The sequence below is a fragment of the Aurantiacibacter suaedae genome, assembly GCF_005434915.1.
GTDB lineage: Bacteria > Pseudomonadota > Alphaproteobacteria > Sphingomonadales > Sphingomonadaceae > Alteraurantiacibacter > Alteraurantiacibacter suaedae.
On record NZ_SKCG01000003.1, the window covers coordinates 450853 to 566195 of the forward strand.

At 64.0% G+C, this 115343-nt stretch carries 100 protein-coding genes (1 of these 100 running past the window's edge); 64 read left to right on the top strand and 36 right to left on the bottom strand.

The features are described from left to right. Window positions 1–125: 125 nt before the first annotated feature. The 4 genes from E0473_RS13090 to E0473_RS13105 form a co-directional block, all read right to left on the bottom strand. Window positions 126–2399, bottom strand: a complete 2274-nt coding sequence (locus E0473_RS13090; protein ID WP_137681324.1) for a TonB-dependent receptor — start codon at window positions 2397–2399, stop codon at window positions 126–128. Between the two features lie 194 nt (window positions 2400–2593). Next, a complete protein-coding gene (locus E0473_RS13095; RefSeq protein ID WP_241657506.1) occupies window positions 2594–3778 on the bottom strand; it encodes a serine hydrolase domain-containing protein in 1185 nt (394 codons plus the stop codon). Window positions 3779–3927: 149 nt separating this feature from the next. Continuing rightward, window positions 3928–5046 carry a helix-turn-helix transcriptional regulator gene (locus tag E0473_RS13100; protein ID WP_137681325.1) on the bottom strand — a complete coding sequence of 373 codons (1119 nt, stop codon included), beginning with the start codon at window positions 5044–5046 and terminating at the stop codon, window positions 3928–3930. A 180-nt stretch (window positions 5047–5226) separates the two neighbouring features. Further along, on the bottom strand, window positions 5227–7098 hold the full coding sequence (locus tag E0473_RS13105; RefSeq protein WP_137681326.1) for an ABC-F family ATP-binding cassette domain-containing protein: 1872 nt from the start codon (window positions 7096–7098) through the stop codon (window positions 5227–5229). Window positions 7099–7169: 71 nt separating this feature from the next. On the opposite strand from E0473_RS13105, the gene E0473_RS13110 reads away from it, so the two are divergent. The 19 genes from E0473_RS13110 (at window position 7170) to E0473_RS13195 (ending at window position 33381) form a co-directional block, all read left to right on the top strand. Further along, entirely contained in the window at window positions 7170–7442 is a 273-nt protein-coding gene (locus E0473_RS13110) for a hypothetical protein (protein WP_137681327.1), read from the top strand. Between the two features lie 237 nt (window positions 7443–7679). Continuing rightward, window positions 7680–8954: a GGDEF domain-containing protein gene (locus E0473_RS13115; protein ID WP_161981608.1), complete on the top strand. Its 1275-nt coding sequence runs from the start codon at window positions 7680–7682 to the stop codon at window positions 8952–8954. Window positions 8955–9191: 237 nt separating this feature from the next. After that, on the top strand, window positions 9192–9776 hold the full coding sequence (locus E0473_RS13120; RefSeq protein WP_137681329.1) for a TetR family transcriptional regulator: 585 nt from the start codon (window positions 9192–9194) through the stop codon (window positions 9774–9776). Further along, window positions 9769–11454, top strand: a complete 1686-nt coding sequence (locus tag E0473_RS13125) for an MFS transporter (protein WP_137681330.1) — start codon at window positions 9769–9771, stop codon at window positions 11452–11454. The genes E0473_RS13120 and E0473_RS13125 overlap by 8 nt, the downstream gene beginning before the upstream one ends. Next, window positions 11451–12545 (top strand): HlyD family secretion protein, encoded by a 1095-nt coding sequence (locus tag E0473_RS13130; protein WP_137681331.1) that lies wholly within the window; start codon window positions 11451–11453, stop codon window positions 12543–12545. Before E0473_RS13125 ends, E0473_RS13130 begins: the two co-directional genes overlap by 4 nt. A gap of 5 nt (window positions 12546–12550) precedes the next feature. Then, entirely contained in the window at window positions 12551–13915 is a 1365-nt protein-coding gene (locus E0473_RS13135; RefSeq protein ID WP_137681332.1) for an efflux transporter outer membrane subunit, read from the top strand. 21 nt (window positions 13916–13936) lie between these two features. Beyond that, on the top strand, window positions 13937–14086 hold the full coding sequence (locus E0473_RS15425) for a hypothetical protein (protein ID WP_161981609.1): 150 nt from the start codon (window positions 13937–13939) through the stop codon (window positions 14084–14086). A 163-nt stretch (window positions 14087–14249) separates the two neighbouring features. After that, the gene (locus E0473_RS13140) at window positions 14250–15230 is read left to right on the top strand and encodes a glycerophosphodiester phosphodiesterase family protein (protein ID WP_137681333.1); all 981 of its coding nucleotides are present in this window, start codon (window positions 14250–14252) and stop codon (window positions 15228–15230) included. 79 nt (window positions 15231–15309) lie between these two features. Beyond that, window positions 15310–18030, top strand: a complete 2721-nt coding sequence (locus tag E0473_RS13145) for a TonB-dependent receptor (RefSeq protein ID WP_137681334.1) — start codon at window positions 15310–15312, stop codon at window positions 18028–18030. Between the two features lie 75 nt (window positions 18031–18105). After that, window positions 18106–19005 carry a glycerophosphodiester phosphodiesterase family protein gene (locus E0473_RS13150; protein WP_137681335.1) on the top strand — a complete coding sequence of 300 codons (900 nt, stop codon included), beginning with the start codon at window positions 18106–18108 and terminating at the stop codon, window positions 19003–19005. Between the two features lie 105 nt (window positions 19006–19110). Further along, window positions 19111–19620, top strand: coding sequence for an RNA polymerase sigma factor (locus E0473_RS13155; RefSeq protein WP_137681336.1), 510 nt, complete (start codon window positions 19111–19113; stop codon window positions 19618–19620). Then, window positions 19617–20591: a FecR family protein gene (locus tag E0473_RS13160; protein ID WP_137681337.1), complete on the top strand. Its 975-nt coding sequence runs from the start codon at window positions 19617–19619 to the stop codon at window positions 20589–20591. Before E0473_RS13155 ends, E0473_RS13160 begins: the two co-directional genes overlap by 4 nt. A 42-nt stretch (window positions 20592–20633) precedes the next feature. Further along, window positions 20634–23657: a TonB-dependent receptor gene (locus E0473_RS13165; protein ID WP_161981610.1), complete on the top strand. Its 3024-nt coding sequence runs from the start codon at window positions 20634–20636 to the stop codon at window positions 23655–23657. Window positions 23658–23729: 72 nt separating this feature from the next. Beyond that, window positions 23730–24260: an RNA polymerase sigma factor gene (locus E0473_RS13170; protein ID WP_137681532.1), complete on the top strand. Its 531-nt coding sequence runs from the start codon at window positions 23730–23732 to the stop codon at window positions 24258–24260. A 38-nt stretch (window positions 24261–24298) separates the two neighbouring features. After that, window positions 24299–25222, top strand: coding sequence for a FecR family protein (locus E0473_RS13175; protein ID WP_137681339.1), 924 nt, complete (start codon window positions 24299–24301; stop codon window positions 25220–25222). A gap of 2 nt (window positions 25223–25224) precedes the next feature. Continuing rightward, window positions 25225–27657: a TonB-dependent receptor gene (locus tag E0473_RS13180; RefSeq protein WP_241657507.1), complete on the top strand. Its 2433-nt coding sequence runs from the start codon at window positions 25225–25227 to the stop codon at window positions 27655–27657. An 81-nt stretch (window positions 27658–27738) separates the two neighbouring features. Further along, window positions 27739–30915, top strand: a complete 3177-nt coding sequence (locus E0473_RS13185; protein ID WP_137681340.1) for an autotransporter family protein — start codon at window positions 27739–27741, stop codon at window positions 30913–30915. Window positions 30916–31124: 209 nt separating this feature from the next. Beyond that, the gene (locus E0473_RS13190; protein ID WP_161981611.1) at window positions 31125–31655 is read left to right on the top strand and encodes a MarR family winged helix-turn-helix transcriptional regulator; all 531 of its coding nucleotides are present in this window, start codon (window positions 31125–31127) and stop codon (window positions 31653–31655) included. A 70-nt stretch (window positions 31656–31725) separates the two neighbouring features. After that, window positions 31726–33381, top strand: coding sequence for a dihydroxy-acid dehydratase (locus tag E0473_RS13195; protein WP_137681342.1), 1656 nt, complete (start codon window positions 31726–31728; stop codon window positions 33379–33381). A 44-nt stretch (window positions 33382–33425) separates the two neighbouring features. Here the strand turns inward: E0473_RS13195 and E0473_RS13200 are convergent, their stop codons facing one another. Continuing rightward, window positions 33426–34916, bottom strand: coding sequence for an FAD-dependent oxidoreductase (locus tag E0473_RS13200; protein ID WP_277751520.1), 1491 nt, complete (start codon window positions 34914–34916; stop codon window positions 33426–33428). A gap of 210 nt (window positions 34917–35126) precedes the next feature. Here E0473_RS13200 and E0473_RS13205 point away from each other — a divergent pair, with 210 nt between their 5' ends. The 3 genes from E0473_RS13205 to E0473_RS13215 are packed head-to-tail and all read left to right on the top strand — an operon-like array spanning window position 35127 to window position 39737. Continuing rightward, window positions 35127–38204: a TonB-dependent receptor plug domain-containing protein gene (locus tag E0473_RS13205; protein ID WP_161981612.1), complete on the top strand. Its 3078-nt coding sequence runs from the start codon at window positions 35127–35129 to the stop codon at window positions 38202–38204. 58 nt (window positions 38205–38262) lie between these two features. Then, entirely contained in the window at window positions 38263–38793 is a 531-nt protein-coding gene (locus E0473_RS13210) for a hypothetical protein (RefSeq protein WP_137681345.1), read from the top strand. 32 nt (window positions 38794–38825) lie between these two features. Next, the gene (locus tag E0473_RS13215; protein WP_137681346.1) at window positions 38826–39737 is read left to right on the top strand and encodes a TauD/TfdA dioxygenase family protein; all 912 of its coding nucleotides are present in this window, start codon (window positions 38826–38828) and stop codon (window positions 39735–39737) included. 9 nt (window positions 39738–39746) lie between these two features. On the opposite strand, the gene E0473_RS13220 is transcribed toward E0473_RS13215, so the two are convergent. Both E0473_RS13220 and E0473_RS13225 read right to left on the bottom strand, forming a co-directional pair. Further along, window positions 39747–40697: a MarR family winged helix-turn-helix transcriptional regulator gene (locus E0473_RS13220; protein ID WP_137681347.1), complete on the bottom strand. Its 951-nt coding sequence runs from the start codon at window positions 40695–40697 to the stop codon at window positions 39747–39749. Window positions 40698–40843: 146 nt separating this feature from the next. Next, the gene (locus E0473_RS13225; protein ID WP_137681348.1) at window positions 40844–43804 is read right to left on the bottom strand and encodes a TonB-dependent receptor plug domain-containing protein; all 2961 of its coding nucleotides are present in this window, start codon (window positions 43802–43804) and stop codon (window positions 40844–40846) included. 430 nt (window positions 43805–44234) lie between these two features. Here E0473_RS13225 and E0473_RS13230 point away from each other — a divergent pair, with 430 nt between their 5' ends. Both E0473_RS13230 and E0473_RS13235 read left to right on the top strand, forming a co-directional pair. Continuing rightward, the gene (locus E0473_RS13230; RefSeq protein WP_161981613.1) at window positions 44235–45005 is read left to right on the top strand and encodes a hypothetical protein; all 771 of its coding nucleotides are present in this window, start codon (window positions 44235–44237) and stop codon (window positions 45003–45005) included. A 21-nt stretch (window positions 45006–45026) separates the two neighbouring features. Continuing rightward, window positions 45027–45410, top strand: a complete 384-nt coding sequence (locus E0473_RS13235; protein ID WP_137681350.1) for a DUF6152 family protein — start codon at window positions 45027–45029, stop codon at window positions 45408–45410. Here E0473_RS13235 and E0473_RS13240 read toward each other — a convergent pair. Next, window positions 45407–46543 carry a patatin-like phospholipase family protein gene (locus E0473_RS13240; protein ID WP_161981614.1) on the bottom strand — a complete coding sequence of 379 codons (1137 nt, stop codon included), beginning with the start codon at window positions 46541–46543 and terminating at the stop codon, window positions 45407–45409. The genes E0473_RS13235 and E0473_RS13240 overlap by 4 nt on opposite strands. A gap of 524 nt (window positions 46544–47067) precedes the next feature. On the opposite strand from E0473_RS13240, the gene E0473_RS13245 reads away from it, so the two are divergent. After that, window positions 47068–49452 (top strand): TonB-dependent receptor, encoded by a 2385-nt coding sequence (locus E0473_RS13245; protein ID WP_137681352.1) that lies wholly within the window; start codon window positions 47068–47070, stop codon window positions 49450–49452. A gap of 103 nt (window positions 49453–49555) precedes the next feature. On the opposite strand, the gene E0473_RS13250 is transcribed toward E0473_RS13245, so the two are convergent. After that, on the bottom strand, window positions 49556–50800 hold the full coding sequence (locus tag E0473_RS13250; RefSeq protein WP_137681353.1) for an MFS transporter: 1245 nt from the start codon (window positions 50798–50800) through the stop codon (window positions 49556–49558). A gap of 247 nt (window positions 50801–51047) precedes the next feature. Between E0473_RS13250 and E0473_RS13255 the strand changes: the two genes are divergently transcribed. From E0473_RS13255 to E0473_RS13275, 5 genes are all read left to right on the top strand, one after another. Further along, window positions 51048–53411: a TonB-dependent receptor gene (locus E0473_RS13255; protein WP_137681354.1), complete on the top strand. Its 2364-nt coding sequence runs from the start codon at window positions 51048–51050 to the stop codon at window positions 53409–53411. Between the two features lie 26 nt (window positions 53412–53437). After that, a complete protein-coding gene (locus E0473_RS13260; RefSeq protein WP_137681355.1) occupies window positions 53438–55093 on the top strand; it encodes an alkaline phosphatase D family protein in 1656 nt (551 codons plus the stop codon). A 137-nt stretch (window positions 55094–55230) separates the two neighbouring features. Continuing rightward, on the top strand, window positions 55231–57279 hold the full coding sequence (locus tag E0473_RS13265; RefSeq protein WP_137681356.1) for a S46 family peptidase: 2049 nt from the start codon (window positions 55231–55233) through the stop codon (window positions 57277–57279). After that, window positions 57279–59693, top strand: a complete 2415-nt coding sequence (locus E0473_RS13270; protein ID WP_137681357.1) for a M1 family metallopeptidase — start codon at window positions 57279–57281, stop codon at window positions 59691–59693. The genes E0473_RS13265 and E0473_RS13270 overlap by 1 nt, the downstream gene beginning before the upstream one ends. Then, window positions 59690–60181 carry a DUF6702 family protein gene (locus E0473_RS13275; protein ID WP_137681358.1) on the top strand — a complete coding sequence of 164 codons (492 nt, stop codon included), beginning with the start codon at window positions 59690–59692 and terminating at the stop codon, window positions 60179–60181. Before E0473_RS13270 ends, E0473_RS13275 begins: the two co-directional genes overlap by 4 nt. 5 nt (window positions 60182–60186) lie before the next feature. Here the strand turns inward: E0473_RS13275 and E0473_RS13280 are convergent, their stop codons facing one another. The 9 genes from E0473_RS13280 to E0473_RS15430 all read right to left on the bottom strand — a co-directional run bounded on the left by E0473_RS13280 (window position 60187) and on the right by E0473_RS15430 (window position 66603). After that, window positions 60187–60900, bottom strand: coding sequence for a sigma-70 family RNA polymerase sigma factor (locus tag E0473_RS13280; protein WP_137681359.1), 714 nt, complete (start codon window positions 60898–60900; stop codon window positions 60187–60189). Continuing rightward, window positions 60897–62978 carry a flagellar biosynthesis protein FlhA gene (locus tag E0473_RS13285; protein ID WP_241657530.1) on the bottom strand — a complete coding sequence of 694 codons (2082 nt, stop codon included), beginning with the start codon at window positions 62976–62978 and terminating at the stop codon, window positions 60897–60899. The genes E0473_RS13280 and E0473_RS13285 overlap by 4 nt, the downstream gene beginning before the upstream one ends. Before the next feature lie 35 nt (window positions 62979–63013). Then, complete coding sequence (locus E0473_RS13290; protein ID WP_241657508.1) at window positions 63014–63871, bottom strand: transglycosylase SLT domain-containing protein; 858 nt, start codon at window positions 63869–63871, stop codon at window positions 63014–63016. An 88-nt stretch (window positions 63872–63959) separates the two neighbouring features. Next, a complete protein-coding gene (locus E0473_RS13295; RefSeq protein ID WP_241657509.1) occupies window positions 63960–64280 on the bottom strand; it encodes a hypothetical protein in 321 nt (106 codons plus the stop codon). Further along, window positions 64280–64585, bottom strand: a complete 306-nt coding sequence (gene flgM, locus E0473_RS13300) for a flagellar biosynthesis anti-sigma factor FlgM (protein ID WP_137681361.1) — start codon at window positions 64583–64585, stop codon at window positions 64280–64282. The genes E0473_RS13295 and flgM overlap by 1 nt, the downstream gene beginning before the upstream one ends. Window positions 64586–64686: 101 nt before the next feature. After that, entirely contained in the window at window positions 64687–65202 is a 516-nt protein-coding gene (locus E0473_RS13305) for a flagella basal body P-ring formation protein FlgA (RefSeq protein ID WP_137681362.1), read from the bottom strand. A gap of 65 nt (window positions 65203–65267) precedes the next feature. Beyond that, window positions 65268–65705 (bottom strand): hypothetical protein, encoded by a 438-nt coding sequence (locus E0473_RS13310; protein ID WP_137681363.1) that lies wholly within the window; start codon window positions 65703–65705, stop codon window positions 65268–65270. Next, window positions 65702–66358, bottom strand: a complete 657-nt coding sequence (locus E0473_RS13315; protein WP_161981615.1) for a MotA/TolQ/ExbB proton channel family protein — start codon at window positions 66356–66358, stop codon at window positions 65702–65704. Before E0473_RS13315 ends, E0473_RS13310 begins: the two co-directional genes overlap by 4 nt. Beyond that, complete coding sequence (locus tag E0473_RS15430) at window positions 66346–66603, bottom strand: hypothetical protein (protein WP_161981616.1); 258 nt, start codon at window positions 66601–66603, stop codon at window positions 66346–66348. The genes E0473_RS13315 and E0473_RS15430 overlap by 13 nt, the downstream gene beginning before the upstream one ends. Between E0473_RS15430 and flgB the strand changes: the two genes are divergently transcribed. Genes flgB through E0473_RS13380 form a run of 13 tightly spaced genes read left to right on the top strand, consistent with a single transcriptional unit; the run spans window position 66577 to window position 76185 of the window. Next, the gene (gene flgB / locus E0473_RS13320; RefSeq protein ID WP_137681365.1) at window positions 66577–66924 is read left to right on the top strand and encodes a flagellar basal body rod protein FlgB; all 348 of its coding nucleotides are present in this window, start codon (window positions 66577–66579) and stop codon (window positions 66922–66924) included. The genes E0473_RS15430 and flgB overlap by 27 nt on opposite strands. Before the next feature lie 2 nt (window positions 66925–66926). Further along, window positions 66927–67328: a flagellar basal body rod protein FlgC gene (flgC, locus tag E0473_RS13325; protein ID WP_137681366.1), complete on the top strand. Its 402-nt coding sequence runs from the start codon at window positions 66927–66929 to the stop codon at window positions 67326–67328. Then, window positions 67325–67657, top strand: coding sequence for a flagellar hook assembly protein FlgD (locus E0473_RS13330; protein ID WP_137681367.1), 333 nt, complete (start codon window positions 67325–67327; stop codon window positions 67655–67657). Before flgC ends, E0473_RS13330 begins: the two co-directional genes overlap by 4 nt. 31 nt (window positions 67658–67688) lie before the next feature. Continuing rightward, window positions 67689–68501 (top strand): flagellar hook-basal body complex protein, encoded by an 813-nt coding sequence (locus E0473_RS13335; RefSeq protein WP_137681368.1) that lies wholly within the window; start codon window positions 67689–67691, stop codon window positions 68499–68501. Between the two features lie 9 nt (window positions 68502–68510). After that, window positions 68511–69257 carry a flagellar basal body rod protein FlgF gene (locus E0473_RS13340; protein ID WP_137681369.1) on the top strand — a complete coding sequence of 249 codons (747 nt, stop codon included), beginning with the start codon at window positions 68511–68513 and terminating at the stop codon, window positions 69255–69257. A gap of 39 nt (window positions 69258–69296) precedes the next feature. Next, on the top strand, window positions 69297–70085 hold the full coding sequence (gene flgG, locus E0473_RS13345) for a flagellar basal-body rod protein FlgG (RefSeq protein ID WP_137681370.1): 789 nt from the start codon (window positions 69297–69299) through the stop codon (window positions 70083–70085). Between the two features lie 8 nt (window positions 70086–70093). After that, window positions 70094–70753, top strand: a complete 660-nt coding sequence (locus E0473_RS13350) for a flagellar basal body L-ring protein FlgH (protein WP_137681371.1) — start codon at window positions 70094–70096, stop codon at window positions 70751–70753. After that, entirely contained in the window at window positions 70753–71853 is a 1101-nt protein-coding gene (locus E0473_RS13355) for a flagellar basal body P-ring protein FlgI (RefSeq protein ID WP_137681372.1), read from the top strand. Before E0473_RS13350 ends, E0473_RS13355 begins: the two co-directional genes overlap by 1 nt. Then, the gene (locus E0473_RS13360; protein ID WP_137681373.1) at window positions 71853–72197 is read left to right on the top strand and encodes a rod-binding protein; all 345 of its coding nucleotides are present in this window, start codon (window positions 71853–71855) and stop codon (window positions 72195–72197) included. The genes E0473_RS13355 and E0473_RS13360 overlap by 1 nt, the downstream gene beginning before the upstream one ends. A 3-nt stretch (window positions 72198–72200) precedes the next feature. Then, window positions 72201–73538 (top strand): flagellar hook-associated protein FlgK, encoded by a 1338-nt coding sequence (gene flgK, locus E0473_RS13365; RefSeq protein ID WP_137681374.1) that lies wholly within the window; start codon window positions 72201–72203, stop codon window positions 73536–73538. Beyond that, window positions 73538–74449: a flagellar hook-associated protein FlgL gene (gene flgL, locus E0473_RS13370; RefSeq protein WP_137681375.1), complete on the top strand. Its 912-nt coding sequence runs from the start codon at window positions 73538–73540 to the stop codon at window positions 74447–74449. The genes flgK and flgL overlap by 1 nt, the downstream gene beginning before the upstream one ends. Before the next feature lie 34 nt (window positions 74450–74483). Next, window positions 74484–75347, top strand: a complete 864-nt coding sequence (gene motA / locus E0473_RS13375) for a flagellar motor stator protein MotA (protein ID WP_137681376.1) — start codon at window positions 74484–74486, stop codon at window positions 75345–75347. Between the two features lies 1 nt (window position 75348). Beyond that, on the top strand, window positions 75349–76185 hold the full coding sequence (locus E0473_RS13380) for a flagellar motor protein MotB (protein ID WP_137681377.1): 837 nt from the start codon (window positions 75349–75351) through the stop codon (window positions 76183–76185). Window positions 76186–76917: 732 nt separating this feature from the next. On the opposite strand, the gene E0473_RS13385 is transcribed toward E0473_RS13380, so the two are convergent. Continuing rightward, complete coding sequence (locus E0473_RS13385; RefSeq protein WP_137681378.1) at window positions 76918–77742, bottom strand: flagellin N-terminal helical domain-containing protein; 825 nt, start codon at window positions 77740–77742, stop codon at window positions 76918–76920. A 472-nt stretch (window positions 77743–78214) separates the two neighbouring features. After that, window positions 78215–79039, bottom strand: coding sequence for a flagellin N-terminal helical domain-containing protein (locus E0473_RS13390; protein ID WP_137681379.1), 825 nt, complete (start codon window positions 79037–79039; stop codon window positions 78215–78217). 216 nt (window positions 79040–79255) lie between these two features. Between E0473_RS13390 and E0473_RS13395 the strand changes: the two genes are divergently transcribed. The 18 genes from E0473_RS13395 to E0473_RS13480 all read left to right on the top strand — a co-directional run bounded on the left by E0473_RS13395 (window position 79256) and on the right by E0473_RS13480 (window position 94465). Beyond that, entirely contained in the window at window positions 79256–80512 is a 1257-nt protein-coding gene (locus E0473_RS13395; protein ID WP_241657510.1) for a sigma-54 interaction domain-containing protein, read from the top strand. Continuing rightward, complete coding sequence (fliE, locus tag E0473_RS13400; RefSeq protein ID WP_137681380.1) at window positions 80509–80877, top strand: flagellar hook-basal body complex protein FliE; 369 nt, start codon at window positions 80509–80511, stop codon at window positions 80875–80877. The genes E0473_RS13395 and fliE overlap by 4 nt, the downstream gene beginning before the upstream one ends. A 5-nt stretch (window positions 80878–80882) precedes the next feature. Next, window positions 80883–82571: a flagellar basal-body MS-ring/collar protein FliF gene (gene fliF / locus E0473_RS13405; RefSeq protein ID WP_137681381.1), complete on the top strand. Its 1689-nt coding sequence runs from the start codon at window positions 80883–80885 to the stop codon at window positions 82569–82571. Beyond that, a complete protein-coding gene (gene fliG, locus E0473_RS13410; RefSeq protein WP_137681382.1) occupies window positions 82568–83575 on the top strand; it encodes a flagellar motor switch protein FliG in 1008 nt (335 codons plus the stop codon). Before fliF ends, fliG begins: the two co-directional genes overlap by 4 nt. Then, window positions 83568–84149 (top strand): FliH/SctL family protein, encoded by a 582-nt coding sequence (locus E0473_RS13415; RefSeq protein WP_161981617.1) that lies wholly within the window; start codon window positions 83568–83570, stop codon window positions 84147–84149. The genes fliG and E0473_RS13415 overlap by 8 nt, the downstream gene beginning before the upstream one ends. 4 nt (window positions 84150–84153) lie before the next feature. Continuing rightward, a complete protein-coding gene (locus E0473_RS13420; protein WP_137681384.1) occupies window positions 84154–85479 on the top strand; it encodes a FliI/YscN family ATPase in 1326 nt (441 codons plus the stop codon). Next, entirely contained in the window at window positions 85469–85906 is a 438-nt protein-coding gene (locus E0473_RS13425) for a hypothetical protein (protein ID WP_137681385.1), read from the top strand. Before E0473_RS13420 ends, E0473_RS13425 begins: the two co-directional genes overlap by 11 nt. Before the next feature lie 120 nt (window positions 85907–86026). After that, window positions 86027–87499 carry a hypothetical protein gene (locus E0473_RS13430; protein ID WP_137681386.1) on the top strand — a complete coding sequence of 491 codons (1473 nt, stop codon included), beginning with the start codon at window positions 86027–86029 and terminating at the stop codon, window positions 87497–87499. A gap of 19 nt (window positions 87500–87518) precedes the next feature. Then, on the top strand, window positions 87519–88100 hold the full coding sequence (locus E0473_RS13435) for a flagellar basal body-associated FliL family protein (RefSeq protein ID WP_137681387.1): 582 nt from the start codon (window positions 87519–87521) through the stop codon (window positions 88098–88100). Next, on the top strand, window positions 88097–89011 hold the full coding sequence (locus E0473_RS13440; protein ID WP_137681388.1) for a FliM/FliN family flagellar motor switch protein: 915 nt from the start codon (window positions 88097–88099) through the stop codon (window positions 89009–89011). The genes E0473_RS13435 and E0473_RS13440 overlap by 4 nt, the downstream gene beginning before the upstream one ends. Further along, the gene (gene fliN / locus E0473_RS13445) at window positions 89008–89313 is read left to right on the top strand and encodes a flagellar motor switch protein FliN (protein WP_338325099.1); all 306 of its coding nucleotides are present in this window, start codon (window positions 89008–89010) and stop codon (window positions 89311–89313) included. Before E0473_RS13440 ends, fliN begins: the two co-directional genes overlap by 4 nt. A 1-nt stretch (window position 89314) precedes the next feature. Continuing rightward, a complete protein-coding gene (locus E0473_RS13450) occupies window positions 89315–89653 on the top strand; it encodes a flagellar biosynthetic protein FliO (RefSeq protein WP_137681389.1) in 339 nt (112 codons plus the stop codon). After that, entirely contained in the window at window positions 89650–90429 is a 780-nt protein-coding gene (fliP, locus tag E0473_RS13455; protein ID WP_137681390.1) for a flagellar type III secretion system pore protein FliP, read from the top strand. Before E0473_RS13450 ends, fliP begins: the two co-directional genes overlap by 4 nt. A 16-nt stretch (window positions 90430–90445) precedes the next feature. Beyond that, window positions 90446–90718: a flagellar biosynthetic protein FliQ gene (locus E0473_RS13460; RefSeq protein ID WP_137681391.1), complete on the top strand. Its 273-nt coding sequence runs from the start codon at window positions 90446–90448 to the stop codon at window positions 90716–90718. Further along, entirely contained in the window at window positions 90715–91497 is a 783-nt protein-coding gene (gene fliR / locus E0473_RS13465; protein ID WP_137681392.1) for a flagellar biosynthetic protein FliR, read from the top strand. The genes E0473_RS13460 and fliR overlap by 4 nt, the downstream gene beginning before the upstream one ends. Next, a complete protein-coding gene (locus tag E0473_RS13470) occupies window positions 91494–92621 on the top strand; it encodes an EscU/YscU/HrcU family type III secretion system export apparatus switch protein (RefSeq protein WP_137681393.1) in 1128 nt (375 codons plus the stop codon). Before fliR ends, E0473_RS13470 begins: the two co-directional genes overlap by 4 nt. A 30-nt stretch (window positions 92622–92651) precedes the next feature. Continuing rightward, a complete protein-coding gene (gene fliD / locus E0473_RS13475) occupies window positions 92652–94085 on the top strand; it encodes a flagellar filament capping protein FliD (protein WP_137681394.1) in 1434 nt (477 codons plus the stop codon). A gap of 2 nt (window positions 94086–94087) precedes the next feature. After that, window positions 94088–94465: a flagellar protein FliS gene (locus tag E0473_RS13480; RefSeq protein ID WP_137681395.1), complete on the top strand. Its 378-nt coding sequence runs from the start codon at window positions 94088–94090 to the stop codon at window positions 94463–94465. A 43-nt stretch (window positions 94466–94508) separates the two neighbouring features. On the opposite strand, the gene E0473_RS13485 is transcribed toward E0473_RS13480, so the two are convergent. From E0473_RS13485 to E0473_RS13500, 4 genes are all read right to left on the bottom strand, one after another. After that, a complete protein-coding gene (locus tag E0473_RS13485; RefSeq protein WP_137681396.1) occupies window positions 94509–94739 on the bottom strand; it encodes a hypothetical protein in 231 nt (76 codons plus the stop codon). Between the two features lie 119 nt (window positions 94740–94858). Then, window positions 94859–95284, bottom strand: a complete 426-nt coding sequence (locus E0473_RS13490) for a DUF6152 family protein (protein ID WP_119594299.1) — start codon at window positions 95282–95284, stop codon at window positions 94859–94861. A gap of 74 nt (window positions 95285–95358) precedes the next feature. Then, window positions 95359–96210, bottom strand: a complete 852-nt coding sequence (locus tag E0473_RS13495) for a hypothetical protein (protein WP_206663449.1) — start codon at window positions 96208–96210, stop codon at window positions 95359–95361. Window positions 96211–96246: 36 nt separating this feature from the next. Then, complete coding sequence (locus E0473_RS13500; protein WP_137681398.1) at window positions 96247–98148, bottom strand: outer membrane protein assembly factor BamB family protein; 1902 nt, start codon at window positions 98146–98148, stop codon at window positions 96247–96249. A 366-nt stretch (window positions 98149–98514) separates the two neighbouring features. Between E0473_RS13500 and E0473_RS13505 the strand changes: the two genes are divergently transcribed. After that, a complete protein-coding gene (locus E0473_RS13505) occupies window positions 98515–99051 on the top strand; it encodes a DUF6644 family protein (RefSeq protein ID WP_137681399.1) in 537 nt (178 codons plus the stop codon). Window positions 99052–99067: 16 nt separating this feature from the next. Beyond that, the gene (locus tag E0473_RS13510; RefSeq protein WP_137681400.1) at window positions 99068–99652 is read left to right on the top strand and encodes a DUF6644 family protein; all 585 of its coding nucleotides are present in this window, start codon (window positions 99068–99070) and stop codon (window positions 99650–99652) included. A 64-nt stretch (window positions 99653–99716) separates the two neighbouring features. Here E0473_RS13510 and E0473_RS13515 read toward each other — a convergent pair whose 3' ends face one another. The 8 genes from E0473_RS13515 to E0473_RS13550 form a co-directional block, all read right to left on the bottom strand. Continuing rightward, entirely contained in the window at window positions 99717–101828 is a 2112-nt protein-coding gene (locus tag E0473_RS13515) for an outer membrane protein assembly factor BamB family protein (RefSeq protein WP_137681401.1), read from the bottom strand. Window positions 101829–101919: 91 nt separating this feature from the next. Next, window positions 101920–103572, bottom strand: coding sequence for a carboxylesterase/lipase family protein (locus E0473_RS13520; protein ID WP_137681402.1), 1653 nt, complete (start codon window positions 103570–103572; stop codon window positions 101920–101922). A 91-nt stretch (window positions 103573–103663) separates the two neighbouring features. Continuing rightward, window positions 103664–104785, bottom strand: coding sequence for a hypothetical protein (locus E0473_RS13525; protein ID WP_137681403.1), 1122 nt, complete (start codon window positions 104783–104785; stop codon window positions 103664–103666). Window positions 104786–104842: 57 nt separating this feature from the next. Beyond that, window positions 104843–105952: a hypothetical protein gene (locus E0473_RS13530; protein WP_137681404.1), complete on the bottom strand. Its 1110-nt coding sequence runs from the start codon at window positions 105950–105952 to the stop codon at window positions 104843–104845. A gap of 43 nt (window positions 105953–105995) precedes the next feature. Beyond that, the gene (locus E0473_RS13535) at window positions 105996–107948 is read right to left on the bottom strand and encodes an outer membrane protein assembly factor BamB family protein (protein ID WP_137681405.1); all 1953 of its coding nucleotides are present in this window, start codon (window positions 107946–107948) and stop codon (window positions 105996–105998) included. A 153-nt stretch (window positions 107949–108101) separates the two neighbouring features. Continuing rightward, window positions 108102–108764 carry a hypothetical protein gene (locus E0473_RS13540; protein WP_194146765.1) on the bottom strand — a complete coding sequence of 221 codons (663 nt, stop codon included), beginning with the start codon at window positions 108762–108764 and terminating at the stop codon, window positions 108102–108104. Then, window positions 108761–109471: a HupE/UreJ family protein gene (locus E0473_RS13545; protein WP_137681406.1), complete on the bottom strand. Its 711-nt coding sequence runs from the start codon at window positions 109469–109471 to the stop codon at window positions 108761–108763. The genes E0473_RS13540 and E0473_RS13545 overlap by 4 nt, the downstream gene beginning before the upstream one ends. After that, window positions 109455–109967: a hypothetical protein gene (locus E0473_RS13550; protein WP_137681407.1), complete on the bottom strand. Its 513-nt coding sequence runs from the start codon at window positions 109965–109967 to the stop codon at window positions 109455–109457. The genes E0473_RS13545 and E0473_RS13550 overlap by 17 nt, the downstream gene beginning before the upstream one ends. Window positions 109968–110166: 199 nt before the next feature. Here E0473_RS13550 and E0473_RS13555 point away from each other — a divergent pair, with 199 nt between their 5' ends. After that, the gene (locus tag E0473_RS13555) at window positions 110167–110562 is read left to right on the top strand and encodes a c-type cytochrome (RefSeq protein ID WP_137681408.1); all 396 of its coding nucleotides are present in this window, start codon (window positions 110167–110169) and stop codon (window positions 110560–110562) included. Window positions 110563–110630: 68 nt separating this feature from the next. Here the strand turns inward: E0473_RS13555 and E0473_RS13560 are convergent, their stop codons facing one another. The 4 genes in view from E0473_RS13560 to E0473_RS13575 are tightly spaced (at most 46 nt apart) and all read right to left on the bottom strand, a layout consistent with a single transcriptional unit that may run on beyond the window. Then, window positions 110631–111614 carry a VOC family protein gene (locus tag E0473_RS13560; RefSeq protein WP_137681409.1) on the bottom strand — a complete coding sequence of 328 codons (984 nt, stop codon included), beginning with the start codon at window positions 111612–111614 and terminating at the stop codon, window positions 110631–110633. Between the two features lie 10 nt (window positions 111615–111624). Further along, window positions 111625–113589 (bottom strand): outer membrane protein assembly factor BamB family protein, encoded by a 1965-nt coding sequence (locus E0473_RS13565; protein WP_137681410.1) that lies wholly within the window; start codon window positions 113587–113589, stop codon window positions 111625–111627. A gap of 46 nt (window positions 113590–113635) precedes the next feature. Further along, the gene (locus E0473_RS13570) at window positions 113636–114727 is read right to left on the bottom strand and encodes an alpha/beta hydrolase (protein WP_137681411.1); all 1092 of its coding nucleotides are present in this window, start codon (window positions 114725–114727) and stop codon (window positions 113636–113638) included. Then, window positions 114724–115343, bottom strand: partial view of an FAD-dependent oxidoreductase gene (locus E0473_RS13575; protein ID WP_137681412.1) — the end only. 643 nt of this gene lie beyond the right edge of the window; the window shows 620 of its 1263 coding nt (coding positions 644–1263); its start codon lies off the right edge, out of view; its stop codon occupies window positions 114724–114726. Before E0473_RS13575 ends, E0473_RS13570 begins: the two co-directional genes overlap by 4 nt.

Consider the following 115343-nt stretch of genomic DNA (forward strand, 5'->3'; position numbering starts at 1 on the left):
AAGGCGTGGGACGGCTTATCATCGTCACCAGCTGCTACGTGCGCGAACGGCAGCCGCAGTGTCAGAAACACTGCGGCTGCCGATGTTGGTTCTGCGCTCATCCGGGAGCCGAAAAAACCGCTGGTTCAGAACCTGATCGAAGTGCGCACACCATACTGGCGCGGCGCGCCGTAGAACTCGTTATCGTCCGTGCGGCCGACGACATATTCCTCGTCGGTGAGGTTGGTGGCGTAGGCTTCCACCACGAAATCATCATAACGTACGGTGAGCAGCGCCGAGAGCAGTCCGCGCGATTCGAGCAGATCGCCCGGACCATAGGCCAGATAGTTGTAGCGGCTGCCCTGATAGCCATAGTTGATCCGCGGTGTGACCGACAGGCGGTCGCTCAGGTCGAACGCGTATTCGACCCCGAAATTGTAGGTCCATTCAGGTGAATAAAGGTTGTCGCCGCCCGAAGTGGTGGTGATGAACGGACCATAGTCGAAGCAGGCGGGCGGACTGGAGGGAACGCCCGGCGCGCACTGCGGGCCGAGCTGGCCGGGCGGAAGCAGGCGTGCGTTCACGAAGGTGAGGCTTGACAGCTCGGTGTCGAGATAGCCGAAACTGCCGTCGAACCCGAAGCCGCCGAAGCGGCCCTGGATCTGCCCTTCGAAACCCTTGATCGTGGCGCTGCCGACATTGCGCACACCAGTGGTGCCGGTGGCGGTTTCAATCACATCGAATTGCAGGTTGTTGAAATCGTTATAAAACGCGCTCAGCTGCATATTGATGCGGCGATCTGCCAGCGCGCCCTTCCAACCGATTTCATAGTTCCACACCGTTTCGGGGTCGAATTCGGGATTGTCGCATTGCGGGCTGGGCAGGCAGTTGAAGCCGCCCGGCTTATATCCGCGTGCGGTGAAGGCATAGAGCAGGTGGTCGTCGGCCACGTTCCAGTTCAGCGCGAGCTTGCCGGTCACCATGGAATCGTCATGCTCGCCCGCCAGATCGGCGATCACCAGACCGCCGGGCGGGAAGCCTGGAAAGCCTTCGCCAAGCAGCACCGTACCCGTACCGGTCGACTGGAAGTGCGAATAGCGGGCGCCGAGCTGGACTTCGAGTGTGTCGGTCAGCTGATAGTTGCCTTGCGCAAAGGCGCCATAGATATCGCGGTTGTTGCGCGGCGAAACATAGGTGCCCGGAGGCGCAAGGTTGCGGGTATCGACGACGATGTCGTTACGCTGATAATAGCCGCCCAGGATCCAGTCGAACGCGCCCGAAGTGGGCGAGATCAGATTGATTTCCTCGCTGTATTGCCGCTCGCCAGCGAAGTAGTCGGTGACCAGCCCGCCGCCGGCTGACGGCGGTGCCTGCGTGCCGTCGGCATCGCTGACGTAGGTGTTGCGCTTGTATTGGTAACCGCTCAGCGAGCGCAGCGTCAGGCCGCTGGCAAATTCGTAGCGCAGCTCGAGACTGGCGATGAAGGCGCGTTCCACCTTCGAGGTGTCGGTGTCGTAATCCAGCGTGCGGATATCGTCGGTGGCGAAGGGGGCAAAGGTGGTATCGGGGGCAGGGCGGTATGCATAGCCGCCCGTGTCCTGCTGGTGCCATTGCAGTTTGAGCAGGGCGCGGAAAGCGTCGCCCGGCTCCCACATCGCGCCGAGCCGTGCGCCGATTTCTTCCAGCTTGCCTGCATCGTTGTTGAACGGGCCGATGTCTGTGTAGAAGCTGTCGCGGTCACGGACGATGCCCGCTGCGCGCACCGCCAGCGTGTTGGTCAGCGGCAGATTAACCGCGCCTTCGCCTTCGACGAGGCCATAATTGCCCACGCCCGCCTTGGCGTAGCCTTCCACGCCGTTAAGCGAAGGATTGGCCGAATTGATGAAGATGGCCCCGCCGGTCGAATTGTTGCCGACCAGCGTGCCCTGCGGCCCGCGCAGCACCTCGATCGAGGCGATATCGTAAAACGGGATGCTGGTGACGATCGGCGGCTGGAACAGGCCATCGATATAGGTGGCAACGCCGTTCGAGATGTTGGGCGAATTGGCGGCAATGCCGATACCGCGAATATTGACTGACTGCGTTTCGCCCGCATCGGTGATCGAAAGCGACGGGGCGGCGAGCTGCAGGTCAGCCACCGAATCCACCGCCTTGGCATCGAGATCACCGCCGCCAATCACGGTTGCGGCAATCGGCACGTCTTGCAAGTTCTCGTCGCGCCGCTGGGCGGTGACGACGATCGCATCGAGCGGAGCACTTCTGTTGGTCGCAGCTTGCGCTTGCTGCGGGCTTTCGGCTTGCTGCGCATTGGCCGCGCCCACCGGGATGGCCAGCGCTGCGCTCGATAGCAGCAGGCGGCACAAGGCGGCCTTCATACGCGATTTGTCAGAACGGGATGCAATCCCATTATCGTGAGCCATGTTATTTCCTCCCAGGTTTTGCAGCAAACTACTGGGCTGGCGCAGACTCGCGTAAGTCCCAAATGGGATATACCGAAAGGGAACAGTCCGCGAAAATGCGCGGCTACAGACGCAAACGGGCGGCAGCGATGATCGCTGCCGCCCGGCTTGCTCAGCATATCAGGCCATCGATCAGCCCGATTGTTGCGAGCTGGTCACTCGGGCGACCAGGCGCTTGCCGCAGCGAGGAAGGCAGCGGTTTCGTTTGATGGTGTCATATCGGCGGGCGGGAAATAGCTCATCTTCACGACCACGGTCTTGGAGGTCGGATCGACATAGATGTACTGCCCTTGCAGGCCGATCGCCGCATAGGCGTTCTCGCCGAAGGTCCACCATTGCATACCATAACCCATGCCTTCACCGGACGGGGCCTCGGTGGGCGCGGTCGACAGGGCGACCCAATCGGCGGGCACGACCTGACGGCCATTGGCCTTGCCGCCATTCATCATCATCAGGCCGATACGGGCATAGTCGCGCAATGTGGCGTTGAAGCCCGCCCCGTTGAACTCGCGGCCCACGCCGGGCGGGCCATCCATGATGAAGAAACCATCGGCCTCCATGCCCAGCGGCTCCCACAGGCGCTGCGTCATGTAGGACGCGATGGTGCTGCCCCCGCTGACGCGTTCGATCAGCAGGCCAAGCACGGCGGTGTCGATGGTCTTGTACTGGAAGTGTTCGCCCGGCGTGTGCGCGCGGTTAATGGTGAAGGCCGGCTCCACGAAACGGTGCGTGTTCTTGACCAAGGCATTGATATGGTTGGTGGCTGCGATGCCGGGATTGGCGAAGTCGTAGCGTTCCTCGTAATCGACGCCCGAGCGCATCTGCAGAACCTGCCGGATCGTCACGCCTTCATAACCGCCGCCCTTCAGCTCGGGCAGATAGCTGTCGATGGCATCGTCGAGCGAGGCAATGCGGCCTTCCTGCAAGGCAAAGCCGACCAGCAGCGAGGTGAGCGACTTGGTCATCGACCAGCCCATGAAACGCGTATCGGCGCGGCTGTTGTTGAGATAGTTCTCGTAGACGATCTTGCCGTCCTTCATCACCAGCAGCGCATTGGTGTAGGTGCGGTCGAGGAACTCTTCGGATGTATAGGTGCTGCCCTCGAACTGGTAAGTGAAATCGAGCGGGTGATCGTCACGCTCGAGCTGCCAGACCGGGCCGGACCGCGGCACCGAGCGCGTATAAAACAGCTTGTCCATGCTGCGGAACGTCAGGCTGTTCACGTTCGCATCGTTCATCGCCCAGCGCAGGTTCTGCACCGCCACCGGCACATCGGAGCGTTCACCGCTGGCCACCTGCGGCGGGAGCTGTGGCTGAGCGATCGCCGGGGCTGTGGCCATGCCGCATCCCAGCATGAGCGCAGCCGAGAGAAGTGTTTTGCGCAGTCTCACGAGTATTGTCTCCTTCCTTTTGTCAGGAGCTATCCTAACTGCGCGCCGCAGATTGAAGTCCCAAATGGGATACGTGGCGGTAAATGCGCAGAAGCGTTTCAGGAAAGCAGTGGCGATTGTGGACCGGTGCGTGCGTGGAACAGCACCGAATTCGACAGTCGCAGCACCAGTTCGCTTTGCCGGCGCGCGTCTGTCTTGGAAAGAACCTGCTTGAGCTGGTTGCGCGCGCTGCCTTCGCTGATCCCGCGCGACTGGGCATATTCCTTCAGCGTGCTTCCCGCGAACAGGGCGGCGGTTACGCGGGCTTCGGCCTGTGTAAGCTGCAGCAGCCGGGCGATCTCATCGACCGAGGGCGAGAATGACCGGCGCGGTTCGCTCACCAGCAAGGCGAAGCCACCCTGCGGATCGGCAAAGCGGATCAGCCCCAGGTGCAGCTCATCCTCCTCGCCGGCTCCCAGCACCAGCGTTTCGCATCCCTGCGTCTCGCGGGAATTGAGCATCAGGTGAAGTTGCTTGTCGCGGTCCAGCCGGCTGCCGCGCAAGGTCCCGCCATCGGCCGAGATATGAGGCGAGCGGTCGAGCATTTCCTCAGCCGCCTCATTGGCCCAGCGGAGCTGTCGTGCCTCGGTGCAGACGATAATGCCGATTTGCAGCAGGTCGGCGATCTGCTGCGCCTGGCGCAGTTCATCATTCCGGCGCGCGAGTTCCCAGCTCAGATCGGCGGCCTTGCCGATATGGGGCCGTATGGAGAGGAGCAACTCTTCGTCCTCGCGCGTGAAAGGGCGCGTGTCGCCGGAGCGGCGATGCACGGTCACGGCAACCGATTGGTTGCCCACGTGATGCGTGTCGACGCTAATCGATTCGCCCAGACCTGCCGCGTGCAGCCGCTCGCGAAACTTGCCCAGCTGCGGACAGCCTTGCGAGAAGATGTCAGCATCGCGGATTACGCCATTGGGAGCGGATGGGGCGAGGAGGTTGAGGTTGAAGCGCGGATTGGCAGCGTTGTTGACAAGTTCGTCATGAAGCCGGGATGCGCGGGTCGAGGCGGTGTCCCTGGCGATCCAGGTCTGCTCCATGAAACCGTCCGAGTGGCGAAAGCGCTGCACAACCGCACTGGTGGCTTCGACCTTGCCGCACATCCAATCCAGCAGGCCTTGCCAACGAGTGGGTTCGGTCGGGCAGGAATACAATTCCAGCAAGACATCCGAACCAATCATGCGCACCTCTCCCACGAAGCTATGTCCGCCCGATGCCTGACTTTTTTGCTCTTTCGATGGCTTCGCGGCGTTATTTCAACTCTGACTAATGGACATATACCTTCATCATCCCAAGGCCAATAGCCGAGGGCGAGGCGGGCAGGGCGCCTCAGCTGGTGCCAAGCCTTGTCGCGGAGAGCCCTATGTCTGTTCGAGCGTTTCGAGTTGTTCGCCCAGCACCAGCCATTCAGCTTCGGCCTTTTCAAGCTTGTCACTCACCTTGGCGCGCTGGGCGAGCAAGTCGCTCATCGTGCGGTCGGCCAGATGCGGGGCCGCATTGGCGGGTTCGTACATCGCCTGATCAAGCTCATTGAGGCTGGTTTGCAGCTTGGCCATGGCCTTGTCGGCGGCGGCCAGCTCCGACTTGATGAAGCGTGCTTTAGCCCGCGCCTTGGCCGAATTTCCATTCGATTGCTTGGCCTGTCCGGGCTTGGCCTCCTTCTTCGGCTGGTTCCGGCCCAGCACGAAGTCGATGTAGTCGTCCATCGAGCCGGCATAGTCCTTCGCGGTGCCGCCATCGACCAGCACCAGCCGATCCGCCGTCAGCTCCACCATGTGGCGATCGTGGCTGATCAGGATCACCGCGCCTGCGTAGTCGTTCAGTGCCTGCACCAGCGCCTCGCGCGCGTCGACGTCGAGGTGGTTGGTCGGCTCGTCGAGGATGAGGAGGTGCGGACCATCGCGCGTGATCAGTGCGAGGGCGAGCCGCGCGCGCTCACCGCCCGAAAGCTGCTCGACATTGGTGGTCGCGCGCGGGCCGGAAAAACCGAACCGGCCAAGTTGCGCACGCACCGCGCCGGGGGTCTTTCCGTCCATCGCCCGCGTCATCAGCTCGACCGGGGTGGCATCGCTCGCCAGTTCCTCGACCTGATACTGCGTGAAATAGCCGACCTTGAGCTTGCCCGGTGCAGCCATGTCGCCCTCGGCGGGCTGAAGCTGCGCGGCGAGCAGGCGAGCGAGCGTGGTCTTGCCGTTGCCGTTGCGGCCGAGCAGCGCGAGCCGGTCGTCGGCATCGATGCGCAGGTTCAGCCGCTGGAGGATCGGCGGCGCCTCACCATAGCCGACCGCAGCCCCATCGAGCGTGATCATCGGCGAGCGTAGTTCCTCCGGTGAGGGAAATTCGAAGCTCAGCGACGGATCTTCCATCAAGGCCGCGATAGGCTGCATCTTGGCCAGCATCTTGGCGCGGGCCTGCGCTTGCTTGGCGGTCGAGGCCCGGGCGCTGTTGCGCGCGACATAGTCCTGCAACCGCGCGCGCTGCGCATCCTGCGCCGCCTTGGCCGAGGCCAGCTGCGCGGCCCGCTCGGCGCGCTGCTTCTCGAAGGCGTCGTAACCGCCGGTGTACAGCGTAAGCTTGCCGCCTTGCAGGTGCAGAATGTGGTCGACCACATTGTTAAGCAGGTCGCGCTCGTGACTGATCACCAGCAGCGTCGCCGGATAGGACTTGAGGAAGTTCTCCAGCCACAGGGTCGCTTCGAGGTCGAGGTGGTTCGATGGCTCGTCGAGCAGCAGCACGTCGGGCTCGGAAAACAGCAGCGCGCCCAGCGCCACACGCATCTTCCAGCCGCCCGAGAAACTGTCGAGCGGGCGGCGCTGCATCTCCTCGTCGAAACCGAGGCCGACTAGGATTTTCGCCGCCCTGGCAGGGGCACTATAAGCGTCGATGGCGAGCAGGCGTTCGTGAACTTCGCCCAGCCGGTCGACATCGGTGCAGGTCTCGGCCTCTTCGAGCAGGCTGGCGCGTTCGACATCGGCAGCGAGCACGGCCTCTTCCGGCGTCGTCTGTCCGCTCGGCACTTCCTGCGCGATATAGCCGAGCCGCGCGCGAGAAGGTTTGCCGATCTGGCCTTCGTCGGGATCGATCTCGCCGATCAGCGCCTTCATCAGCGTGGACTTGCCCGCGCCGTTGCGGCCGATCAGGCCGACCCGTGCGCCTTGCGGGATTGTCGCGCTGGCGCGCTCAAGAATGGGCCGGCCGCCAAGCCGGACGGTGATGCCGTCGATGGTAAGCATGGCGCGGCCCATAGCAGCACAGTGCGCGCGGCCCAATGGTCAGAATGCGCGAACCGCGCTAAACGCCGCGCATGGACATGAACGACCTGCTGCATCGCTATTTCGGCACCTTCAATCTCGCCGAGGTGGATCCGCGTTCGGTCGCCGCCGGGGTGGACCGGATGCTGGTCGATTTCGGGCTTGAGCAGGATCGGGGCAAGCGCTTTGCCTTGTGGTCGATGCTCTTCATGCTCGGGGCCGCGCCCGATCTCGATGTCGCCTTCGATGACGAGACGGACCGCGAGGCGGCGCGCAACCTGATGGATCTGATGGCGGCCTCGGGCGAGCAGCAACCGGACAGCTAGACGAAGATGGCCTTGCGGGGGGCTGTTTGTGACGCCGCGGATGCTACCTTTGCTAAGGGGGGGAGCGCTGAGAGAGTGACCCGGCTCGCTGCAATTGGTGATGAGCCGGCAGGCCCCGGTCGGTCTTCACGAAGTCCCAATTAGCTATTTACCTAAGTCAATTGGTATAGGTTCTTAAACCATTACCGATAGCCTGGTGAGATGGTGCCCTCCCATCCAGACGATCTGCGAATCGGCATGGAGCAAGGCTGCGTCCTCGACGAGGATGCGCCATATTCCAGCTGGCCTGCTGCCGTTCAAAGAGTGTGGTCGATAACCCATGCCCGGCGCATTACGCGCGAACTCACGTTTTGCCATGTTGTCGGCATTGTTCTTTGCCTGGCCTGCATCCCGCTCGATTCGGTGACAGGTGTTCCCGTCGTGGGCGCTACGCTGCGATTGGGCGTGGTCGTCCCCTCGTATCTTATCGGAATCTGGCTGATCCGTTCGGAGCACAGTCTGCTCAGACTGGTGGGGGCGGTCGCCCCCGTTGCCGGGTTCGCGGGCGTCGTTTCCTTCATCGGAACGCAGACAATTGTCGAATTCTCGGACAGGTATCTGATGGCGGCCACGATGATGGTCGCCATGGCAGTTCTGCTGCTTCCGCTTCGCATCGGCGCGTCATGCTGGCTCTCTGTGTCAGGGTTTGTGGCCATTGCCTTGCCGTTTGGTTTGGGCGCTGCCGTCGACGTGGATATTGCAGATCTGCTGCTTTATTCCTTGGTCTGCTGCACCTTTCCTCTCTTGTTCAAGCGCCGAAGCGACCGGCTCAGGGATCAGAATTTCATTCTGTCCGTCAAGAGCCGCCAGGCGCAGTCGCAATTGCTGAAGATCAACAAGGAGCTGGAAAACCTGTCACAGATGGATCCGCTTACCGGGTTGCTTAATCGGCGGGGCTTCGAGAAACGCTTTTCTGCAACCTTCGAGGCCGTGCTGGCATCGGGGGAACCCTTGGCGGTCGTCCTGCTCGATGTCGATCATTTCAAGCATTTCAACGACACCTACGGCCATCAGCTGGGAGACGAATGCCTGGCCAAGATCGGCGCCCTGCTCAACAGCGAGATCGAACGGCATAAGGGGATTGCCGCTCGCTATGGTGGAGAGGAATTCATCGCCACCCTGACGGGTAGCGAAAGCGCCAATGCCGTAAGCATTGCCGAGCGCGTGCGCAAAATGATCGCGGACCTCGAAATTCTCGACACGTGCGGGAACCGGATAAGGATCACCGCCAGCTTTGGCGCCCGGATCGCCAGGGCGGCCAAGCTGCGCCAGCAAGACTTCGTCCGCGACGCCGATGGAGCGCTTTACGCGGCAAAGGCCAATGGCCGAAACCGTGTCGTGCTTTACGAAGGCCGAGACAAATCGCCGCTCGAAAGCGTGGGGGCAGGGGGCGCGGGAAGTAGACGCTACGGTGCGAGAGTGCCTCCGCAGCAATCGGAATTTGCCTCATCTGGCCAAGAGCAGCGCTCGTAGGTCCGGGATTGCCGAAGGCACCGTTCGCAGAGCGCGGCTTTTCCGATTTTCCCAGCGGCGGCAGATTGGAATGAGGCATAGCTGCGCCCGGCGGCCGGGTTACGCCCTGCTGATTGCGAGCTCAATTTATTCAACGCGTATTGAATAAGGCAGGGCCGTTGCTATCTGCGTTGCCAGCAGGAGCCCGTAGTGACTGAACGCCGAAGGCCCGGACGGCCGCGAAAAAGCAAAACCGATATGTGTTCGGCGATCGCCGAAGCCGCACGGTTGCGCTTTGCCGCCAAGGGATACGAGGCGACGTCGCTTCGCGAGATCGCCGGCGACGCCGACATCGACGTGGCGCTTATTGCCTATCATTTCGGCGGCAAGGCAGGGCTGTGGCGGTCTATCGTGTCGCAATCGGCTAAAGAGCTTCACGAAGCGCTGGATGCGGCGCTGACAGCAAAGCCAGCGGCTTCCGGGAGGGAGCGCCTGCGCAATGCGATGAAAATTTTCCTCGATTATCTCTTGGCGCACCCGGATCTTCCGCGCCTTTTACTGCGCGACACTACAATCGATTCCGATCGCAGCGGCTGGCTGCTCGATGAACTGTCGCTGCCGCTGCACCGCTACTTCTTCGAGCTGGCCCGCAGTGCCGCCGCAGAAAGCGAGAACGAGGTCAGCCACCTGCAATTCCGGGTCGCCAACTTCATCTACGCCGCATCGAGCGCCGTCGCCCGGCGCGAACGCCTCACCAAGCTGGTCGACAATGTGGCCGACGATCGGGCGTTCGAGGCTGCGCTGGAAGCCACGCTTATCGAAGGGGCTTTGCTCGGTGGCTGATCGCAAACCCCTTATCGACCATGTGGGCGGCTATCGGTTCAAACCGCATGAGCTGCCGATCCTGCCTGGCTCGCCGGCCAATCCCGACCACCCGGGGGCCAGACGAGCGGCCTATCTTGCCATCGGCATCTTCATCGGCCTCGTCGGCGGCAGTCAGAACGGCTTCCTGCTGGCCAATTCGGGCGCGCTTCAGGCCGAGTTCGCGCTTACTCCGGTGGAGGCGGGCTGGCTGACGGTCGCGTTCTATTCCACCTATTCCTGCATGAGCATGCTGCTGTTTCGGGTCAGGCAGCAGTTCGGCATCCAGCCGTTCGTGCGCTGGGCGATGGCGGGGCTGGTGGCGGCCAATTTCGTGCAGATGATCGGCCCCGGATACTATCCCGAGCTGGCTGCGCGCGCCGTTGCGGGGATTACGGCAAGCGGGTTGTCCGCTCTTACGATCTACTACCTGATGCAGGGCCTGCCCGCCCCGATGAAGATCGCAGGCCTCGTGATTTCGATCGGCCTCACGCAGATCGCCTTTCCTCTGGCAAGGGCGCTGTCCCCCACGCTGCTGGTGGATAGCGAGATGAGCCACGTCTTCCAGTTCCAGTTCGCGCTCTCGCTGCTGGGCTTCGGCTTGGTCTTCCTGCTGCGGCTTCCTCCTGGCGAGAGGGCGGTTACGTTTGAAAAGCTCGACATTCCCAGCATCGCCCTGTTTATCATCGGTGTTTGCGCCCTGTGCACCTTCCTTATCCAGGGACGCATCCAGTGGTGGGATACACCCTGGCTTGGCTATGCGCTGGTTGTGGCAATTCTCGGCCTCGGCGGCTGTTTTCTCATTGAGGCCAACCGCCAGAGCCCCATGCTCGATCTGAGCTGGCTTTCCAGCCGCGCGATCCTGAGCCTCGGCATCATCGGTGCGACAGTGCGGGTGCTCGTGGCCGAGCAGGGCTACGGCGCCACCGGCATGTTCTCCGCGCTTGGTTACGGCAACGAGCAGCTGATCGGCTATTTCTGGGTTCTGGTCGGGGCGACCTTTGGCGGCATGGTGCTTTCGGTTGTGCGTCTCGATCCCAAGGATCTTACACGCCCGGTGCTTTTCGCCATCTTCGTGATTGGCGTTGCCGCCTTCGCCGACACCAGAACCGGGGTAATGACACGGCCGCAGGATCTCTATGTCACCCAGGCCGCGATCGCCTTCGGCGCTGTGTTCGCAATGGGCCCGATCATGATGGAAGGTATGGTTCGGGCGCTCGCCGCAGGCCAGCGGTTCGTGATCAGCTTCATCGCGATTTTCTCGCTTTCGCAGTCGATGGGAGGATTGGCGGGCAGTTCGCTGCTCTCTGCCTTCTACACGGTCCGCCTCAAGACCCATCTGATCGACGCGGGCAGCACGCTTACGCTCGGCAATGGCCAGTTGGGGGCGGCGCTGTCGGGTGCGGCCCGGAATATCGCTCCGCTTCAGTCGGACCCTGCTCTGCAACAGCAGGCCGCCTCTTCGACTGTTTCTGCCGCAGTGGGGCGCGAGGCGGCGGTACTGGCCTTCAATGATGTGTTCTTCCTCGTCGGCATTCTCGCCGCGATCACCTTTGCCGCGGTGTTTTTGCCGTGGCTGATCAACAAGATTCGCGGGCACAATCCGCTCGCCAAGGAACTGGCCGCGCTGGAGGCCAGGCTCGCAAGGATCAGACAATGACAAATTCCCCGTCACAGACCGAAGCGAAACCCGAAGCGGAGCCAGCCAAGGGGTGGTCTCCCAATCCTTCGCGGCGGCGCATTATCGTTGCCGTCCTCGTCATCCTCGCGGGTATCCTGGCAGCGCTTTATGCGTGGGGCCTTCCGCCATTTGCCGGCGGAAACGAGACCACCAACAACGCTTATGTGCGTGGACGGACCACGGTCGTAAGCCCGCAGGTTGCCGGCTATCTGACCGAAGTGCCCGTCACCGACTTCCAGCGCGTGGAAAAAGGCGATCTGCTGGCTCGGATCGACGACGCCCCGTTCCAGCAAAAGGTTCTGCAGGGATCTGCAAACTCTGCCGCGCAGCAGGCAGCTCTGGCAAACAGCGCGCAAAGCCAGCGCTCCGCTCAGGCTCAGCTCGAACTGCAGAATGCAGCCGTCGCCAGCGCGCGTGCAGCGTTGCAAAAGGCGCAGGCGGATATGAACAGGATCGCCGAACTTGTGGATGAAGGCTCGGTGTCGCTGCGCGAGCGCGATCAGGCGCGCGCCGCCTTGCAGCAGGCGCAGGCCGGGGTTCGGCAGGCTGCGGCCCAACGGGACATTGCCGCCGAGAACGTGCGGTCGGTGACGGTGGGGCGCGGCGCGCTGCAAGCGCAGGTTGCCGGTGCCGAGGCATCGAAAGACCTGGCCGAGATCGAACTTTCCCGCACCGAAATTCGTGCCCCGCGTTCAGGCCGCCTGAGCGAGGTCACCGCCCGTGTCGGTCAGCTTGTGAGCGCTGGCACGCAATTGATGTATATCGTCCCCGACGAGCTGTGGGTGGTTGCCAACTTCAAGGAGACACAGACCGCCAACATGGCCGTGGGGCAGCGCGCCACGCTGGAGGTCGATGCGCTGGGCGGTCTCGAATTGACCGGGCAGGTGCAGAGCATCGCACCGGCAGCCAGCAGCGAATTCAGTATCGTCAAGCCTGACACCGGCGCGGGCAATTTCGTGAAGGTGCCGCAGCGGATTGCCGTGCGGATCGTGCTTGACGAAGGGCAGGAAGCTGCGCGGCGGCTCGGCCCCGGCATGTCTGTCATCGCAACCGTTCATACGGAGGACTGATCGCTGTGCGCAAGCCGTTTGCTCTTCTGATCGTATCCGCTCTGGCCCTGACTGCCTGTGCTCCGTCGCTCACCGAGGCGCCAGTTGGCGCTGGAGTGACACCACCGCTGGAATGGCGCAGCCCGCAGGGGGCAACTGCCCCTGTCGAGGCGCGCTGGTGGGAGAGCTTCGGCGATCCGCAACTGGTGCGTCTGGTCGATCAGGCGCGGCGCAACAATGCCGATGTGCGCATAGCGGCTGCGCGGGTCGAGGAAGCGCGCGCGACCGAGCAGGCTTCGCGCGGATATCTTCTGCCCTCGCTCGGAGCAGCGGTCGAAGGGGGCGCACAGCAGGAGGTGTCGGCGTTTGGCCGTGCGCAGTCGTCGCTGGCAGCCCAGCCGGCCTTCCGTGCCTCATACGAGGTCGATCTGTTCGGAAAGAACGCGGCGCGCGTCGACGCGGCCGAAGCCGGAGTGGCAGCGAGCAGTGCCGCCAGTGAAGCCGCAGTTCTTGCCGTGAGCGCTGCCACGGCCAGCGGCTACATCACGCTGCTGGCGCTCGATGCGCGGCTCGCCGTGCTAGAGGATACGCTGGCGGCTCGCGAAGAGGCGCTGAAGTTTGCGCGTGACCGTGCCGAGGTTGGCTACACCTCGCAGCTTCCCTTGCGTCAGGCCGAAGCCGAATATCGGGCGACCGCACAGCAGGTGCCACAACTGAAGGCGCAAATTGCCCGGCAGGAGAATGCGCTGTCTGTGCTTACGGGAGACTTGCCGGGCGCGATCGAGCGCGGCGGGACGATTGACGAACTGGTAGTTCCGGCGCCGCCGGCCACGCTCCCTTCCGAGCTATTGCGCCAGCGGCCGGACATTGCGGCCGCGGAATATCGCATTGCCGCTGCCGACGCGAAGATGCGCATGGCGCGGGCCGATTTTATGCCTTCGCTCAACTTGGGAGCGAGCGCGGGCGTAGCCTTGTCCGACCTGCTGGCCGATCCGATCGGCGTGTGGTCTCTCGGCGGCAGTATCTTGGCGCCGATCTTCCAAGGCGGACGGCTTCAGGCCCAACTCGACGGCGCGACCGCGCAGCGCGATCAGGCCGCCTGGGCCTATCGTTCCACCGTGCTCGACGCGTTTCGCGAGGTGGAAGACCGTATGGCTGTCCTTGCCAATCTTGGCGATCAGGAGACCGACCTGGAGGCACAGCAGGCCGCTGTTGCCGATGCGCTGCGCCATGCTCGCAACCGCTACCGGGCCGGATATAGCCCCTATATCGAGCAGGTGGATGCCCAGCGCGCATTGCTCGGGGTGGAACTGTCGCTGGTCCAGATCAAGGCTGACGAACTTACCTCGCTGGTAGGTCTCTATCAGGCAGTAGGCGGCGCTCCGCGCTGATCCGGCACCACGAGCTTGGCTATGACGCAGTCCGTCTCAGCGGGCGAGACGCAGGCTGCGCAAGGGCAGGCCGGAACGATCGTCGTAACGGCAACGCGCCGGGCGGAATCGATCGAGCGCACACCTGTGAGGGTCGCCGCATTAGCGGCGAAAGCCGGTGAGCCTGCCTAACAAGCGCCAGCATAACCGCCTTCGAGGCATTTTAATTGCCTTTAAATGCATATAGATACTGCGTTACCGTGAAAAATCTCGCCAGGCATGTCAGATTTCCTGGCGCCCTTCGTCAAGCGGAGTGAGGCCTTAGGGATCAGGGCCTCTCGCAACGAGGGACACCATGACACAGCTTCAGCGGCTTTTCGCGTACATTGCGCGCGCCTGTACTCGCACGCCTGCGGTTTTCGCAGCCGTGCCCTGTTTGGTGCTGGCAGCCTGTGTTCCGCCTGCTCCCGAGTTTGCATCGGCTTCCTCGCGCACCGCCGAGTTGGAGCGGCGCCTCGCCGGGCCTGATGGCTCGGTGATGGTGGTGGCGCATCGGGGCTGCTGGCGCGAGGCTTCCGAAAACAGTCTCGACGCGATCGAGGCCTGCATTGCCGCCGGGATCGACATGGTCGAACTCGATGTGCGCGCCACGCGCGACGGGCAACTGGTGCTGTTGCACGATACGACGCTCGACCGCACCACCAATGGTTCCGGCCCGCTTGACCAGATGGACTCGGCCGAGGTGAGCAAGCTCCACCTGCGCGAAGGGCAGGGGCGGGGGGCACCGCTGACCGATCGCCACGTGCCCACGCTGGAGCAGGCGCTCGCCGCCGCCAAGGGGCGCATCCTCATCAATCTCGATGCCAAGGTCGACCTGACCGATCAGGCGCTCAGCCTCATCGCGGAGCATGGCGACATGGATCAAATCCTGTTCAAGGCCGAAGCTCCGCTGGCAGAAGTGCAGCAATATGCGCCGTGGGTCGGCGAGGTGAACTTTCAGCCGATCCTGCGCGAACCTTATCTCGCTAGTGATCCGGAAGGCTCTATCGCGTCCTACGATCCGATCCGGCCCGTCAGCTACGAGATCGACGTCAAGACGCGCGCCTTCACGCCGGTGGTCGCGCCGCTGATCCGCGCGCGCTGTGCGCGCTTCTGGGTGAACAGCCTCTCGGGCCGCACCTACGACGAAAAACAGGCGCTGGCCGACCCCGATCACGTGTGGGGCGCGCTCGTCGCCGAGGGCGTCGACGCCATCCAGACCGACTATCCGCTGCTCCTGCGCGCATATCTCGACAAGGTTCAGCCACCCGCTCTGCGCTGCCAGCCGGGCGGCTGACCCTGCGGCCTGCCGTGGCCGCCAATTCACCAAAACATCGCCGACTTCGAATGACCTCAAGCAACAGGACTTGTTACCCATGACCCGTATCTCCCGCCTTTCCTGCGCCGCCGCTACCTCGGTGCTGGCGCTTGCCCTTGGTCACAACGCCGCCATGGCTCAGAGCGCTCCGGCACAATCCGAAGCCGAGCAGGACGAAGATCGCAGCGTTCTGGTCGTGCAGGGCTACCGCCTCTCCAACGTCGCCGCGGTCGAGGCGAAGCGCGACGCCACCGGCATCACCGATTCCATCGCGCAGGATCAGGCCGGCCTGCTGCCCGATCTCACCATCGCGCAGGTTGCCCAGCGCATTCCCGGCCTCGCGCTGGTGCCCGATTTCGGCACCGCCAACGATCGCTCGCCCGACCTTGCCGAAAGCGTGATGATCCGCGGCATCGGCTCGGCCTATAACCAGGTGACCATCGACGGAATGCCGCTCGCCACCACGTCGAGTTCCAGCCGCGGTGCGCGCATCGAGCTGTTGCCGCCTTCCTTCGTCAGCCGGATCGACGCGATCAAGACCATCACCGCCAACCTCGACCCGCACGCGCTGAGCGGCCAGCTCGACCTCATCACCGCCAGCGCCTTCGACAGCAACCGCACCTCGCTCGCGGTGCGCGCCTCGATTGGCGACAACTCCACCGCTGGCGCCGCCGACATGGATCAGGGCCAGAATGTGCGCGCCGACGCCACCTTCTCCACCCCCTTCGGCGCCAACCGCGACTGGGGCCTCGTGGTTTCCGGCTCCTTCGCGCGTTACTATTCGAGCAACTACGACCAGAAGCCGGGCGCGGTCGACAGCAGCTATCGCATCTATCGCACCGGCTCGAACGATCAGGTCGACTATGCCGACATCACCGACACCAACGGCTATTCGGCGGCCTCACGCAACCAGATCTTCGTTTATGATGACAAGGTCACGCGCGCATCGGGCGTGATGAAGCTCGAATACGATCCGTCCAACAGCACCTATGCCTCGATCTACACCGGCTACTTCTATCAGGAAGAGGACGAGATCCGGAACGAGTACCTCGCCACGGCCAACGAGAAAATTGCCCCCGCCAACCAGACCGAGACCTTTGGCGAATGGGCGCAGGGCCGCACCTCGCTCGGCTATTCGCACCAGCCGCAAAAGCGCGAGACCTTCGTCGTTTCGGGCCTGGTCGACCAGACGCTGAACGATGCCCTGAGCCTTGAGTTGCGCGGCAGCCACTCGCGCGCGCGGCTCAACACCATTCGCGATCGTTCGAAGTTCAGCACCGACAAGAACCTTCCCGAGAGCGCCTTCTCCTACGATCTCGGCGCGGGCTTCCCGATGCTGGATTTCTACGATCCCGAGTTCGTCAACGATGCGGCGAATTACGAGGAAGGCTATATCCAGCACATCACCCAGCGCGCGGCGCAGAACCTCAGCTTCGGTTCGGCCGATCTGTCGTACAACTTCGACAGGGACGACCGCGGTCTCGGCTTCAATGCCGGGGTGAGCTATTCCAACACCGACCAGTCGTTCGACCAGAACCGCCTCGCCGGGCTACTTGACGCGGATGACCCGGTGACGATGGAAAACTTCGTGCGCGATGTGCGCCTGCCGACGACCGATAGCGAGGTCGATTTCCTGTTCATTGATGACGATGCCTATCGCGCCGCATGGCAGGCGGCAGGCACCCCGATCACCTCGGACGACAGCGACACCGATATCTCGAGCGACTACGACATCAACGAGCAGATCTTCGCTGCCTATGTCGAAGCGAACTTCCGCACCGATTCCTTCAACCTGCGCGCCGGCCTGCGCTATGACAACACGGTCAACAACGTCGATCTCTGGCTTCAGGACGATAACCTGCCCGCAGAGCCAAACGATGCAGCCCAGTATGTGCGCAGCCATCGCCGCGCGACCTACGATTATTTTCTGCCCTCGGTCATTGCCAGCTACCAGTTCGGCAATGGGTTCGTCGTGCGTGCCGGCTACTCGAAGACGATCGGCCGGCCTGACTTCAACTACTATGCCATCGGCGAGAGTATCGGCCTGCCCGAAGACAGCGAGGATAACACCATCTCGATCAAGCGCGGCAACCCCGATCTGAAACCACGCACCTCCAACAATTTCGATCTGTCGCTGGAATGGTATGCGGGGCGGGGCAGCCTGCTGTCGGTGGCGGCGTTCTACAAGGACATCAAGGACCTGATCTTCACGCAGAACATCACCCTCGATGGCATTGTTTATGACGGGGAAACCTACACGGCGCGGGTGACCACGCCGATGAACTCGCAGGCGGCCAAGCTGAAGGGGCTCGAACTGTCGGCGCGGCAGGATTTCCAGGACTATACCGACAGCTTCCTCGGCAACTTCGTGCTCTCGGCCAATGCCACCTTCATCGATGGCGAGCAGACCGTGGTTCAGGCCGACGAGACGCTGCGCGATGTGAACGGGCTGGAAGGTCAGCCGGAATTCCTCGCCAACGCGACGCTTTCCTACGAGACTGAGCGCTTCGGGGCGTCGGTCGCCTACAACTACGTCGGCGATTACCTGAAGTCGATCAACGAGGATGCCGAGGTGTTCGACATCTTCAGCCGCCATCGCGGCGAGGTCTCGGCGCAGGTCCGCTACAGCGTGAGCGACAATTTCACGGTGATCGTGGAAGGCCAGAACCTCACCAAGTCGCAGATCGAATACTACCGTGAAATGCCGACCGGCCAGCTCGTCGCCGAGCGCAGCCAGAAGGGCCGGGTGCTCTGGCTCGGCGTCTCGGGCCGGTTCTGATCGCACGTTCGTCACGGGGAGGCGGGCGCATGGTGCGCTCGCCTCCTCGAACGGTTTGGAAAGGAACCTGACACGATGAAAACCACCTTGTCCTGTGCCGCCGCAATGCTGTTTGCGGTGGCGGCCACGCCCGCGCTGGCGAGCCCCGTTTGCGGTGACCCAGCGCGCATGGCGCAGCTTCAGGCGCAGCTGCACGATCCCACCGGACCGGTGCTGATCGCCTCGCATCGTGGCGGCCATCTCAATGCACCCGAAAACTCGCTCGCAGCGGCTGAGGAGGCGGTTGTGAACGGCGCCGACGTGCTCGAAATCGACGTGCGTGTCTCGCGCGATGGCGTGCCCTTCATCATGCATGACAGCACCGTTGATCGGACCACCAACGGCGCAGGCGTGGCCGAGGACACGACCTATGCCGAGCTGCGCGCGCTGCGCCTTGAAGGCGGCGAGACCCCACCGCCGAGCCTCCTGGAAATGTTGCGGCACAGTTGCGGCCGCATTCTGGTCGATCTCGATATGAAGACAGACCGGGTCGGCCCGGTGATGGCCGTGGTCGAAGGGCTGGGAATGATCGATCAGGTGATCGTGTTCGACGACGATAGCGATACGCTGCGCCGTGCCCGCGCGCTGGTGCCGACCATTGCGGTGATGACCCGGCTGCGCCCCGACAGCACGCTGGCGCAAAAGAACCGTGGGCTGTCACCCATTGCCATCGTGCATGGCGATACCGAGACGCTGGACCGAAAGACCAGCCAGGAGATCGCCGCCATGCCCGCGCGCATCTGGGCCAATGCGCTGGGCGATATCGACGCGGGTCTGTCCGATGCATGGGCTGCCTGCCCGGCGTTGGCCGATCTTGCGCAGCGGGGTGTCTCGGTGATCCAGACCGACTATCCGCGCCTGCTTCGCGCCCGCCTTGCCGCTTGTCAGGCACGCGAGGGCGCGGGCGAGAGAGATGGTGGGGGCGGGGTGCAATAGCCGCAAAAACCCCGGAAGACGGCCATCTTTCGCGCTTGCAGCAATGAAGGTGTCACTAACCAGACCTAGGCCCGCCCCGCTTACAAAGACAAACAGGGGCGCGCCATGGAACTGGACGAATTGTCATACCGACTGTTTCGCTGTTACGTCTATCGGCTGGCCTACCGCAAACTGGGCGACCATTCGGCAAGCGAAGACATCGTACAGGACAGTTTTCTGCGCTTTGCCCAATATCCCAGGGAAGCGGTAGGCAATGTCGGCGGGCTGCTGCACCGCATCGCCAATAACCTCATTATCGACCGTGCCCGCTCCAATCGGCGCCGGGCTGAAGATGCCTTGCCGGAAGATGGCATGGAAATTCCGGGCGAAGAACCTTCGCAAGAACAGGTATTGATCGACAAGCAACGCCTGGAACAGGCTTCACGAATACTCGACCAAATGCCGCCCTTGCGCCGCCAGGTCTTTATTTTGCGCCGACTGCATGGCATGTCGTCGAAAGAGGTGGGGGCAGCTATGTCGATCAGCCCAGCGGCGGTCGACAGCCATGTTGCCCGTGCCGTGCTGGCTCTTCACCGGGGCTTTGCTGCAGCGGAAGAGCAAACGATTTCTCGATGAACCACAAGATTACCGAACAGGATGAAGAGGACGCAGCCCTGTGGGTGTCCCGTCATTTGGGCGGCCCGGTCGACGTGATGGCCTTCGCCCAGTGGATGGGCGACAAGCCGGGGCGGCGCGAGTTGTTCGATGCGATGTGGCGCAACTGCATGGACGACAGTGTCACTGCTTCCTTGCAGGAACACAGCAGCAGGCAGGACGATACGCCCGTGGCGGCGAACGATATGGCCCCTGCGGCGCATCCGGCGCGAGGGCTGATGATGCTCGGCGCTGTGGCTGCCGTGCTGATGGTCGTTGCCGCCTTCGTGTGGCTTCCCATGAGCCAAGTGCAGGCAACCAGCGAGCGATACCAGACGGCGGCCGGTGAAGTGCGTGAAGTCGCGCTGGCCGATGGCAGCACGGTGCTGCTTAACGGCGCGAGCGCAATCGACGTGCAGCTTGGCAACGATAGCCGCCATGTAACGCTGGCAGCAGGCGAAGCGCTGTTCGATGTCGCCCACGATGCCGACCGGCCCTTTACAGTGGCAGCTGGCGCGGGGAAGGTCACGGTGCTGGGAACGCGGTTCGATCTGGCGCTTAACGGCGATACGGTTGAGTTGGAAGTTTCTCGGGGACTGGTGCGTTTCGCGGCGAGCGAGGACGAAGACACGGCGGTGCTGGTGCGGCGCGCGCAGCGCTCCATGCTGGCAAACGGCGCCCCCACAGCTCCTGTCTCCTATGCCATGCGCGGGGAACCCGACTGGCGCAGCGGCTGGCTGGAAGTGGCAGACATGCCGCTGGCGCAGCTGATACCCCGGCTTGAGCGATGGACGGCCAAGACGATCGAACTGGAAGACCCAGCTCTGCTCGACCGGCGCGTGGCCGGGCGCTTTCTACTCTCCGAGCCGGGGGCGGTGCTGTCGGGGCTTGGTGCGATGCACGATTTCCGGGTTCGTGAGACCGAGGCCTCTTTCGTAATCGACAGGCCTTGATCCGGGATTTATCCAATGGCTTTTCGAAGGCGCGCAACCCGCATGTCGCACATGCGCCTCAGCCGGGCTCTCCAGCGCCTTAGGCCAGCCACCCACGCTTCCCTCCGCCCGTTTGTGGTGATGGCGGCCGTGGCGGCGGCGTCACCAGCCGAGGCGCGCGACATCTCTTTTTCAGTGCCGGCAGGCCCGTTGTCGGCAGCGCTTCCCGCCTTTTCGCGCGATAGCGGTGTTCAGATCATCGCCCGGCCCGAAGTGCTGCGCGGGAAGCGCACACAAGGCGTGAGCGGGCGCATGTCGCTGGAGCGGGCGTTGCGAGTGTTGCTGCGCGGCACCGGGCTGCAAAGTCGCCGGCGGGGAGGCGTTATCCTGATCATTGAGGGCGCCGCGCCCGTGCGGCGTCCGCCCGCAGCCGTTCGGGCCTCTCCGGCGCCCGTCGCCCAAGTGCAGGACACCCGCCCGCTGATCGTAACCGGCCAGCGCATGGCAGACCGTTTCTCGGTCGAAACCAAGGTTGCCGCCATCGGCATCGTCGATGCGGTCAGCGGTGACGACATGCGGCGGCTTCCCGATAGCACCGTGGTCGATGCCCTGCGCCGCGTTCCGGGCGTGTCGGTCGTGGCCATTGCCGATAACGAGCATCCGCGCGACGTGCCCATTGCGCCGGTGGTGCGGGGGCTTACGCAGGCGTATAACAACATCACGCTAAACGGGATGCCTATTGCCTCCATCGGTGTGCCCGATGCCGTTTCGAACAGCGGCAGCCGGGGTGGGCGGATGGACTTGCTGCCAGCCTCGGCAATCGCGCGGCTCACAGTCATCAAGACCTTCACCCCGGACCTCGACGCCAATGCCATTGGCGGGGCAATCGATATGGAGACGCTGATGCCGTTCTCCGGCACCGGCGAGAGCTTTCTGGTGGGCGAGGCGGGACTGTCTGCGGCCAGCCAGCGCAGCGTTGTGCGCCCGCAATCGGAGCTCGGCGGCAATGCTTCTGTCACCGCAGGGCATGTATTCGGGCCTGATCGAAAGCTTGGCGTGCTGATCTCGGCCGACTTTCAGAGGCTCGACAACAGCAGCGACGTGCATGGCAACGCCGATGGTAATTTCTTCACCTACTACAATGACGATGGTGATGAGGTCAGCGATCTCGCGCTTTCCAACGGGATACTCGTGCCGCGCCAGGACAAATACTGGTACAACGAAAGCGCGCGCAAGCGCTGGGGGCTGCGCGCAGCCGTGGCGGCGAGGCCGTCCGATCGGCTGAGCCTTTCTGCCATGGCCGGGCTTTATCGTTTCAACGATGGCTTTACCCGCAACGAGATCATCATCAGCGCTGGCGATGCGGCCGTGGCGGAGCAGACAGCGACTTCGGGCCGGTTTGCCAGCGGCTCGGTGCAGGTCGGCTATCGTGATGGCGTGACGCGCAGCGCGGTCCGCCTGGTGCAGCTCAAGGCGCAGTGGGAGCCATCATCGCGCGACCGGATCAGCCTTGCGAGCAGCATTTCGCGCGCCAGCCTCGACGAGGCCTTCCAGATGGTGAAGTTCACCGCTGGAACAGACAGCGAGGGCAAGGTGGTGGGCTCCCCAGCGCTTGGCATCACTTACGATACCGGCAGCTTTCACCACAGCTTCGCCCTTGCACCCGAGGCATACAACGACCTTGCCGCCTATGCGCCGACCTACTGGCGCGATCGCGCACGTAGCGCGCGCTCCACCGCCGATGCGGTTCGTGCCGACTGGCACCATAATATGGACGGCGAGGAGGGCACCTTCGGGTTGGCAGCAGGCCTTTCCTGGAAGGCCACGCGCTACACCTACGCCTACACCAACGAGCAGTATCGCCTCTACGGCAGCTCGCTATCGCTGAGCGATGCAGGCAATGTTCGTGATGTGCCGCTTCGCTGGAACCGCAGCGGTCTGTCGCTGATCACAATTGAGCCGGACCCGGCCTGGCGCCTGCTCGAAGAGAATATCGGCAGCGCGGTCCGCAGTAACGCCACCGACGACAACCTGAGGGACAATTTTAGCCACCGCGAGCGCATCTTCGGTGCCTATGCCATGGCGCGTTACGAGCGCAGCGGGCTCGAGCTTGTCGCCGGCCTTCGCGCTGAGCAGACCTGGACCCGCACGGCGGCCAACCGCAAATTGGCCGACCTGTGGGAACCGGTCACGGTCCGCTCCGACTATCTGGAGGTGCTGCCCTCGCTGCTCGCCAACTACCAGGTTGCCGAAGGGCTGAAACTGCGCGCGGCCTACAGCCAGACGATGGGGAGACCCGGGTTCGAAGTCTATGCCCCTCGCCAGTCGATCAGCTTTGCGGCCGACGATGACAAAGGCGACAGTGCAGCGCTGGGCGTCAAGGTCAACCTCGGCAACGCGAATATCAGGCCGCGGATTTCGGACAATTTCGATCTCTCGCTCGAGTGGGAGCTGCCTTCGGCGCTGGGCGGATTGCTCTCGCTGGCGCTGTTCCGCAAGGCGATAACCGATGAGATCTTCGATTCGGTGACGACCGGCTACAGCTTCAACGGGATCTACTATCGCAACGCCAGGGTGATCCAGCCCGTGAATGCCACTGAGGCCCGTGTCTCCGGTCTCGAACTGGGGGCAACCATCGTCTCGCTCGAAGAGCTGGCTGCGCCGCTTGAGCCGTTCGGTCTCAGCGCCAACTTGACCGTGCTGCGCGGAACGATGGCAATCCCCGTTCCAGATGGTGCGCCGCGAGAGATCGATCGGCTGATTGGCCAGCCTTCGCAGATCCGCAATATTTCGGTCTACTACACGCGCGGCGGGTTCGAGCTGCGGGCGGCGCTCAACTGGACGGGGCTGGCCCTGCGCAGCGTGCAGGCGGACGATGCGCTACAGGACGTCTATTGGGCTCCGCGCCGACAGATCGACTTGCAAGCGCGCTATCGCCTGGCCGATGGCGTCAGCCTGATCTTCGAAGTCGCGAACCTGACCGAAGAACGGCTGGAGAGCTTGACCGGCCCGGACCATGTCTGGCTTAAAGACAGCTATTCGGTTCCGCGCACCCTGCGCCTGGGCGTGAGTGCGCGGATCGGCTGAGCGAGCGCATAGCGGCTTTCCAACCTGCCAGATTGCACCTACACAACGGCGCACGATGTCGCGCACGTGGTCATGACAGTACAGACATCCCCTTCCGGACTCGAAGCGGCGTTCCTCGACAACAGGGAGCGCCTGCTGCGATTCCTCGCTGCGCGCGGGGCGGGGGAAGAGGCGGAGGATGTGCTACAGGAAATCTGGCTGAAGATATCGGAGCGGCGGACCGGGCCGGTCGCATCGCCGCTACCCTATCTGTTCCGCACGGCGGACCTTTTGCTGATCGACCGCTATCGCGCCCGGCGCCAGGCCGACCGGCGCGACAGGGCATGGAGCGAGGTGCATTCGGGCAGCACCCCTGGTGTCTCCGATGCGCCCGCCGCCGACCGCCAGCTTGCCTCGCGTCAGTTGGCGCTGCTGGTGAAGAAATTGCTCGACGATCTGGAGCCGCCGCGTGTTGGCGAAATATTCCGGCGCCACCGGATCGATGGACTGACCCAGCGCCAGATCGCGGCGGAATTCGGGGTCAGCCTCAGCACGGTCGAGAGCGATCTGCGCCGTGCTTACAAGGCTCTGGCCGACTTGCGGGAGCAGCTCGATGAGGTGTGAGGCAATCGACTCCGTCTTCGGGTCAGGAGGACTGCACCATGCAGCATGACGATCCAATCCGCGAACAGGCTGCCCTTTGGGCGGTGCGCACGGGCGATCCCGGCTTTGCCGATTGGGATGCCTTCACCGACTGGCTTGAGCGCGACCCGGCCCATGCCGAGGCTTATGACCGGATCGCAGGCGCTGTTGCCGATGCGGCGGATGCGGAGCGCGATGTCATAGTGCCCGCGAATGACGAAGTGCCGTCCGCGCGGCCGGTTCCGCGCCGCTGGATGTCGGCGGCGGTGGCGGCGGTGTTGCTGGTGGTGGTTGGTATCGGCCTGTGGTGGGGCGACCATGGCGTGCAGACATACGAGACAGCGCCGGGCGAAACCCGCCTGATCGCGCTCCAGGACGGCAGCAAAATCGATCTCGCTGCCGACAGCCGCATCGCGCTGGACCCAGACAAGCCGCGTCTTGCCACGCTGGAAAAGGGGCGCGCGCTGTTCACGATTTTGCACGACGATGGCGATCCCTTCGTGCTCGATGTAGGTGCGGATCAGGTGGTGGACGCAGGCACGGTGTTCGAAGTGCAGCTTGGCAGCAACGAGCTTGCGGTTGGCGTTTCGGAGGGGCTCGTGATTTTCAATCCCGCCGGTCAGAATGTGCGGATCGAACCCGGACAATTGCTCGAAAGCCCACTCGGTTCGAACGATGTCACGATGCGTGACATCGCGCTCGAACAGGTCGGCGAATGGCGCGAGGGGCGGATCACGTTCGAACGCGCCTCCATCGCGGAGCTGGCCGCCGAGCTTTCCAGCATGTCGGGCGTGACCTTCAGCGCGGCCCCTGCCAGCGTGCGCGATGAGGTTTCGGGCAGCGTGTTGATCGACCCGATCCGTGCCGATCCGGCCTCGCTCGGCCCGCTGCTGGGCGTGAGCGTGCGCCAGGCGGGCGATGGCTGGTTGATCGAGGCGCGCTGATCGTGCGGGCGATCACCTGGAGTGTTGCCCTGCTTGGCTTGTCGCTGGCCGGGCCGCTTCTGGCCCATCCGGTGATGGTCGACAGCGCGGCGGGTACGGCTGGCCGCGCCGCCATCGCTATTGCGCGGCAGACCGGCACCAGCATCGTGATCGCCGATGCCCCGATTGCGAGCCGCCGCGTGCCGCCAATCCGAGGGCAGATGGAGGCCGAGGAGGCGGCGCGGCGGTTGGCGCAGGCAGCGGGCGGGCGGGCTGTGCGAGCGGGGTCTGCCGGTTGGCGCATCGTTGCCATCCCGAAGGCTCCGCAGTCCCGCAATGCTGCTCAAAGACGCCAGCTTCCCACCTCGGTTTCCGGACCGCCACCCGCGCCGGTCCAGCCACTCGAACCGGCGGAAATCGTCGTTTCGGCCAGCAAGCAGGATGCGATGCTGAGCCAGTTTGCCGGGCATGTGTCTTTGCTGGCGGGTGAGGATCTCGCGCTGGGCGGCATCGGCGGGACAGAGCGCGTATCCGAAAGGATCGCCACTGTCTCCTCGACCCATCTCGGCAGCGGACGCAACAAGCTGTTCATTCGCGGCATCGCCGATTCCAGCTTCACCGGCCCGACCCAGGCAACCGTGGGACAGTATCTCGGCGATCTGCGCCTGAGCTACAATGCGCCCGATCCCGACCTGCGCCTGTCCGATCTGGAGCGGGTGGAGGTGCTCGAAGGCCCGCAAGGCACGCTTTATGGCGCGGGGTCGCTGGGCGGGATCATCCGGCTGGTGCCAAATGCGCCGGAGCTAGGCGTGGTGGCCGGATCGGCGCAGGCCGGCGGTTCGCTCACCCAGCATGGCGCGGGCGGGGTGGATGCAAGTGCGATGGCCAACCTTCCGCTGCTGGGCGACAGCGCGGCGCTGCGGATGACGCTCGATGCCGCAACGCAGGGCGGCTATATCGACAAGCCAGTGCTGGGCATGGAGAACGTCAACCGCACCAATATTCTGGGCGGTCGCGCCTCGATACGGGTGGAGCTGGCCCCGGAATGGACGGTCGACCTGATCGGCGTGGCGCAGACCATCGAAGCCGACGACAGCCAATATGCCGATCGTGAAGGTGCGCCGCTGGTTAGCTCTTCACCAGTCGTGGAAGGCTCGAAGGCGGATTATCTGCACGGCCAGTTCATTGTCTCTGGCTGGATTGGCGACGTCAGGCTGCGTTCGAGCACCGGCATCGCCTCGCAAAACCTTCGTGAGCGCTATGACGCGACGCTGCCCGGCGGCAATCCGCGATTGTTCGTGCAGACTAACCACACCGAGATGTTCGCCAATGAGACGCGCGTCTGGCAACCGCTGACCGGCCGCGTCGGCTGGCTGGCGGGCATCTCCTACACGCACAACGTGACACGACTGTCTCGCTCGCTGGAAGACGAGGTCATGATCCAGCCCACCCCCGGCGTCACCAACCCGGTCGATGAGGGGGCGCTCTATGGCGAGGTGCGGCTGGCCTTGCGCAAGGGCCTCATCGCGAGTGTGGGCGGGCGGCTCACCCGCTCCGTGCTTAACGGGACGGACCGATCCTATCAGATCACAGCCGACGGCCAATACGACGAGCAGTGGTGGGGCAGCCGCAGCACCACGGCATTTCTGCCCTCGGCGTCGCTGCTGGCACGGCTGGGTGAGAAAGACAGCCTCTATGCCCGCTATCAGGAGAGTTTCCGGTCCGGTGGCCAAGCCATCCTCGGGCCGCGCCTGCAACGGTTTTACGACGATCACACCGCCACCTTCGAACTGGGCGCGCGGCACGGGCAGAGTGGCAGCGATATGTTCGATCTTGCCGCCAGCATTTCCTACACGCGCTGGACGGATATTCAGGCGGATTTCATCGATAGCTACGGCTTTCCCAGCACGGCCAATGTCGGTGACGGGCATGTCTGGTCGGCGAGCCTTTCGGGCGGGGTCACGCTTGCCCCCGGACTGCGCATCGAGGGCGGGGTGGTGTTCAACGACAGCAAGATCGACCGATCAGATCTCGCGCAGATTCTGCGCATGGCTGTCGAATATGATCTGTCCGCCGATACTATAGAAGCAATCGAGGCGCAGCTTGCGCTGACCCAGATTCCGAATATCGCCCGGTTCTCCGGGCGGCTCGGGTTCGACTACCGCCGCCCGCTTGGTTCAAGGCTCGAACTTAGCGCGCGGGGCTGGGCAAGCTATGTTGGGCGTTCACGGCTCGGCGTCGGGCAATATCTGGGCGATTTGCAGGGTGACTATCTCGATAGCGGGGCAACGCTGCGCATTGGCTCTGCCACACAAGGACTGACTTTGAGCGTGACCAATCTCGCCGATGTTGAAGGCAACCGCTTTGCACTCGGCACCCCCTTCGCGGTGGCGCGCGAACAGGTGACGCCGCTGCGCCCACGCACTGTCCGCATAGGCTTCGACGCCGCTTTCTGAATTTTTTTGCAGATCGGGCCAAGGTGTCCGGCAATCGGTTCCGTCTTCCCGGGCATAGGCACCCGAGAGGACTTTTCTTACATGCGCAATATCCTGTTCGCTTCGACCGCTGCACTGGCGCTTGTCGCGCCGCTCGCCACGCCCGCAATGGCGGAAGACATCGGCACGGCGCGAACCACTCCGGCGCGCACGTCAACGGTTGCCGATGGCGCGCCCGGCGCGATCGCCATCACCGACAAAGGCTCGATCACGCTGAGCTCCGGTACGGCGGTGACGATGGACAGCAATCATGCTGTCACCAACGCCGGCAAGATCACCATTTCCGACGCCGATGGCGCTGCGGGTATCGTCGCTCAGGCGGGTACAAATGGTGCAATCGTCAATTCGGGCACGATCACCATCGACGAGCCTTACACCCCCACCGACACCGACAAGGACGGCAACCTCGACGGGCCATTTGCGCTGGGCGGAAACCGCTTCGGCATCCGCATCGATGGCGCGCATACCGGCAAGGTCGAGAACAGCGGCACGATCACAGTGGAGGGCAACGATTCGGCTGGCATCTGGATCGCCGGGCCACTGAACGGAGCCTTCACGCATAATGGCACGACCAAGCTTCTGGGCGATCGCACCACGGCGATCCGGCTTGATGAGGTTACCGGCGATGTGCGGCTGGCAGGTACTATCTCGGCGCAAGGTGAGGACGCGGTCGCAGCCCGCCTTACGGGTGGCATCACGGGCGCAATGGTTGTGCAGGGCACCATAAGCGCGACCGGCTATCGCTATACCACCGCACCGAAAGACCCCTCGACGCTCGATCCCGACGATCTGCTGCAAGGCGGCTCCGCGCTGATGATCGAGGGCGATGTCACTGGCGGGATCGTTCTCGCCGTGAAGCCTGAGGATGCGGCAGAGGGCGAGGGGTCTGCTAGCGTGCTTGGCTTTGGCGCGGCCCCGGCCATGGTGATCGGCGCGCAAGGGCGTGACGTTGCCATCGGCCCGGTCGCATCGACGGCCAGCAAGTTCGGCTTGCAGATCGCCGGCGTTGTGCGCGGCTTGGGCGTTTACACGGGCGTCGATGCCAACGGCTTGCAGATCGGCGGGCGCGGCGGAGCTGTCTCTATTGCCAACGGCATGTCTGTCGCAGGCAGTGTCACGGCCGTGTCGGTCGATGCAAATGCCACGGCTCTGCGCTTTGGAGCCGGGGCGACCACACCCGAATTGCAGGTATCGGGCACGGTCCAGGCCACCGGGGCCGATGCGGCGGACGAGTTCGCCACCGCCCTTCGCATCGATGCCGGCGGCTCGCTCCCCGTTCTGCGCAACAGTGGCACGATCAAGGCGGTATCGAGCGGCGCGAACGGCAATGCCACGGCCATTGTCGATGCCAGCGGAACGCTCGCGCTGATCGAGAACAGCGGCAAGATCGAAGCGAGCGGGGCCAACACGGATTCGACGCGCAACATCGCCATCGACCTGCGCGCAAACACCAGCGGGGCGACCGTGCGCCAAAAGGTTGTCGGCAACGGCTACGATGCTCCGACTATCGTCGGCGATGTCCGCTTCGGCTCGGGCGACGACGTGCTCGACCTGGCCGATGGATCCATGACGGGCTCGGTCTATTTCGGGGCGGGCACTGCGCAGATGACGCTGTCTGGCGATGCGAGGCATAATGGCAACGCCTATTTCGGAGGCGGCGCAGACGTGCTCGCGCTTTCAGATAGCGCCGTATTCGACGGGACAGCGGATTTCGGCGGCGGCGCAGCCACCCTGACGCTGGCAGAAACAGCGCGCTTTTCCGGCAGGCTCGCCAATGCCGGCAACCTGGCGGTGAGCGTAAGCGGCGGCGTGCTCGATCTCACGGCTCCTTCGTCGATTGCCTCGCTCGATATGGGGGAGGATGGCACGCTGGTGGCCACGCTCGACAAGACGGCAGGGCAGGGCTCGCTTTACGATATTTCGGGCACGGCCAGCTTCGCCGAGGGGGCCAGGCTCGAAGTGCGCCTTGCCAACCTCGACGATGCCGAGGGCCGCTACGAGGTGCTCACGGCGGGCACCTTGCAGGGCGCTGCTGACCTTGAATTGGGCGAAACGCTGCTCCCGTTCCTGTTCAAGGCCTCGCTTGCCACCGATGTGGCGGCCAACACCATTGCAGTCGATGTTTCGCGGCGCAGCGCGCAGGAACTTGGGCTCAACGCCGCGCGCGCCTCGGCTTTCGATGCGGTCTTCACCGCCATCGGCAAGGACGAAGATATCGAAGACTTCTTCATGGGCATCACCAAGGGCGAAACCTTCCGCGCGGCGCTGGGCCAGTTGCTGCCCGAACATAGCGGTGGCGCCTTCGAGGGGATCAGCATGGGCACGCGCATCATGGGCCGCCAGGCTGCCGAAACCGTCGGCCCGACCTACTCGCTGGGCGGTGTGGACCTGATCTTCAACGCTGCCGTATGGACCAGCTCGAAGGACGAGCAGGCGACCGCTTCCTACGATGTCGACGGCATGGGCTATTCGGTCGCGGCCGAACTCGACACCGAGACGTTCGGCTCGATCGGTCTTTCGCTCGGCTACCTTTACAACACCTTCGATCAGGGCAACGACTTCGCCCGGGCCGAGTCCAACACGATCGAACTGGCCGCGTATTGGCGCGCGAAATGGGGCGGGTTCAATGCCTTCGCGCGCGGATCTTATGGCTTTGTCGACTTCGGCGGCACCCGCACGCTTCAGATCGGCTCGGACACCAAGGCCAAGAATCTGGAATCGCGCGGCGATTGGGGCGGCAACCTCACCACGCTGAGCGGCGGCGCGTCTTACGAGACCGGCGGCTGGTTGTTCGTGCGGCCCGCCGTTTGGGCTGACTTCGTGAAGCTGTCGGAAAATGGCTACACCGAAGAAGGCGGCGGCAAGGGCGTGGACCTGATCGTCGAGGAGCGCGACAGCGACGAGTTCGCCGTCAACGGCAGCGTCACGGTCGGCATCGACTTTTACGGCAAGGGCCCGCGCGACAGCAACTGGCTGCGCGTCGAAGGCGAGGGCGGTTGGCGCGAAGTGGTTGGCGGCAGCCTGGGCGCCACCACCGCGCGGTTCGCCGATGGCGAGAGCTTCACCATCGACCCGGAAGAACAAACCGGCGGCTGGTTCGCGCGGGCACGCGCCGTTGGCGGCAGCGAGGTGTTCGAAATCGGCGGCGAAGTTGGTGCCGAGGAACGTTTCGACCAGACGGCCTTTTCGCTGAAGGGCACCTTGCGCATCGGCCTTTAAAGATGGTGCTTGTTTCCCAGACCCCACTGGGAAGCAGCGCCGCGAGGGTGAGGTGCCCGATCCTGTTGCCTCACCCTCGCAACTTCCTCGTTAGCGGACGAACAGTCTTTCCCTCCACTTGCGCTGGCCGCGAAGGCGTTGTTCCGGCTATAGCCGGTCGGCAACGGCCACAGAACAAGGCTGCCAAACACGCGCACCTGGGGGGCGAAATGAAGTTCGATGGCGATCTGAACATGGACAAGTGGGCCACCCGCTTCCACGAGCATTACACCCGCGACAGCCGGCTTGAGAAAGAGTTTCTTCTCACACGCGCGCTGGTGATCGCGGCGCGGCGCTGGACGAGCTACGTCGACACGCTCATCAAGCAGCGCACCGGCATCTCGCGCGCGCAATGGCAAACCCTGTCGGCCCTGCTGCACTGCGATGGCCCGGTGACGGTGGGCGACCTGTCGCGCAACATGCACGTCAAATGGCCGACCGCGATCCGGGTGCTGAAAGAACTGGAAGCGCTCGATCTTATCAGCAGCGAGCCGGACCCTGCCGATGCGCGGGCGCGACTGATCGCCATCACCAAGGAGGGCGAACACATCATGGAGGAAGTGCGCGAAGTGCTCGATCCCACCCGCGCGAAAATCCTGAGCGCGCTTTCCGATGAGGAACTGGTTGCCGGCACCCACATGCTCGGCGTTCTGATGCGCGAGATCGGCGCAGCGATGGAGGGCGGCAACGCGGACGAATAAGGCGCGTCTTGCGCCCGATTATGTAGTATGCGACATAACTGCAAAACCGCCATCTTTGGGAGAAGACGCCATGAAACTACGCAGCCTTGAAGCCAACAGCCCCGGTCGCCGTGCCAACTGGAAGGCGCTCGGCCTGTCCAAGGAGGATATGGAAAAGCCCAAGATCGCGGTGGTCAATTCCTCCAGCGAACTGGCGATCTGCTATGCCCACCTCGATGGCATCGCCAAGATGGTGAAGGAAGCGATCCGCGAGGCGGGCGGGGTGCCGTTCGAGGTCCGCACTGCCGCGCCGAGCGATTTCATCACCGGCGCGAACAAGTCGGGCAGCTACATCCTTGCCGGGCGTGACATCATCGCCAACGATATCGAGGTGCAGGTCGAGGCTGCGATGCTCGATGGGATGATCTGCCTCACCTCCTGCGACAAGACCCCGCCGGGCCACCTGATGGCGGCGGCGCGGCTGAATATCCCGACGATCCTTGTCATCGGCGGTTACCAGCAGGCTGGCGAGATTGATGGCGAGCCGGTTGACGTTGAGGATGTGTGGTCGGGCCAGGTCGGCGCGATCTTCGGCAAGGAGCCGAAATTCCCGATCCCCGACATGGCCGAAAACGCCATTCGCGGCCCCGGCGTCTGTGCCGGGATGGCCACGGCCAACACCATGCATTGTGTGGTCGAGGCGCTTGGCATGGCGCTGCCCGGCCATGCGCCGGTGCGCGGCAACTCGCCCAAGATGCAGGCCAATGCCAAGGCCGCGGGCAAGCGCATCGTCGAGATGGTGATGGAAGACCTGCGCCCGCGCGACATCCTCACCCCCGCAGCGTTCAAGAATGCCGTGGCGACGGTGCTGGCGGTGTCCGGCTCGATCAACGCGATCAAACACTTGCAGGCGACGGCGATCGAGGCTGAGAACGGGGTCGACGTGTTCGCCCTGTGGGAGGAGATGAGCGACGTTCCCGTGCTCTCACCCGTGCGCCCGACCGGGCATATCCGTATCGAGCAGTTCGAGGACGCAGGCGGCGCGCGCGCCACGCTGAAGCGCCTGTTGCCGATGATCGATGGCGGTGCGCTGACCGTTTCGGGCAAGACGCTGGCCGAGAACATCGCCGATTACGAGATCGAGGGGCCGGACGTGATCCAGTCGCTCGACAATCCGGTGGGCAAGGGGCCTGCGATTGCCATTCTCAAGGGCAATTTCGCCGATACGGCGGTTGTCCGGCTGGGCGTGCGCGACGGCTCCCGGCCCGAGGAGTTTACCGGCCTCGCGCGGGTGTTCGAAGATACGGCCACCTGCATGGATGCGATCAAGACCGGAGCGATCAAGGAGGGCGACGTGATCGTCAGCCGCAACCAAGGCCTCAAGGGCGGCCCGGCGATGGGCGGCGGTGCGTCGCTGGTCCTGTTCGCGCTCGATGCGGCGGGGCTGGCCAAGACCACCGCCTTCGTCACCGACGGGCAGCTTTCGGGGCTGTGCCTGAAGGGGCTGACCGTGGCCGAAGTCTCGCCCGAGGCGGCGACCGGCGGGCCGATCGGCAAGGTGCGCGATGGCGACACGATCACGATCTCGGTTGAGAGCCGCAGCATCGATGTGGCGCTTACGGCGGAAGAGCTGGCGTCGCGCGAAGGCGTGGGCGTGCGGGTGCCGGCCTCGGGCTATCTCGACAATTTCCGCCACGCGGTGCGCGGGATGGAAACCGGCGGCGTGCTGCTTCCCGAAAAGAGCTAAAAGGGGCGGGCCGGTCCTCTCGGCGAGGACCGGCCCGGCTTCCGTCAGGCGACCGTAGCCGCCTCCTTGCGGGCTTCTTTCACCGCCGCATCCTCGTGCAGGTGCGCGCCCTGCGTGCGCAGCGTCTGGCGGATTTCGTCCACATTCACCGCGCGCGGCTCGATCCCGGCATTGGCCGCCAGCGCCGCGCCCACACCGGCGGCATGGCCGGTCAACCAGCACTGCGGAATCTCGCGCATGAAGCCGTGGCTGTTCGCATCGCAGCTGATGTGCCGTCCGCCCACCAGCAGCCCATCCAGAACGCGCGGCACGAGGCTGCCGTAGGGCACCGACACCACCGGGAACTTCGGGCTGATCGACGGCGATACGCCAACCTCATCGGCCGCAGGCGTGCCCTTCGGCCAGTCCGCCCGCTCGATCCGGCCCATGCCGCCGAGCCTGCGCGTATGGCGCACACCCAGCTGGCTGGCGCTTTGCAGCGAATAGACGTTCTCGAAGCCGGGCGCGTGCTTGCGAAAGAACTGGCAGTGCCCCTCCATCAGCCGGTGGCTGCGGATTTCCACCTCGGTCATGTCGTCGACATTGAGCGCGCTGAGGCCTGACTGTCTCGGGCCGAGGAACAGCGCGATATCGGGCCGCCAGCTGACATAGGGCGTCTGGAAGAAGCCCAGCTCCTCGCGGCCCCGGTTCATCAGCTCGGTGAGCTGCTCTGGATAGAGCACCTTCCAGTTGATCCAGCGGTCCATGTTGACCCCGCCGAGCACCCAGCCGGTGTTCATCGAATGGTGGACGTCGCCTTCCTCGATATCGGTATCGAATTCGGCCCCGGCGCGGGCGAACATGTCGCCATCGCCGGTGGTGTCGACCACCACCTTGGCCTTGATCGCCTGCCGTCCGGCCTTGCTCTCGAAGATCACGCCGCGCGCGGCGCCGTCCTCGATGATCGGGCGGGCGGCCCAGGCGTGAAACACGATCCGCACGCCCGCTTCCAGAAGCATCTCCTGCGCGTTCAATTTCATCCGCTCGGGGTCGAGCGTGGGGGCCCATTGCACGATGCCGTGGAAGGCGGTGGTGCGCTGGCTCCAGTAGGCGACCTTTGCCTCCTCGCGCGCGCCCCAGTCCTCCATCGGCGGACCGGCGACACCGTCTTTCGGCATACGGTCGATAAACTCTCGGGCAAAGCCCTGAATGACGTGGTTGCCGCTCCAGTCGGTCATGCGGTCGATCCACATGACAAGGCCGCCTGTCGAAAGGCCGCCGAGGCAATTGTAGCGCTCCACCAGCGTCACATCGGCTCCGGCCTTAGCCGCCGCCCATGCCGCCGCGCAGCCCGCAGGGCCGCCGCCGACCACCACCACATCGGCCTGATGATAGACGTCGATGTCGCGCGCTTCTTCGCGAATCGTGCCGCCGCGCTTGGACGGGGGCAGGTTACGCTCCTGCGAGCGGAACACGTCCGACCCGAGGAACCGGTCTTCGGAATGTCCTTCAACCTTCTGCAATTCAGGAATTTTTGGTGATTCTGGTTTGGTCACGATTCGTTTTGCCTCTTCCTGTTGCCCCAGTTCGCTGGAGCTGTTCTGACCACCCGCCCTACCTGACGGATGAAATGATTGCATTGCTCACTATATCTGCTTGCACCATAATGTATCACCCTACATAATGTCGATGGCTCTGACCAGCCGGTTGGATGCTTCAAGAAAATGGCCCGCCGTTTCGGCAGAGGCCAGATAAGGGAGAGTGATATGAAAAACGCGCAATTTGCGCGGCGTGCGGCGCTTGCCTGCTCGTCTGCGATGCTGATCTGCCTGAGCGCGAATGTCCATGCCCAGGACAGTGTTGGAACCACTGCCAGCGCGAGTGACGATGAGATCGTCGTCACCGGTTCGCGCATCGCCCGCCGCGATTACGATTCGGAAAGTCCGATCGTCACGGTCGGTTCGGACATGCTTGAAAACACGTCCTCCGTTTCGCTTGATCAGAGCCTCAACAAGTTGCCGCAATTTTCGGGCGGGGCCAACCAGATCACCAGCGCCGACGATGGACAGACCACGCCGACCAGCAGCCCCGGTATCGCAACGGTCAACCTGCGCGGGCTTGGCTCCAACCGCACTCTGGTGCTGTTGAACGGGCGGCGCACACAGCCGGCCAATGCCAGCCTCGTGGTCGATCTCAACACCATCCCCACCGCTGCCTTGCAGGGCGTGGAGATCATTTCCGGCGGTGCCGCCTCGACCTATGGCGCCGATGCCGTGGCGGGTGTGGTCAACTTCCAGCTCAAGCGCAATTTCAGCGGGGTTGAGATCGATACCCAGTTCGGCCAGTCGTTCCGCAGCGATGCCGAGCAATACAAGGTTTCGGCGCTGATCGGTTCCGACTTTGCCGATTCGCGCGGCAACGCCATGATCGGCCTGACCTATCAGAAGCGCGAAGGCGTGCACCTGCGCGACCGGCCCTTCTTCGAGGCGGCCTTTACAGATCCGAACACGCCGGGCCGGAACACCTGGCCCAACTTCGGCGGCTTCAATGGCAGTTCCACCCAGGCGGCCTACGATTCTGTTTTCGTGCCCAAGGGCTATCTGCCCGGCGACGTGCCTGCAGGCACTCAGCTGTTCTTCAACACTGCGCCGACGGTAGACGGGGCGAGCCTGTTCGCGGTCGCCCCCGGCGCGGTCTCGGGCGATGCTGCCCCCGGCTATACCGGTTCGTTGTATCCCGAGAACAAGCTGCTGGCTGATGGCACCTTGTCGCCGAACTCCTTCCCAGGTCTGCTGTCCAGCCCGATGGAACGCTATTCGCTGTTCGCAACGGCCTATTACGAGGTGAGCCCGGCGCTGGAATTCTATGTGCAGGGCAATTTTGACCAGAACGAGGTGATGACCGAATTCATCGGCTATACCCCGGCGTTCAACCAGTGGTCGGTGAATATTCCGCGCGATGGCAGCCATGCGATCCCGGATGAACTGGCGACGATCCTCGATGCACGCGCCAATCCCGCCGCACCGTGGACCTTATACAAGCAGCTGGACTATGCCGGGCCGCGTCAGGTGACGACCAACACCTATACTTACGAGGTGCTGGTGGGCGCGCGCGGCGATCTGCCGATCAGCGACTGGACCTACGACGTGTTCGCCTCGCACGGGCGCACCAGTTCGGATGTCGACTATGCCGGATTCGTCGATCTGACGCGTTATCAGGATCTGATCGCCCGCCCGAACTACGGCGCAGGGGCCGAGTTCAACAATGGCCGCACGGGGCTGCTTGCCACCTGCACCAGCGGGCTCAACCCGTTTCTCAACACCGCCGTTTCGCAGGACTGCCTCGACATTATCGCGCCGCAGTACAATTCGGAAACCGAGCTGACGCAGGATCAGGTCGAGCTGAATATCCAGGGCGCGCTGTTTGCGCTTCCGGCGGGCGATCTGCGCTTCGCCGTGGGCGGGGCCTATCGCGAGAACGACTTCAGCTATAATCCCGATCCCAACTTCTCGACCTCCAACACGACGTCGCTGACCATTGGCCTTTTCGACGTGTCGCCCACCTCGGGCTCCACCAACGTGAAGGAAATCTATGGCGAAGTGCTGATCCCGATCCTGACGGACAAGCCGTTCTTCGAGGATCTGAGCCTCAATGCGGGCATCCGCTATTCGGATTACAACACTTCGGGCGGGGTCACGACCTGGAAGCTGACCGGCGATTGGCGAGTGACCTCGTGGCTGCAACTGCGCGGCGGCTATCAACGGGCCAACCGCGCGCCGAACGTGGCCGAGCTGTTCCAGCCCGCCGTGTTCCAGACTGTCGCGTGGCCCGATCACGATCCGTGTTCGAAATTCACCCGCGCCGACTATGGCAACGTGCCGGGCAATCCCAACCGGCAGCAGGTGCTCGATCTGTGTTCGGCGATGGCGGGCGGTTTTCCCATTACCGAGGACTTTGTCGGCAATGTGCCGACCTATTTCCCACTCGGCCGCGACCTTCAGCGTGGCAATCGCGACCTGTCATCGGAGAAGGCCTCGACCTGGACGATCGGCGGGGTGATTTCGTCGCCCAGCGCCAGCCCGGTGCTGCGCGATCTGAGCCTCTCGGTCGACTACTACAACATCACCATCGACGGCGCGATTGCTCCCGCCTCGACGCAGGTGGTCTATCAGGAGTGCTTCAACGCGCTGGGCAACAACCCGAATTACGATCCGGAGAACGAGTTCTGTCAGCGCATCAACCGTTCGAGCATCGACGGGCGCTGGATTTCGACCGTCGCCTCGTTCGAGAACCTCGGGATGTTGGCGACTTCGGGCTTCGACGTTCAGCTCGACTGGGCCGTCGATGCGCCGGGGCTGGGCGGTGACAGCGGCGCGGTCTTCGCCAATGTGCTGTTCAACTACCTCAGCGAATATCTGGTGCAGAACAATCCGGGCGGCCCGGTATTCGATTATTCGGATACCGTCGGCGCGGAGATAGGCATTCCGCCCTATGGCCCGCAGTTCCGGTGGAAGCTGAACACCACGGTGGGGTATGACTTCGGGCCGGGCATGATCAGCCTCAACTGGCGGCACCTGCCCTCGGCACGGCATTTCGTGAAGGCAACCTCGCCAAATGCCCAGCAGGACGATATCCGTGCCTACGACATCTTCGATCTGGCTGCGCGCTATCAGGTCAACGAGTTGCTACAGTTGCGCGGCGGCATCGAAAACCTGTTCGACCGTGATCCCAACATCTACGGTCGTATCCCCGGCGTCACCGATGCCGTGGGCGAGCCCGAACCGGGCGGTGCCTTCGATGTGCTGGGCCGCCGGTTCTATATCGGTGCGAAGGTCTCGTTCTGATGTCGGCGGGAGGGGCAGGGCGCTGATCATGCCCCTCCAGGCCAAATGCGAGAGGACTATGATGAAGGCAATCGGTGTGATGACAGGGGCGGTGTTCCTGCTCGCGGCTCCCGCCGCTGTCGCCCAGCAGGAGCGTGACTGGGGCGGGATCGAACGCTGCGCCACAATCGCTGAGGCGGGCGAGCGCCATGCCTGCCTCGACCGCGAACTCGCCGCGCTCGGCCTGCTTGACCGCGCACCCACTACAGCGGCAGTTCGCGCGCCGGTTTCGCCGCCGGTTCAGGCGCGGGCGGTTCCTTCCTCTGCGCCAAGCGCGGCAACCAGCGACACGATGGTGTACGAAGAGAGCGAACCGCGCGCCCCGGTCATAGCCGATATGACCAGCAGCGTGGCCACTGCCCGGCTTGACCGCAGGCGCGGGCTGGAGGTCGAGGCCGCCAACGGCACCCGATGGCGTTCCACCTCTTCGGTGTCATTGCGCCGTGCACCGCCTGAGGGAGCGCCCTTTGCTGTCGAGCAAGGCGCTCTGGGCAGCTACACCTGCCGCATAGAAAGCAGCACCTATTTCAAATGCGAACGCCTGTCGTGAGTGGCAGAGCGAAGCAGAGAGGATAACCAGACATGATTGAGGCCAAACCCCTATCCCCCCACTTCGGGGCCGAGATCGTCGGCGTCGATATCAGCAAACCGCTCGAACCCGAGACGATCAAGCAGATCGTCGCAATGCAGGATAAGTGGGGCGTCACCGTTTACCGCGACACCGGGCTGGATGACGAAGGCCAGGTGCGGTTTGCGGGCTACTTCGGCTATCTCGAAAGCCTGCCCCCGCGCGATGGGCGCCCGCGCCAGTACCTGTTCAACGCGGGCAACCTCGACAAGGATGGCGAGATCAACCGCGCGCCCAGCGCGCTGACCTACCGCAAGGGCGACATGATCTTCCACACCGACAGCTCGTTCATGGACCTGCGCACCAGCTATTCGATGCTGCGCGCGGTGGAAGTGCCCCCCAGTGGCGGGCCGACCTGCTTCGTCGATGCGCGCACCGCCTATGACGACCTGCCCGAAGACGTGAAGGCGAAAATCGCCGATCTCGAATGCGAGCATTCCTTGTGGTGGTCGCGCAAGCAGGGCGGGGCCGAGATCACTCGCGAGATGATCGAGGAACGCCATCGCCCGGTGCACAAGCTGGTTCACACCCACGCCGGATCGGGCCGCAAGATGGTCTATGCCGGGGCGCATTGTTATCGCGTGGTCGGCTGGGGCTGGGAGGAAAGCCGCGAGCTGATCGACTATCTCAACGCCCATGCGACGCAGGAGAAATATATCATCTCGGTCGACTATGCCGTGGGCGACATGGTGATCTGGGACAATCTTGCCTGCCTGCACCGTGGCGGCGGGTTCAACTGGGACGAGCGCCGCGACATGCGCCGCGCCACTGTGCGTGAGGCAGCAGGGCCGGAGCAGCCCGACGATCCGTTCGGCGAACTGTTCAGCAATGCCCCGCCGATGTCGCGGCTCGACAAGATCAACTAGACCGGGCTGTCAGGCCTCTGGCGCCATCGTGCTGGCGTTGGCGATCAATCGGTCGAGCTGGGCGCGCAGACGTTCGAGGTGGATCGGGCGCAGGCCCTCGATCATGCGCGCGTTGCGTTGTTCGGAATCGGTCGCCATCAGCCGGTAGACGCGCTGCCCCTCGGCGGTCAGGTCCAGCAGGCGCGGCGCGCCCGAACCATCCTCGGTGCGCAGGATCAGGCCTGACTGTTCGAGCGCGTTCAAGGTCCGGCTTAGCTGCCCCTTGTCCACCCCGATATGCTCGACCAGGCCCGCAAAGGGTATGGCCGGGCGATCGGCCATATTGACCAGCACGCGCCATTCGAACTGCGACACCCCCGCCAGCCGCTTGAAAGCGGCGGTGGCGGTGCGCAGGACGGTGTTGGCGAGATTATAGAGCAAGGGATGAACGCGGGTGGCAAACTCGGTCTGCGCGGCGGGCAGGTCCGCCGGCTCGTCTTCTGACCGCGTCAGCGCCAACTCCTCGGCAAGCAGGCTGCTGGCGCGTGCTTGCAGGTGAATGAGCATGGCCACCAGCTCGATGATTTCGCCAGTTTCGAGCCCCCGCAACAGGCGCGCTTCGCGCTGTTCGGCGATTGCGAACAGCTGCCTGCCCAGCTTCTCGCCCTCGGCGGTCAGGGTGTAGGGATCGCGCTGGCGTCCGGTGTTGACGAGCCCGTCCTTGCGCAGGGCGGCCAGCCCCCGGCTGACCTGCGCCATGTCGCTGCCCAAGGTATAGGCCAGCTCGAACACGCGACCCTCGCCATTGCGATAGAGCGCAAACAGGATGCGGCGGGTAAAGGCGTTGTCGGGTTCGAGACCGGCGAAATCGGTGCGGGCGCTCTGGTCGAGCAACCGCCGCAGCACCAGAATACGCGGCGAGAGCAGGTCGTTTTGAATCCCGGCCAGCAGCGGATGATCGCCATTTTGCTCGCCCGCCATCCTTGCGTTCCTACCCTATCGTGCCACCGGTCTTGCGATCTCCCGATATTCGCAAACGCCCAAGCGCGCAAATAACCAAACCGACGCCAGCCCCGCTCTTTCAAGCAGGGCTGGCGTCGGGCACCGGGGAGGGCGGTGCAAGCCAGTCAGAACCGCGCGCGGGCGCCGAAAGTGAAATAGCGCCCAATGGTGTCGAAATAGACCGGGTTGGTGGGGAACTGGAATTCGGGCACGATCGGCGGATCCTGGTCGAGCAGGTTGTTGATCCGGGCGAACAGTTGCAGCCCGTCGCCGTTGTCCCAGTTGGGGCCGACATTGAAGGTGCCGAACAGATTCAGGTAGAACCGACTGGGCACCGAGTTATCGGAAATGCTGTTGGGCTGGGTCGGATCGTAGCCGTCCTGGCCGGGGCCGGTATAAAGCGCGTTGAGCACCCCGCTGCCGATGTAGCGGCCCTGCAAGGTCGCCGTGAAGCGCGGGTTCACCAGCGTGACGAAGGTGTTAGCGCTCCAGTCAGCCGCCGAAGTGCCGGCCGATCCGCCGGTCTGTCCGGCACCGTCGATAAGCTGTCCGAACGATAGCGTGGAAAGCTCGGTCACATGGGTGGCGAGCGCGCGCAGGATCAGGTCGTTGCCGCCGCCCACCGAGGTGCGGTATTCGGCTTCGAAGTCGAACCCGGTCGTGCGCAGCTCTTCGAGGTTGAGCGAGACGTTGCGGATCTCGGTCAGGGCATCGCCGGTGGTGATCGTGCCATCGTTGATCAGCGCGCAGGCCGCCTCGCGCCCGCCGAAGCATTCGTTGACGATATTCTGCGCCCCGCCGGGCGGGCTGGAGATATAGTCCATCACCGAGATGTCGAAATAGTCGACCGAGAGCCGCAGCCCTTCAAGTGCCCCGCCGGGGCTGAGGATCGCGCCCGCTCCCCATGTGTCGGCCTTTTCCGGGCGCAGGAAGGGGCTGCCACCGCTCAGCAGCGAGGGGTTGTTCCCGGCACCGCCCTGGAACGGGTTGGAAATCGTGCTGAAGGCAGAGGCGGAGGACAGGAACAGTTCGGCAAAGTTGGGTGCACGGATATCGCGCGAGCGGCTGAGGCGGAAGCGCAGCCAGTCGAACGGCTCCCAGTTGGCGCTGAGCTTCCAGGCCGTCGCATCGAACGAATTCGCAACATTGGTGCGCAGATAGCTGCCGAAGCCGGTTATCTTGTAATGCGTCTGTCTCAGCGCGGCGTTGAGGGTCAGCGCCTCGAACATCGGCTCGTCCGCCAGCAGCGGGACTTCGATTTCGCCAAAGCCTTCGATCACCTCGGTCTTGCCGTCGTAGTCGGCGCCGAAGTTCTGGAAATAGGCGTAGAGATTGGACAGGTCGTCATGCGCGACGTCGATTGTGTCGACCCGGTATTCCGCCCCGAAGGCGATGCCGACGCTGCCGCCCGGGGCTTCGAACAGGCTGCCGCTGATATTGGCCGCGACCACGTGCTGTTGCAGGCGGATGTCCTCGATCAGGTCGCCGTAGATGTAGTCCTTCGCCGCAGGTTCATAATTGTTCTCGCCGAACAGGTTGAGCGGCACGCACCCTTGTGCCGCCGCCCTCAGAGACGGGTCGTCGCTCAGCAGGGCGCGGCAGGTCGGCTGGCCGGTTGACGGATCGACCACCGCGTCGGCCGCGAAATAGAAATAGGCGTTCGACTGCGCGATGGTGGCAGGATCGGTGACTGGGAACACCGCCGCGCCAACCACGAGGTTATCCTGCACCACCTGAAGGCGGTCGGTCCGGCTGTATTGGTAGTAGCCGTTCCAGTTCCAGCCGCTGCCAAACTCGCCATCGAACCCGGTGGAAATGCGGTAGGTGTCTGCATCGGAAGTGCTGTATCCGCGCGCCAGATCGTTGAACAGGCGCGCCATGGTGAAAGCGGCGGCGGTGTTGGCGGGCCGGGTCAGCGAGGATGGGCCGGTTGGCTGCGCCGGATCGGCGAAGGTCTCGCGGATCGCGTCGGGGATGAAGGGGTTGTCGGCGAAGATCGGGATCGCGGTGTTGAAGAACGAGGTTTGCAACAATTGCCCGTCGACATGGCCATAGGTGCCGTCGATGAAGGCGGTGAGCCCCTCGGCCAGTTCATAGTCGAAGTGGGCGTTGACCGAATAGCGCTCCACGGGAACCGTAATGTTGGCGTCGATGTAGGCGGGCACGATGTCGCCGCCGACCTGGAACAGCGCGAAACTGGGGCTTCCCACTTCGAATGGCTGCGGTTCGCCATTAGCGTCAAAGGTGATGCCGCCTGTGCCAAACAAGCCAGCATAAGGCCCGCGCGTCACCACGCCGCCGCTGTTGAAGTTCAGCCCGGCGTTGTCGTTGCTGCGCACATAGTTGGGCTGGCCGTTGCCAGCGGCATAGCCGAGGTTGGTGACGACCGCGCCGGGGGTACACCAGTCGCGCTCGAAGCAGTTGCCGATGCCTTCCTGCTTCGACCATTCGCCGCCGATCACGAAATGGCCACGATCGCCGACGCGGGTGCCGAAGGCAGCGGCCGCATGGTAGCGTTCGCCGTCGCCGCGCTCCGAGACACCGACATCGGCTTCAAGTTTGAGCCCTTCGAGATCTTCGTTGAGGATGACGTTGACTACGCCGGTGATCGCGTCCGAACCATAGGCCGCCGACGCCCCGCCCAAGACGATTTCGGTCCGCTCGATCAGGATCGACGGCACGAAATTCAAGTCGACTGATCCTTCGCGGGTGGTGGGGGCAAAGCGGCGGCCATTCACCAGCACGAGGTTGCGCGTGACGCCAAGCCCGCGCAGGTTCACGATCCGCGCGCCGACGTTAAAGCTGCCGAAGCCCTGTGTTTGCGGGCCGGTGGTGTCGCGGAACGAGGGCAGTTCGGTGATCGCTTCGGCAATGTTGGTGACGCCGCGCCGCTGGAGATCGTCCGCACCCAGCGTGGTGACGGGGGCGGGGCTGTCGAAGGTGCCGCGCGCGATGCGCGAGCCGGTGACGACAATGGTGCTGTCCTGCTCGAGGTCCTCATCCTGCGCGAGGGCTGGGGTGGCAACGCAGGCGGCGCAGGCCGCCATCAGCGCGGCACGGAATTCGAGTGCAGTTCGGCGTGTCATCGATGTTCCCTCCCAGACCGGCGCCGCATGGGCACGGGAAGGGCGTCGACACGCAGGCCACAGGCTTGCCGCCGCAGACCATGCGAGCCGATCTATCGGGCCTCAGGCCCGTCTCCCCGTCTTTTGACACATGCAAGCGTCATTTTTCTTAGGGACTTGAGTCCCGCTGAAGTCATCCGACTTGATTTAATCAATGTCAAGTAGGGATCGCGTAGGCTGCCAAACAGCCAGATCACCGCCGATATTTGTTAAACATATCGCACATTTCGGATATTAGTTCATCTAAATACAAATTTGGATGAAGTTGTGGGATGCGTAACCAAGCGCTATCAGGCTTTGAGATTGACGAGATCAACCAGAAGCTCTAATCAAGGATGCGGAACGTGGCCTGCTTTGACGGGCGCGTCAGTTACGGGACGAGGATGAAGAGTTGCGCTTTATCAGAGCCTTGAACGTTGCGGCTTGGTTTGCGCTCACCTGCGCGAGCGGGGCCTTGGCGCAGGACGCGGCGGATCGGAGCCGCGAAGCAGCCTATGCCGCGATTGCCCGCCTGCCCGCGTTCGAAGGCGTGTGGCAGCCTGACTGGTCCGCCATCACGAAGCTGCGCGCCGCCGAGGGCAATGCTCCGCTGACCGAGAAGGCGCGCGCGGCGATCTCCGCCTACAATGCGGCCAAGGAAAACGGCGAAAACCTCCAGACCGAGGGGGCCAACTGCCGCCCCACCGGGATGCCGGGGGTCATGCGCTATCCGTATCCGATCGAGTTCATCTATTCGCCCGGCAAAGTGAACATCGTGATCGAGACGCACAGCCAGCTTCGCCAGATCTTCACCGATGGGCGTCCACTGCCGCATGACCCCGACTTTCTATTCAACGGCAATTCGGTCGGCCATTGGGAGGGCGATGTGCTGGTGGTCGACACCATCGGCTTTTCGCCGCTGATCTCGCTAATGGCGGGACTGCACCCTACGCCGCAGACCCAGATGCGCGAGCGCATCTATCTCGAAAATCCGGAAAAGTTGGTGGTCGAAACCACGATCACCGACCCCGCTCTGTTTACCGAGCCGTTCACCACCGTCGTCTCCTACCGGCTTGAGCGCGATTGGGACCTGCGCGAATATATTTGCCAGGAAAACAATCGCGACGCGGCCGATGAATACGGGCGGCCCAGCATGAACCTCGGGTTCGACGAATTAGACTAACGATCAGGTCCAGGAGCCATCATGAAACTGCCAGCAATCGCACTCGCTACCGCCGGAATTCTCACGCTCGGCGCGACCACCTCTTCGGCGCATCACTCCACCGCGATGTTCGAATGGGGCAGCGCGGTCCCGCTCAAGGGTGCAACCGTCACCCGCTGGGAGTGGACCAATCCGCACACCTTCCTTTACGTGACCGCGAAGGACTCCAGCGGGCAGACCAAGCGCTGGGCCTTCGAGGGGATGAGCCCGAACCATCTCAGCCGTGCAGGCTGGTCGCGCCGCACGCTCACGCCGGGCGACAAGGTCGACCTCACCTATTATCCGCTGCGCGATGGCCGCAATGGCGGCTTCAACGTGACCGTCACCTTTCCCGACGGGCGTACGATGAATCAGCTCGAATTCTAGTCTGCGTCGGCCGCCTCGGCTCGGGCTTCAGGCTCTGGCGCGGTTGAGGGCGGGCGATCCTGCCAGGCGGCTTGGCTTCCGCGTTCGAGGCCGTACGCGTAAAGCTCGCGCATAAAATCCTGGTCGAACAGGTCGTGGTCGCCCACGTCGTAATCCTGGCCGATATAGGTCAGGCGATACGTCGCGCCCACCGTCTGGGCCCAGACATAGGCCGAGTCTACGCGGTCTTGCAGGCTGGCAAAGAGTATCACATCGATGGTGCGCGCGGCGAGATCGGGGAGCGAGCCGTTGATCATCTCGAATTCGCCGGCCATCTTGCCGTTCACCAGCAGGTAGAGTTCGGCTTGCGGCCCGGCCTTGCCAGTCTGCCCATCGGCAATCGAGGGGGTTGCGAGCACGGTGGCGATGGTGCCGCCATCAACGTGCAGTTCGCTGATCGCGCGGCCTTCGATCCGTGTCTCGATCAACACCGGAGGAAACGCCACCGGAACCGAACTGCTCGCGAGCATGATGCGGCGGAACAGGTCATAGCGATCGGGCGCCGCGCTGGCCGCGATTGCTCCCATGTCCCAGATGGCGTTACCGGGCCGGTCGAGGCTGACCGTCCCCACATACAATCGCCGCCCAAGGCGGTGCTGCAGGGCCACTGCGTCGATCACGGCATTGGTGGCGAACCGGGCGATCAGCTGTTCGAGCGGGCCGGTGGTCGCCGCGCTTGAGGAAAACGGGATCGCCAGCGCAAAGCGCGGTTGGTAAACATCGTCGGGCGTGATCTGGGTATAGGCGGCGGTCAGCTCGTCGTCATATTGGGGGCCGAGCAGCGCGAAGGGCGCGATCAGCGCTCCGGTGCTGACGCCGGTGACGAGGGAAAACTGCGGGCGCTCGCCCGACTGGCTCCAGCCGTTGAGAAAACCTGCGCCATAGGCTCCCTTATCCCCGCCTCCTGACAATGCCAGCAATCGCAGCGGCTCGCCCTTGGGCGGGGCGGGAATGGCCATCTGCTCGATCAGATCGGGCGCGTCGGCCCAATAGCGAACCCGCGGCATCTCGGGCAGCTGCGCGGCTTCCAGTTGCGCGGCGGTGAAAGGCTCTCGGTCAAGGCTGGCGCACCCGCCGAGCAGCAACAGGGGCATGATTAGAAGCAGGGCAATGCGCTGTCGCAGCCAGCTTCGCGAAGAGTATGCGACAATCATCGCGGTATTGCACCATGCCATTTCTGTCTCCGCTGTCGCCGAGGCCAGCGATAATGGCCTGGTGGCCTCTCTGCAACAGCCCGCGGGTTGCATAGCTGGCGATCTTGGCCGCGGAATGGGAATTGCATCTTGCGCTGAATAAAACTAACGGGCGTTACGGTAAGCCGTTTTGTAACGATCGTTAGAAAGCGAGAGGTCTCGATAAAGAGCCTCCGTTTCGTGGAGAGGATACTGAAGCAGTGGGCTATTTTTCCCATCGCGACAGCCCGGGTTCTTTGTAAACTGACTCGGTTTGCGCAGTCTCGCAGGCCAGCGGATAGCGCTTGGCATAGCCTCGCGCGGTTGCCGGGCAGATACCTTTCTACCTCAATGATCATGGATATGGGCCGGTGGCGATACGCCATTTCATGGCCCGCTGAGAGTTCGGCCGCATCGCGACCGGATGGATGAAGGGAGAAATTAGCATGTTCAAATCTATGACGAGAATGAACGCCGCGTTGGCTGGCGCATCGGTACTGGCTCTGTGCGCCGCCGCGCCTGCACAGGCACAGGACAGCGAGCGTGCCTCTGCCGCGCGTCAGACCAACGACACGATTGTCGTCACCGCCCAGTTCCGCGAGCAGAACGTGCAGGATACGCCAATCGCCATCACGGCAATGACCGGCGAGATGCTCGAATCGCGCGGCCAGACGACCGTGGCCGATCTCGGCGAGTTTGCGCCCAACGTCGCGCTCGAACCGGCCACCGGCCTGCAGGGCAACTCGATTGCCGCCTTCATCCGCGGCGTCGGCCAGGCAGACAGCAGCTTCGCGCTGGAGCCGGGCGTGGGTATCTATATCGACGACATCTATTACGGGACCACCTTCGGCGCGGTGATGGATCTTACCGATCTGGACCGTGTGGAAGTGCTGCGCGGCCCGCAGGGCACGCTCGCGGGCAAGAACTCGGTTGGCGGTGCGGTGAAGCTTTACACCGCCAAGCCCGACGGCACCGGCGGCGGCTTCGTCGAGGCAACCTACGGCAGCTTTGACCGCCTCGACCTGCGCGGCAGTGCCGATTTCGCCGTGACCGAGGATCTGTTCGCGCGCGTCTCGGTCGTCTCCAAGTCGTCGGACGGCTATTTCAAGCGGCTCGACTACGGTTGCGCCAATCCGGGTGAGGGCTTCCCCGAGGTGGGCGATGGCGGTTCTGACTGTGTGATCGGAACCGAAGGCGGGCGCGATTTGCAGGCGGTGCGGCTGGCTCTGCGCTATGCCCCGATCGACGCGCCTTACGAAATCACGCTGCGCGCCGACTATGCCAACGACAAGTCCGAAATCGCGCCCACCAAGCTGCTCTTTGCCGACAATCCGGCCGTACGCAGCTATGTCGAGGGCGATCCTTCGGCCGGCGTCCCGTTCGATGACCGGTTCTTCACCGCGCCCGAAAGCTACACCAGCTATGCGACCTATGCGACTGGTGGCAATTACACGACCAACTTCGGGATCGACCGCCAGGTCGCGCCGGGCGGCTTCTCCGTCGATCCGCAGGGGTCGGTCGAAAGCTGGGGTGTGTCGGGCCACGTCGATCTCGACCTGTCCGATAATCTCGCGCTGACCTCGATCACCGGTTATCGCAAGGCCGAAGGCACCAGCGGCATAGATGTCGATGGTTCGCCGCTCGCAATTCTGTTGCAGCAGGTCAACTACAGCCACGAGCAGTTCACGCAGGAACTGCGCCTGTCGGGCCAGTTCGCCGACGGCATGGTCGATGCGACCATCGGTGGGTTCTACTACGATGCGAACGACATCCTCACCGGTCGCAACCAGATCCCGACGCTGCTGTTCGACTTCCTTTCCGACGATCTGGTGACCAACCGTTCGGCTTCGGCTTTCGGCCATGTCGAAGTGCATGTGACCGATACGCTGAACCTCATCGGCGGCCTGCGCTACACCAACGATAAGAAGGTCTACAACTACAGCCGCCTTAACGTCGATGGCTCGGTGCCGAGCGGCGAATTCTTCACCCCCAACTTCCTGCTCGCGGGCCTCAATGGTGAAAGCGGCACCTTCAAGGGCGATCGGGTCGACTACCGCCTTGGCTTCAACGTCACGCCGATCGACGACCTGATGCTCTACGCGCAGGTCTCGACCGGCTTCAAGGGCGGCGGCATCAACCCGCGGCCTTCGGCGCCCGATCAGGTGCTGAGCTTCGGGCCGGAAAAGCTGACGACTTACGAGGCGGGCTTCAAGTCGCAGCTGGTTGACGGCCGCGTGCGGTTGAACGGTGCGGTGTTCCTGAACGACTACACCGACATCCAGCTGGTGCGTTATCAGTGCCCGGATAGCGTGGTGCTCTCGTGCTCGGTACCGTCGAACGCGGGCGATGCCGAGGTGCTGGGCTTCGAGCTCGAAACCTTCCTTGAGCCAGTGGACAACTTCACCATCGACGGCTCGCTCGGCTATCTCGATTTCGACTACAAGGAGATCAAGAACCCGGCGACGCTGGTCACGCTCGACATGATCGCGCCGTTCATCAGCAAGTGGCAGCTTTCGGCCGGTGCGCAGTATCGCGCCGAATTGCCAGGCGGTGCCTCGATCACGCCGCGCTTGGACTGGAGCTACCGTTCGGACTTCTGGTACAACTCGATCAACAACGACTTTAACAAGATCGACGGCTACAGCCTCGTAAACGGACGGATTACGTTCGAGAGTGGGGATGGAAACTGGTCGCTGAGCGGCGCGGTTACCAACATTTTCGACAAGTTCTACTACACGGGCAAGGCCGAAAACGTCGGTAGCTTCGGGGTGGTTACCGGCAATCCGGGCCGTCCGCGCGAGTGGTCGGTGACGCTGCGTCGCAATTTCTGATCGTTTAGCGGATCAGATAAAAAGGCCGGGCCAGCGCATCTGCTGGTCTGGCCCTTTTTGTATCAGGAGATGGTTTGCGGGCTGATTTGCGCCTCGCCAGGCGCTAGCTTGCGGCGTCCTGCTCCGTGCCGTCGCTCGTCTCGCTTTCAAGCACGGCGGCGGCAGGGCTGGTGCGCGGCAGGCCGACGAAGGGCTGCTGATCTTCGGCTGGCACGGGCGAGGCAATCGCGCTGCGCCACAGGCCGAACAGCGCAGCCAGCAGGGAGACGGCACCGATCGCCGCGAACAGGCCGGCCGGACCCAGCACTCCCATGGCGAGCGAGCCCATCAGAGGGCCGGCAACAGCGCCCGCTGAATAAACCAGCACCAGCCCGCTGCTCGCGCCGATCCGCTCGCTTTCGTCGAGGTGATCGTTGGCATGGGCCACGCACAGCGGATAGAGCGCAAAGGCAAACCCGCCGAACAGCGCGCCCGGCACGAACACCGCCAGCCGCCCCTCGGCAAAGGCCAGCGCGGCGCAGATAGCAGCCGTCGCCAGCATCGAACCGACGATAACCCGCCGCCGGTCGAACCGGTCGGACAGGATGCCGAGCGGATATTGCAGCACAACCCCGCCCGCGATCACGCTGGAGGTGAACAGCGCGACCAGCGCCAGCGGCAAGCCGATGCGCTGCGCGAATACCGCGCCAAGGCCATAGAACGCGCCCATCATCAGCCCGGTGGCCAGCACGCCGACGAACCCCAATGGCGAGGCGTCGTAAAGGCGCGGCAAGGAGAAGGGCGAGATATCCTCCATCACTGGCTGGGCAATGCGCGTGAGCACCACCGGCAGAATCGTCAGCGACAGCAGGATGGCCGAGAGCATGAAGGGCAGCGATGGTGCGTTGTCCTGCAGGTTCAGCAGAAACTGGCCGAGCGCCTGACCGGAATAGAGCGCGATCATATAGGCCGCGAGGATGGCGCTGCGGTTGTTTGGCTGAGCCACGCGGTTGAGCCAACTTTCTAGGCAGACGAACACCCCGCTCATCACGAACCCGTCGATAAAGCGCAGCGCGATCCAGATCGGCCAGTAATCGACCACGGCATAGGTCAAACTGCTGGCCGAATAAATCGAGACGAAGGCGGCAAAGGCCCGAATATGCCCGACCCGCACGATCAGCGGCGTCACCCGCAATGCGCCAAGCATCAGCCCGGCGAAATAGGCGGTGGCGACAAGGCCGATCACCAGCGCCCCGGCGCCTGCTTCCTCAAGCCGGATGGCGATCAAAGTGGCGAGAAAGCCGCTGCCGGCCATCAGCATGAAGATGGCCACCAGCAGCGCGCGCACGGAGAGGAGCGAGGCAAACATGGCGCGCGCCATAGGCCTGCCTGCGCGCTGACGCCAGCCTGCCGGCACGATTACCTAACGCGCTTTGGACAGGGGCGGGGGCGATAGACTGGCGGACAATTTCATGCGTCCGGAAACTCGCGCTCGCTCAGGTTGCGACTTACACACAGGAAAATGGCGGGGGTCACGCAACCGTCATCGAGCTGCCGCGAACCCGTCATTCACAGTGAATAGGCGCGCTCCGGTTCAACCATAACGGGAATCGCAAATGACTATTCGTTCTTCGCTCAAGCTTGCTCTGCTGGCAGGCACCACGCTTGCCGCTACCCCCGCCTTCGCAGAAGAGTCCGAGAGCATCGGCAACAGCATCTTCGTGACCGCGCAGAAGTTCGAACAGCGCGTGGAAGACGTTCCGATCACCGTCACCGCCACTTCGGGCGAGCGGATGGAAGAGTTGGGCGTGTCGGATCTCGACGAACTTTCGAACTATGTCCCCGGCCTCAATATTCAGGAGCAGAGCGCCAACAACCCCGGCATCGTGATCCGCGGCATCACCTCGGACTCGGGTTCGGCGCAGCAGGGGCCGCGCGTCACGCTCTATTACAATGGCGTCGACATTTCGCGTTCGCGCGGGTCGTACCAGGCGATCTACGATCTTGACCGGGTCGAGGTGATCAAGGGCCCGCAGGCCACGCTGTTCGGCACGGCCTCGGCGGTGGGCGCGATCAGTCTCGTCTCGGCCAAGCCGCAGCCGGGTGTTTCGGCCGAGCTGACCGGCGGATATGGCAACTACGATTACACGCTGCTGCGCGGGCATCTCAACGCGGGCAACGACGTGATCGCGGGCCGCCTCGCATTCGAATGGAAGACCCGCGACGGCTATGTCGAAAACCTCGCTGAGTCGCAGGACGAGGAGCTTTATGCGCTCGACAACCTCGGCCTGCGCGGTTCGCTGCGGTTCACCCCGAGCGATGATCTGACCGTCGACCTGATCGGCACCTTCGACCGCCAGCGCAACGGCGGCACGCCCTTCATCTCGGGCAATTTCCCCACCGCCGCCGGTGCCGCCGATCCCTTCGGTGATGCGCAACTGGGCGGATCGCCGCTGTCGGGCAGCGTGCTCGGCAAGGACCAGCTGGGTCTCGATCGCGAGGTCTATGACGCGAACCTCACCGCCGAGTGGCAATTCGCCGACAACTGGAGCTTCACCACGGTCAACGGCTACCGCGAGTTCGACAGCCTCGAGACCTTTGACGCCGACGGCTCGGCGGCCTGGTTCCTCGAATTTGCCGAAGACGCGTCGGGCTGGCAGTTCAGCCATGAAGGCCGGTTCGCCTACGAGGGTATGAACGTGCGCGGCTCGTTCGGGTGGAACTACTTTACCGAGGATGGCCGCCAGTCGGTGCCGTTTTCGGGCGAGGAAGGCACGTTCCTGCAATGTCTGGCCGGAATCGCTGCCGCTGCCGGGCTCGACATGCCGTGTACCGCCGCCGATGGCTCGGTGCCTGCTTCGCAGCTGACCGGTCTTCTCACCGGCGGCGCGCTCACGCAGATCCCCTATCAGTCATGGTTCCAGAACGAAGGCCAGAATGACAGCTACTCGGTCTTCGCCGATGCCACCTGGATGCCGACCGACTCGCTCGAACTGACCGCGGGCCTGCGCTATCTCTGGGAAGATCGCCAGTCGGGTTACGTTTCGGAGGTGCCGGTGCCGGTGCTGCCGAGCCTGTTGCCCGAAGCGCTGCGGGCGCCTTTGCTGGCCGCCTTGCCGAGCCTCGCCTTCTCGCTTGTGCCCGGTCAGGTGAGCACCGACGGCGAAACCTTCACCGCCGACGACAGCTTCGATGCGTGGTTGCCGCGCTTCAACGCGTTGTACCGGATCAGCCCGGAGGTGAACGTTTATGCCACCGTTTCGAAGGGCCGTCGCTCACCGGTGGTGCAGCTTTCCGCGACGCGCGATGTTTCGCTGAACACGGTTCCCAACCTGCAGCTGGTGCCTGAGGAGACCGTGTGGAACTACGAGGGCGGCGTAAAGGTCGCGACCGGGGCGGTGCAGGGTTCGCTCGGCGTCTATTATCAGGACTATTCCGGCTTCCAAGTCAGCAAGCGCCAAGATGACGGTTCGACCCGAACCGAAAGCGCGGGCAATGCCAAGAACATCGGCGTCGAGGCCGAGCTGTTCGTGCAGGCGACCGATGCGATCAGCCTGTTTGTCAACGGCGCCTATGCCGATGCCAAGATCGACGAGGATAACACGCTCGCTCCCGCCTATTCGGGTGCGCGCTTCCGCTTGCAGCCGAAGTTCCAGATGGCGGCGGGCTTCACCGTCGATCACATGGTCGCCAACGACGTGCGCTTCTTCGCCACGCCGAGCGTGACCCACCGCAGCACGATCTTCTTCGAGCTTCCCAACTCGGCGAAGATCTCGCAAGGTCCGGTCACGCTGCTAAACGTGCGCGCCGGTTTTGCGTTTGCGGACGATCAGATCGAGCTGGCCGGCTTCGTGCGCAACCTGAGCAATGAGGACTATCTGCTCGATGCAGGCAACACCGGCGGGGCATTCGGTTATCCCACCTTCATCCCTGCCGAGCCGCGCTTCTACGGCATCGAACTCACCGCGCGCCTGCGCTAATAACAACCACGAAAAGGAGACTTCCGATGCCGATCAATCGTCGCGGACTTCTGGCCCTGATGGGCGCGGGCGGAACCATGGGTGCGGCGAGCGTTACGCTCGCTCAACCCGCGCCCACACGAGTTACCTTCGCGCATGGCGTAGCTAGCGGCGACCCCGCCGCCGATGGCGCCGTGATCTGGACCCGCGCCACGGCTGGCGAGGAGTTTGGCGGAGACATTGCCCTCAGCTGGTATGTTTCGGCTAGTGCCGATGGTTCGCCCGTGGTCGAAGGCGATGTGACGGCGCGTGCCAGCGCCGACCACACCGCCAAGGTCGAGGTGGCCGGACTCGAGCCGGGCAGGGAATACTACTACTGGTTCGCTGCCGCTGATGGCACCGTGTCGCCCAAGGGCCGGTTCCGCACCCTGCCGGTCGGCGCGACCGACGAGGTGGTCTATGCCGTGGCCTCGTGCCAGCTGTGGGCGGGCGGCTTCTTCAACGCCTATGCCGATATGGCCGCGCTCGACCGGCTTGATGCGGTGATCCACCTTGGCGACTATATCTACGAATATGGCGCCGATGGGTATGGCACCGAGGTAGGCAAGGCCATCGGCCGTCTGCCCGATCCGCCGCACGAGATCGTGTCGCTGGCCGACTACCGCCGCCGCCATGCGCAGGTGAAGAGCGATCCCTCCATGCAGGCCGCGCATGCCCGCGCTGCCTTCATCTGCGTTTGGGACGATCACGAGACCGCCAACGACAGCTGGGTCGGCGGGGCCGAAAACCACCAGAGCGAGGAGGGCGATTGGGCCGCGCGCAAGGCCGTTGCCATGCAGGCCTATTTCGAGTGGATGCCGATCCGCGATCCGAGCCCGGTGCGGGCGCGCGAGGCGATCTTCCGGGCCTTCGAGTTCGGCGATCTTGCCACGCTGGCGATGGTCGAGACCCGGCTGCTGGCGCGCAGCAAGCAGGTGATGCCCAAGGGCGATGCGCCGCCCGCTGAAGCGCTGGCAGCGATTTTCGCCGAGCTGGGCGACGAAAGCCGCGAGATGCTCGGCCAGTACCAGAGCGACTGGCTCGAAGGGGTGCTGTCGCAGTCGGTGCAGGCGGGCAAGCCGTGGCAGGTGCTTGGCAATCAGGTGGTGATGGCGAAAGTCGCCGGCCCCGATCTGGAGGCCCAGCTGGGCCCGGACGCCTATCAGCAGATGCTCGCCGCCATGCCCGAGGCCTATCGCACCCGGATCGCCACCTCGATGCAGGCGTTCCGCGCCGGGGTGCCGTTTAACCTCGATGGTTGGGACGGCTATCCTTACGCGCGCGAGCGGCTCTATGCGCTGTTCGAGCGCGCCGGGTCGCGGCCACTCGTTCTGGCGGGCGATAGCCATGCCGCCTGGACCAACAACCTGCGTGACGAAGGCGGAAGGCTTGCCGCTGTCGAGGTTGGCTGCACCGCGATCACCAGCCCGTCTTACGGTTCGCTGTTGCCGGGGCTGGGCAAGTACCTCGCCGCGCGCAACGAAGACGTCGTGTTCTGCGATCAGGATCACAAGGGCTATGCGCTGGTGCGCCTGACGCCCGAGCGGGCCGTGGCCGAACATGTGGTCGTTTCGACCGTCACACAGCCGGAGTTCGAGCGATCCGTGGCGGCGACCTTCGTTGCCGATGCGGGGGCCATGGGCGTGGGCTTCCGCCCGGGCTGAACCTAGCCATCGCGCGGGGTCTGGAAACAGGCCCCGCGCGGCTGGCGAACTACGGGCATTTGGTAACTGCTGGAACCGGATTGCCTTGGTGGCTCCAATGCGGCAAGGTCGCTGCAAGGGTTTCTCAAGGATATATCATGACCAGACACGTTCTCGCAGCCAGCGTCGCCCTGGCGGCTCTCTCCGTTTCCGCCGTTCCTGCTCAGGCGGACGAGGGCATGTGGACCTTCGACAACTTCCCGGTCGACAAGCTCGAGGCCGCCTATAACTGGGCGCCCGATGCGGCATGGCTTGAGCGCACACGGCTTTCCGCCGTGCGCCTTACCGGTGGCTGCTCGGCCAGCTTCGTTTCGGGCGAGGGGTTGATCCTCACCAACCACCACTGCGTGGCCAGTTGCCTGTTCGACAACTCGACCGGCGATAACGATCTGCTCAAGAACGGTTTTATCGCCGACCGCCGCGAGGACGAGAAGGCCTGCCCCGGCCAGCAGGCCGAGGTCGTCATGTCGATCACCGACGTGACCGACACCGTGAAAAACGCCTTCGCCGGGCTCGAAGGCGAGGCACTGACCCGCGCGCGCGATGCCGCGATCGCCAGGATCGAGGACGAGGGCTGCACCGACCGCGATACCATGCGCTGTCAGGTCGTCACGCTGTTCGGCGGCGGGCAGTACAAGCTTTATACCTACCGCAAGTATTCCGATGTGCGCCTTGTCTGGGCTCCGGAAGACCGTGCGGCGACCTTCGGCGGCGATCCCGACAACTTCAACTTCCCGCGCTATTCGCTCGATGGCAGCTTCCTGCGCGCTTACGAAAACGGCAAGCCGGTGACGCCCGAAGCACACCTGGCGTGGAACCCGCGCGCGCCTGAGGAAGGCGAACTGACCTTCGTGGTCGGCAATCCCGGCTCGACCGCACGCCTGATGACCGAAAGCCAGCGCGCCTTCGAACGCGAAGTGCGCCTGCCGGTTACGCTCGCGACGCTGTCCGAGCTGCGCGGACGACTGATCTCCGCGATGGCCGTAAGCGAAGAACGTGCGCGTGAAGGCGGGGATTTGCTCAGCGGCGTCGAGAATTCGCTCAAGGTTTACATCGGCCGCACCAATGCGCTGAACGATCCTGCCTTTACGGACAAGCTCGCCGCTTCCGAAGCCGAACTGCTTGAAATGAGCGCGGGCAATGCCGCCATCGGCGATCCCTGGGCCGAGGTGGATGATGCGGTGCAGGCTTACCGCGCGCTCTATCTGCCCTACCGCTTTACCAACCCTTCGGGCGATCTCTACGGTTACGCCCAAGGTCTCGTCATGGCCGCGCAGGAACGCGAAAAGCCCAATGCCGAGCGTCTTCCCGGCTATACCGACAGCGCGCTGCCGCTGCTCGAAAAGCGCATCACCGATGAACGCCCGGTCTACCCGTGGCTCGACGAACTTTACATGGGCTGGAGCCTTTCGAAAGCGCGAGAATATCTCGGTGTGGACGATGCCGATTCGCAGCTGCTGCTGGGCAAAGAAAGCCCCGAGCAACTGGCCGAGCGGCTGGTGACCGGCACGCGGCTGGCCAATCCGGAATATCGTCGCCAGCTGTGGGAAGGCGGGCTTGCTGCCATCGAAGCCTCGGACGATCCGATGATTCAGTATGCGCTGAGGCTGGAGCCGCGTCAGCGTGAGCTGCAACAGCTGGTCGACGAGGCCTATGCCGGGCCGCTGGCCGCAGCCGGTGCTGAACTGGCCGATGCGCGCTTTGCCGCCTATGGTGACAGCCTTTATCCCGATGCGACCTTCACCCTGCGCATCTCCTATGGTCAGGTGAAGGGCTGGATCGAGCGCGGCAATCAGGTGCCTATCGCCACCACGTTGGGCGGCACCTTCGAGCGCGCAACCGGCAATCCGCCGTTCGATCTCGCGCCTGCCTTTGCGGCCAAACGCGATGCGATCGATCCCGATGTCACCTACGATTTCGTCACCACCAACGATATTATCGGCGGCAATTCGGGCAGCCCGGTGATCGACCGCGACGGCGCTGTGATCGGCGCGGCCTTCGACGGCAATATTCATTCGCTTGGGGGCAACTATGGCTACGATGGCACACTGAACCGCACGGTGGTGGTCTCCGCCGCAGCGATTCAGGAGGCGCTGGAGACGATCTATCCGGCGCCGGCGCTGGTTGCGGAACTGGACGCGCGCTGATGCGGAACGAGCGCGGCCTGAAAGGCATCGTCTTCCTCGCCGCGCTCGTCTTTGCCGGGCCAGCGGCAGCACAGGGCATCGAGCAGACAGTTGGCGACTTCGAGGACAAGTTCCGCCAGCTCGACGAGGTGCTGCCCACGGCCAACACCTATCGCAATGCCTCGGGCGCACCGGGGCATGAATACTGGCAGCAGCAGGCCGACTATCGCATCGAAGCCCGGCTCGACGAAGCGAAGCGCCGCCTCACCGGCAGCGAAACGATCCGCTACACCAACAATTCGCCCGACAGCCTGCCGTGGCTGTGGCTTCAGCTCGACCAGAACATCTTTCGCCGTGATTCCATCGCCGAGCTGACCGACGACTTTGGCGGTACCGCCACCCGCGCCGGGGCAGACGACACGCCCACGCGGCTATCGCTGCGCGAACTGCGCCGTCAGCAGTCGATGGCCGACAACGACTATGGCTACGAGATCGGCGCGGTGACGCTGGGGGATGGCAGGGCGCTCGATCACACCATTGTGGGCACGATGATGCGGATCGACCTGCCGCAGCCACTCGCGCCGGGCGGCAGCGTGGAGTTCTCGATCGATTGGGGCTTCCAGATCACCGAACAGAAGGCAGTGGGCGGACGCGCGGGCTACGAGCATTTCCCTGACGATCCGCGCTCGGGCGGCAACGACATCTTCGAAATCGCCCAGTGGTTCCCGCGCATGGTCGCCTATTCGGACTATGAAGGCTGGCACAACAAGGAGTTCCTCGGCAGTGGCGAATTTACGCTCGAATTCGGCAACTACGACGTTTCGTTGACCGTGCCGGACGATCATATCGTCGCCTCCACCGGTCTGCTTCAGAACCCGGACGAGGTGCTGAGCGCCGCCCAGCGCCAGCGGCTGGATCAGGCCCGCACCGCGAGTGAGCCGGTCATGGTCGTGACCCAGGCCGAAGCCGAGGCGAACGAGCGCAGCGGTGCCAGCGGCACCAAGACCTGGCGCTTCGAAGCGCAGAATGTCCGCGATTTTTCATGGGCTTCGAGCCGGAAGTTCCTATGGGATGCGCAAGGCCACCAGCAGCCCGGCGCCGAGAACGAGACCGTGATGGCGATGTCGTTCTGGCCCAAGGAAGGCGGTGACCTGTGGGCGAAATATTCGACCCCGGCGGTGATCCACACGCTCAAGGTCTATTCGCGGTTCAGTTTCGACTATCCCTATCCCGTGGCCCAGTCGGTCAATGGCCCGGTGGGCGGGATGGAATATCCGATGATCACCTTCAACGGGCCGCGCACCGAATTGCAGGACGATGGCCGCCGGACCTATTCGCTGTCGGAAAAGCTGTTCCTCGTCGGCGTGGTGATCCATGAGGTCGGTCACATCTATTTCCCGATGACGGTCAATTCGGACGAGCGGCAATGGACCTGGATGGACGAGGGGCTCAACTCATTCCTCGATTCCGTTGCTGGCTACGAGTGGGACCCGGAGATGCCGTGGAGCGGCCGGATCGCGCGCGATGTGATCCCCTATATGGTCTCCAACCAGCAGCAGCCGATCATGACCCAGTCGGATTCGATCATCAACTTCGGACCGAACGCCTACACCAAGCCCTCGGCGGCGCTGCATATCCTGCGCGACACGGTGATCGGGCGCGAGCGGTTCGACTTCGCCTTCCGCGAATATGCGCGCCGGTGGAAGTTCAAACGGCCGACCCCGTCGGACTTCTTCCGCACCATGGAAGAGGCATCGGGCTCCGATCTCGACTGGTTCTGGCGCGGCTGGTTCTACACCACCGACCATGTCGATATCGCGCTCGATTCGGTCTACCGGCTGCGTCTCGACACCGAAGACCCGGACATCGACCTGCCGCGCCGCCGGCAGGAGCTGGCGGGCGAGCCCGAGCGGGTTGGCGTGCGCCTCAACCGCGAGCAGCAGGTGCCGATCTGGGTGCTCGAAAACCCCGGCGTAACCGACTTCTACGACGAGAACGACCAGTTCACCGCCACCCCGAAAGACCGCGAGGACTACGAGAGCTTCCTCGATAACCTCGAACCGTTGGAGCGCGCGGTCTTCGAGCGGGCGGTGCGCGAGGATGCGAACTATTATGTTCTCAACTTCACCAACAAGGGCGGGTTGGTGATGCCGATCATCCTCGGCCTGACCTTTACCGATGGCAGCACCGACCGCATGGTGATCCCGGCCGAAATCTGGCGGCGTAACCCGCACGAAGTTAGCAAGCTGCTGGTCTTCCCCAAGGGCCGCGAGCTGGAGCAGGTCGTGGTCGATCCCGATTGGGAAACGGCCGACGCGGATATCGAGAACAACTACTATCCGCGCCGCATCATCCCGAGCCGGATCGAGGCCTATCAGGCCGAGCAGAGCAAATCACGGGTGTCGCGCGATCTGATGAACGAGGCCGCGCAATGATCCGCAAGCTTCTCGCCGCGCTGGCGCTGATGGTGCTGGCGCTGGCGCAGCCGGTCTGGGCGCATCAGCAGAAGATCGTCATCACGACCATGGCCAACAATCCGCGCACCGGCCAGCTCGAAGTCAGCCACCGCGTGCCGATGCACGATGCCGAACATGCGCTGCACGATATGAAAGAGGCCGATATCGCGCGAAATCAGGCAAGCCGCGATGCCTTCGCCGTCTATATCGGAAACCACTTCAGGGTCATGGTTGACGGCGAGCCGGTGGCGCTGGAAGTGCTCGGCAACGAGGTCGAAGGGGCCTACCTTTGGATCTATCAGGTCGCCCCCGCGATCCCGGAGGGCGCGGAGGTGGAGGTGCGCTCAAGCATCCTGACCGACATTTGGCCGAGCCAGGAAAACCGCGTAAATCTGGGCGAGGGGACCAGCGTGGAAACGCTGATTTTCCACGCTGGCGATGGCTTCAAGCAGGGGCGCTTGCCCTGATCTGCTCAGCTTAGCGCCTTGCGCAGGGCCTTGAGCGCGGCCGCCTTGAGCTGGTGGACGCGCGGCACCGACACTTCGAGCACTTCGGCGATTTCCGCAAGGTTCAGCTCTTCAAGAAAATAGAGCTGGATCACCAGCTGGTGCCGCTCCTGCAACTCGGCGATGGCGGCGGCAAGTTCGGTGCCGCTTTCGGCCTCGATCAGAAGGTCTTCGGCGTCCATCTCCTCGCTCGCGAAAGCCGCGCTGCTTTCGTCGTAAGCGCCTTCCATATCGACGTGGCGAATGGGGGCGCTGCGGCTCTGCTTGTCGGAGAACTCGGCAGGCGTCATGTTCATCAGGCTGGCGACCTCGGCGTCGGTTGGCTGGCGGCCATATTGTACGGTCAGAGCCGAACGCGCCTTTTCGATCCGCTTGCGATCCTTGCGCGCGCTGCGGGTTTCGTTCTGCATCTTGCGGATCGCGTCGATCATCGCCCCGCGCACGCGCAGCTTGGCGTAGGCGGCAAGGCCATCGTCGGTGGGCCGGTCGTGCCTGCGCGCGCATTCGGTGAGCGCGATCAGGCCGATCTGCATCAGATCGTCGGCGTCCATCGACGGGCCGGCAGACGAGGCGAGATGCCAGGCGAGCTTTCGCACCAAGGGCGTGAACTGCGCGATCAGGCGGGCATCACCGCCGCCATAGGCGCTTTTCGGGTCAAGTTGGCGTTGATCGTGGATCATGCGGCAAGGGCCTCCTGCCCCTGATGATCTAGCGCAGGCTGCGCAGGTTGCTGGACCTCACCGCCGATTACCGCGATCACTTCGATCGGCTGTTCGGGCGGCAGTTCGGAAATCGAGAGCACCGCGCATTGCGGCGCGCGCAGCTTGAGCAGCGCGGCGAGCGGACGGCGCGCGCGCGGCTGCACGATCAGCGCGGCAGGGCCGGAGCCGGGCGGTCGCTGTGCCAGCACATCGGCGAGCTGCGCGCCCAGTGTGCGGGCAAGGTCGGGGTCGATCACGGGCTGTCCGGTGCTCGGGTCGACCAGACCGCCCACGACCATGTCTTCCAGTTCGGCGGCGAGGGTGAGGACCGGGAGCTTGTCGTTCGGGCCGCAGATCTGGCCGATCAGCTGCCCGCCAAGCTGGGTGCGCATCATGTCGACCAGCATGTCGTGCTCGGTCGTTATCTGCACGCACTGGGCCAGCGCATTGAGCACGGGCAACGGGTGGGCCAGCGTAATCCCGTCGTCCAGCAGCGAGCGCAGCAGGCGGGTGAGCGCGCCAAGGCTCATCGGCTGCGGCGTGATCGCCTCGACCAGCGCGGTATTGCGCACCTTCACATTGTCGAGCAGCTCGCGCAGCTCGTCGGGGCCGAGCAGCAAGTGCGCGCGGGCCATCAGCAGCTGGTTGATATGGGTGGCGATGACGTTTTCGGGCTCGACCACCAGATAGCCTTCGGCGACGGCCATTTCGCGCTGGCGCGCCTCGATCCACTTGGCCGGGCAGCCGAAGCTGGGGTCGATGGTGTCGTCGCCATCGATGAAGGCGTGGGGGCTGACGTCGCCGGCGTCGATGGCCAGCAGGCGGTCGGGCCGAACCATGGCTCCGCCGAGCCGCGTGCCGCCAAGCCGGACGCGGTATTCGCCGGGCTGGCATTCGAGGCTGTCGCGGATGCGGATTTGCGGGACGATAAAGCCGAAGGTTTCGGACAGCTGGCGCCTCAGGCCCGTGAGGCGGGACACCAGCGGCGCGCCCTTGCGCTCGTCGGCGAGGTGGACGAGGCCATAGCCAAGCTCCACGCTGACCAGCGCGTTCTCGGAGACGTCCTCGATTGTGATCGCGGACGGATCGGGCGCAGGCTCCACCGCAGCAGCAGCTTCGGCCACGGCGCGTTCGGAGGCGTTCTTGCGCAGCTTGTGCCAGAGGAAGAAGCTCACCGCCGCAAAAGGCAGGAAGATCGACTGCGGCATGGCCGGGATCAGGCCGAGCAGCAGCAGGATCGCGCCCACCGGCAGCCAGGTGCGATGATCGGCAAACTGGCCGCCGACCTGGCCGGAAAGGTCGCGCGTGTCGGAAACGCGGGTAACGATCATGGCCGCGGCGATCGAGAGCAACAGCGAGGGGACCGAAGCGACCAGCGCATCGCCGACGGCGAGGGTAATATAGAGTTCGCCAGCTTGCCCTGCGCTCAGCCCGTGGGTGACCATGCCGAGGATAAGCCCGGCGATCACGTTGACCGCCAGGATCAGCAGCGCGGCGATGGCATCGCCCTTCACGAACTTGCTGGCACCGTCCATCGAACCGTAGAAGTCCGCCTCAGTGGCGATTTCGCGGCGACGCGTCTTGGCTTCGGCAGCGGTTACGAGGCCGGCAGCAAGGTCGGCGTCGATCGCCATCTGCTTGCCGGGCAGGGCATCGAGGGTGAAGCGCGCGGAAACTTCCGACACGCGGCCCGCGCCCTTGGTCACCACCATCAGGTTGATGATCATCAGGATCATGAACACGAACAGGCCGACCACGAAGTCGCCGCCGACAAGGAATGCGCCGAAGGCTTCGATCACCTTGCCCGCCGCATCGCCGCCTTCATGCCCGGCGATGAGCACCACGCGGGTCGAGGCGACGTTCAGAGCCAGCCGCAGCAGGGTTGCGAACAGCAGCACGGTGGGGAACGATGAGAAGTCGAGCGGCTTGTTGACGTTCATCGCCGTCATCAGCACCGCCAAAGACAGCGCGATGTTGAGCACGAAGAACACGTCGAGCATCATTGCCGGGATCGGCAACACAAGCAGGAAGATGACGATCAGGATCGCCAGCGGCATGGCCAGCGACGGGCTGAGGTAGGCTTTCAGAACGTTCACAGGCCGAATCTCGCGATCTTGCTATAGGCCGAGGCGACATGCGCCGGGGCGGAACCGGAATTGGGGTTGGAGCCGAAAGTGCTGGTCAGCACCTGGGCCATGCTCGGCCGGGCGGCGGGTGCGGCAGTGGCCTTTCCCGCGGAGGACTGCATAGCGGGTGCGCCCCATCCGCCCGCGTGGGAGGGGAAGGGGCCGTAGCCACCCAGTCCGCTGCCCGCCTTTTCCAGCTTGTTGGCAAACAGCTCGCGCACCTCGCCCAGTGAACGGGCGCGGCCCTTGTCGTAAAACACGCCGCGATTGGCCCCGGCAGCGCGGGGGAACAGGCTTGCCGCCTCCCGGCCAGGATCTGCCGCATGGGCGGCAATGAACTCGCGAGCCCCGGCAGCGCCGAGGAAGTGGGCAAGATAAAGCTCGGTATGATCGGGCGCGCGGCCGAAGGTCTGCTGGAGATAGGCGGCGTTGTCGCCCGCCAGTTCGCCCGCCATCAGCGAGGCGGCCTCGGGGTTGTAGCGCAGCTCCATGATCGCGCTGGCCATCGAGGGATCGGTGATCCGCGCGCGGCCTCCGTTGGAGGAAATGGCGTCTGCCGCCCAGCCCAGCCCGTGCGCCGTGCCGTGGCGATCCAGCGTGTTGAGCCAGGTCTGGTTGGTAAACTGGTAAAGCCCGGCGGCAGAGGAAGTGCGCGCCTTGGCCGAAGGGTCCAGCGCACTTTCCACCTTCGCCTGGGCCATCAGATAGTCGAAATCGACCGAGGTTCGCGTCGAGGCCTCGGCAATTGCTGCCTGCACCCGCGCGTTGCGCGGCGCTGGTGCAGCAATAGCGGCCTGCAGGCCCGATCGCTGGATTGTCGACACTTGGCTTATCTCCCCGTGGGTAACGGGAATGACTAAGCAAGTGCCGTGCCAAACTGAGAGGAGACGTTAGGCCAGCGTCAGCTCAGGCCTAGCGCGGCATCATCTCCATCCGCTCGACGGGAGCGGCATAGAGAAAGCTGTTGCCGGTCAGCGAGCCGAGACGCGCCTGCACATTGTCGGCAATCATGTTGCGCAGCTTGCGATTTACCTCGTTCATGCGGCGCACAGCGTTCAGCAGGCCTTCGCATTCCTCGTCGAGGTCTTCGCGCGCGACGGTTTCAAGCTCGGTGCAAATGCGCTGCTTGCCATCGGCACAGGTGATGATGCGCTCGAGGTCGAGCCCGGCGAGGGCTGCGCGCTCGCTTTCGAGGATGGCGAGCATCTGCCGCAGGTTTTCTGCAAGGTGCATTACGAGTCCTTTTTACCCTCGATGAGAATGAAGCGAGAGGCGATCATGGCATCGGCCACGCTGGCGGGAACGAGCGGGTAGGTGCCCTCCTTCAGCGCAGTGCGAATCTGGCTCACTCGGTCGGTATCGACCGGCGCGCTCGAGCCTGCGGACAGGCTTTCCGAGCGGCTGACCATTTCGGCCTCGGTCCGCGGCGCGGGCGCCGGGGTAGGGGCCGAAGGGGTGGGGGCGGACGAGACCGTCCGCTGCGGTTCGCTGCCAAGCGGGCGGCTCCTGGCAACAGAGTTGATCTCGATCGGCTTCATGACTGGTCCTTTACAAGGGGTCTACGTAAAGCAGAACGGTCGTCTTATGCCGGCTTTAAGGCCTCGGTAAAAAATTTTTGCCAAGGTGGCATTATAGCGGCCTAGCGTACGGCGACGCGGACCAGCCCGGCTTCCACCACGCGCGCCGTAACCACGCGGCCCTGGCGGGTGCCGTCGTCGATCTTGACGCGGATGGCCTCGCCCACCTGGCCTTCCTCAAGCGCTTCGCCACTGCGGCTTACGCGGAAACCCGCGCCGCCAGCTTCCACCCGAAGCAGATCGCGCCGCGAAACGACGGGGGCCTGTTCGGCCGCAGAAACGCTTGCCGCCGTGCGCATGATGGGCACGAATATGCGCCAGCTGCCGGGGCAGGTGACGCGCACGGCGGTCTCTCCAGCGCCGTACCAGTCGAGCGCGAGCGGGGCTGCGCACTCGGCAAGCCGCATTTGCCGGTCGACGGGTGTCTGGGCACCGCCCGACTGGCCGATCTGCGCCCCGGCGAACTGGGCGACGGCCCCGTCGATCGCGGCGAGATCATGAAATTGGCTGGCCGCAGCGGGGGCCGCAGCGAGGGCGGCAAGCGGCGCGGCAGCGGCAATTAGGGCAAGACGGCGCATGGCGGGCTCCTTTGAAGCGGAATATCTCATGCGCATGACTATGCAATAAGCGGGCCAGTTGTCGTTCAGGGCCGGCTGGCTGGTGGCGGATCATCCTGCACCAGGCTCACCATGGTTCCGCTGCGATCGCCTTCGGCAATCGTTATCCGCGCGCGGCTGCCTTCGCTGCCGCTCTCGGCGCGCAGGGTCGATGCAGTGGCGAGGGCCTCGTCGAAGCCGCCCTTGGCATAGGTGATGACGATGGCAAGCCGCTGGCTTTCGTCGGGCGTCTGTTCGGCCAGCCATTCGGCAAGCGGCGGCGCGGCGGGGCCAGGGCTCCACATTGTGAGCGAGACGTCGGCGGTTTCGCCGGTGTCGACAGCATCGCCCTCGCGCGGGGCGCGGGTCGCGGCGGCAACGGGTGCGGGGCTTTCGTCGAGCGCCGAGGCTGCCACGAGGAACAGTATCAGAGAGAGGTCCGCGAGCACCGTTTGCCAGCGCGCGTTGGTGGACGAGAAAATCACGCCGCGCCCTTGTGCAGCACGGTCAGCGGCTCAGCTTCGCGCAGCCGTGGCATGGCGATGTGCGCGTGCATTTCGAGCCATTCGAAAACTTCCTCGCGCGCATCGTCTTCATTGCGCGCGCGCCGGTCTATCAGTCCGGCAAGCGGAATGAAGACGAAGTTGGCCAGCGCCACGCCGGTCAATGTGGTGCCAACGGCCATGCCGATGGCCCCGGTGAGCGAGGTTCCCCCTGCTATTGAGGGCGACAGGGTGGCAAGCGAGATCAGCGTACCTGCCAGGCCCATCATTTGCGCCAGCTCCGCGGCCTGATTGCACACCTGCCGCGCGGTGGCCGACTGCGAAAACCGGCGCGAGCGGCAGGCGTCGTGCTCCACCATAAGCGCCTCGAGCGAGCGAGCGCGGATCATGGCATTGGTAGAACGGTCGAATTCGGGATCGCTGCTGGCGGCAGGTACCGCGCGCACAATTCCATCCTTGCGCAGGTCGCCCATCTGCCGAGCCAGCTCTGCGCGCGTCTGCACCGGGTCAAACGGCTTTTTCAGCAGCGCTGCGCATTGCGCAAGGCAAACCCGGCTGTTGCGCAGACCTGCCTGTAGCACTGTTGCCAGCAGCGTGAAGCCGACGACAATGGCTATGGAAGTCAGGTCGGGCAAAGTGGTGCTCCTGCGGCGCGCGGGGTGGTGTCGCATTCAAGCACGGCAATCGGCCAAGGTTTTTCAGGGGGAGCGGCGAAGAATTGCCGGTTTCCGGCGAATGGTTGCCGCATCGCCGCTGCCGCCTCCGGATCCGATTGGATTTCTGCGCCAAAAAGGAATTGGCACGGTGCTTGCTGGGTTATCGGCGGATCGTAATCCAGCACGGGAAAATTATCATGAGCGATCGCCTGTTTGGCATCCACGGCACAGCACTTCAATTGCGCTCCCAGCGTATGGAGCTGCTCGCGTCGAACATCGCCAACGCCGCCACGCCCGGATACAAAGCGCGCGACATCGACTTTCGTGCCGCGCTCGCCGCGAGTGAGGGTGGGCAGTCGATCGATCAGGCGCAGGCCGGTGCGATGCGCTATCGCCGCCCGGTCATGCCCAGCCTTGATGGCAACACGGTCGAGATGGGCGTCGAGCAGACGGCCTTTGCCGAAAACGCGGTCGGTTACGCTACCACGCTCGAGCTGCTGCGCGGACGGGTCGATACCATCAAGCGCGCGCTGCGGGGCGACTGACGATGGGCCCCGCAAACATCTTCGAACTCGCCCAGCGCGCGATGTCCGCCCAGACGGTGCGGATGAACGCGGCCGCTTCGAACATGGCCAATGCCGGCAGTGCTGCCGCCACCGAAGAAGAGGCCTATCGCCCGCTGCGCCCGGTCTTCGCCGAGGAACTGGGCGCGGTAGAAAGCCTGCGGGGTGTTTCGGTGCAGGCGGTGCGCCGCGCCGATGTCGCGCCGACCAAGATGCACCAGCCCGGCCACCCGTTGGCCGATGAAAACGGCGATGTCTGGGTCAGCCCGGTCGATGAGACCGAAGAGATGGTCGAGATGCTCGAAGCCAGCAGGCAATACCGCAACATGGTGGAGGCACTCTCCACGGCCAAGCAACTGATGCTCGAAACGATGAGGATGAAATGACCGTAACTTCCGCGACGGCGTCAAACAGCGCTAGTGCCACGAGCCAGAACACCAACGCCGCAGGGCGCGGCTATGCCGACCTGGGGCAGGGCGATTTCTTCCGTCTGCTCACAACCCAGCTGATGCAGCAGGATCCGACTAACCCGGTCGATAACACCGAAATGCTGGCGCAGATGGCGCAGTTCACCGCCATGTCGAACAGCAGCGAGATGAGCGACACGCTCAAGGAAATCAGCAGCAAGCTCGATATGCTCAACGCCACGCAGTCGGCCGCCGCTGCTGCCGATGCGGCTCGCGATGCGGCGGCTGCCACCGCAACCGACGCCTGATCCAGACAGTTTCAAGACGGAGTAAGTTACAATGTCCTTCTACACCTCTCTTAGTGGTCTCAAGAATGCCCAGACCGATCTGGGCGTGATCAGCCACAACATCGCCAACGTGGAGACATACGGCTTCAAGCAGTCGTCGACACAGTTCAGCGACATCGTGGTCGGTTCGGCCTTCAGCAACCCGAAGCTCACCCAAGGCATCGGTGCCTCGGTCGAAGCGATCGTGCAGAACTTCAAGCTCGGCCCGATTGAGCAAACCGGCGCTGCGCTCGACGTGGCGATTGCCGGCGATGGCTTCTTCTCGACCGTCAGCGCGGCCAGCGGCAACACACTCTATACCCGCAACGGCTCGTTCCAGATGGACGCCAACGGGTTCATCCACGATGGCAGTGACAACCGGTTGCAGGTTTTTCCGACCGATGCCGCTGGCACCGTCACCTCGACCACTCCTGTTTCGGCCCAGGTCCCGCAGACCAACGCTGCCGGCTCTGAGTTCGTGTCGGTGACTGTGGAAGAGAACGGCAACGTCAACGCCGGCTATGCAGATGGCTCGGTTGTGGCGATCGGTAAGGTCGCACTTGCTAGCTTCACCACTCCGACTGGCCTTAAGCAGGTGGGTTCTTCGAACTGGCAAACGTCCGGCCTTTCCGGCCCGGCGAAGATGGGGCAGCCGGGCGTCGGTCTCTACGGCGGTCTGCGGTCGGGCTCGCTCGAACGTTCAAACGTGGATATTGCCGAAGAGCTGGTGAGCCTGATCACTGCCCAGCGCAACTTCCAGGCCAATGCCAAGGCAATCGATACGGCGACCCAGATCGGTCAGACCGTCATCAACCTGCGCACCTGAGGCTAACCGATGGACCGCCTGATCTACTCCGCGCTTTCGGGTATGCGCTCTTCGATGGAGAAGCAGCGCGTGCTCGCCAGCAACATGGCGAATGCCGAGACGATCGGCTTTCGCGCCGAACTGATGGATGCGCGGGCGGTTACTGTCGAAAGCCGCAACGGCTCGCTCGAAACACGCGCCATGCAAAGCAGCGCGGTGCGCGGCGCCGATATGAGCCAGGGCGAGATGACCCTCACCGGGCGTTCGCTTGACATCGCGGTCGATGGCGAGGCGCTGATAGCGGTGCAGGCCGAGGACGGTTCCGAAGCCTACACACGCCGCGGCGATCTGACGCTGACGGGCACGGGACTATTGGTTAACGGAGAGGGCCGCCCGATCCTCGGCGATCAGGGACCGATTACGGTTCCTCCCGGAGGAGATATGGCCATCGCACCGGATGGCGTGGTGACCGTCTCCAACCCTGCCGCACCCGAGGCCCCACCTACGGAAATAGGGCGTATCAAGCTCGCTAACCCGGTCGGCAGCCAGGTGACAAAAGGGCTCGATAATCTTTTCCGGGTCGAGGGCGGCGGTGTCTTGCCTGCTGACCTGACCGCTACGGTAAAAACCGGATATCTCGAACAATCCAACGTGAAGTTGACGGAAGTACTGGTTGAATTGGTCGACCAGCAGCGTCTCTTCGACATGCGAACCAAGCTGGTAGCGACCGCCAAGGAGCTCGACGAGAGCGGCGCGTCGCTGATGCGTCTGAGCTGATCCGGCCAGACTGACTGACGACAAGAGGGGTTACAAGCAATGCCAGTTTCCGCACTACAAGTCGCACGCACCGGGCTCGAGGCTCAGGATGCACGCATGCGGGTCATCGCCAACAACCTGGCGAACGTCGGCACCACCGGCTTCAAGCGCGACCGTGCGAACTTCGCGACGCTCGCCTATCAGGACGTGCGTGTGGGCGGTGCCCGCAGCTCGGGCGAAACGGCCTATGCCACCGGCCTCAACCTCGGCACCGGCGTTGCCATTCAGTCGACCAGCCAGATCATGACGATGGGGCCGCTCAACGGCACCGGCAACGGGCTGGACCTCGCGCTCGATGGCGATGGCTACTTCGAAATTCAGATGCCGGGCGGCGAGCTTGGCTATACCCGCGCGGGCAACTTCACGCTGTCGTCTGAGGGGCAGGTCGTCACGCAGCAGGGCTATCCGCTGCAACCGGCGATCCAGATCCCCGACGGCGCACAGGCAATCACGGTGTCGCAGGATGGCATCGTGTCGGCCATGCTGCCGGGCCAGAACGAAGCGCAGGAACTGGGAACGATCCAGGTCGCGCAGTTCACCAATCCGGCCGGCCTGCGCGCCATTGGCGACAACTTCCTGACCCCCACCGCTGCCTCCGGCCCGGCCCAGCTCGGCGCCCCCGGCGAGAACGGCCGCGGCAATGTCCGGCAGGGTATGCTCGAAGGCTCCAACGTCAACGTGGTGGAAGAGCTGGTCGACATGATCGAGGCTCAGCGCGCTTACGAAATCAATTCCAAGATGGTCAGCGCGGTCGACGAAATGCTGCGCAACGCCAACCAGACGCTGTGAGGCGACAAATGAAAAAGATTGCACTGTCAGCTGTTTGCTGCGCCACCATGCTGGCGGGCTGCACCACCTCGCGCCCTGCTGGCTATTCGGCCACACTGGCCCCGCCGCCGCCGGTGGAGCAGATTATCGCGCCCGCCGATGGCGCGATCTTCTCCAGCTATTCGGGCTATGCTCCGCTGCACTATGGCCAGCGCGCCGCGCGTGTGGGCGATCTGGTTACTGTGGTGTTAACCGAGCGCACTCAGTCGAGCAAAGGCACCTCGGCCAGCTCCGACCGTCAAGGCAGCTTCAACATCACGCCGCCGGCAATCGGGCCGTTCTCGTTCGACCCCGGCAACCTTAATTCGGGCGCTTCCGGGTCGTTCTCCGGTGGGGGCGATGCCAGCCAGACCAATTCGCTGAGCGGCACCATCACCGTCACCATTGCCGAGGTGATGCCCAATGGCGTGGCGCGCATTCGCGGAGAAAAGCTGATGAACTTCAGTCAGGGTGAGGAATGGGTCCAGCTTGCTGGCCTTATCCGCCTGGCCGATATCGATGCCGACAACCGCATCGCATCGAGCCGCGTGGCCGACGCGCAGATCGCCTATTCGGGCAGCGGCCACTTCCAGCGCGCCTCGCGCCCCGGCTGGTTGAGCCAGTTCTTCGCGATGGTGAGCCCTTTCTGATGGCCCGCCTCGTTACTCTTGTCGCTGCCGCCATGCTGGCGCTGGGTCTTGCTGCTCCTGCTCAGGCAGAGCGGGTGCGCGATCTTGGCACGTTCCAGTCGGTGCGTTCCAACCAGTTGACCGGCTATGGCATCGTCGTCGGCCTCGATGGCACGGGCGACGATGGCTTTGCCTATCTCACCCAGGCCATGCGCGGCGTTTCGGGCCGGTTCGGTCTGCAGTTGCCGCCAGGCGTGAACCCGGCGCTCAAGAACGCGGCGGCGGTGATGATCACCGCCGATCTGCCCGCCTTCGCCAAGCCGGGCCAGCGCATCGACATCACCGTGTCCACCATCGGTAAGTCTACGAGCCTGCGTGGCGGGGCGCTGGTCATGACGCCGCTTTATGGTGCTGATGGCCAGATCTATGCCATGGCGCAGGGCAACCTCGCCGTGGGCGGCCTTGGCGTATCGGGCGCGGATGGCTCGCGTGTGACCGTGAACGTGCCGACCGTTGGCCGCATCCCCGATGGGGCGAGCGTCGAACGCGCGGTGGCGAGCGGCTTCAATGTCGATCCGATACTGCGTTTCAACCTTCATCAGGCTGACTTCCTCACCGCTTCGCGCGTGCGCGACGCAATCAATTCGCGCTATCCCGCCATCGCTTCGGTGGAAGACGGGGTGACGCTGGCACTGCGTTTGCCCGAGGGTTCCGATGCGCGCGCTTCGCTGATGGCCGATATCGAGATGATCCCGATCTCGCCTGCCGAAGCAGCGGCGCGTGTGGTGGTCAATTCACGCACTGGGACAGTGGTGATTTCCTCGGCGGTGCGCCTTGCGCCTGCCGCGATCAGCCACGGCTCGCTGGTGGTGCGGGTGGAGGAAGACCCGATGGTGGTCCAGCCCGCGCCTTTCGGAAATGGCCGCACGGCGGTGGAGCCGGACACGAATATCAGCGTCGAACAGCCGGCAAATCATATCGCCATGTTCGATCCGGGCGCTTCGCTCGCCGAGGTGGTCGATGCTCTCAACGCGCTGGGCGCCTCGCCGGGCGATCTGGTCGCGATCCTCGAGGCGCTCAAGCAGGCCGGTTCGCTCAAGGCCGAAATGGTGGTGATCTGATGGACCTCTCGCCCACAACCGACTTCTCGCTTCCCACCCTCAGGAAGCAGTTCGATCTGAATCCCTCCGGCGCACAAGCGTCGGGGGACGATGCGGCGCAGCTGCGGCAGGTAGCCGAGGGCTTCGAGGCCGTGTTCCTGCGCCACATGCTGGCGTCGGCGGCTCAGGCCGATTTCGGCGGCGAAGATCTGTTCGGTTCGTCGGGCGAGGACACCTTCCGCGAAATGCGCGATGCCCGCTTTGCGGAAATCGCCGCCGCCACCGGCACCATCGGGCTTGCCACACAAATCGAAGCCCAGCTGGCGCGCCACCTAAACCCAGAAGCCACGGGCGAGGAGGGCTAACACATGGCAGCGGACATGCTCACAGTCGGGCTTTCGGGCGCCAAGGTCGCACGCGGCGCGCTCGAGATCACGGGCAACAACATCGCCAATGCTTCGACCAAAGGCTATGTCCGACGGTCGATCGTCGCCTCCGAGGTTACGGCCTCCAGCATCGCGATGCGTCCGGGCGATATCTCGCTTTCGGGCGCGCGCATTTCCGCGATCCATCGTAACGCCGATATGTTCCGCCAGGCCGAAGTGCGCCGGACGTCGAGCGATTCCGCGCGGGCCACTGCAGAGCTGAGCGGGCTGGAGAATATCGAAAGCTCGGTGGAAGGCGCGCGCGTGTATGACCTCGTGGTCGATTTCGAGGCATCGCTCAGCGAACTTGCCGCCGATCCGACTGATCCGTCTCTGCGCGCTGCGGTGATGTCGGCTGCCAGCAACATGGCCGGCAGCTTCCGCATCGCCGACGACAGCCTCGATGCTGCCGGGAAGGGCCTTCAGTTCGAGGCCAGCGGAGAGGTCGAGGAAATCAACATCATGACCGGTGAGCTGGCGCGGATCAACTTGCGCATCGGCCGAACCGGAGAAGGCACCAGCGAGCGGGCAACACTGCTGGATCAGCGCGATGGCTTGCTGGAAAAGATTGCGAACAAGGTTGATGTGCAGACGACCTTCAATGCCATCGGCCAAGTCGAGGTGCGCGCAGGCGGCGCTTCTGGAGAGCTGATCGTCCAGAGTGGCAACACCTTTGCGCTCGGCACGACCACCGCTGCCGATGGCACGCTGACGTTCGATGTGGGCGGAACGCCCGTTGCCCTCAACGGCGGTTCTCTCAAAGGCAAGGCCCTGGCGCTGGAAGCGATGGCCGACACCCGTTCCAGCCTCAATGCGCTCGCCAACGATATCATGACCGCGGTGAACACAGCCCAGGGCAATGGCGCGGCGCTTAACGGCTCGGCCGGGCAGCCGCTGTTTGCCGGCACCGGCGCAAGCGACATGCGGCTGGCATTCACCAGTGGCGACGGCCTTGCCACGGCGCCTTCCGGCTCTCCGGCAGGCAGCACCAACCCAGGCAATCTGGCGGCGCTGCGCTCGGCTTTGGAAACCAACGGCCACGCACAGGACGTTAGCAACCTCGTCTTTTCGGTGTCCTCCCAGGTAGCGGGCAAGAAAGTCACCAGCGAGGCGCTCGACGCCATTTCCTCGTCGGCCCGCATTGCGCTTGACCAGCAGAGCGGGGTCGATCTCGACCAGGAAGCCGCCAATCTCGTGCGCTTCCAACAGGCATTTCAGGCCTCCAGCCGGGTGATGCAGGTGGCCACTGAAATCTTCGATACCTTGCTGGGAATTCGCTGATGGTAACCGTAAGCACGTCCGCCTTCTACGAGCGCGCCAACCAGCAGATCGCATCGCTGCGCAAGCAGTCCGAAGATCTGCAAAAACAGGTTGGCTCGCGCGAGCGGCTCAGCCGCTCGTCAGACGATCCGCTCGCCGCTGCCAAGCTGCGCAGCCTATCGCGTCGCGAGCGGCTTACCGAGATCGACCAGCGCAATTCAGACCGGGCCAAGACCAGTCTTAGCCTTGCCGATTCGTCGCTCAGCTCGATCACCAGCTCGATCATCCGTGCGCGTGATCTTGCCCTGCAAGCATCCTCTACCACGCTCACCGACGAGAACCGCAAGGCGATCGCCACCGAAATCAGCGAGCTGCGCAGCAACCTTCTGGCGCTTGCCAATACCTCAGATGGCGAAGGCGAGAGCTTGTTTGGCGGCGCAATCGCCGGAGCAGCCTACGTCGAGAGTGGCGGTGTCGTGTCATATGTCGGCAGTGCCAATGCCCAGGTAACCGAGCTTGGCGATGGCCAGACGGTCGAGCGCTCGCTGACCGGGCCAAACGTTTTTTCGTTCAATGCTCCTTCGGGGGCGACCGATATTTTTGCCGTCCTCGGAACCTTCGCCGCCGCCCTCAACACGGGCGGCGCCGCCGCCGCGACAGCGGCCGACGATGCGCTCGCCGCGCTCGATCCCGCGCTTCAGAAAGCGACCACCGCGCAGACGATTATCGGCACGCGCATGGCTTGGGTCGAAACCATGGACGACCGCCGTACCATGTCGGAGGAAATGATGGCGCAGGATCGCGAGACGGTGGGCGGGGCCGATTTTGCCACCACCTACACGCGCCTGCAGGAAATGATGACAGTGCTCGAAGCAAGTCAGGCCAGCTTTGTGAAGTTGAGCAGCCTTTCGCTGTTCAACCAGCTGAGCTGACACCACGAGTTCGAGGACAAAGGGGACCGAAGACATGAATGCAGGTATAGGGATCGTTGTGCTGCTGGTCTGCGTCTTCGGCGGGTTTGTTCTCGCCGGCGGCTCGATGGGGCCGGTGCTGCACGCCCTGCCCTTCGAGGGGCTAATGATCGGCGGCGCTGCCATCGGCGCACTCATCATCGGCAACTCGATGCACGAGGTGAAGGCTGTTGCAGGATCATTTTCCAAAGTTTTCAAAGGTCCGCGTCACACCAAGAAAGACCACATCGACGCCATCGCGCTCACCACCAAGCTGATGAAAATGCTCAAGACCGAAGGTCCGGTGGCGCTCGAAAGCCATGTCAACGATCCGGCGAGCAGCACGATCTTTGCCGAATATCCGGCGATCCTCGCCAATAAGCCGCTGACCGGGCTAATCTGCGACACACTGACGCTTATCGTCGTCTCGTCCGGCACGCTTGATGTGAACGCGGTGGAAGACGTGATGGATAACGCCATGAAGAGCACGTTCCACGAAATGAACGAGCCGCAGCACAACCTCCAGACGACGGCTGACGCGCTGCCCGCCTTGGGAATCGTCGCGGCCGTGCTCGGCATCGTCAAGACCATGGGCGCAATCAGCGAACCGCCCGAAATTCTCGGCGGCATGATCGGCTCGGCTCTGGTCGGTACCTTCCTCGGCGTGTTTCTCGCCTATGGTCTGGTCGGCCCGATGGCGAGCCGCCTGAAGCAGGTGATCGATGCCGATCAGCAGATTTTCCAAGCGGTCAAGCAGGTCATTATCGCCAGCCTTAACGGACATCCGCAGCCGCTGGTGGTCGAAAGCGCGCGTTCGGGCCTCGGGCACGATTTCCGCCCCGGCCTCAGCGAGCTGCTCGACGCGCTGAGGGGCAGATAAGATGGCGCGCGGCAAGGCCGAGGAACCTGTCCGCCCGATCATCGTCAAGAAAGTGACGGTGGTCGAAGGCGGTCATCATGGTGGCGCATGGAAGGTGGCCTATGCCGACTTCGTGACCGCGATGATGGCGTTCTTCCTGATGCTGTGGCTACTCGGCGCGACGACCGAGGAGCAGCGCAAGGGCATTGCCGACTATTTTACTCCGACCCTGGTCAACTACCGCGAGAAGTCGGCCGGTTCCGACGGCCTGATGGGCGGCGAGTCGCTGACCTCGGTCGACAACTATCCCCACCGTGCGGGCCAGACCGGCACCAAGTCGCTGACCATTCCGCGCGATGCGCAGGGCGGCCCGAAGGAGGGCGGGGCGGCAAGCAAGAACACCGCCAGCGCTATGCGTGCGCAGCTTGAGGAAAAGCTGGCCGAGCAGCGCAACGCCCGCCGGCTGCTCAAGCAGGTGCGCATGGTCGATACGACCGAAGGCGTGCGGATCGACCTGGTCGACGACGCCGACTTCTCGATGTTTTCGCTCGGCACCACGGTTCTTAGTCCGGACGCGCGGATGCTTATCGACGCCCTTGGCGATGTCGTTGCGGGTAGCAATGGCGAGCTGGTGGTGCGCGGTCACACCGATTCGCTCGCCTTCCGTGACGACCGGCAGGTCAACAACTGGACGCTGTCGGCCGGCCGCGCCGAGGCGACCCGTCAGGCGCTGTTGCGCGAAGGCGTGTCTCAGGCGCGTTTCCGCCGGATCGAAGGCGTGGCTGATCGCGAGCCGCTGATTGCCGACGACAAAACCGATCCGCGCAACCGCCGGATCTCGATCACGGTGGCCGACTAACCCTCTCGCACTGGCTCGCCCTCTCGCGCAGGCTCGTCCGCGAGCCTTCCCATCTGCGTTAAGCCATTGCGACCGGAGTAGGTCTGTCGGCTGCGCTTCGCGTGGGAAAGCCTCCACGCCTGCTGATCTCTACTGCACTGTCTATCGGGCCTGCATGAGCAGGACACGAAGCCAAAGCGTCTTGCAGAGGCGTCTTTGGGCGTCGGCCTGTTCACCCGCTCGTCAGCTGGGCCACAAGGTAGTTGGTAAAGTGGGTCTAGGCGGCGCCAAGCCAGCCTCTGCCTGATAGATCAGCGGCGAAGGTCACGCTGTGCGGATGCGCGATAGTGCGAGCCTGATCGCGGGCCCCTGTATTAGCCGACAGCGGCGCTAGCGGCTCTGGGAACGACAGGTGAGCAGGCTGAGCAGGCTGCTCGCAGTGCAGCCTCAATCCCGCCAACCAGCTCAAGCCATAACAAGAAGCGTCATGCTCCGGGGCTCGGGTGTCGCTGCCTGGCGGCTCGTGGTTGCACCGATGACGACTGATGTCGACGGCAGGGGCGAGGGAGAGGCCAAGGGCGCGAGCCACCGGCTCGGAGCTGCCTTACTACGACAATTGATGAGGCGGACGCGCGACCGTGCCTCCGGCTGCGCCTCCTGCGGGCAAACGAAAACCCCGACATCCCTTGCAGGATGTCGGGGCCTTGGCGACCCCCAACCGCTTGCGCGGTTGGGTGATCTGCGGGTTCGATATTAGCGCAGCAGCGAGAGGACGTTCTGCTGTGCCTGGTTGGCCTGGGCCAGCATCGCAGTGGAGGCCTGGCTGAGGATCTGCGATTTAGCGAGCTTGGTCGTTTCGGCCGAATAGTCAGCGTCTTCGATGCGGCTGCGCGCTTCCGACAGGTTGGTGATGTTGTCGTTGAGGTTGTTGATCACGCTCTCAAGACGGTTCTGACCGGCACCGAGTCCGGCGCGGGTCGAGTTGATCGACGTCATCGCCGCATCGACGTTGTTGATCGTCGTGTCGGCCAGCGTCGTGCTGCTCACGTCGAGCGCCGAAGAGTCGATCAGGGCACCGTCGATCCCGTTCGAGGTCAGGGTGACCTTCTCGCCCGAGTTGGCGCCGGTCTGGATGTCGAAGGTGAGATCGGTGCCCGATACCTTCGAGAACAGGTTGTTGCCGTTGAAGCTGGCGGTCGTGATCACATCGTCGATCTGCGAGGTCAGCGCAGAGACTTCCGACTGCATCGCGTCACGGTCCGACTGCTGATAGGTGCCCGAAGCGGCCTGGATGGCCAGTTCGCGAACTCGCTGCAGCATGTTGGTGACCTCGTTGAGGCTGCCTTCAGCCGTCTGGGCAAGCGAAATGCCGTCGTTGGCGTTACGAATGCCCTGGCTCATGCCGCGCACCTGCGAGGTCATGGTCGTGGTGATGGCGAGGCCGGCGGCGTCGTCTTTCGCGCTGTTAATGCGCTTGCCGGTCGACAGGCGCTGCATGGCGGTGCCGAGCGTGTTGCTGGCCGAGGTAGAAGCGTTGCTCGCCCGGATGGCGGCGATATTGGTGTTGATGACGTTCATGACTGATCTCCGCAAATCTTGTGTCGATTTCGCCGCCCCAACTTTTCCACGGCAGCTTGTTAACCAGACCGGCAGTTTGCGCGGAAGTTTAAGGCCGCTGTGAACGATCGGCGCCAGAGATTTGGCAAGTGCCTAAATTGCCACGAATATTTTTGGAATTATTTTTAAGCTACGGAATTAAAACGATTTTATCCGGCAAAATCCGGCAAGGCCTTGCCGCCCGAGCGGCAAGATTTTGCCGCATTTTGCCGGTTTGCCAATCTGTCCAATTATTTCCCTGCCTGGTTAACTTCCGCGGCTCTATGCAGTCCCCCACATTGGCCGGATCATCGCGGTGAAACAGCTGCTCTATAAATAGGGTTGCATGGAAAGGACCCGAACCAAGCCCTGTACCCAAACCAAAAGGCCCCGGCATCCAGGTGGATACCAGGGCCCCGTTGGGGCGCCGTTTGCGGAACGGCGGTGGAAAAAATTAGCGCAGCAGCGACAGGACGTTCTGCTGGCTCTGGTTGGCCTGGGCCAGCATCGCGGTCGAGGCCTGGCTCAGGATCTGCGACTTGGCGAGCTTGGTCGTTTCGGCCGAGTAGTCGGCGTCTTCGATGCGGCTGCGCGCTTCCGACAGGTTGGTGATGTTGTCGTTGAGATTGTTCATCGCACTCTCAAGACGGTTCTGTCCGGCACCCAGCGAAGCGCGGGTGGCGTTCACCGAAGCCAGCGCATCGTCGACGTTGCCCATCGTGGTGGCAGCGTTGGCGGACGAGGTCACGTCGAGGGCCGAGGCGTCGAGCTTCGTGCCGTCGATGCCCTTCGAGGTGAGCGTAACGGTCTCACCCGAGTTCGCGCCTGTCTGGATCGAGAAGGTGACGTCGGTGGCCGAAGCCTTCGACAGCAGCGCGTTGCCGTTGAAGCTGGTGTTGGTCAGCACATCGTCGATCTGCGAGGTCAGCGCGGTAACTTCCGCCTGCATCGCGTCACGGTCGGACTGCTGGTAGGTGCCCGAAGCCGACTGCACGGCCAGCTCGCGAACGCGCTGCAGCATGTTGGTGACTTCGTTGAGGCCGCCTTCAGCCGTCTGGGCGAGCGAGATGCCGTCGTTGGCGTTGCGGATGCCCTGGCTCATGCCGCGCACCTGCGAGGTCATGGTCGTGGCAATCGCGAGGCCGGCGGCGTCGTCCTTGGCCGAGTTGATGCGCTTGCCGGTCGACAGGCGCTCCATCGCGCTGCCCAGCATCTTGCTGGCCGAGGTCGAGGCGTTGGTGGCGCGGATCGCGCCGATATTGGTGTTGATGACGTTCATTTGAGGTTCTCCGGTAGGTATGAACTCATGTGCCGCCCCGACGATCTGCGCGGCAGGCAAAGCACAGACCGGCGAAATTTTGCCGTTTTTAAGCGGCACCCGGCAGACAGGTGCCGGCAGAATATAGGTATTTCTACGTGGTCTTAAGTAACGCGGATTTGGACGTCCGCCTTGCAAATGGCGACTTACCGGGATGGTTAATCCGTTGGGGGTTTCGTGAGCAAACTTAGTGTTTCGCAAGGGTTCGAAAAAAAACATCCGTCGCTTGCCGGGCGGCTGGCCGGGGTGCGTTCGTCGCTCTTCCTGACCAACCCGGTCACGCTTTGCGACGTTGATGAACCCGAAGCTGCCGGTGCGCACTCCATTGCAGTGGCCCGTGCCGATCTGTCGATCATGCAGGACGTGAGCCGCAACGATGCGTTCGTTTACAGCGACCCCGCGTGCGAGCTGGCTCTGGCTGGGTTGATTGCCCGGATCGCTGCGCACGGTATGCGCGCGCCGATCGCTGCCGACCCTCATTCGCTGTCGATCTACGCGCTGGCCGACCGGCTCGCGCAGACCGACGTTCCCGCTCTGCTGACGGGCCCGACCGGAGCTGGCAAGGAAGTTCTGGCCCGCTTCATCCACGATTCCAGCCCGCGTTCGGGCAAGGCCTTCATTGCGGTCAACTGCGCTGCCATCCCCGAGACGATGCTGGAGGCCATGCTGTTCGGCCACCAGAAGGGCGCGTTCACCGGTGCCAGCGCGGGCGGCAGTGGCCTTTTCCGCGAGGCGGACGGCGGCACGCTGCTGCTCGACGAAATCGCGGAGATGCCGATCGGCCTGCAGGCTAAACTGCTGCGTGCCTTGCAGGAAGGCGAAGTGCTGCCCGTCGGCGCGACCCGGCCGGTAAAGGTCGATGTTCGCATCGTCGCCTGCGCCAACCGTGACCTGCCGACCGAGGTCGCCGAGGGCCGGTTCCGCGAAGACCTGTTCTATCGCCTCAATGTGTTCCCTATCCACCTTGCTCCGCTGCGTGAGCGGCCGGGCGATATCGCTCCGCTCGCCTGCGCGATGCTGCTGCGCCATTCCAACCCCGAGCGCGGTCCCCACCGCATCGGTGCCGGCGCGCTTGCGATGCTGCGCTTGCATACCTGGCCGGGCAATGTGCGCGAGCTGGAGAATGTGATGCGCCGCGCACTGGTGATGGCTGGCAACAGCGCGGAAATCGGCCCCGAGCATATCGTGTTCGATGCGCCCGCCCGGCTTAATTCGGTGCAGGAAGTGCCAGCACCGCAGGTCGCTGAAGAAGAAGATCCCAAGCTGTCGAACATCGTCAAGCTGTCTGAAGCCCGAGCGATCATCGATACGCTGAAGGAATGCAACGGCAAGCGGATCGAAGCTGCCCGCCGTCTGGGCATTTCGGAACGCACGCTGCGCTATCGCCTTGCTTCCTATCGTGAGGCCGGGATGGATATGGGAGCAGTCTCGTGAATCCAGTCGGTGGTGGAGGCGGCGCGAGCGTTCAGCAGGTCATCGCCATGCGCGATGCCATGCTGGAGAAGTCGCGCCTTCTCAAGGAATTGCAGCAAGGCCAGCAGGCTCAGAGCCCGGTCCCGACCGATGCTCCGGCCCAAGGCGGCGGTTTTGGCGATTCGCTCAAGGATGCGCTGTCTTCGGTCAACGATGCGCAGCAGCGGTCTTCGGCGGCGACCGAAGCCTATGCCCGCGGCGAAACGCAGGACGTGGCCAAGGTGATGCTGGCGCGGCAAGAAGCGGGCGTTGCCTTCGAGGCCACCCTGCAGGTGCGCAACAAGCTCTTGAGTGCGTACCAGGAAATCATGCGGATGGGGGTCTAGGCTAAATGGCTGATCTTGTTCCCGCTACGCCGAATGCCTCGCTTACGATGGAGCCGGGCTCCGGGCCGATGGCGCAGGTCAAGGGCTTTGTGGCCCAGCCTGCGGTCAAGAAAATGCTGCCGTGGTTCATCGGCACGGCAGGCCTTGGCCTGGCCGCGCTGACCTGGTCGCTGGTCGTGCCCGCACCGCAGCGCACGCTTTATTCCTCGCTCGGCGATGGCGAGCGGGCGGAGGTTGCCGCAGCGCTCGACCAGGCCGGGATTTCTTACGAGATCGATCCGGGCACCGGTGCGGTGATGGTGGGTGAAGACGAACTTTATCGCGCCCGCATGACCGTCGCCTCGCAGGGTGCGCTCTCGATGCCCGAAAGCGGCTCGCAAATGCTCGATTCGCTGCCGATGGGCGCCAGCCGCACGCTTGAAGGCGACCGGCTGCGCGCCGCGCAGGAGCGCGAACTGGAACTGACCATCGCCGAAATCGACGGGGTCGACACGGTGCGGGTCCATCTTGCCAAGGCCGACAAGTCGGTATTCGTGCGCGAAAATGGCGATCCCACCGCGTCGGTGATGCTCCGCCTGACGCGCGGCAATTCGCTGACCCAGTCGCAGGTCGGCGCGATTGCTAACCTGGTTGCCGCCTCGGTGGTGGGGCTCACGCCCGATCATGTGCGGATTGTCGATCAGAACGGCTCGCTCCTGTCCGACCCTTCGAACCCGGATATGGACGGCCTCGACCTCCAGGCCCGCACCGAAGCCAAGCTGCGCGAGCAGGTAATCCAGTTGCTCACCCCGGTGGTGGGCGAAAATGCGTTCTCGACCGAAGTGCAGGTCAGCCTCGACATGAACGAGCAGACCCGCGCGCGCGAAAGCTATGAGCCCGAAGGCGTGGTTCGTTCCGAGACTGTGAGCGAAACCACCCAGGCGGAGCAGACGGCTGCCGGTGTTCCGGGCGCAACCACCAATATTCCCCCTGCCGATGACCAGGCCGCCGATCGTGCGCCCGAGGGCACAGAAGCTGCCGGCGGCGCGACGCGCAACGGCGCCAGCAATGCCAGCCGCACCTTCGACGTGGGCCGCGAGGTCTCTGTCACCAGTACGCGTCCCGGCGCGATGAGCCGCCTTTCGGTGGCCGTGGCGATTGACCAATCGGCGCTGGGCGACAATCCCCAACAGGAACTGAAGAAGGTCGAGGAACTGGTAGCAGCCGCCGTCGGTGCCGATCCCCAGCGCGGCGACATCGTGACCGTGCGGACCCGCGCATTCAACCCCGCCGAGCTTGAAGAGCCGGCGTTCTGGGAGACGCCGTGGTTTGCCACTATCCTGCGCAATGTGGTCGCGCTGTTGTCGGTTCTGCTGGTATTGCTGCTGGCGGTGCGCCCGATGCTGAAGGCCGTGAACAACCGGCTCGACCCGTCTCGCGCTGCCAAGTCCCGCCAAAACGATGACGAGGCGGAGGACGACGAAGAATATAGCGACGATGAGGGTGAGGGCGAAGCTCTGCCCAGCGAGGAAAGGCCGGCCTTGCTTCCCAGCAGCGCCGATTTCCCCGGCGCGACGAACAACGAGGCGCTGACCCAGCAAATCGAGCTGGCGCGCCGCATCACCCGCGAACAGCCCGACGATGCGTTGCAGGCGCTGCGCCGGATGCTGCGCGAAGTGCCGCCTGCCGAAGCTGATGAAGCGGCTGCAGCATGACCGCATTGACCCATCCTCAGGCCGCCAACGCAGCCCTCATGGTGCTGCTGATGGACGACGAAGATGCCAGCACCTTGCTGGCAAAGCTGACGCCGGAGGAGCTTGCGCTGCTGGGCCAGAACATGTGCGATCTGGGCGAGATTGCGGAGGACCGCGTCAGCGAGGCGATCCGCGACTTCGCCCAGGCCGCCAGCGAGCGCGTGATGCCTGCCGAGGGACGCATGGACAAGGTGCGTTCGGTCATGACCAGTGCAGTCGGCCCAATCCGTGCCGATGGCGTGATGCGCCGCATCGTGGTCGAGGAACCGCGCGGCCCGACCGCGCTCGAAATCGCGCGCTGGCTTGAGCCCGAAATCATCCTGAAGCTGGTCGCCGACGAATTCCCGCAGACCATCGCCGTGCTGCTGGTGCAGCTCGATCCGATGGTGGCGGCGCAGGTGCTGGCAGGGCTGCCCGAAGAGGATCAGCCAGAGATCGTCCACCGCGTGGCGACGCTCGGCCCGGTCGCGCCCTCGGCATTGACCATGCTCGAAGAGCTGCTCGAAAGCCGCATCACCGAAACCTTCGGCACCATGCCGCTGCGCATCGGCGGAGTGCGCGAAGTGGCCGAGATCATCAACAGCGCGGGCAAGGCCGCCGAAAAGCGCATCCTTCCGGTCATCAACAAGCGCGACAAGGCGCTGTACAAGCAAATCGAAAGCGAGCTGTTCAAGTTCGAGCATCTGTTCGTGCTCGAACCGCAGACAATGGGCGCGCTGCTGCGCGAGGTCGATTCCGACCTGCTTATCGACGCGCTCAAGGGGATCGACGAAACGCAGCGCGAAGTGTTCTTCCGTGCGATGTCGAGCCGTGCGGCCGATGGCCTCAAGGACGAGATCGAGACCCGTGGCCGCCTCAAGTTTGCCGATGTGGAAGCGGCACAGAAGCGGATCATCGAAGTGGCCAAGCGGTTGATTGCCGATGGCACGATCATTCTCGGCGACGGCGACGAAGACTATGTCTAGCCGCGCCCTGCTTGCGCTCGCTCCTGCCGGATTTTCGACCGATTTTCGGTTTGGCCGCGGCGCGCCGCCGCCGGTTGAGGAACCCGTTGCAGAAGAACCGCAGGCCGATCCGCTGGAGGAAGCCTTCGCTCGCGGAGTGGAGGAGGGCCAGTCCCGCGCCCGCGCCGAATACGAGGTCAAACTGGCCGAACTCGAGGCCCGCTATGCCGGGCTCGGATGTGAACTGGCCGAGCAGGCAATTGACGAAGGCGAGCGGCTGCGCTCGATGATGCGCGAGACGGTTGTGGCCCTGTGCGAACAGGCGGTTGCGCCCTTTGCGCTCGATCACGAGCTGCTTGCGCGGCGGGTAGAGAATGCCGCCTCGATGCTTATGCGCGCGGCGGACGAGCGGCGCATCCGGCTCAATCCGGCGGACAAGGAGGCTGTCGAAGGCCTGGTTGCGCCGGGGTTGATGCTGGAGGAAGATCCGTCGCTCTTGCCGGGCTGCATCCGGATCGAGACTGCCGACGGCGGGATCGAGGACGGCCCGCCGAGCTGGGCCGATGCCATTCGCGAAGCCATTGGGCAGTGCTGATTTCATGCTGAACATGCTGGAAACGATCCGGGCCGATGGCACCGCGCTCGACCTGTCGCCGCGCCGCTATGGCAAGGTGAGCGCCTGCGATGGCACCATGATCGAGGTGACGGGGCTTTCGCTGCCGGTCGGCTCGCTGTGCACCATCGGCCACGGCCATGCCCGTTCGCACACTGCCGAGGTGATCGGTTTTCGCAACGGGCGCACACTGATGAGCCTTCTGGGCGATGCGGTGCTGCTGCGCCCGGGCGCTTTCGTTCATCCCTTTGGCCGACCCGGCGCTCTGCCGGTGGGGCCGGGTTTTCTTGGCCGGGCCGTCGATGGCACTGGCCATCCGATTGACGGCCGCGATGCCGTGGCCGCGCGCGAATGGTGGCCTTCGGGCGGCGAGCGTAGCGGAGCTCTGGAACGGTCGAGCGTCGAGCAGCACTTCGTTACCGGCATTCGCGCCATCGACGCCACCTGCACCATGGGTGTGGGTCAGCGGATGGGCATTGTCGCAGGCTCGGGCGTTGGCAAGTCGGTGCTGATCGACATGATCGCGCAAGGGGCCAAGGCCGATGTGGTGGTGCTAGGCCTGATTGGTGAGCGTGCGCGCGAAGTATCTGATTTCGTTGCCCGCCATATGCGCGGCGAGACCGCAAGGCGCACCGCTCTGGTGGCGGTTCCGGCCGACCATGCACCCAACTTGCGGCTGCGCGGGGCGATGCTCGCGACCAGCCTTGCGGAATATTATCGCGCGCAGGGCCTGAAGGTGCTGCTAGTGCTCGACAGCCTCACGCGCGTTGCTCACGCGGCGCGCGAGATTGGCCTGTTGCTGGGCGAAAACGGCTCGGCGCGCGGCTATCCGCCCTCGGCGCTGGCGACGATCACCAAGCTGGTCGAACGCGCGGGCAATTCTGCCAAGTCGGGCGGCTCGATCACCGGCATATACTCTGTTCTGGCCGATGGTGATGACCATAACGACCCCGTGGTCGACACCGCGCGCGCGATCCTCGACGGGCATATCGTGCTCAGCCGAGACATCGCTCAGAACGGTCGCTATCCGGCGATCGACATTTCCGCTTCGCTCAGCCGCGTAATGGAAGATGTCGCGGGCGAGCAACATCGTAAGTCAGCGCGCGATCTGCGCGGGTTGGTGGCGCGCTATGAGGCGAACCGCGATCTCGTGCTGATGGGCGCCTATCAGCAGGGCCGCGATGCCGATATCGACCGCGCCATGGCCATGCACAAACAGGTCGAAACCTTCCTCGGCCAGCAGCGCGGCGAGCGCGCCGATTTCGATGCAACGGTCGGGCAGCTCATCACGATGACCGGCAATGGGCAATAACGACAAACGCCGCGCTAAATTGATGGCGCGGATGCTGCTTCTGCGCGAGATCGAACATCGGCGTGCGGCAGGCGAGGCCGCGCAGGCCCTTTCGGCAGCGCAGCGCAGCGAGCAGCTAGCGGCGCGAGCGCGGGCTTTGGCGGCTACCGAAATTCCGCGTGAGCAGGTCGATTACGGCGACGATCTCGCGCGCCGGCTCACCTCGGGCACGCGCCTGCGCGCCATCGCCCAGACGGTCGAGCAGCAGGCTGAACATGCGCAGAGCCACGCGCAGTTGCGTATGCAGCAAGAGCGCATTGCCAGCCGCCGCCGTGACCAGATCGAAGAGCGCCGCACTGCGCTGGTCGAGCAGGCGGCGCAACGGTTGGCGGCGCGTGAAACGCAAAATTCTGCAGGCGGCCGCCGAATTGGCACGGATCGTGAATAGTCTCTCTCGGTAAACCAGAGAGGGACCATGCAGGTTTCATCGCAAATTCTAATTTCGAGCGACTCCGTCGTATCACCGTCTTCCCGGAGCAATGGCGCCGACAACGGCGAGTTCGCGGGCTTGGTATCGGCTAATTCGCCTCAACCCGATGCGTCAGAGGCGAGCGCGCCCCCGCGCAATGCGCGTGAACGCGAGGCTTCGCGCGCTGACGAGCAGCCGAACAGGGCGCTGGCCGACGATGGCGGAAGCACGCTGCAATCCGAACGGCCCGCAACGGCCGTGGTGCGCGCGGACTCCGAGAAGCAGCCAGAGCTTGTAGGCTCTCAGTCCCCCGACGAGAAGCAGCCTCACTTGCGGCTCCCGGTTGCCGGTGATCTGCCGGACGGCGGCAAAGGTTTGCCGGTTGCCGGCGAGGGAGAGGCCGATCCCGCGCTCGCGCTCGATATCGACATCGGCGAGGTGCCAGAGGGCGAGGGCGAGCTTGCACCCGAAGTCGTCTCTCTGGTGGCGGAGGTCGATGTTGCGATTGTTGCTCCTGCCGCGCCGCTGGTGAAGGATCAGGTTCAGGCACCTGTGATCGCGAAGACCCCGGTCGATGCCAATCTCGCGCTCGCCGATGGCGAGGAGGCGGCGGGATCGGGTGACGGTGCCGAGACCCCTGCAAGCCCAGCGCCTCTGCGCCACGATGCCGCTCCGCGTCCGAACGAACTGGAGCAGTTGCGCGGTGGCCGGGCACAGGGGCTCGCTTGGGAACAGGCGCAGCAGACGATCCTCGCACCCGCGCGCCAGGCGAACAGCGCGACCGCGAAGCCCGCGCTGGGCGAGGTCGCTCTTGCGCCCGAGGCAGGCAAGGACGCGCGCGAAGGCGCCTCCACTGCGCAGCTGCTCGCCGGTGCCGGTGAAAACAGCGATCTGAAGTCGCTCAAGGAACTGCGCGAGGCGCGCCTCGCTGCCGCACCAGCGGCGGCGGCGGCGGCCAAGGTCCCGGCTGCAGAACCTTCCTCATCGCCGTTCGCCGACGCCGGTTCTGCGGTCCGCGGCGTATCGGCGCCGGTCCACCCGACCGGTGCAGCGCCGACCAGCCCGACAGATACGTCGCTCGCACAGTTGGTCGACCGGCTCATCGAAACGCGCGTCGCCGCGCGGTCGGAGCGCAGCCATATGGAGCTGAGCCACCCTGACTTTGGCAGGGTCACGCTGGCGGTGGGCCTGCGCGGTGACGACCGCTTGAGCATCGACCTGCCAGGCGCGCCGACCGAACTGCGCCATGCCGTGGGGCAGGCGCTGGCCCAGGCGGGCGCGGCACAAAGCTCGGGCCAGAACGCTGGCCAGCAGGGCGGCCAGAATACGGGCAATACCGGAAACCAGTCCTCCAACCAGCGCTCTGACGGGCAGGGGCAAGCCGCCCTCGCAGGGGGCGAAACTTCGCAGAATTCTGCGGGTCATAACGGAGGCTCAGGTAAAAATACCTATGAGCCGGACAATCCGCAATTATCCATATTCGCGCAATCACAGACAGCAGCTTCTGACAGAGGGGCGGGCAGACCCGCTGGTGGCCCGGAATCGACTGGGCGCCGCGGCGTGCTGGCGTGACAGCTAAGGGAATACCGCAATGAGCAAGGACAAGAAAGAAGGCGATGAGGGCGCCAAGAAGGGCGGCCTGATTGGCAAGATCGTTCTTCCGCTGGTCATGCTGGCCGCCGGTGGTGGCGGCGTGTTCGGCCTGATGGCTGCCGGCATCATCGGCGATCATGCCGAGGCCAAGGAAGAGAAGGGCCCCAAACTGGTCGAAAAGGGCGAAGAAGACCCCTATGCCAGTGGCGAAGGTGAGGGGGAGGGCGATGCTGCCTATGTCCCCGGTGAAAGCGGCAGCGAATATCGCACCGCCTACTACGACTTCGAGAACGAGTTCACCTCCAACCTGCGCGGTTCTCCGGCGATGGTCCAGCTTGGCCTCGCTGCTTCCACCCGCCGTGACGGACGCGTTCTGATGTGGCTCAAGAAGCACGAGACCGCGATCCGCTCGAAACTCTTGATCGAGCTTTCGGACACCGACGAGATGGAATTCTCGACCCCCGTGGGCAAGGAACGCCTGCAACAGCGCATGGTCGATGCGATCAACGATGTGCTCGAAGAGGAAGAAGGCTTCGGCGGCGTCGACAAGGTCTATTTCCGGAGCCTGATCGTTCAATGAACATGAACCAGTCCTTCGTGGCGGAACGCCGCGCGGCGATGCATTGCGCGGCGCTGGTTTCGGCCAAGCCCGATGCCGATAGCCGGCTGACTGCGTTCAGCCGCCTTGGCACCGCGCTCGAATCTGCGCTCGCCGTGCGTATGGCCACCGTGTTCAATTCCAGCGGGTGGACCTGCGAGGCAGGCGACGCCGAAGTGATGCTGGCACGGGACCTGGCCGAGAAGATCGACCCCGTTGCGGGCAATTTCATTCTGCCGGTTGGCGATGCAGGCGGGCGGTTGTTCGCCACCTTCGCCCTGCCGCCGATCCTCGCCCGGCTCGAAGCCATGTTCGGCGGCGATGCCGGTGCGGCCGATCTCAAGCCCGGTCGCAAGCTGCCAAGCTCGATCGAACTGCTGCTCAAGCGGCTTGCGCGCGCGCTCACGCAGGCGCTGGGCACCTGTCTCGACGCTGCGGCGCTGCGGGCAGGCGAAGAAGCCACTTTCTCCACCGACTATGCCAAGCTGGCTGTCTTTCCCGGCCAATCGGACGCTGTGGTGATGCCGCTGTCGGTTGTTGCGCCTGAAGGCCCGGCCATAACGCTGCGGCTTGCCTGCCGCCCCGGCACGGTGTCGCGCCTGCTTAACCATTTCAACGAGAGCGGGGCGCAGCCCAAGCCGGTTACCCCGGAAATTCTGCCGGCAGCCATTGCCGATGTGCCGCTGGCGATGCGCGCACGTCTGGCCGAAATGAAGGTGCCGGCAAGCAAGCTGATGAATCTCAAGGCCGGACAGGTTCTGCCGATCGCCGTCGCGCGTTCGGTTCCGCTGTTCGTGGGCAAGCACCGCATCGCCAGCGGTGCCATGGGTGAACAGGACGACCGCGTTGCGCTGCAACTCGATCAAGTCCTGCTGACAGGAGACAATGCGTGAGTATTCCGTTCGCCAACCTTGGTATGCTCAAGGATATCGACGTTGCTGTCTCGGTCGAGCTGGGGTCGTCGTCGATGCGCCTGCGCGATATCTGCGCGCTGGGCGAGGGGCAGGTCATCATGCTCGACCGGCTGATCGACGAGCCGCTTGACCTGCTGGTCAACGGCAAGGTCGTGGCGCGCGGCGAGGTGGTGGCCGAGGGCAACCGGTTCGGTCTGCGCATCATCGAACTCGCCGGCGGCGAAGCGGAAGATGCGATCCCGGCGCCGCCTGCGTCAGCAGACCCGGTCGGAGGCCTCTAACATGGGCTGGTATCTGCTCAAGCTGGCGGTGCTGCTGCCAGTGATTGCAGTGATGATCTGGGGCAGCCTCAAGCTGGCCAAAAAGCTGCAAACGCAGGTGGGCGCAGGCGGCGAGGGCCGTCCGCGTACCATCAAAGTGGTCGAAACCTTGATGCTTTCGCCTGGCCAGCGGCTGGCCGTGATCGAATACAATGGACGCGATATTCTCGTGGCCTCTTCGAAAAGCGGCTTCACCTGGCTGGCCGAATGCGCCGCGCAAAGCCGCGTGCAGGCCAAGGCGAAGGCAAAGGCCGAGCAGCAAAGCCTTGCCGACCTCGTGGAGAACGAGTTCACCCAATGACCTATACCGGTAAACGAGCGCTTGGCATTTTCGCTGCGCTCGGCGCACTGCTGACGCCAGCGCTGGTCCATGCGCAGGCGGCGACCGAGGCGGCGGTTCCCGGCGCGCTCGACCGTGCGTTCGGCGAGCTGTCGAACGGTCCGGACGGGGCACTGAGCCTGTCGCTCCAGCTGCTGCTCGTGATGGGCCTGCTCACGGTTCTGCCGGCGCTGATCCTGATGATGACGAGCTTTACGCGCATCATCATCGTGCTCGCTATTCTGCGTCAGGCGCTGGGCCTGCAACAATCGCCCCCCAATCAGGTGCTGATCGGGCTGTCGTTGTTCCTGTCGCTGTTCGTGATGGCCCCCACGCTGGAGCGGGTGAATGCCGAGGCGATTGAGCCCTATTCCGCCGATACCATCGGCGCCGAAGTGGCAATCGAGCGGGCAGGCAACGCCTTTCACGCCTTCATGATCCGCCAGACCCGCGAGACCGACCTCGCCATGTTCACCGACCTTGCCAAGCATCCCGGCTATGCTTCCGAAGCGGATGTGCCGTTTTCGATCCTGCTGCCCGCTTTCGTGACCAGCGAATTGAAGACCGCGTTCCAGATCGGCTTCATGCTGTTCCTGCCCTTTCTGGTGATCGATCTGGTGGTCTCCTCGGTGCTGATGAGCCTCGGCATGATGATGATGAGCCCGATGCTCGTATCCTTGCCTTTCAAACTCTTATTGTTCGTTCTTGTCGATGGGTGGGCGCTCCTGATGGGCTCACTTGCGGCCAGTTTCCTATAGCGCGGAGCGATGATCGATGGATGAAATGCCCGCCATGCTGGCGCTTGCCGACCGGATGCTGTGGACCACCGCGCTGATCGCCGCGCCGATCCTGATCGCCAGCCTCGCGGTTGGCCTTGTGGTCGGCCTGATCCAGGCGGCGACCTCGGTCAACGAGCAGACCTTGACCTTCGTGCCCAAGCTGGCCGCGATCTCGCTGGTGCTGGTCGTTCTCGGCGCAAGCATGATGGTGCTGCTGTCGGACTTCCTGAACGAAATCTTCAACCAGATTGCCATGATCGGGCGATGAGCGGCCTGTCGTTCGGCATCGGACCTCTCGAGGCCGAATTCTGGCGGGTGGTCTTTCTGATGACCCGGATCGGCGCTGCGATGATCGCTGCGCCGATTTTCGGTGCCATGGGCGTGCCCGCGCAGGTGCGTGTGGTTGCTGCCGGTGCCATCGCGGTGTTCGTCGCCGCCTGGACCGACGTTTCCGCGCCTGCCGAAATCTTCAGCCTCGCAGGCCTGATTGCGGTGGCAGGTGAAGTCGTGCTGGGGCTGACGCTGGGTTTCGTCTTGCAGATCGCCTTTGCCGGGCCAGTGCTTGCCGCAGAGGTGATCGGCGGGGCGATGGGCCTTTCCATGGCCATGACTACCGATCCGCAGGCAGGAACGCAGATCACCGCCTTTGGCCAGTTCTTCACCATCGTGCTCACGCTGATTTTCCTGGCTGTAGGCGGCCATCTGCAATGGCTGGAGCTGGTGGTGCAGAGCTATACCTCCTTTCCGCCGGGAGAGACCTGGCTCGGCGAAGATCGGGCCATGGTGATCGCCAGCTTCGCCACGCAGCTGTTCCAGTTCGGGGTCCTCATTTCACTGCCCATCACGCTGGTGTTGCTGATGGTGCAGCTGCTAACCGGCATTCTCAGCCGCTCGGCACCGTCGCTTAATCTGTTCGCCTTGGGCCTGCCTTCGGGCGTGCTGGCGGGGCTGGGCGCGCTGATCGTGGCTTCGCCGCTGATCTACGCCGAATTCGAGACCATTACCCGCACTGGCCTCGACAACGTAGCCTTGGTGATTACGCCATGAGCCAGGAGAGCAGCGGCGAGAAAACCTTTGCGCCAACCCCGCGCAAACGGCGCGAGGCGGCCAAGCAAGGCGATGTGCTGCGCAGCAAGGAGCTCGCCACCGCCGCCACCGTCATTACCGGGCTTGCCTGGATGATCGTGGCCGGGCCGTGGGTGCTCGACGAGTTGCGCAAGCTGGTCATCACCGCGCTCACCTTCGATGCCACGTCGCTCGAACGGGGCGGGGCGGGCGACGTTCTGGCCATCATCCCCGATGTGGCGGTGCCGGTGGTGATCCTCGGCCTGATGGTGCCTGCCGCCTCGCTGATCGCGCAGCTCTCGTTCGGCGAGGGGCGCTGGGTGGCGGAGAACCTGCAATTCAAGGGCAAGCGCATCAACCCGATGTCCGGCCTCAAGCGCATCTTCGGCCCGCAGGGGTGGATCGAGATGGGCAAGGGTCTGCTCAAGGTGGCGCTGCTGGGCACCATTGCCTTTGTATGGATGCGCATGACGCTGCCCGACATTTCCGAGCTGGGCCGGGTGACGCTGGCGCGGCAGCTCGAAATTGCATGGAGTGCGTGCATCTCGTTGGTCGCAGCCTTGGCGGGTGGGCTGGTCATCATCGCGATGATCGATCTGCCGATCCAGTGGTTCCGGCGGGATCAGCGGCTGAAGATGACGCATCAGGAAATGCGCGACGAGAACAAGGAAAGCGAAGGCTCGCCCGAGACGAAGTCCGCGCGCCGTCAGCGTCAGCGCGAAATCGCCACCGGCGCGCTCGGCCCGGCGATGAAAGATGCGCAGTTCGTCATCACCAACCCCACGCACTTCTCGGTCGCGCTCGTCTACGATCCCGAAAAGGCCTCCGCACCGATCGTGGTTGCCAAGGGGCGCGGCGAAAAGGCGCTCGCGATCCGCGAAGTTGCGGCCGACATGCAGATCCCCGTGCTCGAATATCCGCCGCTGGCACGTTCGCTGTATTACACCACGCGCGAACGGCAGGTGATCCGCGAGGAGCTTTATGCCGCGGTTGCCGCCATCGTCGCCTTCGTGCTGTCCATCCGCCGCGGCGAGACCCCGCCGCTGCCGCGCGTCAGCGTTCCGGTCGAGGTGCAGTTCGACGCCGATGGCCGCACCTCGGCTTAATCGCAGCAGAAAGGGGCCGTTCTAGCAGTCATGGAAAGCACCTCCTCAACCAGCTCGACAAGCTCGATCATCACGACGCTTGGTGCGGGCAGCGGGATCAATATGACCCAGCTTGCGGGTGACCTGGCCAAGGCTCAGTTCGAGCAGCGCACGAACCGGCTGACCGCCAAGGGCGAGCTGCTGCAACAGAAGATCACCGCCGCTTCGAACATCAAGAACGGCTTTTCCACGCTCGCCAGTTCGCTGGGCGACCTCGTTCGCACCGGCAACCTCGCTCCGCTGCCCAAGGTTGCCAACAGTTCTGTCGCCACGGCCAGCACACCGATTGGCACCATCGGCAAGGGCAGCTATTCGCTGGAAGTGACGCAGCTCGCCAAGCGCCAGGTGCTGACCGGCCCGGCAATGGCATCGGCGACCGATCCGGTCGGCGCAGGTTCGCTTACCATTCGCTTCGGCAAGATGGATGGCACCACCTTCACAGAAGATACAGGGCAAGCCGCGGTCGATATCACGATCGACAGCGGCTCCACGCTCAAGGACATCGCCAGCAAGATCAACGCTGCCGGGGCCGGTGTCTCGGCCTATATCGCGCAGACCGTCAACGGCCCGCAGCTGGTGTTCAAGGGCGCCGAGGGTGAGCAAAGCGGCTTCGTGATCGAGGCGACCGAAACACCCGGCGAAGAAGGCCTGGCCGCGCTTGCCTGGCAGCCCGGCACCGGCTCTGCCGCTCAGCTCAAGGAAGTCTCGCAGGACGCCAAGTTTAAGCTCGACGGGCTGGAGATGACGAGCAAGACCAACAGCACCGGGCAGATCGCGCCGGGCCTGCAACTCTCGCTCACCGGCACCAATATCGGCAATCCCACGGCGATTACCTTCGCCAACACCACTGGCGGCGTGCCGCAGACGATGTCCGATCTCGTTACGGCGTTGAACGAAGTGGTGTCCGAACTGAACCGCGCCACCGCGGTCGAGGGCGGCGAACTGCGCGGCGATCCGGGCGCGCGCGCGCTGAAGCTGGCGCTGTCGCAATTGCCGGGCACCGTCGTGATGCCCAACGCCACCGGCAACGCCCCGCGCACGCTGAGCGACCTTGGCCTTGTGATCAACCGCGACGGCTCCTTCAAGATCGACGACGACCGCCTCGCCGCGACGCTTGAGCGCGATCCCGATGGCGTGGCGGCCATGTTCACCACGGGTCTCTATGGCGTCTATTCGACTTTCGACAAGCTCTCCCGCAGCGCCAGCTCGACGGGCGACGCCAACTCGCTGGCCTCATCGATCAAGCGCTATGAAGGGCAGGCACAGCAGGTCACCGAACGGACGGCCGAACTTGCCGAAAAGCAGGAAGCGCTGCGTCTTCAGATGGTGTCACGCTTTGCCAAGGCCGATGCGCGTGTCGCCGCTTCACAATCGACGATGTCGTTCCTGCAGCAGCAGATCGACGCCTGGAATTCGAGCAATTAATTATGTTGATGCTGCGCCAGAACCCGCATGACGCTTACCGCAAGGTGCAGGTCAATGCCCGCATCCTCGGTTCGGACCACAAGGACCTCGTCGCGATCTGCTTCGAGCAGGTGGTGAGCGAACTGGGCCGCGCGATCCGCGCCAACGAGGCGGGCGATTCCACCAGCCGCTCCGACGGGCTGACCCGCGCCATCGCGGCGATCACCGCACTCGAAATGGGCCTCGACCGCAGCAACCCCGTCGCTGGCGCGCTCGAGCATCTTTACACCGCCGCGCGTGAGACGATCCTCGATTGCGTGATGGTGTTCAATTCCGAAGCCCTTGGTGAAGTGCGCGCGGACTTTGCCGAGATCGGTGCCGCGCTCGCCGGCTCGAACTAGCGGAACAGACGCGGCAGGAAGTCCTTGAGATAGCGGCGGCGGTTTATCCAGCAGTGGCCGGCGCCCGCCTCGCGCCCTCTGGGCCGATCACCTCGACGGTAGAATTGATGCCACTGCGCTCGCGGCTGAAAGTGGTGGCGAGCCGATCGGCAACGCGTGGGCCGTCGACTCCCGAATTGAAGCGATAGGTATCTGTGCTGGTATAGTCCAAGGCAGGCACCGAGAAGGCGTTCATCAGCAGATCAACGACAATCGCGTGGCCTTTGGCAGGCACAGGTTTTCTCCCCCTCTGGCTGAGGGTGATGCCTGCCTGCCGAACAAAGTCAATCGTCGGCGCGCAAACGAAAACGGGGGCCGCGCGGGCCCCCGTTCGCTTGTTCGATGACGCCTAGCTTAGTTGCCGGCGCGGCGGGCCGCAGCGGCCACAGCCTCGGTCGTCGGGTTGCCGAGCGACAGCTCGCGACCGTTCGGAAAGCGGATTTCCGCCGCCGAAGCGCGGGTGTCGCCATCGCGCGCCTGGAAGGCGTCGACGATGATGTCGGTGCCCGCGGGCAGCGAATTTCTGTTCCAGCCACGACGCAGCAGAGCCGACGGTGCGCCGCCTTCGATGCGCCAGCGCTCGGTCTTGCCGTTGCGGTTCACATCGATGTGAATCCAGGAGTGGGGGTTCACCCACTCGAACATCACGACCTTGCCCGACAAGCGGATCGGCTTGTTGCGGTCGAATTCGGTGGCGAACGAGTGGTGCGCGGCGGCGCCCACTGCGGTGATCGCCAGCACGGCGCCGATTGCGGCAGCGCTGAGCTTCTTGATCTGCATGATTTACTCCTTGTCAAAATCCCCGGGTTTCGGACAAATCTTAAATTGACTTTGTCTGTTTGCCCGACCCAACATTACTCTTCGATTAAGTCGCCGTAGAGCAGGTGCTCCGAGAACGGCACGCACTTGAACTCAAGCAGCTGCGCATTCTCTTCCACGCGGCGGTACAGCGGCATCTTGATCGTCCACGGACGGGTGTAGATCTCCGGATCGTCGATCGTGGCTTCGTATTCGATATGGTTCGGACCCATCGGAGTGAAGCGCTCGGTAACGGTCGCGTGATTGGTCAGATAGTTGCCGTTGCGATCGAGCCAGGTCACGCCGTCGATCATCTCGCCGCCCGGCAGCTTCACCAGGCCCGGGCCCTGCGCCAGCGTGGTCACGACAAGCGTGTCGCCGTCCCACTGGCCGTAGGAGGTGCCCATCCAGGTGTCGATCGGCGGAATGCCGACTTCGCCCATGTGGATCACGCGGTTGGCCGAAGCATATTCGTAGGCGATCAGGATGTCGTCGCCATCGCCCTGAATGATCTGGAACGGGTGCGGCATATAGGTCGCACGCGGAATCCCGGGCAGGTAGCAGGCCGCTTCCGGATCCCAGCTGATGAGGTTTTCGCGGTTCTGGTTAAGCCGCTCCATCGCTTCGGGCTTGTACGGAATCTCGCCGCCTTCGATCACGCCGATGCTGGGCGGAATCGCCCCAATCGCACCCAGCAGCGTATCGCCTTGGGGCAGCGGGTTCGGGCCGGCGCTGTGCGGCTCGAGATTCCAGTTTGCCTCGTTCATCACCTGCCACACACCGTTGATGTTCGGTGCATCGCCGATGCGCGCCGGGGCGCTGGCTTCGCTATTCTGGGCAACTGCCGACGTGGTGGGCACGCTTGCGCAGCCGGCAAAGGCCAGCGCCGATGCCGCCAACAAGCTCAAGTGTTTAATCCCCCGCATGACCTCTCCTGTATGCGATTACTGATTGAGTGCGAAAGCCGCGATCATGCCTCCGGCATTGATTGCGACATACTGTCTGCCATCGCGCCCCCGATAGGTCATCGGGTTCGCATTGGCGTTACCGTTTAGTACGCTTTCCCAGAGCTGCTCGCCAGTGGCAGCATCGAACGCGCGCAGGCGCTTGTCGTTGGTGGCGCCCACGAACACAAGTCCGCCTGCGGTCACGCTCGGCCCGGCGCTGCCCGAATTGCCGAGCACCTGGCGCCCTTCGGGCAGTTCCTCGAACATGCCGAGCGGCACCGCCCAGGCGATTTCGCCGGTGTTGGCATCGACCGCCGTGAGGCGCGCCCACGGCGGCTTGTAGCACGGCGCACTGGTGCCGACCGGGCGGCCGCGCTCGTCGTACTCGCCCGAAAGCGGCGCGCTGAAGGTGAAGAACGGGCCTTTCCCGTCGACACTGGCGCGGTCGTACTCGGGGGCCGAGGTGGCATCGAAGCTGTAGGGTTTCTCCCCCTCGACCTTCTCGACCCAGCCGACCAGCGAGGTGTCCTGAGCGTTCACGTAGACCAGCCCGGTGGTCGGATCGGCCGCCGGGCCGCCCCAGTTCACGCCGCCGGTTCCGCCCGGCAACTGGATGGTCGAAAACGGCGCGGCATCGGCTTCCTTGTAGCGGAAGGGCGTGAACGGACCGGCGTTGTAGAAGCCGCCTGCCTTGTCCCACATGGCGTAACAGGCTGCCGAGTGTTCGGGCGTGGTATCTTCGGGGCTGACGATATCCTGATAGGTCATCTCGACCCGGCTCAGCGGCGGGGTCACCACCGGGAAGGGCTGGGTCGGGTGATAGTACTCGCCCGGAACGTTGCCCGGCGGCACCGGCCGCTCTTCCACCGGAAGCACGGGCTCGCCGCTCTCCGCATCGAGCAGGTAGAAGTAGCTCGACTTGCCGATATTGGCCAAGGCCAGGTGGCCGCCGGTCTCGGTCTCAACCGGGATCAGCGGACCGGCATTGCTCATGTCGATGTCCCACAGATCGTGGTGCACGGTCTGGAAATGCCACTTGTATTCGCCGGTGCGCGCATCGACCGCGACCACCGAGTTGCCATAGACGTTGGTGCCGGGGCGGTCGCCGCCGTAATAATTGTGCGCGGGGCCGGCGATGGGGAGATAGGCAATACCGGTGCTGCTATCGTAGGTCGCCTGGAAGCCCCACATGTTGGTGCCGCCACGATCTTTCCAGCCATCGCCCCAGGTATCGTTGTAGGGCTGGCCCGGATCGGGTGTGGTGTCAAACTCCCACAAGCGTTCGCCGGTAACCACATCATAGCCGCGCGGATTGCCCGGTTCGCCCTGCGGGTTTTCAAGCGAAGCCGCGCCGATAATCATGGTGTTGCCGGCAATCGTGGGGGTGCCGCCATAGCCGGGGCCGCCCATCGCAATCGAGCCGTTCTCGCCGAAATCGGCCACGGGCTCTCCCGTGGCGGCGTCGAGTGCGTGAATGCGGTCGCCCGCCGTTACCAGAATGCGCGGGGCGTGGCTGGCGTCGCCGGGCCAATAGCTGACGCCGCGCCCTGAGAACCCGTTCGGTCCGGGAGGCATGTCGCGTTCATGAACCCAGATTTCTTCACCACTGGCGGCATCGAGTGCCACCACCCGGCTTTGCGCCGGAAAATACATCACGCCATCGATGACGATAGGGACAGCAGTGTTGAAAGCGCGCAGCGGATAGGACCAGGCCGAGGCGAGGCCGCTCACATTGGCGCGATTGATCTGGGCAAGCGGGGAATAGCGGGTGGCGGCGGCATCGCGCTGAATGCTGGGCCAGTCACCATCGGCAGGTGCTGTCTGCGCGACGAGCCCACTGGCTGCCGTGCAAGCCAGCACAGCTGCGGTTCCCGCCCTATGCATCGCTCGGATTGCCATTGTCCCCGAATCACCCTCTCACCAGATGTCGCTCTGCAAGTTTGCGCGACTTGTTGATTCTGTCCTAAACTGCAGGCGGAAGTTTGACAATGCCTTGTCTCCACGAAAAGCCCGGCCGCGCCCTGGCCAGGAAAAGCGCGCTTCAATGTTTGCGCAAGCTACGGAAAATAATGGCTTTATGTCAGTCTGTGGAGGGCCAAAGCATAGTGTGCCAAAAATTGCAATTCATAATGAAGTCTGGCAATTAGGCTTGGCGGAATGGCAGATGCTCGCTAGCGGGCATGTGAGAGGGGCTTCGGACAGGATCAATCTGCCCGCAGCAACACACCTTCACAAAGAGCCATTACAAGGAGGGGTACAGGGCCGATGGGTGATCTACTTTTCAATATAACGGACTGGATGAGAGGCACGGTCCTGCTCGACTGGGCGTTCTGGATGCAGGAAACTGCGTTCAGCCTGTTCATGGTCGAGAACTTCTGGAACGTGCCCATTGCCCAGGCGATCCACATCCTTGCGATCGGTGCCGCCTTCGGCTCGGTGCTGATGGTGGTGTTGCGCGTGAACGGCATGGCCGGGGCGGGCCTGACCTTCGAGCAGACCGCCGCGCGCTTCGTGCCGTGGGTGCGCTGGGGGCTGCTGGTCATCGTGCTGTCGGGCCTGGCCATGATCATGGCAGAGCCGGTGCGCAACATGATCAACGCCGTGTTCTGGATCAAGATGATCGCGCTGATCGTGATGGTTCTCGTTTCGCTTTCGTGGATCGGTTCGGTCCGCTCCGCCGCGCAGACGGCTGGCGCGGCCTATATCGGCACCGGAGGGGCGAAGGCCACCGGCTGGCTCATCATGGCGCTGTGGTGCTTGATCATCGTGTGCGGTCGCTGGATCGCCTACGTGCCGGTGTAAGGGGGAGTTTCGAATAATGTATTATCCTGAACCGACGACGATCTGGGAATCGATCCAGTATTCCCCGCTCGGCATCTTCATCGCCGAAAGCACCTGGGCTTTCCCCACGATCGAAACGATCCACGTGATCGCGCTGGTCACGGTGCTCGGCACGATTTTCGTGATGGACCTGCGCCTGCTGGGCGTGGCCTCCAAGAACTACCCGATCACCTCGATGAGCCGCGATACGCTCAAGTGGACATGGGGCGGGTTTATCCTGGCGGCGATCACCGGCACCTTGCTCTACATCTCGAAAACGTCGAGCTACATGATCAACCCGTTCTTCATGGGCAAGATGGTGCTGCTGGCGATTGCCGGCCTCAACATGGCCTATTTCCACTTCGTGACGTGGAAGACCGTGGCCAACTGGGACACCTCGCCGGTTGTGCCGATGGGCGCCAAGGTTGCGGGCATCACCTCGCTGATCTTCTGGATCACCATCGTGTTCTTCGGCCGCGCCATCGGCTTCACGCTGGGCATCTACGATTGCTACATGGTCGGGCAGGGCGACGATGGCTTCATCGTTTCCATGCTGGCCGGGATCGCCTGCGCGGGCGCCTGATCCAGCTCTGATAGAACAAGAAAAGGGGCAGGCGCATCACGGTTCGCCTGCCCCTTTTTCGTGGTCACTCGGGCAGCGCGAAGACCGTAACAGCGGCCGAGGGCACGGCGGGTGTCGGCAGTTCGGGCGTGAAGCCCGGCAGCCCGAACGAGAGCGGATTGCCCGCACCCGTCACCACCGCGATATATTGCTTGCCGTCCACCGCATAGGTGATCGGCGAGCCGTTGGGCACGCCGGTGAGCGCGCTCCGCCAGATCTGCGCGCCATCGTCCTGCCGGTAGGCGAGGAAGTCGCCGTCCATGCCGCCGGTGAACAGCAATCCGCTGGCCGTGGCGAGCATCCCCATATCGTAAGGCGCGCGGCGGCGGGTTTCCCACTTCACCTCCCCCGTTGCCATGTCGATGGCCTGGACGAAGCCGAAATTGCCATCGGAATCGGCGGGTGCCGAATAGTAAACGTTGACCCCGCTCGTCAGGAATCCGCCTTCGGTCACCGGGCGCAGCTCCATGCAGGTATCGCGCGCGTTGACGAACAGCGTGCCGCTGGCCTCGTCGAACGAAGTGGGGCTCCAGTTGCGCCCGCCGCCTGCGTGCGGGCACATGAACACAGAGTCCCGATCACGGCCCGGTATCTTGCTCGGATCGACGCTCTTGCGGCCCGTCACCGGGTCGATTTGGGTGATGAAGTCCTGAAAGCCCATGTCGGCGGTGGAGATATATTCGCCGGTCGCGGCGTCGAGCGTGTCAAACAGGCCTTCCTTGCCGCCGGTCATCACCACATGGCGGCGCTCGCCGTTCACATCGAGATCGCCGATCACGCGTTCGAACACCCAATCGAGATCGTACTGGTCGTTGGGCACGTGCTGATAGTACCACTTCAGCTCGCCCGTGCGCGGCACGAAGGCGAGGGTGGAGTTGGTGAACAATCCGTCGTTGTTCGCGCCGGGCAAAGCATCGCGATAGGGGCCGGTATCGTAGGTCTGCGCCACGCCCCACAAGGCGAGGCCAGTCTCGGCGTCATAGGTGCCGCTGGTCCAGACCGAGCCGCCGCGCCGCTCCTCGTCGGGCACGCGGTTCCAGGTATCGCCGCCTTCTGTGCCGGTCTTGGCGACGGTGTCGAAGGTCCACAGATGGTCGCCCGTTTCGGCATCGAAAGCGGCGATGATCCCGCCGCCAGGCTCCTGCGTGGCGAGGCCCGCCATGATGACGCCGTCGGCAGCGAGCGGACCGCCGTTGCTGCGCATGCCGGAGCGGTCGGTGATCTTGACGTCCCAGATGGGCCGCCCGCTGCGCGCATCGAACGCGACCAGCGCGTTGTCGGAGGTGGCGACGTAAAGCTTGTCGCCATAGAGCGCGATTGTCTTCTTGGAGAGCGGGGCGACGTCGTCGGGCAAACGCCTGTCATAGCGCCATAGCTGCCTACCGTTCGCCGCATCGAAGGCGAACACGCTATCGCCGAAGCCGAACACATAGAGCACCCCGTCGCGGACCAGCGGCTCGTTCATCGTCGCCCCCGGTGGCAAGGCCTGCGACCAAGCGACCTGCATGGTAGCGATATTTTCAGGCGTGATCTGCGCCAGCGGCGAGTAGCCTTGCCCTTCGTGGCCGCGCCGCCAGCTGAGCCAGTTTTCCGGTGCCGGATCGGACAGCATTGCCTCGGTCACCGGGCTGTAGTTCGCAAAGCGGTCGACCGCCTCAGGCGCGGCGGGGAAGGGGTAGCGGTCGGTAATGCCGCCGATGCCCAGCTCGTTGCCCTGCTCTCCCGCAGGCGCGGCGGGCATTTGCGGCCCTGTAAGCTGGCCCCCGGCAAAGCCCATTGCGGCCTCGCTCACGGCACCGTTTTCTGACAGGATCAGCGCGGTGAGATCGGCATAGTCGTCCTCGCCCAGCGCGCTGGAGCCGCCCGGCGGCATCGAACGGTGGATGTAATCGAACAGTTCGGCGGCGGGCACTCCGCCCCATTTGTCGAGGAAGGCTCCGCCCTTGAGCGCTCCGGCGAACTGGCCGCCCGCAAGATCTCCCCCGTGGCACATCGCGCAGTGGACGGCATAGGTCTGGCGACCTCGCTCGGCTTGTTCTGCAAAGCCCGTGACAGATTGCGCGGTGACAGCGCCCGCAAACCCCATCGCCGCCAAGCCAGCCGATGCCAGCAGCAGCGTCCCCATTTTATGTGTCATGCGCAGCTCTCCCAAAGCGCCTGTGTGCCCACGGCTTTATGCCTGTGGGTCGGACACCGAGCCTATCTGCGCGTCAGGGTGGGCGCAATCTCTAGTCGGCAATGCCGAGCGGGGTCGCCACCTTGTCTTCGAACAGCGCATCGTAAAGCTGCACCTTGGCGGGCGCGATCCAGTCACCGACGCCCGATTGCCCGGCATCGAGCACCATCACCTTGCCTTCAGGTACCGCATCGACCTCGGGCCACTGCGGCAGCCCGGGGCCGTTGGGATTGCCGGTGGCGGCGAAGTTCACCCAATACTGGCTGACAAGGTCGGCGAAGGCCTCTTCCTCCGGGTTGCCGCACATCTGCTCGACCGACGAGCCGGCGGGGAAAGTGCGCGGGGCGCACAGGTTGTCGAATACGTAGGGGATCTCGACCGTATGCGCGGCGCCGAGATTGGCGCGGCCCTCATCATAGGGCGGATCGTGGCGGAACCAGTAGTGATAGGCCTTCTGGCCGATCTCGGCCTGATACTTCGCGAACTGGCGGTGAAGCCAGCTCATGTTGTCGCCGAAGGGCTGGGTGGCCATCGCCTGCGCCTCGGCATCGGTGCTGACCGGATAGGCCGTGCGGCCCAGCTCGACCTCGTCGCCCCAGCGCATGGCCTCGCCCGCGTTCCAGCTTTCAAGCGTGGCGGGCGGGCCGAACAGAGCGGTGAAGCTGCCTTCGTCCTCGTTCGAACCGGTCAGCACATCGACCTTGAGCTGACGGCCCTCGGCGAAGGTCACCGAGAGGTCTTCGGGCACGATGTGCCCGTCGATAATCATGCCCTGGCCGGGGACGGCTGCGAACACTTCCTCGGCGGGTAGGGCGCGCAGTTCTGCGAGATTGGTGGTGCCGAGCTTCTCCTGCGCTGCGGAAAGGCTGCGCTGTTCGGCGGTTTCGCGCGGAACCATGGGGGCGATGTTGAGGCCCATCCAGTTGCCGCTCTCGCTGATGACGCGGGTGATCAGCCCCTCCGCCGGAGGAGCCCCCGCCAGCGCGCCGTTCATTGCCGCGCCCGCGCTTTCGCCGAAGATGGTGACCCGCGTGGGATCGCCGCCGAACGCCGCGATATTGTCCTGCACCCATTGCAGCGCGGCGATGGCATCACCCATCGCCTGATTGCCCGAGTGCCCGTCGCGCGCGGTAAGCTCGGGGTGGGCGAAGAAGCCGAGCGAGCCGACGCGGTAGTTGAACGTGACCACGACCGCGCCCTTCTGCGCGAGTTGATCGCCTTGGCTGAACGGCGACGAGCCGCCGCCTTCGTTATAGGCGCCGCCATAGAGCCAGACCATCACCGGCAGCTTGGCGTCGACCTCGCTCGCTGTGGTCCAGACGTTGAGATAGAGACAGTCTTCCGACATGCCGGGGCTGTCGGGCATATCGGTGGCAGAATTGACCGGGAAGCGCTGCGACGCAGGGTTCTGCACGCAGCTGTCACCCCAATGGTCGGCTTGGCGCACGCCCTCCCAGTTCGCGGCGGGCTGCGGCTGCTCCCAGCGCAGCTCGCCCACCGGCGGTGCGGCGAAGGGAATGCCTTTGAACACCGTCACTCCGTCGAGCTTGCCGGCCGTTCCCTGCACGCGGCCATTTTGTGTGGCAACTACGTCCACGGGCGCGGCAGTTTCGGCATGGGCAGTGCCGCTGTAGCTGGTGGCACAGGCGGCGAGGCCCAGACAGGCGGTGACGGTAAGCGCGCTACGCGCAAGCGAGGTGTGCATCGGTTGGCATCCCTGTTCTGTTTCGCGGCCTTCTGCGGGCCGTATTGGCGGTTGGCGGGCGCTCGTTTGCGCGCCCGCCAATCACTGACGCTTAGTGCGAGGTGTTGCTCGCCGCATCCTCTTCGCTCAGCGCTTCGAGCCCGGCGCGCGAAGCGGTGATGTAGTTGCGCGGCTGCACGTTGCCCTCGTGGCAGGCATATTCGAAGAACGAATAGTCATTGTCCTGCGTCCAATCGAGCCGCGCGGTCCACTTGTCGGTAAAGACCTCGGGATCATTGTAGGTCAGCTCGTAAACGATGTGGCCCGGATCGGTCATCGTCAGGCGCTCGGTCACCTTGGCGTTTTCGCCGGTGGGGATGGTGTTGAACGGCGGCACGCCCATGGTCGCCATGTTGAGCGGCGAGGGACCACGGTCGTAGGTATCGTGCGGCACGCTGTCGCCGGAGACGATGTTGGTCGTCTCGATCACCAGCGTGTTGCCTTCCCACCAGCCGATCGACTGGCCCATCCACGCGCGCACGTCAGCGGGCCAGCGCATGGCATCGGCGGCCGCCTTGTCGGCCACGATCGGAATAACGCGGGCATCGTGGATCATTTCCAGCTGGATGGTGACGAATCCCGGCGCCTGCAGCACGCGGATGCCGTTGTTATAGCGGAACGGGAACATCGAGGCGGGGAAGCCGCGCGTGATGCAGCGATCCCAGGTGTCGAAATCACCTAGCCACTCGAAGTCGGTGTTCGGCGTCCAGCTCGACCGGCCCGCCTGATAGCGCTTCTGCGCATCCTCGGTCAGCCCAGGAAGTTGGCCGCTGGTGGGATAGACCAGCAGCGAAGTGCGGCGGCCCGAGGCATCCGATTCCACCCAGTGACCCATGCCGATTGTGCCTGCTTCTTCCTCAGCGGCATAGGCAGCATCCGAACGGCCCGCCTGTTCCTGCCGGGCAGCGAATTCCTCTTCGGTGAGGTAGAAGCGGTCGCCATATTGCTCCGGGCGGTTCATCGGCAGGCTGGCGATGTTGTCGATCGGATAGGTGCCGCGCAGGTCCGGGTCACCCCAACTTGTCTTTGGCGGATCGAAGTCGGTCGGGACGGGAGCGATGGTGGTCAGGTCTTCGGGCACGACGTTCTGCGCCGCCGCCGGCATCGCGAGCGCCAGCGAACTGGCCGACAGAACGAACAACGTTCGTCCGAGCATGGTCTTCAAAGTGGTCATTGCGTTCTCTCCTGAAATCGGTAGGCGGCCAGAGCCCTTTCCGGCCGCGGGTAATCATCAATCTTCGCGGCGCTTGAGGCCTCCGGCAGCCGGGTCCATCGCCGGAGGCGGCCCGGCATCTTCGCCCACGGGTTCAAGCATCAGGCCGCGGGCATATTCCTGCTCGCGCCGGGCGCGGTCGGAATTGATGTAGCCGCGCAGCTGCACGTTGCCTTCGTGGCAGGCATATTCGAACATCTGGTAGTCGTCGTCGCGGGTCCAGTTGACGCGCAGGGTGAAGGGCGCGGTCCAGATTACCGGGTCTTCGTGGGTCATTTCGTAGGTGATCGTGTCGGGCCCCACCATGGTGAAACGCTCGATCACCTTCGCCTGCTCGCTAACCGGTGTGGTGTTGTTGGCCGGAACGCCGAGCGTGCCGTTCGAGAACACCGAAGCACCGGTGGTGAGGTTGGTGGTTTCTACCTCAAGCGTGTTGTGATCGACCCAGCGGCCCCGGCTCGACCCGTACCAGCCGGTGACAGCCTCGGGCCAGTGCCCGCCTTCGCCGACAGGGATCACCCGCGTGCCGAGCATCTCGATCACGATGGCGACCTGTCCGGGCGATTGAAAAATGCGCAGCCCGTTGTTGTAGCGCGCCGGATACATGGCAGCGGGGAAGCCGCGCGTGATGCAGCGGTCGTAGCTGTCGAAATCGTTGGTCCAGTCGTAGGTCTGGCCGATCAGCCAGCTTGAGCGCATCAGTGCCGAGCGGCGGCGGCCTTCATCGGTCCAATCGGGCAGGCGACCATCGGTGGGTGATACCACCATCGACGTGCGGCGGACTCCGGCCTCGAACTCGATCCAGTGACCAAGGCCGATGGTGGATTGCTCGTCCTCGACCTCATAGGCCTCTTCGAGGGCTTCGACCTTGCCCTGTTCGGCTGCCATTTCCTCTTCGGTCTTCCAGAACCGGTTGCCATAGCGTTCGGGGCGGTTGACCGGGAGGTCAGCGATGTCGTTGATCGGCCAGCTGCCGCGAAGATCAGGCTCGCCCCATGAAGTGAGGGAGGGCTGATAGGTGTCTGGCACCGGCGGCATCACGGTGAGGTCTTCGGGCACCTCTTGCGCCGTAGCGGGCAGCGCAAACGCAAGGCCCGCTGCGGCGATCAGGAACAGTGTTCGTGTCATTGTTTCTCTCCCCCAATGTAGCGTCCTGCCGCCCCGGACGTAGTCACTGTCGTTCGGGCAGGGCGAAGGTCACGTACTTGCTCGGCCCCGGCTCGGGCAGGCCCAAGCCGCCCGCGAAGTGGCCCACGCCGCCAACCGGCACCGTGATATATTGCCTCCCGTTCAGCGAGTAGATCGCCGGCACGCCCTCGGTCGCCGCATCGAAGCGGTATTCCCACAGGACTTCGCCGGTATCGGCATCGCGAGCGCGGAAGGCGCGGTCGGTCGCGGTGCCGACGAAGATCAGCCCGCCCGCCGTCGCCACCGGGCCGCCACGCGGAGCCTGCGCGCCAACGCCGGTGATGCCCTGTTCCTCCAGCGTGAGAATCTCGCCGTTGGGCACTTCATACAGCTTCTCGCCCGTGGTCATATCATAGGCGGTGAGCAGCGAGAACGGCGGCTCGATCGGCACCATACCGTTGGACTGCAACCAGAAGTTGGTCGGCCAGCGGTAAGGCATCACGTCAGGATCGTCGCTGTTCGGCATGGCCTCCAGCGCGCTTTCGCGTTTGTCGGGCAGCAGGTTCAGCAGCAGCGGCAGCTCGCGGCTGACGACATAGACGCGCTTCCTCACCGGATCGCTGGCCACGCCGCCCCAGTTCACGCCGCCGTTGTGGCCGGGCATCGAGACCGAGCCGGTGCCGAGGCTGGGCGGGGTGAACGGCCCATCGTTGCGCGCCGTGGCGAGCTGTTCGCGCACCTTGGCCTGATCTTCCTCGGGAATGTAGGGATTGATCATCGTCGCATCGAAATGATCGCGGCCGAACCGCTCGGGCCAAGTCGGCACGGGCTGGGTGGGCGAGCTGTGTTCGCCCGGCACGTCCGACTGCGGCACGGCCACCTCTTCGATGGGCCAGATCGGCGAGCAATCGCGCCGGTCGAGCACGAAAAGATAGCCGGTCTTCGCGGGTTGGATCACGATCGGCACGTCCTCGCCATCGTGCTGGATCGTCATCAGCTTGGGCGCGGTCGGCAGGTCGTAGTCCCACAAGTCGTGGTGGACTGTCTGGAAATGGCAGACGCGCTCACCGGTTTCGGCATTCAGCGCCAGCACCGAGTTTGCGAAAAGGTTGTCGCCGGGGCGGTTGCCGCCGTAGAAGTCATACCGCGCGGTGCCGGTGGGGATATAGGCGATGCCCGTTTCCTCATCGATCGTGAATTCCGACCAGTTGTGGACGCCGCCGAACTTTTCGCGATCCTTCTCGGGCCAGGTGTCCGATCCGAACTCGCCTTCGCGCGGGACCACGTGGAACACCCATTTGAGCGCGCCGGTGCGCACGTCATAGGCACCGATGTCGGCAGGCGAGGAGGCATAATCGTAATGCCCGGCGGGCAGCGGTACGATGAACGTGTCTTTATATATGCGGCCCGGATTGTCGTTCATCAGCGGGCCGTTGGGGGCGGTGCCGTCGGGCCGCAGGATGCCGCGCAGATCGACACCGCCGTCGGTGCCGAAGTCGGCAAAGAATTCGCCCGTCTTGGCGTTGATCGCGCGCAGGCGGCCATCGTTCTCGATCATCAGCCGCTCTTCGGTGCCATCGGCGCTGGCCCAGTAGGTGATGCCGCGTGCGCCGATGCGCCCTTCGATGTTCGAGCGCCACAGTTCGGTGCCGCTGGCCGGATCGAGCGCGACCAGATTGCCATCACCCGCCAGCACGATCATCCGTCCGCCCGCCACGATCGGGTTGAAGCGCGGCGGCTGGCCTTCGCCGGTGGGAAATTCCCAGGCAACTTCGAGCTGGTTCACATTGCCGCGATTGACTTGATCAAGCGGGGAATATTGCGCCGAATCCTGGCCGCCGAGGTAAGCGTCCCATTCAACATTGGCGAGCGATGGGGCCGCGGCGCTGGTGCCTTCCCCCGGCACCGTAGAACAGGCACCGAGCGCCAGTGCCAGCGCGGCTCCCAGCGCAAGACCCTGCTTTCGACGCAATGCCGGCTTTGTTTCGGTTGCCATGTTCAATCCTGCTCCCACACTTGTGCGCAGCCGCTTTCGGCTGATCCCTGAACGCCTGCCTAGCCTCTTCACAGGGCATTCAACAAGGGGCAAAAAGGTAACGAGTTTGACAAAATCCGAAATAGTGCTGGTCTCGCGCCAGTCGAGGGCGGCCTATTGGCCGCCGCTTTCGGCCTGCAGCTCATGCCCGGCGACGGTGCCTTCTGGGCTGGCTTCTGCGCCTTCGAGCGGTCGCTCGATCTCGGCATTGGCGGCGAAGATAGTTGAGTTTGTCATTCCGCCGCTCGCCTCAAGCCGCAAGGTGACATTGTCCAGGCTGCGGTTCTCCCAGAACCAGCCGTGAATGCCGCTGAAGGCGGGCAGGTAGGTGCCCTGCATGGCCTTGGCATCGCCGATGCCATAGCTCTCGGTCAGCTCGGTGCCGCCATCGAAGGGGTGGGCGTGCATGTCGTAGTGGAGTTCGCCGGTGCCCTCCCAACGGAAGGCGACCTTCTCGCCCTCAGGAATTGTGTACTTGAACTCGACCGATTCGAACGGGGCCAGCTCGTATTCCCACACGTCGCTTACGCCATCGAGTGGGGCGGGGGCACTGTTGGACAGAACGAGCACCTCCTGCTTTTCCATCCGTTCGTTGCCGCGCAGCGTCTCGTCACCGACCGGATCGGCGATTTCGGTCAGCCCCATTTTTTTGCCCACGCCGGTCGGGTCATATCCGGTTTCGGCGGGCAGCACGAACAGCACCGCGATGGCGCCGACCAGCACCAGCAGGATGGCGACGATCCATGGGAGTTTCGACTTCGAAGCGGCTTGGGTCATGACGAAAGGTATCCTGAAACTTGTACGTATGTAAGAATAAGACCGACGGCGATCAGCGCCACGTTGGCCAGTTTGGCGAAGGTGGCAAAGCCTGCCCGGTCGCGCCATGCGCCGAGCAGCAGCACCACGAAGGTGAGCACGAGCACTTGCCCTAGCTCAACCCCGATATTGAACGATATCAGATTGATAAGAAGGCCATCGGAGGACATGTCGAGGTCCATCACCTTGGTGGCGAGGCCGAGGCCATGGAACAGCCCGAACACCAGCACTGCGATGCGGGTGTCGAAATTGAGGCCGAGCCGGGCAAAGCCACCCAGGTTCTCGACGCCCTTGTAAACCACCGACAGTCCGATGATCGCGTCGATGATATAGGCGTTGCCGCCGATCCCCAGCAGCACGCCGCCCAGCAGGGTGAGCGAATGGCCGATGGTGAACATCGAGACGTAAAGCACCACGTCCTTCAGCCGCCGCAGGAAGAACACCACGCCGACGAGAAAGGCGATGTGATCGTATCCCGTCACCATATGCTTGGCGCCGAGATAGAGGAACGGCAGCGGTGCCGCCCCGCCTGTCGACTGGACGAAGGCCTTGTCCCCCTCTGCCACGTCGTGCGCCAGGGCCGGCTCTGCCAGCATCAGCGCGACCAGCGTCAGCGCCGCAAGCGCGGCCAGCGGTGGGGCAGAGGCCTGCTCAGGAGCTCTGCGCATCGCCAGCAGCCGCCTCAAGTTCGGCCGGTGGGTACATCTGATGGCAGGCCGAGCAGACATTGTAGACGGTGCCGCCCACTTCGAACACGGCATCGGGGTCTTGATCGAGCGCGGCCTGTTCGGCCTTCTTCGAAACCTCATCCAGCCCGTTGGCAAAGACGAGCCAGTCCTCGCCGCGGCCTTCGGCATAGCCATCGCTCTGCAAATCCTTGGCCAAGCGCTGCATCTTGCGTGCGGCCTCGGCCAGTTTCGCCCATTCCTCGTCGGTTTCCGGTTCGAATTCCTCTTCGACCACCGCCCCATCGGGCTCAAGCCGACTCTCGAACTTGACCGCTCCCCAATAGATGTCGGCCGTCGGCTGGACTTCGTTGGCCATCATCTGCTGGACGGTGCCGTAAGGCAGATCGGCGGCCTCCGGCTCGCTGCTGCAAGCCGCCAGCGCCAGCAGTGGGAATAGGGCGATTCGGTTTGTGCGCAAGGGCAGGAACTTGATCATAGCAACCTCTCGTATTCTATCAGACTGCTTCTATCAGACTGCCGCCGAACTGACAGGGTAAGTTGACAAAGTCTGTTTTTTCGCGTCAATCGCCGTTGCGTAAATCTGTCGTAAAGCTTGCATTCTCCATAGCAAGGTGAGCGAAAAGTCGGGAATATTTTTCTGGCTCGATAATTATACATTGGAAGGATTTTTTGGAATGGCTTTCGAGACGACCGCATCTGGCAAATGGACCCGTGCCGGCATCGCCGCGATTGCGCTTGGCGCGTTGGGCGTGCCGGCCATCGGCGCGCTGGCCATGCCTGCTGAAGAAGCGGCTGCAACAGCATCCGCCGATGCTCCGCTGACCGAAGAGCAGAAGGCCGAAAGCAAGGCGCTGTTCAGCCAGTTCGCCTGCGGCTCGTGCCATGCTCTGGCCGAAGCTGGCGGTACCGGCCACATCGGCCCCGAGTTCGACGGCAACGAAGGCCTCGACAAGGCCTACATCGTGAACATCGTGAATAACGGTCAGGGCGCGATGCCAAGCTTCGGCGGCATGATTGACGAGGCTCAGATCGATCAGCTCGCGACCTATATCGTGCAGGTAAAAAAGTAACCGCAGCGCTTCGGAAACGATCCCAAAAAGGGCCGGTGAAGCATCTGCTTCGCCGGCCCTTTTTGCGCTTAGTCGGCAGGCGTAGCGGGCGGGGTCGCAGCGCTGGTCTGGGCGAAGTAATTGGTGACTCCGTCCGGATCGTTGAGCCACACCGTGGTCAGGCCGAAACCGGTCAGCCGGTTAAGCGGTGTCTCCACCGTGATGCCGCGATGCTTGCCGCGCGCATCGACCAGCGCGGCATCGCTGACGACATACTGAATGCCCGAAGAGCCGCTGTCGGCGGGCAAGTCCTCGCCCAGCTTGTAAAGCAGCAGCGTCGTTTCCCCGAGGGCATAGGGATAGAACTCGGTGCCTAGCAGCGGCGCATCCATTTTGGGTAGTTCCTCCAGCCCCACGAAGTCGCGGTAGAAGGCGCGGCTTTCCGCCAGATTCGAGACCTGAATGCCGACGTTTACGCCATCGTCGGCATTGTCCTGCGCGTCGGGCGTGGCGATGAGGATGATGTCTAGCCCCGCCGGATCGCTCACCAGCGCCTGCTTCGCGCCATCGGCTCGCTGCACGAACTCGGGCGCGTCGAAGCCTGCTTCCACGAACCGTTCGCGCACCACATCGGCATCGGGGTAGTGCAGCATGAGGAAGCGAATGCCCGTGCCGCCCCTGTAGCCGCCTTCGAGGTTGTACAGCCGGTCGCCCTGCTGGCCGGCCGACAGCTTGATCTGCATCGAGCCAACCCCGGTGAGGATCATCTGCTGCGTGCTGGTAAGCTGGATCGGGCTCAGCGAACGCAATGCCAGGGCTTGGGTGTAGAAGGCCACCATCTGCTGGGTCAGATCGCGCGGGAAGCGTCGGAACACGTTCATGCCCTCGGCGGTGAACAGCGCGGAATTGTCCGCCTCAAGCTGCGCCTCGGTCAGTTCGCCCGGCTTGTAGGCGAGGTCGGGATCGGTATCGAGCACCGCGCCTTCGGGGGTGGTGACCACGCCCGCGTCTTGCGCCGCGGCACAGCTCGCCGCGAGCGCGAGGGTGGCGACACCCAGCAATATTGTGCGCATTTGTCCTCTCCTAGTCATCGGGCAAGGCCCAGACGATCACGCGTTCAGCATTGGCCGGAGCGCCATTCTCGTCAAGCACCGGTTCGCCCGTTGCTCCGGTGGCGACCACGGCGAGATATTGCCGGCCATCCTTGCCGAGGTAACTCATCGGGATGGTCTGCGCGGCATAGTCGAGCTGTTCGCTCCACACGAGGTCGCCGGTCTGGCTGTCGAAGGCGCGGAAGATACCGTCGCTGGTCGCGCCGATGAAGACCAGCCCGCCTGCGGTGACGGTGGCCCCGCCGATCCAGTTAATCGCGCCGGTGTCGCGCTTGCCCTCGGCCAGCTGCGGGGTGGTGCCGAGCGGAGTGGCCCAGGCGATTTCGCCGGTGTTGGCGTCGACCGCGATCATCCGGCCCCAGGGCGGACGGATGCAAGGCAGCCTCACATCGCGCCCGTTTGCGTCCTTGAAGCTGGCGTTGAAGCCTGAATAGGCGCCAGGGCCGATCAGGCTGCCCCGGTCATAGGGCTGGGTCGATCCGCGCGTGCCGTTGCCATAGTTGCCTTCAGGGTCGCGCTCCTCGATCCAGCCGATCGAGCCGCCCTCGGAGATGTTGACGTAAACGTAGCCGGTAGTCGGATCAGCCGCGCTGCCGCCCCAGACAGAACCGCCATTGTGCGGCATGTTGATCGAGGCGCGGGGCGGATCGCCATCCTTGTGCAGGAAGAACGGGGTGAACGGCCCGGCGTTGAAGAACTGGCCGCCGTAGCTGTCCAACAACGCGCGGCAAGCGGCGGCGTGTTCGGCGTTCGTATCCTCGGCGGTGACGACATCCTCGGGGTTCCACCACATGCGCTGCAATGGCTCGGGCTTGACCGGCATCGGCTGGGTGGGGGAATACCATTCGCCCGGCACGTCGCCGCGCGCCACCAGCTGTTCTCTCACCCCGTGGACGGGTTCGCCGGTGGTGCGGTCGAGAATGTACATTAGGCCGTTCTTGCCCGTAAGCGCCAGCGCCCTGATCGGCGTGCCATCCTTCACCACGTCGACCAGCACCGGCGGGCCGGGCAAGTCCCAGTCCCACAGCTCGTGGTGGATCGCCTGAAAGTGCCACTTGTATTCGCCGCTATCGATGTCGACCGCGACCAGCGAATTGGCGAACAGGTTGTCACCCGGCCGGTCGCCGCCCCAGTAGTTCTGGCCGGGGCTGCCGAGCGTCATGTAAAGCGTGTTCGTCTCGATATCGGCGGTGGTGTACCAGACCCACATGTTCGCGCCGGGCCGATCCTTCCAGCCATCGTCTAGCCAGGTCTCGTGGCCCAGCTCGCCCGGATGCGGGATGGTGTTGAAGGCCCATTTGAACGCGCCCGTCACCGCATCGAAGGCGCGGGTGTCGCCATCCGGCCCCTTGTCCAGCTCGGGCGTGAGCGCGCCGATCACCAGCGTGTCGCGGAAGATGCTCGGCGAGTAGGAATAGTTCGCACCCTCAAACGGGGCCACGCCATCGGTGCCGAAGCCTCTTGCCAGCTGCCCGTTCGAGGCGTTGATTGCCACCAGCGCATTGCCGGTCGAATAGAACAGCCGCGCCTCGTGCGTTGCATCGCCCGGCCAATAGGTGACGGACCGGCGCACGGTTGCCCCCTCGACCTGATGGCGCCAGATTTCGCGGCCCGTGTCCGCCTCCAGCGCCACCACCGCATCGCCGGTCGGCAGGTACATGCGCCCGTCGATCACAACCGGCACCGTGCCTGCCATGATCGAGCCGCCGCCCTCGGGGCGTAGTCGGAATTCCCAGACCCGCTTTAGCCCATTCACGGTGTCGCGCGAGATCTGATCGAGCGGGACGTAGCGCTGGCCCGAATGATCGCGAGCATAAAGCGGCCAGTCACCAGGCGTATATTCCTGCGCTATCGCAGGCAGATTCTCCTGTGCCTGAGCGCCGGATAACCCCGCGACAAGGCCGGCCGTCACGAGCGACTTGATAAAAATCCGCATTACCCCATCCCAGCTGACTATGTCTCTGGGTAATTAGTTACAAATCCTAACTATCTGTCAAGCCCTGTTCGCTGATCCAGCCGGAAAGCAGGGCGGCGATGTCGTCGCTATTGCGCTCGAGCTGCATCGCGTGGCCGTTGCCGTGGATGCCGTGATCTTCGAGCCGCAGGTGCTCGACCTGGCATCCGGCCTGCGCGAGGAAGTGGACCATCGCGTGGTTATCGCCCGCCATCCAGCTTGCCTCGGCGGTGACGACGACAATTGGCATATGCGCAAGATTGGGCAGGCGGCGCGCGGGTTCGGCCTGCACCTTGTAGGCGACGAGGCCCGGTCCCGGCGAGGGCTGGTCGGCGCTGGTCAGAGTGTCGCCCTCGGCCAGCGGTGGATCGAAGGTGAGCGGGGCATGGGTGATGCCATAGGGCAGCGCGCCGCTGATTGCTTCGAACGGCGGGCCGAGCGGCTCCACCGCTACGATGGCGCGCACCAGCTCGGGCCGCGCGTCGGCGATCAGCCAGCCGGGCGGGCCACCGGCGGAGTGGGTGAGCAGCACCGCCGGGCCGATCAGGTCGAGCAGTTCGGCCCCGGCGCGCTGAGCGTCGATCTGGCTTTGCGCATGGTCGGCGAGGGTGGGGCCGGTCCCGGCGAGAAACGACAGGAAAGCGGGGTCTTCTAGCGTGCCATCGCCCGGCCACTGGCTGTGCAGCTTGGCCTGCGGGTAGTTGTCGTCAAAATCACCGGGGCGGGTGAACAGCCGTTCGAGGAAATAGGTCGGGCCGGGCTTGCCCATTTCGCCCTGAAACTCGGGGTTGAACGGGCTGCGGCCATGTTGCGGACGGTCGACCAGGTAGACCGCCCAGCCATGGCGCACGAACCAGTGGACCCAGCCTTCGCGCCTGTCGGCGGTGCCAAGGAAGTCGGTGCCCTGGCCACCGCCGCCGTGGATCATCACGATCGGCAGTTGGTGCTTTAGATCGCGCGGAATCCAGTATTCGACATATTGCTGCCCGCGCATGGCCTTGCCTGCCAGCGGGTGGTCGATCAGCTCGCCGCCGGTCCAGAGGAAGCCGTGCGCCGCCAGTTCGAGCGGGTTATTGGCTCCAGCCGCGTGCAGGTCGGCGGGGCGATAGGAGCGGGTCAATGAATTTGACCCTGCCGGTCTCCAATATTGATTGCCACCCGATCGCTCGGATCGGCGTCTTTCCAGCGTGAGCCGGGACGCAGCACGTCGCCGATCACCTTGTAAGCGAACAGCATCAGCAGCGCGCCGCTATCGGGATTGTCCTTCAGCGCCTTCACATGCTGGAGGTCTTCCCGTCGCTTGGCCGGATCGGCCTCCTGCAACATGCGCTTGTTCTCGGTGGCGGCGGGGGTGACCACGTTCCAGAAAATGCGGCGGCGTTCGTCGGAGAAGCGGCCCAGCACCTCTTCGCTTTCCTCGCCCCGCAGCACCGCGCCGAGAATGTCGGCCAGCACCACGCCGGTCCAGACGCCGGAAGTCAGGCCAAGCCCGCCGCAGGGGTTGGTGGCATGGGCCGCATCGCCCGCCAGCAACACGCGGCCCTTGTGCAGCGTCTCGGCGGCGCGCTGATGCAGCAAGTAGGGGCTGGACGATCCGACGCGGTAGTCCTTCCTCCCTTGCATGAACCACTCGTAGCGCTGGTGAATGCGCTCCTCGTAGCTCTCCAGGGGGAGGCTGGAATCCTCCATATAGGTGCAGCGCCAGAGCCCCTCGCGATCAAGCTGCGCGATCACCG

Coding starts and splice junctions, on each gene's coding strand:
- E0473_RS13170 (WP_137681532.1), top strand. CDS start 23,730: ATGACAGTACAGACATCCCCTTCCGGACTCGAAGCGGCGTTCCTCGAC.
- E0473_RS13440 (WP_137681388.1), top strand. CDS start 88,097: ATGAACATGAACCAGTCCTTCGTGGCGGAACGCCGCGCGGCGATGCAT.
- E0473_RS13390 (WP_137681379.1), bottom strand. CDS start 79,039: ATGAACGTCATCAACACCAATATCGGCGCGATCCGCGCCACCAACGCC.
- E0473_RS13510 (WP_137681400.1), top strand. CDS start 99,068: ATGTATTATCCTGAACCGACGACGATCTGGGAATCGATCCAGTATTCC.
- E0473_RS13555 (WP_137681408.1), top strand. CDS start 110,167: ATGGCTTTCGAGACGACCGCATCTGGCAAATGGACCCGTGCCGGCATC.
- E0473_RS13145 (WP_137681334.1), top strand. CDS start 15,310: ATGACCCGTATCTCCCGCCTTTCCTGCGCCGCCGCTACCTCGGTGCTG.
- E0473_RS13155 (WP_137681336.1), top strand. CDS start 19,111: ATGGAACTGGACGAATTGTCATACCGACTGTTTCGCTGTTACGTCTAT.
- E0473_RS13550 (WP_137681407.1), bottom strand. CDS start 109,967: ATGATCAAGTTCCTGCCCTTGCGCACAAACCGAATCGCCCTATTCCCA.
- E0473_RS13385 (WP_137681378.1), bottom strand. CDS start 77,742: ATGAACGTCATCAACACCAATATCGCCGCCATCCGGGCGAGCAACGCT.
- E0473_RS13330 (WP_137681367.1), top strand. CDS start 67,325: ATGACCGTAACTTCCGCGACGGCGTCAAACAGCGCTAGTGCCACGAGC.
- E0473_RS13240 (WP_161981614.1), bottom strand. CDS start 46,543: ATGCCCCTGTTGCTGCTCGGCGGGTGCGCCAGCCTTGACCGAGAGCCT.
- E0473_RS13150 (WP_137681335.1), top strand. CDS start 18,106: ATGAAAACCACCTTGTCCTGTGCCGCCGCAATGCTGTTTGCGGTGGCG.
- E0473_RS13265 (WP_137681356.1), top strand. CDS start 55,231: ATGACCAGACACGTTCTCGCAGCCAGCGTCGCCCTGGCGGCTCTCTCC.
- E0473_RS13335 (WP_137681368.1), top strand. CDS start 67,689: ATGTCCTTCTACACCTCTCTTAGTGGTCTCAAGAATGCCCAGACCGAT.
- E0473_RS13185 (WP_137681340.1), top strand. CDS start 27,739: ATGCGCAATATCCTGTTCGCTTCGACCGCTGCACTGGCGCTTGTCGCG.
- E0473_RS13160 (WP_137681337.1), top strand. CDS start 19,617: ATGAACCACAAGATTACCGAACAGGATGAAGAGGACGCAGCCCTGTGG.
- E0473_RS13115 (WP_161981608.1), top strand. CDS start 7,680: ATGGAGCAAGGCTGCGTCCTCGACGAGGATGCGCCATATTCCAGCTGG.
- E0473_RS13105 (WP_137681326.1), bottom strand. CDS start 7,098: ATGCTTACCATCGACGGCATCACCGTCCGGCTTGGCGGCCGGCCCATT.
- E0473_RS13140 (WP_137681333.1), top strand. CDS start 14,250: ATGACACAGCTTCAGCGGCTTTTCGCGTACATTGCGCGCGCCTGTACT.
- fliR (WP_137681392.1), top strand. CDS start 90,715: ATGAGCGGCCTGTCGTTCGGCATCGGACCTCTCGAGGCCGAATTCTGG.
- E0473_RS13530 (WP_137681404.1), bottom strand. CDS start 105,952: ATGACACGAACACTGTTCCTGATCGCCGCAGCGGGCCTTGCGTTTGCG.
- E0473_RS13245 (WP_137681352.1), top strand. CDS start 47,068: ATGTTCAAATCTATGACGAGAATGAACGCCGCGTTGGCTGGCGCATCG.
- E0473_RS13195 (WP_137681342.1), top strand. CDS start 31,726: ATGAAACTACGCAGCCTTGAAGCCAACAGCCCCGGTCGCCGTGCCAAC.
- E0473_RS13500 (WP_137681398.1), bottom strand. CDS start 98,148: ATGGCAATCCGAGCGATGCATAGGGCGGGAACCGCAGCTGTGCTGGCT.
- E0473_RS13210 (WP_137681345.1), top strand. CDS start 38,263: ATGATGAAGGCAATCGGTGTGATGACAGGGGCGGTGTTCCTGCTCGCG.
- E0473_RS13545 (WP_137681406.1), bottom strand. CDS start 109,471: ATGCGCAGAGCTCCTGAGCAGGCCTCTGCCCCACCGCTGGCCGCGCTT.
- E0473_RS13215 (WP_137681346.1), top strand. CDS start 38,826: ATGATTGAGGCCAAACCCCTATCCCCCCACTTCGGGGCCGAGATCGTC.
- E0473_RS13480 (WP_137681395.1), top strand. CDS start 94,088: ATGTTGATGCTGCGCCAGAACCCGCATGACGCTTACCGCAAGGTGCAG.
- E0473_RS13560 (WP_137681409.1), bottom strand. CDS start 111,614: ATGCGCACAATATTGCTGGGTGTCGCCACCCTCGCGCTCGCGGCGAGC.
- E0473_RS13535 (WP_137681405.1), bottom strand. CDS start 107,948: ATGGCAACCGAAACAAAGCCGGCATTGCGTCGAAAGCAGGGTCTTGCG.
- E0473_RS13255 (WP_137681354.1), top strand. CDS start 51,048: ATGACTATTCGTTCTTCGCTCAAGCTTGCTCTGCTGGCAGGCACCACG.
- E0473_RS13540 (WP_194146765.1), bottom strand. CDS start 108,764: ATGACCCAAGCCGCTTCGAAGTCGAAACTCCCATGGATCGTCGCCATC.
- E0473_RS13130 (WP_137681331.1), top strand. CDS start 11,451: ATGACAAATTCCCCGTCACAGACCGAAGCGAAACCCGAAGCGGAGCCA.
- flgL (WP_137681375.1), top strand. CDS start 73,538: ATGGTAACCGTAAGCACGTCCGCCTTCTACGAGCGCGCCAACCAGCAG.
- E0473_RS13470 (WP_137681393.1), top strand. CDS start 91,494: ATGAGCCAGGAGAGCAGCGGCGAGAAAACCTTTGCGCCAACCCCGCGC.
- E0473_RS13435 (WP_137681387.1), top strand. CDS start 87,519: ATGAGCAAGGACAAGAAAGAAGGCGATGAGGGCGCCAAGAAGGGCGGC.
- flgM (WP_137681361.1), bottom strand. CDS start 64,585: ATGAAGCCGATCGAGATCAACTCTGTTGCCAGGAGCCGCCCGCTTGGC.
- E0473_RS13305 (WP_137681362.1), bottom strand. CDS start 65,202: ATGCGCCGTCTTGCCCTAATTGCCGCTGCCGCGCCGCTTGCCGCCCTC.
- E0473_RS13120 (WP_137681329.1), top strand. CDS start 9,192: ATGTGTTCGGCGATCGCCGAAGCCGCACGGTTGCGCTTTGCCGCCAAG.
- fliD (WP_137681394.1), top strand. CDS start 92,652: ATGGAAAGCACCTCCTCAACCAGCTCGACAAGCTCGATCATCACGACG.
- E0473_RS13090 (WP_137681324.1), bottom strand. CDS start 2,399: ATGGCTCACGATAATGGGATTGCATCCCGTTCTGACAAATCGCGTATG.
- E0473_RS13565 (WP_137681410.1), bottom strand. CDS start 113,589: ATGCGGATTTTTATCAAGTCGCTCGTGACGGCCGGCCTTGTCGCGGGG.
- E0473_RS13355 (WP_137681372.1), top strand. CDS start 70,753: ATGGCCCGCCTCGTTACTCTTGTCGCTGCCGCCATGCTGGCGCTGGGT.
- E0473_RS13250 (WP_137681353.1), bottom strand. CDS start 50,800: ATGTTTGCCTCGCTCCTCTCCGTGCGCGCGCTGCTGGTGGCCATCTTC.
- flgG (WP_137681370.1), top strand. CDS start 69,297: ATGCCAGTTTCCGCACTACAAGTCGCACGCACCGGGCTCGAGGCTCAG.
- fliG (WP_137681382.1), top strand. CDS start 82,568: ATGACCGCATTGACCCATCCTCAGGCCGCCAACGCAGCCCTCATGGTG.
- E0473_RS13110 (WP_137681327.1), top strand. CDS start 7,170: ATGGACATGAACGACCTGCTGCATCGCTATTTCGGCACCTTCAATCTC.
- E0473_RS13505 (WP_137681399.1), top strand. CDS start 98,515: ATGGGTGATCTACTTTTCAATATAACGGACTGGATGAGAGGCACGGTC.
- E0473_RS13340 (WP_137681369.1), top strand. CDS start 68,511: ATGGACCGCCTGATCTACTCCGCGCTTTCGGGTATGCGCTCTTCGATG.
- E0473_RS13295 (WP_241657509.1), bottom strand. CDS start 64,280: ATGCACCTTGCAGAAAACCTGCGGCAGATGCTCGCCATCCTCGAAAGC.
- E0473_RS13460 (WP_137681391.1), top strand. CDS start 90,446: ATGGATGAAATGCCCGCCATGCTGGCGCTTGCCGACCGGATGCTGTGG.
- E0473_RS13220 (WP_137681347.1), bottom strand. CDS start 40,697: ATGGCGGGCGAGCAAAATGGCGATCATCCGCTGCTGGCCGGGATTCAA.
- E0473_RS13490 (WP_119594299.1), bottom strand. CDS start 95,284: ATGCAGATCAAGAAGCTCAGCGCTGCCGCAATCGGCGCCGTGCTGGCG.
- E0473_RS13225 (WP_137681348.1), bottom strand. CDS start 43,804: ATGACACGCCGAACTGCACTCGAATTCCGTGCCGCGCTGATGGCGGCC.
- E0473_RS13350 (WP_137681371.1), top strand. CDS start 70,094: ATGAAAAAGATTGCACTGTCAGCTGTTTGCTGCGCCACCATGCTGGCG.
- E0473_RS13285 (WP_241657530.1), bottom strand. CDS start 62,978: ATGCCGCTGGCGATCCTGATCGTCATCTTCCTGCTTGTGTTGCCGATC.
- motA (WP_137681376.1), top strand. CDS start 74,484: ATGAATGCAGGTATAGGGATCGTTGTGCTGCTGGTCTGCGTCTTCGGC.
- E0473_RS13360 (WP_137681373.1), top strand. CDS start 71,853: ATGGACCTCTCGCCCACAACCGACTTCTCGCTTCCCACCCTCAGGAAG.
- fliP (WP_137681390.1), top strand. CDS start 89,650: ATGACCTATACCGGTAAACGAGCGCTTGGCATTTTCGCTGCGCTCGGC.
- flgK (WP_137681374.1), top strand. CDS start 72,201: ATGGCAGCGGACATGCTCACAGTCGGGCTTTCGGGCGCCAAGGTCGCA.
- E0473_RS13425 (WP_137681385.1), top strand. CDS start 85,469: ATGGGCAATAACGACAAACGCCGCGCTAAATTGATGGCGCGGATGCTG.
- E0473_RS13095 (WP_241657506.1), bottom strand. CDS start 3,778: ATGGCCACAGCCCCGGCGATCGCTCAGCCACAGCTCCCGCCGCAGGTG.
- fliF (WP_137681381.1), top strand. CDS start 80,883: ATGGCTGATCTTGTTCCCGCTACGCCGAATGCCTCGCTTACGATGGAG.
- E0473_RS13165 (WP_161981610.1), top strand. CDS start 20,634: ATGTCGCACATGCGCCTCAGCCGGGCTCTCCAGCGCCTTAGGCCAGCC.
- E0473_RS13100 (WP_137681325.1), bottom strand. CDS start 5,046: ATGATTGGTTCGGATGTCTTGCTGGAATTGTATTCCTGCCCGACCGAA.
- E0473_RS13205 (WP_161981612.1), top strand. CDS start 35,127: ATGAAAAACGCGCAATTTGCGCGGCGTGCGGCGCTTGCCTGCTCGTCT.
- E0473_RS13175 (WP_137681339.1), top strand. CDS start 24,299: ATGCAGCATGACGATCCAATCCGCGAACAGGCTGCCCTTTGGGCGGTG.
- E0473_RS13190 (WP_161981611.1), top strand. CDS start 31,125: ATGAAGTTCGATGGCGATCTGAACATGGACAAGTGGGCCACCCGCTTC.
- E0473_RS13380 (WP_137681377.1), top strand. CDS start 75,349: ATGGCGCGCGGCAAGGCCGAGGAACCTGTCCGCCCGATCATCGTCAAG.
- E0473_RS13520 (WP_137681402.1), bottom strand. CDS start 103,572: ATGCACACCTCGCTTGCGCGTAGCGCGCTTACCGTCACCGCCTGTCTG.
- E0473_RS13525 (WP_137681403.1), bottom strand. CDS start 104,785: ATGACCACTTTGAAGACCATGCTCGGACGAACGTTGTTCGTTCTGTCG.
- E0473_RS13235 (WP_137681350.1), top strand. CDS start 45,027: ATGAAACTGCCAGCAATCGCACTCGCTACCGCCGGAATTCTCACGCTC.
- E0473_RS13450 (WP_137681389.1), top strand. CDS start 89,315: ATGGGCTGGTATCTGCTCAAGCTGGCGGTGCTGCTGCCAGTGATTGCA.
- E0473_RS13515 (WP_137681401.1), bottom strand. CDS start 101,828: ATGACACATAAAATGGGGACGCTGCTGCTGGCATCGGCTGGCTTGGCG.
- flgC (WP_137681366.1), top strand. CDS start 66,927: ATGGGCCCCGCAAACATCTTCGAACTCGCCCAGCGCGCGATGTCCGCC.
- E0473_RS15425 (WP_161981609.1), top strand. CDS start 13,937: ATGACGCAGTCCGTCTCAGCGGGCGAGACGCAGGCTGCGCAAGGGCAG.
- flgB (WP_137681365.1), top strand. CDS start 66,577: ATGAGCGATCGCCTGTTTGGCATCCACGGCACAGCACTTCAATTGCGC.
- E0473_RS13270 (WP_137681357.1), top strand. CDS start 57,279: ATGCGGAACGAGCGCGGCCTGAAAGGCATCGTCTTCCTCGCCGCGCTC.
- E0473_RS13415 (WP_161981617.1), top strand. CDS start 83,568: ATGTCTAGCCGCGCCCTGCTTGCGCTCGCTCCTGCCGGATTTTCGACC.
- E0473_RS13260 (WP_137681355.1), top strand. CDS start 53,438: ATGCCGATCAATCGTCGCGGACTTCTGGCCCTGATGGGCGCGGGCGGA.
- E0473_RS13280 (WP_137681359.1), bottom strand. CDS start 60,900: ATGATCCACGATCAACGCCAACTTGACCCGAAAAGCGCCTATGGCGGC.
- E0473_RS13275 (WP_137681358.1), top strand. CDS start 59,690: ATGATCCGCAAGCTTCTCGCCGCGCTGGCGCTGATGGTGCTGGCGCTG.
- E0473_RS13420 (WP_137681384.1), top strand. CDS start 84,154: ATGCTGAACATGCTGGAAACGATCCGGGCCGATGGCACCGCGCTCGAC.